Here is an 82922-nt window from a genome sequence, read left to right on the forward strand (position 1 = left end):
GGGTGACGTGCAGGATCGTCGGCACGCCCGCCATCAGGCCGAGCGTGATGCGGTCACGGCGGGTCAGCAGGCGGTTGTGGCCCTGCGGAATCCGCCTCTGTGGTGTCGAGGCGCCCGGAGGCGGCGCCGTGGCCACCTCCGGGATCTTCGTGGTCGTTTCGGAGCTCATGGTTTCGGTGCTCATCCGCTTCAGAAGGGGGGTCGGTCTCAGTCGGACGCGAAGATCGTCTTCTTCTGGCGCTCGACCGACGACAAGATGCTGTCGACGTCCTTGGGGTTGCGGACGAAGTTCTGCAGCGCGGGCTGCATCACCGTCGAGGTGAAGTCCGGGCGGCTGTCGCGGTCCATGAACTGGGTGAGATGCTTCGCCTGGGTGATCATCTCGTAGCCCTTCTTCTGAAGGGTGCTGTACCCGGAGGTGTCGGCCTTCGTGGAGGCGGCGATAAGGCTCGGGTCGGCCTTCAGGTAGATCTCCTCGGCCTGGGGCGTGCCCAGGAATTCGAGCAGTTTGACGGAGCCGGCGTGGTTCTTGGGCTTCTTGCTGAGCATGATGCCGTCGGTCGGCGCCTCCACGGTGTCCTGACCGTAGGCCGGGTCGATCTCGGGGAAGGCGAAGAAGTCGAGGTCGTCCAGGTCTGCCTTGTTGCTGAACTGCTGGGCCACGAACATGCCAAGCATGTACATGCCGGCCTTCTTCGCCACCAGCGTCTGGGCGGCGTCCTGCCAGGTACGGCCGACCGCGCCCTCCTGGTGGTAGGGGAGGGTCTCGGCCCAGGTGTCGAAGACCTTGCGGACCTTCGCGTCGGTCCAGGAGGCCTTGCCCGCCATCAGCTCGACGTGGAAGTCGTAGCCGTTGAGGCGGAAGTTGATCTGGTCGAAGGAGCCCATCGCCGGCCAGGCGTCCTTGTCGCCGAAGGCGATCGGGACCAGGTCGTCCTTCTTCATCTGCTTGCACAGGGCGACGTACGCGTCCCAGGTGGTGGGGACCTCGTAACCGTGCTGCTGGAAGACGCTCTTGCGGTAGAAGACTGCCCAGGGAGACGTGGTCAGCGGCACCATGTAGTACTTGCCGTCCTGCCCCTTGCTGAGGTCGTGCACGGCACCGGGGAAGTTGCCCCCGATCGTCTTCCACACGTCGTCGATCGGGGTGGCCAGACCCTTGGCCGCGAAGAACTGCATCCGGTAGCCGGCGAACCACTGGAACACGTCGTCCGGCGTGCCCTGCAGGTAGGAGTTGATCTGCTCCTGGAACGTGTTGTGGTCCTTGGTGTTGAGGTCGACCGTGATCCCGGACTGCTTCGTGAAGGCCGCGTAGACGTCGCCGTACGCCTTCTTCGGGACGGCGTCGGACGCGTTGGACCCGACGGTGACGGTCTTGGAGTCGGCCGCGGTGCCACTGCCGGCGCAGGCGGACAGCAGCGGGATACCGGCACCCAGTACCGCGGCACCGCCGAGTCCGCGCAGCACGGCGCGGCGGCTGGTACCAGGCATGGGCTGACCGAGGGATGAACGGTGCATTTCGGCTCCTGAGAGGCTGTCACAACCCGGGGCATGGCGCTTCGGCTCAATGGGGGCGTGACGGGAAGCGGTCGACGATGCGACCAGAAACGAACGCGATCGGACAGATCCAATCGGCTGATGCGTCGAAGACTGAACTTTCCTGGGGCTCGCTGTCAAGACTCTGCGGAGCACGAGCCGGGCGAACCGCTCCTTTGGCAGCCGCGTGTCCTGGCGGTGAAAGAAATCGTGTGCGTGCCCTTGACGCGTGACTGCGGGACTGTCTAGATATGACCGCGTGGTCAGTGACCACGCGGTCATACATCTGACCTCGCCTGATGCAGGCTGCGGGCGGCGAGACATCAGGCAGCAGGCACGGCATACAGGAGCTCTCATGACACCAGTGACGGGGCGCGGCGCGGGCTCTCCCGCACCGCTCAGCGCGGACGTGGCCCGTGCGGCCGGCGTTTCGCGCAAGACGGTGTCGCGCGTACTCAACAACGAGCCCTACGTCTCCGACCCCGTCCGGCAACGGGTGCTCGAAGCCGCCGAGACCCTCGGGTACCGGCTGAATCACGCGGCCAGGGCCCTGGCCTCCGGGCGGAACCGTTCCATTGGTGTCGTCGCTCTGGGGACGGCGGGGTACGGAACCGCCATGCTCCTCGTGGGCATCGAGAAGGCCGTACGGGACGCCGGTTACGCACTGCGTGTGGTCAACACGGCGGACGGGGACCCCGAAGGCATTGCCGGCGCTGTGATGTCGCTTCTAGAACAGGGAGTTGACGGGATCGTCGTCTCGGAGCCCGTCGTGGAAGGAGAGGTCTCAGTCAGGATCGACGTGCCGGTCCTGTTCCTGGGCGCGCCCCCGTCCTTCCCCTCCGCCCGGACCCTGACGGTGGGCGTCGGCGCCCATACGCTGGCCCGGGCTGCCACTGATCACCTGCTGGACCTGGGGCACACGACCGTTCACCACCTCGCCGGTCCCGGGCGCTGGTACGCCTCCAAGGACCGTGTCGAGGGCTGGCGGGCGGCGTTGGCGGCACGGGGTGCGCACGAACCGCCGGTAATCCAGGGCGACTGGTCACCCGAATCCGGATACGCGGCAGGCCGCGAGCTGGCCGCGGACAGCTCGGTGACGGCGGTGTTCGCGGCGGGTGACGAGATGGCCATCGGCCTGATCCACGCCCTTCAGGAGGCCGGCCGCCGGGTGCCGGAGGACATCAGCGTGGTCGGCTTCGACGGCAACCCCGTCTTTGCCTACGTCAACCCACCCCTGACCACCGTGCGTCAGCCCTTCGACGCCGCGGCGCGACAGGGCATCAGGCTGCTCGTGCACGCCGTCGAGCAGCCGGAGAAGGATCTGCCCCCCGCGAGTGAACCACCGGTCGAACTCGTCGTCCGCGGCTCGACCGCACCCCCGCCCTCCCACCGGGGCCGGATGGTACCCAGCATCACCTGAGCTTCTACCCCGTGGCAGAACTCCATCGCCACCTCGACGCCGTTCGCGTTGTCGCCCCGGTCGACGTCACCCCTTTACTCCGCCGATCCACGCCGGGATCAGTCCGGTGCGCGGCGGGCAGCGAAACACGTCCCCATCCCTTCCCCCGGGAGCCGCAATGTCCCCTGCGCAGACAGGCGCCAGACCCGGCGCCGCTCCGCGTTCCCGTCCAGTCTTCCTCCTCATATTGACGTTCGCCCTGCTCGCCGCGATGGCGACGCTCGTTCTGCCGGCCGCCGGCCGGGCGGACGCTCTGTCTCGTCCGTCGCAGACGATGTACACGCCGCCGTCGAACGCGCCCTCACCGGGGTCGTACTATCCGCGGGCGATGCGTCTGCAGTACAACGGCTCCGCCAACGGCACGATGCTCGCCACCTTCGAGCAGTACACCTCCGGCACACCGGTCTTCCCGATCTACCGCAGCACCGACAACGGCAACTCCTGGACGAAGATCTCCGACGTCGCCGACACCCAGAACGGCTGGGGCATGCGCTGGCAGCCCGAACTGTTCGAACTGCCCACGACGATGGGCGGCTTCCCCGCAGGAACCATCCTCGCCGCCGGAGCCTCCGTCCCCGCCGACCGCTCAGCCATCAAGATCGATGTCTATGCCAGCACCGACCGCGGACAGACCTGGAGCTTCGTCAGCAACATCGCCACCGGGGGCCCGGCCTTCGACCAGAACGGCAATGGCAACACACCCGTGTGGGAGCCGTTCTTCCTCGTCTCCGGCGGCAAACTGATCGTCTACTACTCCGATCAGCGCGACCCCGACCACGGTCAGAAGATCGTGCACCAGGTCTCCACCGACCTCCGCACCTGGGGCCCGGTCGTGGACGACGTGGCGGTGCCCACCTTCAGCCAACGCCCGGGTATGGCCACCGTCGCGAGGCTGCCCAACGGGAACTACGTCATGACGTACGAGTACGGCGGCTCCCCTGCCGGCAACTTCGCCGTCTACTACAAGATCTCCTCCGACCCGGAGGCGTTCGACTCCGTCACGGGCATTCCCCTGCGGTCGACGGACGGCCTGGTTCCCACCAGCACGCCCTACATCACCTGGCTTCCCACCGGCGGTCCGAACGGCACCCTCGTCGTCGGCGCCTACAGCACGAGCGACCTGTTCCTCAACACCGAGAACGGCGCCGCGAACACCTGGACCCGCATCAACTCCAACGTCGCCGGCGGCTACAGCCGGGGCATGCTCCCGCTGACCGACGGCCACAGCCTGATGGTGTTCAGCGGGGGGAGTGCGCGCAGCACCGGCGTCAACCCGGTCACGTACAGCACCATCGACCTGGGCGGCGGCATCTCCGACGGGGCCACCTACACCCTCTCCAACGCCAACAGCGGCCTCAGGCTGACCATTTCGGGCGGTTCCACCAGCAACGGGGCCTCCGCCACACAGCAGAACTCCACCAGTGCCACCGACCAGCGGTGGCGCTTCGTCCAGCAGCCGTCCGGCTACTTCAAGATCTTCAACGTGGCCAGTGGCAAGGTCCTGGGCGTGGAGAACCAGTCCACCACCAACGGTGCCAGGATCCTCCAGTGGGACGACAACGGCACCCTCGACCACGAATGGGCCGTCTCGCCGCACCAGGCCGGCGGCTACACGATCACCAACCGTGTGACCGGCAAGTACCTCGAAATCCCGAACGCCTCCACCGCCACCGGCACCACCGCCGTCCAGTGGAGCGCCACGAGCTGCGGCTGCCAGCGCTGGGACTTCACCCAGACCGCCTTGCCGCCCCTGGGCACGGGGCAGTACGTCCTCGTCAACAAGAACAGCGGCAAGTACCTCGACATCCCCCAAAGCTCCACCACCACCGGCACAGGCGCCAACCAGTGGCAGAACTCCGCCTGCTCGTGCCAGCTGTTCACCTTCCAGTCCGCCGGCGGCGGAGCCTGGACCATCAAGAACGGCAACAGCAACCTCAACCTGGACATCCGCGACGGCTCCACCACCGCAGGCGCCGCCGTCGTCCAGAACACACCCTCCGCCGCCGACTCACAGAAATGGACGCTCGTCGAGGCGGGTGACGGCTACTACGAACTCAAGAACGTCAAGAGTGGTTTCCACGCCGGCGTCGCCCAGTCCTCCACCAGCAACGGCGCCGCCGTCGTCCAGTGGAACGACGTGAACATCGACGACCAGCTCTGGAAGATCGTCCGAATCAACTGACCGGTAACCGGCCCCTTCCGCAGAGCCTCCTGCCAGCGCAGGGTCGCAGGGCGACCTGTGTGTCAGGAGGCCTGTGCCGTTCGATGCCGGATTCGCATGCAGTGACTCTCCCTCAATCTGAGGGCGCGGAGGAGGCCAGCACGCCGGACGAGCTCTACCTAGTGCTGTGACCGCATAGGTTCGCCGGGTCGGCGGTCGTGGCGGTTGCATGTGCGGTGACATCCGATCCGACCGCTGGAGGCGCGGTGGCCGAGCCCGTCCGTGTACGCAGACTGACCGACCACGAGGGGCAGAAGCTGCGGCAGATCGTGCGCCGGGGCAGCACGAGTTCGGTGCGCTACCGGCGGGCGATGATGCTGCCGGCCTCCGCTGGAGGGGGCACCGGCAGCGGATGATCAGGCGGATCCCGGCCGGCCCGCGGAGCGGGTACGTGCGGCGCTGATGTGTCCTCAGACGCCCGCTTCCACCAGGTCGTCGGTATGGAAGGTGCGGCGGTAGGAGGCGGGTGAGACACCGAAGGCGGTTCGCATGTGGGCGCGCAGGGAGTTGGCGGAGCCGAAGCCGCAGCGGTGGGCGACCAGGTCGATGGACAGGTCGGTGGTCTCCAGCAACTGCTTGGCCAGTTCCAGGCGTTGCGCGGTGAGCCACTGCACGGGGGTCATGCCGACCTCGTCGCGGAAGCGGCGGGTGAAGGAGCGCAGGCTCATCCGGGCGTGTTCGGCCAGGCGGTTCAGGGAGAGGGGTTCGCCGAGGTGTTCCAGGGCCCAGGCGCGGGTGGCGGTGGTGGTGGCGACGGTGGGTTCGGGCACCGGGCGGTCGATGTACTGGGCCTGGCCGCCGTCCCGCCAGGGCGGGACGACGCACGCGCGGGCGGCGCGGTTGGCGGCGGCGGCGCCGTGGTCGTGGCGGATCATGTGCAGGCACAGGTCGATGCCGGCGGCGACGCCCGCGGAGGTCAGGACGTCGCCGTCGTCGACGAAGAGGACGTCCTCGTCGACCTTGACGCGGGGGTAGGCGCGGCGGAACTCGGGGGCGAGGTTCCAGTGGGTGGTGGCGGGCCGGCCGTCGAGGAGGCCCGCGGCGGCCAGGACGTAGGAGCCGGTGCAGATGGACACCAGGCGGGTGCCGGGCCGGATGCCGGCGATGGCCGCGGTGACCTCGGGCGGCAGCGGGCCGCCGCGGCCCAGCTCGGGCATGGCGTGCGTGGGCGGGACGATCACGGTGTCCGCGGCGGCCAGGGCCTCGGGACCGGCCGCGGGCTGCACGGTGAACCCGGCGTCGCTGAGCACCGGGGCGCCGTCGGCGGTGCAGACGGTGACCTCGTACAGCGGGCGTGAACCGGCGTCCAGGACGCTGCCGAAGACGCGGGAGGGGATGCCGAGTTCGAAGGGCGGGACGCCGGGCAGGGCGAGGACGGCGATGCGGTGCCGCCCGGCCGCGTCGGCGCTCGGGTCGGGGCGGGGGTCGGTGCACTGCCACTGCATCTCGCTCATGGCCAGATCCTGTCACATAGTGGCCAGACGGCCAACACCATGATGGGGGCGGATGCCGGATCGTGGACTGCGTCGCGCCGGGAAGGGCCCGGGCGGCCGGTATCCGATCAAGACGGAAAAGAGTGAGGCGGACAGCATGCGTGCGGTGGTCGTGGAGCAGTGGGGCGGACCGGAAGTGCTCGTGGAGCGTGAGGTCGCCCGGCCCGAGCCGGGACTGAACGAGGTCCTGGTGCGGGTCCACGCGGCCGGTGTGAACCCGGTGGACTTCAAGACCCGGGCCAGCGGGGCCCTGATCGAGTGGGGCGAGGTCCCGGCGGTCGGCTGGGACGTCTCCGGCACCGTGGAGGCCGTCGGACCGGGCGTGGGAATGTTCCGCCCCGGGGACGAGGTGTACGGCATGCCGCTGTTCCCGCGGCAGGCCGGCGCCTACGCCGAGTACGTCGTCGCCCCGGCCCGCCACCTCGCGCCCAAGCCGGCGAACCTCACCCACGTGCAGGCGGCGGCGCTGCCACTGGCCGCGCTGACCGCCTGGCAGGCCCTGGTGGACACCGCCGGGGTGCGCGCCGGTGAGCGGGTGCTGGTGCACGCGGCGGCCGGCGGGGTCGGCCACCTGGCCGTGCAGATCGCCAAGGCCCGCGGCGCGTACGTCATCGGCACGGCCAGCGCCGGCAAGCACGACCTGCTGCGGCAGCTGGGCGCGGACGAGGTGATCGACTACCACACGGTCCGCTTCGAGGACGCCGTCGCGGACGTGGACGTGGTGCTGGACGGGCTCGGCGGCCAGATCGCCGAGCGGTCCCTGACGGTGCTGCGCCCGGGCGGCCGGCTGATCACCCTGCCCGGCCCCGACGACGTCCCCGCCGACGTCCCCGGCCACGTGCGGGCGGTGTGGATGCTGGTCGAGCCCGACCACCTGGGTCTGCGCGAGATCGCCGCCCTGGCCGAGCGGGGCGCGCTCACGCCCGTGGTCGAGACCGTCGTCCCGCTGGCCGAGGCCGCGAAGGCGCACGAGATCGGCGAGCAGGGCCGCACCACCGGGAAGATCGTCCTGAGCGTCGCCTGACGCCGGCCGCCCCGGCCGGGTCGGCTGCGGGCAGGTGGAGCGGGACCGGAACCCCGGGACCGACCGGTCCCGGGGTTCCGGGCGCGGCCGAACGGGACGGGGCGGACCTGCGGGCACGGCCGGCTGCTGTGCCGTGACCCCGCTGACGCCATGTGCGGCGAACAGTTCGCGGGCTGCGGTCATGATGCGCTCACGCTTGGCCTGCTTGGCCCGCTCGCGGCGCCCGATCGGCATGTGACCGCGTCCCATGGGACCTCCCTTGACAATAATTCTGAGTAGACTCATAATTGAGTGCAATCGGATTAATGGGGTGAGGCGAGGCCCCATGCCACGCCGAATTGGCCGATCTGGCCTCACGCCTGGATAAGCAGGATGAAGACAAGGAGTAGCGCCCCATGCGAGCGTTCGTCATCACCAAGTACAAGGAGCCGCTGCAGGAGGCGGACGTCCCCGAGCCCACCGTCGGGGAGCACGACGTGCTCGTCCGGGTGGAGGCTGCCGGGCTGAATCAGCTGGATGAGAAGATCCGCGCCGGTGAGTTGAAGCAGATCCTGCCCTACAAGCTGCCGCTGATCCTGGGCAACGATGTCGCGGGCACTGTCATCAGTGTCGGGACGGCGGTTCGCGGCTTCAAGCCCGGAGACGAGGTCTACGGTCGGCCCGACCAGGACCGCATCGGCACCTTCGCCGAACGCATCGCCGTCGCGGAGGGCGACCTGGCGCTCAAGCCCGCCTCGATCAGCATGAATGAGGCCGGCTCGCTGCCGCTGGTGGCGCTCACAGCGTGGCAGGCGCTGGTGGAGCGCGGGAACGTGCGGCCCGGGCAGAAGGTTCTCATCCATGCCGGCGCCGGCGGAGTCGGTTCGGTCGCGATCCAGCTCGCCGCGCACCTCGGTGCGCACGTCGCCACGACCGCCAGCGCGTCCAACGCGGACTTCGTGCGCGCGCGCGGCGCGGACACGGTGATCGATTACCGCACCCAGGACTTCGAGCAGCTCCTGACCGGCTACGACCTGGTGTTGGACAGCCTCGGTGGGGAGACTCTCGAGAAGTCCCTGCGGGTGCTCAAGCCCGGCGGCAAAGCCATCGAGATCGCTGGTCCCCCGGAGCCCACTTTCGCGCGCGAGGCCGGCCTCAACCCGTTGCTGCGCCTGGGGGTCGCCGTCCTGAGCCGCAAGATCCGCAAGCAGGCGAAGAAGCTCGGCGTGACGTATGAGTTCCTGCTCATGCGCGCCAGCGGCGACCAGCTCCGCCAGATCACCACCCTCATCGACCAGGGCGTGGTGCGTCCGGTCGTGGGAAAGGTGGTCGGCTTCGACCAGACCCCGCAGGCGCTGCAGTCCCTGTCCCAGGGCGGCATCCGCGGCAAGGCCGTCATCGGCAGCAGCTGACCTGCCGCAACCGCGACGGGCGACACAGAACGCACGAGGACACCACCCATGTCTGTCGCCTCCCAGTCGGTCGGACGGCGCGAGCGGAAAAAGCAGGAGAAACTCGGCCGTATTGTCGCTGCCGCCAGTGAGCTGTTCGCCGAGCACGGCGTCGATGAGGTCACGACCCAGCAGATCGCTGACCAGGCCGACATCGGCACCGGGACCTTGTTCCTTTATGTCAAGACCAAGGGCGAACTCCTGCTGCTTGTCCAGAACGCCAAGTACGCCGAAGCACTTGAGCAGGGCCGGGCGGACGCCGAGACCGTCCCGGGCGTGCTGGACGCGGTGATGGCGATCGTCCGGCCGATCGTCGAGTGCAACCGCATCCAGATCGACAACGGACGCACCTACCTGCGAGAGATGGTCTTCGGCGACCCCGAGGAGCCCCGGCACAGCGCGGCACTGGCCATCGTCGCGCAGACCGAGGAGGCCGTCGCCGCCGTGCTGCGCCGAGACGAACGGGTCGCAGAGGGCGACGCCGCGACGCTGGCACACATCATGTCCGCCGTGATGTTCCTCAGCATGGCGGCGAGCGTGAACATCGCCTTGAGCGTCGAGGAGATCGTGCAGGACATCCGCAGGCAGGTCGACCTCCTGCTGCCTCGCTGAAGCGCGGCCCCAGCCTCAGGCCCAGGCAACCATCCGGATAGTCCTCGGCCGCGCCATGGCCCGAATCCCCAAATGGCAGATCATCCGGCTTTCGCTGCCCATACCGGCATGACTGGACGGGTGGGGCGGCCGGCCGGAGGACTACCGCCACCGCGTGCTGCTGGGATTCCGGAGATTGCCCACCTACGTGGCGTCGAGTCCCCGTCGCACAGTCCCTTACCCCAGGATTCCGGGGCGAGGCCCGTGTGGTGCGGTCAGGGCTTTGTGGGTCGATTCAGCAGTTCAAGGGCGCCTTCGACGCGATGATGCCGTCCTACCGCGTCGTGCGTGGCGCAGGCGGCCAGGTCGGGGCGCTCGTAGGGCTGCCGGCAGACATGGCAGTCGTAGGTGACCACCCCACCACTCGAACGCCGCCCGGTTGTCCATGGGCGCATCACGCCAGTCCCGCCTGCCTCGCGCGAACCACAGGAAGTCGAAGTACGTGCGCAGGTCCCGGGCATGGGCGGCCTGGGTGTTCCACGGCGAAGACGCCAGCCACACCGAGAAATACCGGTTCAGCGCCACGTCGTACACGCCCGCCGGACTGATCAGGAACGGCTGCCCCTCGGGCACCCCCAGATCATCCAACCCCTCACCGAGATCGGCCAACAGGGAGCTGAACTCCCGTGCTCGCCAACCGGTGATCGACATGACGCTGGGCGATAGTCCGTGGACAGCTCAACAGCGCATAACAGAAGTGGGACGGTTACCGCGCCCTGGCCGGCCGGTGGGCCGACGGCCGTGTCGCCCTACGGAGCCGCAACGGCAGCGATCTAGTGCTGTGACCGCGTAGGTTCGCCGGGTTGGATCAGGCTGCGGTTGTGAGGGGGCGTCCGCCCCATCGGGTGCCTTTCTCGCTGCGGATGCGGGCGCGTTCCTTGCGTTCGGCGGCCAGGACGTCGCAGTGGCGGGCATTGGCGTTGCGCCAGCGGAGGTAGGAGTGCAGGGCCCTGGTCTGGACGGTGTGGTTGGGGTGGTGGGAGTTGGCGATGGTGAACTGCCGCAGTGGTCCGAAGTGCGCCTCGATCGGGTTCGCCCAGGAGGCGTAGGTCGGGGTGAAGCACAGCTCGACCTTGTGCTTCTTTGCCCAGCGGCGGATGTCGGCGCCCTTGTGGGCGGACAGGTTGTCCAGGATCACGTAGATCGGTGCGCCGTCGGGCCGGGCGGCGCGGATCGATTTCAGCGCGGCCAGCGTGTTCCCGGCACCCTTCTTGCGGCGGTTCACGCCCCACAGACGGTCGTCGCCCACCAAGTAGCAGCCATGGAAGTACCGGACGCCGTGGGTGCGATGGTAGGTGGCCGGCAGCCGGTCGGGCCGGGTCTGTTCGGCCCAGCAGCTGCCGCCGATGGGCCGGATCCCGAGTGGGCCGAACTCATCGAAGGCGAATACCCGGTCCGGGAAACGGTCCAGGACGTGCTCGATACGGTCCAGCTTCGTCTCCCGTTCGGGGTCCGGGGACTCCTTCCAGGTCTTGGTGCGCTGGAAGGTGACGCCGCGGCGGGCGAGCAGGCACCGTAACGCCTCATGGCCGATGCGAATCACCCGGCCGTGGACTTTGCGCAGGTAGGCGACGAGCTTGCGCAGTGACCAGCGAGTAAAAGGCTGGCCGAGCTTGACCGGGCGGGTGGTGGCCGTCTGGACGACGAAGTCCTCTTCGTCAGACTTGAGTTGGCGGGGACGGCCTCCCGCCCACCGAGGGTCCAGGCAGGCCAGGCCCTTCTCGTTGAACGCGGGGATCACATCCCGGACGGTGTCCTCGTCGGCGGCGCCGACCGCCTGAGCGACAGCGCTCACGTGATCCGGTGGGAGGACCGCGGCGACCGCGACCACGCCCAGCCCGACGAGGATGACCTTCAGGCGAGGCTTGCGGTGGAGGGGGTGACGGGGGCCATCATGACTTGAGGGCGTCAGCATTGTGCCGTCCTATCTGCCGCGAGAGCGGCGGTCCGGCCGCCAGGCGTCCGCAGGATGCTGGCTAGGCATGGGCGCCTGGTGGCCGTTCAACTGATGCGCCCAGTCTCACGAACCCCTTGCGGCCGCAGAAGGGGGTCGAGACAATCCGGAGACAACACGCACGCATCGGAACACATTGCATGAGGGGGCCATGCCGCGCCGTCCCACTCCGCTCAAGCCGGAAGACGGCCCGCGCGCCCGTTTCGCATTGGCCCTACGGCAGTTGCGCGACGAAGCCGGCTTCGACGCACCACCCGTGGACGTCATCGCCGCCCGGACTGGCATCCCCAGAGCCACGCTGTACCACGCCATGCGCGGGACGCGCGTGCCCACGCTCCCAGTGCTCGCTGCGCTCGTCCGCGCCTACGGGGGCGACGAGGCTGAGTGGACCAAGTTCCGCAGCAAGGTTGAGGACGAGCTCGAAAGTGAACGCCTCGAACTGAGGGCGTTGCTCGGCCAGGAGAGGCCGCCGCATGACGGGGACCAGGGAGAACCGAGAGAGGGCTGGACAGGCGGCACGCTCTTCAACGGGGGCCCGTCCCGTGAGCAACACATGCACATGTTGATTTCCGCGCTGGCCGACTTGGATGACCCGTATGCCCGCAATCTCGTCGACGAAGGGACTATCGACGAATACGTGCGCGAACGGCCTCTCGATCCTGAAAGGCGGCGCCTGAACAAGGAGGCGCGTCAGAAGGCGCTGGCGCGGATCGCGGCCTCCGAGGCGGCTGAGGACGCACACGCTTCCGCTACGCAGTGGGCCGACTGGCGGCGCCTTGCCGGTAACCCGCGGATCCGAACCATCGCGATCGATGCGCGACTCTCGTTCAAGGTGGTGAGCGAGGTCCTGCGAGGCCTGGTGGATCCCGGCGCGGAGCCAGAGATCGTCGAGGCTGTGTTCGACGTGCTACGCACGCATGCCGGACGCGAGAGTCTCATCCTCGGCTCCGTTGTGCCGTACGCCTCGGATGAATAGCCACCTGGGACAGCGTTCAGTCGGCTCATCAGGGATGCGGGCTACTATCTGCACAGACGACCGCTGGTTTTGGGCCGGGTCACTCCAAGATCGATCTTTTGGAGCCGGCCCCATGGAAGAGTTCTCGCTTCCCGAGGACATCACCGCCCTCAACGACGAAGAGCTGGACGCCCTCCTCGAAGGTGCCGTGCCCGCCTTCGACTCGAAGGCGGGCAGCACCACCGTCACCTCCGACGACCTCACCCAGCTCCGCGAGCCGGCCACGGCATTCGTCGCCAACCCGCGGCACGTGCGCGCGGCGGAGCACCGGCTGGCCAAAGCCCAGCGCGCCCTGTCCCGTACCCAGAAGGGATTGGGGCGGCGGGTGGCCCGGCTGCAGCGTGAGCTGTGTGCCCGGAGAAAAGGAAGCGCAGTGTGTCGGTGTCACGCCGTAGCGTGAGGTCTCATGAACTTCAGGTACATACCGCCAGTTGAGGCGGAACAGATTCGGCAGTTGCCGACTCGGGATGTCGCGCTCCTTCTTCTGCAGCACCTCGCAAGCGGCACCGGCTATCTGCAGTACGTGGGGACGATGGGGTCGGCACGGCAAGCGTTCCAGGAAGAGCCGGACACGGACGCGCTCGTGAATCATTTGTCCGATGCCTGGTGCTGGCTGGAAGCGCATGCGCTGCTGGCCCGGGAGCCCAGCCAGTCCGAGGCGTTCCGTCGGATCTCTCGCGACGGCATGGACTTGGCGAAGGACCCACAGGGCATCACACGGTTCGAGGCCCGTGAGCGGCTGTCCGGCCCGCTGCACCCTGCGCTGGAAGGAACAGTGCGCACCAACTTTCACCTGGGCGACTACGAGACGGCGTGCTTCGCCGCGATGAAAGCGGTCGAGGTCGCGGGATGCCTCCGGACTCGACAACTCCCTGGTCGGCGTGCACCTGATGCGTGCGGCGTTCCAGCCGCACAGGAACGGCAAAGGCGGGCCGCTCGCCGACGCCGGCGCTGAGGGCGGGGAGCAGGAGGCCGTGTCCGCGTTGCTCGCCGGTGCCATGGGCGCCTTCAAGAACCCGTCCAGCCATCGCACCGTCGACTTCGACGACCCGATCGAGGCAGCCGAGATCATCCAGTTCGCCGACCTGGTGCTGCGGCAGGTCGAACGGGCCAAGCGCCGCCAGGCTGCGGCGTAGGACAGTACGTGGCGTCGAGCGGGGCCCGGGATGATCCGTTCCGGTCCCGCTGCCGTTTTCCCGGCTGTTGGGGTCATCGGGCTTGTCCTCGTCTCTGGATCCCGCGGCCCGCCGTTGCCGATCGTTTGTGAGGCCAACGCCATTGATGGCACGATGAGTTGGGGCGAAAGGTGGGGGTTCGTGCAGGGTGACAGGCGGCAGATTCAGACGGCGGTCCTGGGTGGTGCGGGCTCGGAGGAGCCGCTGATGCTGCCGCTGGAGGCGATCGAGCTGGACGCCTTCCGACGCCGGCACGAGCACGACACGTTCTGGTGCGGGCTGCTGCTCGGAGGCTGCGGCAGCCAGTTGACGACGAAGCCGTACACCGACCGGGTCTGTTCCCTGTCAAGTTTCTACGTGTTGAGCTGCGGACGCGTGCAGTACCAGATAGCAGGACGGCGGGGGAGCGTCAGATGGCCCCGTTCGTGTAGGTGACGAGCGCGGCCCTGGTGCGATGAGGCGCGCTGCAACAGCTCGGCGAGAATCTTCTAGCCGATGTCGACGCGGAGGGAGAAAGTCCTTCGCTAGGTGCCGCTTCGAGGAAATCTTGGAAGCATATTCCGGAAGAAGCGGCCTAGCGTCTCGTGATGAATCCGGGGACTCCATCAGGGAGCCTCGAGAGCACGTCGGAGGACCCTATGAGCGAGCAGCCCGCCCTGTACGGTGACACGTCGACCGCAGCCCCGGCCCTGAAGCGGGTCCGGATCCATCATCTGCGCGAGATGAAGCAGCGTGGGCAGAAGTGGGCGATGCTCACGGCGTACGACGTGTACACCGCGGCGACCTTCGAGGAGGCCGGTATCCCGGTGCTGCTGATCGGGGACTCGGCGTCGAACAACGTTTTCGGCAACACGACGGCGTTGCCGGTGACCGTGGACGAACTGCTCCCGCTCGTACACGCGGTGTCCGGGGCGGCCCGGCGGGCGCTGGTGATCGCGGACCTGCCGTTCGGCTCGTACGAGGCGTCCGCGGAGCAGTGCTTCCACACGGCGGTGCGGTTCATGAAGGAGGCGGGCGCGCACGCGGTGAAACTGGAGGACGGCGAGGAGATGGTGCCGCAGGTGGAGCTGTTGACCCGGTCCGGGATCCCGGTGATGGCGCACATCGGGTTCACCCCGCAGTCCGAACACAGCCTCGGCGGCTACCGGGTGCAGGGGCGCGGTGAGGACGCGCAGCGGCTGGTGTCCGCGGCGAAGGCGCTGGAGGCGGCCGGTGCGTTCGCCGTGCTGATCGAGATGGTGCCCGAGGAGGTCGGTGCAGAGATCACGCGGAGCGTGGCGGTGCCGACGGTCGGCATCGGCGCGGGGAGCGGCTGTGACGCCCAGGTGCTGGTCTGGCAGGACATGGCGGGGCTGCGGACGGGGCGGATGCCGCGGTTCGTGAAGCAGTACGCCGACGTGCACGGCGTACTGCGCGACGCTGCCCGGGACTTCGGGGCCGATGTGGCGGCGGGGACGTTCCCGGCGCCGGAGCACACCTTCTGACCAGAGAACTCGGGCAGGTTAAAGGGCGGACGAGCAGCCGGAGCCGCTCGCCCGCCCCTCTTCCGTCGCGTGTCAGCGTGGCTCGGTCGCCGGCCAGGTGCGCGGGTAGGGCACGCGCAGTGACTTGGGCGGTACGGGGTGTGGTCGGCGGCGGCGTGGAGGCGTCCGTCGCGTAGGCCGGGATTCCGTCGCGGATCATCAGGGCGAATGCGAGGATCCGGCGGGCGCCGTACCAGACGGCGCCGTCGGGGTCGTCGACGAGGCGCTGGGCGCGGCGCAGGGCCCCGGCGAGGACCGGGCCGGGGTCGGTGGGGATCGGGCCGTGGGAGGGGAGGATCATGCGCGGGGCGAGGTCGGCCAGCCGTTTGAGGGAGGCGAGCGCGGTGGTGGCCACGTCGGGCCCGTCGAGGGCGAGGTTCACCCAGCCGACGTCGTAGTCCGAGCGCGCGTCCCCGACCACGAGGAGCCGCTCGTCCGGCTGTCACAGCGCGAGGTGGCCCGGGGTGTGACCGGGGGTGCGGACGACCTCCCAGTCGGTGTGCCCGAGGCGAAGGGCCTGCCCGTCGTCGAGCGGCATGTCGACGGTGTACGGGGCGACGGGCTGGTCGAGGTACTCGGCCGCGCAGCAGCCAGGGTCCCGGCGGCCGATCGCCTCGGCCTCCGGGGTTCCGGCGGCGATGGCGGAGCCCTGGGCCTGGAGGAGGGCGTTGCCGCCGACGTGGTCGGAGTGCCAATGGGTGTTCACGACGAGGGCAATGTCCCCGGCGTGCGCGCGGGCTTAGGCAGAAGTCTCCTCCGCGTGCCCGACGAACCCGCTGTCGATCAGGGCGGGTTGCCGTCCGGTCAGCAGGAGTGTGTTGGCGTCGGGGAAGGGCCGCTGCCATCACGTCAGCCACGGGGGCAGGGACGGGGGAGACGGCTGGGGGCTCACTCGGCGGACCTGTTCACGCGGATCAACGTCTGCTGGCCGTTGGCGACGAGCTTGCGTTCCCCATCTTCTTGGACGCCGTACACCTCCCACTGGCAGACGGTCAGGGTGCGTCCGGGTTTGAGGACGTGCCGATCGCTTCGAGGTGGTCGCCGGAGGCGGGCGCGAGCAGGTTGATCTTGTACTCGACGGTGAGGACCTCTGAGTCCTCGGAGAACAGCGTGAGTGCCGCGTAGCCGCCGGCGCTGTCCGCTATGGCGCTGGTGGCGCCCGCGTGGACGTAGCCGTGCTGCTGGGTCACCTCAGGGCGGGCCGGGAGCACGATGTGCACGCGGTCGGGCCCAATGTGCGCGAGGCGCGCGCCGAGGTGGGCCATGAGGCCCTGGCGGTCGAAGCTGTCCTGAACGCGCTTCCGGACCGCAGGGCTCGCCTGTTCCTGCTGCGACTGGTCTCCCACGTACGTGCTCTCCTTCGGGTCCGTGTCGGGTGGAGCGGACTGGTTCCTCAGCCGGCCAGGCGTTCCACCAGCAGAAAGGCGCCGATGACGATCATCATGGCACCGCTGATGCGTGTGACGACCCGGGCTGCCGAGGGCCGGGTCTTCAGGACCGTGCGGGCCATGACGCCGACGCCGAGGTAGACGACGGCGCACGCGGTCAGGTGCACCATGCTGAGCAGCCCGGTCTGCGCGGCGACCGGCCAGCCGCCGGCAGTGTCGATGAACTGCGGAAACAGCGAGAAGTACAGCAGCAGCGCCTTCGGATTCAGGCCGCTGATCCCGGCCCCCTTGAGTATGACCTGCACGCGGGAGGCATCCGCGCTCTCTTCAGCGGCCGCCGGTATGGTCGGCTGCCGCAGAACACCCCAGCCCAGCCACAGCAGGTAGCCGGCCCCCGCCACCGTCAGGGCGGTGAGTGCGGCGGGGGAGCTCGCCACGATCACCGCGAGGCCGGCGACGGCCACCAGTGCGTAGGCCGCGTGTCCGGCGATCAGCCCGGTGACCGCCGGGACGACCGAGCGTTCCCGCAGTCTGGCGGAGATCGCGTAGGCCCAGTCCGCACCCGGGGTGAACACCAGCAGCAGGTCCACTGCGAGGAAGGCCGCCAGCGTCGTCGTATCCATCGATCGTTCCCTCTCGCGTTTCTTGCTCTGAGAGGGAAGGTTAGGTTCGATTTGCCCGAAGATGTTTGCGTCTTTGTCTCATGATCACGAGATATGAGACAGAATCTTCTCTGTGGATGCCCTAGACCGGAAGATTCTTACCGAGCTGCAGGTGGATGGCCGCCTGACCGTCACCGAGCTGGCTGCTCGTGTGAGGCTCAGCGTCTCGCCCTGCCATCGTCGCCTGCGCGACCTCGAACGCGAGGGCGCGATCCGCGGCTACCGCGCCGTCGTCGACCCGGCCGCCGTCGGCCTGAACTTCGAGGCGCTCGTCTTCGCCACCCTGCGCTGGGAGGCCCCCGACACCGTCACGGCCTTCGAAGAGGCCGTGAGCGCTGTCCCGCACGTCATCCAGGCGCAGCGCCTGTTCGGCGAGCCCGACTACCTGCTCCGTGTCGCCACCACCGACCTGGCCGCCTTCCAGCAGCTCTACGACCAGCAGCTCGCCCGACTGCCCGGGGTCCAGCGCCTGACCTCCACCCTCGTCATGAAGAACGTCGTCCACGACCGCCCCCTGCCTGAGTAGCCGCCTACCCGCGAACCCGGTTGCCACGAAGGCCAGGTCGGGAGTCTCTACCGGCCGTGCGCTGCGTGTACAGGCTGAGGAGCTCGTCGACGCGGTAGTCCGGCGACAGCAGAATCGGATCACCGGGTCGGATACCGGCCGACTCTTCGCGCTCCGCCAGGTCTGCCCACCCCTCCAACACGGGCACGTGTGGCGACACGCTCGGCGCCGTCTTGGGAACCCAGAACACACGCCACTTGCTCATCACCCCACCCTGCCAGGCCGCTTCAACACGCCGATTCAATAGGGAAGGTCTGCCACTTCGCCCATCACCCCGACACGGACACCACGCGGCCGCCGTGCGCGCGCCCGGCCCGCGACGTGACCAGCGCCGATCACCTCTACGTGAGGGCTGCTACCGAAGGGCTGCTGCGCGCCCAGGACCTTCCGGGCGAGGTGGTGTGCTCGCAGCCGGGGCCGGGGCTGGCCCCGGCTGGCTCCGTAGTGCAGCTGCGGCTCGGTGACGACACCGGGCTGACCATCCACATGAACGCGGCCGTTCCACCCAGCTGGGGAGGCCCGCAGGCCGCCGCCCGCATCGTGGTCGAAACCGGGGTACCGCTGAACCGCGCAACGCTGCAGCGCCTCCCGTACGTGCACCGCATCCGCTGCGACAGCCAGGGCACGAGCCGCCGCGTCCTGATCGGCACCGAGACCGCCCGCGGTATCCAGTGGTTCAGTCCCGATCAGTGCTCTATGGGCCTTGACGGCCTGGTGACACCCGCCCTCAACGACCTGCCGGACCGGCCCGTGGCTCGCCCACCGGGGCGTCCCAACGCGGAAACGCACGATCAGCTGGTCCGGATATCGCCGGAGATCCGCCGCCTCCTGCTGCGCCTGGCGACCGCACGCCAAGGCCGCGACATCGCCAACACCCGAAAGCTGATCAAAGAGTGCGACGACCTGCTGGAGCGCCGGACCCCCGCGCCGGCGGCATTGAAGCAAGCCCGTGACTCAGCCGAGCAGTGGCTGTTGGAGCGCGGCAAGGAGGTCGTCACTCGAGGGTCCAGAAGCGGAATCGTTGTCCTGACCGGCAATGCGGCGAAGCAGGAGCGGGAGAAGCGTGAGCGCAAGGCGCAGCAGGCCGCGTTCCAGCGGTAGGAATACCTGGTGGAGCTTGTACTGGCGCTGGAGCAGGAGCGCTTCGGCGACGTCAGGGCCCTGCTGAGGGCGATCTCTCAGCTGCCGGACAGTAGCGTGCCGCTGCCCCGGGCCCAGATCGACTTGCTGCAGGGGGCGCGGGCCCGCGCCTACGGCCACAAAGTGGGCGGGCTTCAGGACCAGGTATCGCGTAAGAAGTGGCTTCAACGGAACTGCCCAACCTGCAAGGCCAGTTCGGGCCAGGAGTGTTTCGACGACGACCCGGACGGTCAGCCGCTGCGGCGCTTTGGTGGCCACGACACACGACTCCGGCTGGTCATCGCATCCCGGGAAAGGCCGCAGCCCACAAACGGGCGCAAGGCAGTGGAAGCAAGCCCTCGCGGAGCAGCGGAACCACGACCGAGGCCCTGGCCCGGAGCGTGTCACACGTTTCGTGCCCCACCTGCAAGGCTCCGGCGGGGCGACCCGGCACGGCGCCGGGCAGCCACGAGGCTCGCTTTCTGTTCGCTCAGGCGCAGCGACGGCCCTGATCGAAGAGCAGCAGCATCGTCCGCGACACTGCACGCACGCGGTCAGGCCGATGGCGCGGTGGTGGGCGAGGCATGCTCGGTGGCTGGTCCAGCTGCTGCTGGCGGCGCCGCTGCTCGTTGCGCAGGTCTTCCACGTTCTTCGTGAGCTGGGCGAGGGCGGCGTCCGGCTCAGCGTCTTTCCCAGCCTCGACGTGGGCGGGCCTGTGGGCCCTCGGCGGCAACGGTGACGCGGCCCAGCGCGCCGGCATGGTGCGCGCCGTCAGCCGTGCAGGCCGTACAGCGCAAGCTCGCGTAGCGGAAACGCCTGAGCGAGCGCATGACCAATTCGTTCGAGTCGCTGCTGACTACTAATAGTCACCGATGCCGGTGTCGCCGCTCCTGCAGCTTCTTCATCTGCTCCTCGAGGAGTTTGCTGCGCCCCTGGGTCTTGTGGCGCGCCTTGCTGCTCTGGCCGCCCTGGCCTCCGTGTCGCAGCTTGTCAGCCATGTCCTTGGCCCGCTGCCTCATCTCTTCTGCCCCCATGACCGCACCTCCGGCAATGCTGTTGGTCCTCTGCTCAGATTGGCATCCGGTCAGGGTCCTCGCATCTGGCAGCGGCGTCACAGTGCCGCGTTCAAGGTGCCGATTCCTCCGTTCCTTCGGGTCTCTCGCCCGCGGGAGCAAGGGCTTGGGCCAACGCCGCCAACCCCGCCTGCCAGCAGATGGCATCAATCACCTCAGTCAGCTGGTCACTCAGCACCCGGCAGCCGCCGTATCTCGCTGCCGGAGTCCTGACCGGTCTCTCCCCACCGCTCATACTCACCTCTACCGGGCGACCGCGCGGCCCCGAACACCATTTCGCCCCGCGCCCGCCACGACGATGGCCACTGCCGAACCGACGACCATCCAGCACAACGTGCGATCACCGCCCAGGACAACGGCAATACCAACGGCACCACACCATCGGCCCAGCCTGCGCCCCGTGGAATGGCGTTTCCAGCTACTGGTGGCACGGCCTGTAAGGCTTCGATGGCGGCGGGTCCGACACGCCGCCGTTATTGCGGGGGCAGGGCGTGGTCCTTGCCGGTCAATGCTTGTGACCGCGTACCTGTCAGCAGCTGGCGCCACGCTGCGGCCGTTTGAGCCATGTCCGCCTGACGTCAGTGATCAGCCTGCCGCTCGGCCACAGTCGGCGAGGAATTCGTCTTGCACGCGGCGTGCGGGATGCGTCTTGGAGCAGTTGGGTGCGGATGCGCATGAAGGGCACGCAGCCGCACCGGTAGGCGTTCGCGTCCGCTGCAGTGCTACCACGGCGAAGAGTCGTACCTTCGTTTGGTCGCAGGTGGTAGGGCTACTCGCACCTGCAAGCCTGCGTCGCAGCGAGGGACAGCGCCGACGGGACCACGCAGAGACAGATGGCAAGGGGTTGGTCGTGATGACCGTGGCGACACAGCAGGGTGGCGGGGGAGGTTCCAGCGGCCTCTACGACGTTCTGGAACTCATTCTCGACCGAGGGCTGGTGATCGACGCGTTCATCCGGGTCTCCCTTGTCGGTATCGAGATACTCAAGATCGACATACGGATCGTGGTCGCCAGCGTCGACACCTACCTGCGCTTCGCCGAGGCGTGCAACCGTCTCGATCTGGAGGCGGGGCCGCGCAAGCCTGCCGGGCTTACCGAGCTCACGGGGCAAGCCACTGAGTCCGGCGCCCGCGGCAAGACCAAGGGAGCCCTGTCCGGCGCCGCGGAGACGATCTCCGATGCCTTCCAGCAGTCCCGTGACGAGGGCAAGGAACGTCAGGGCGCCCGGCCCGCCGCGCGCCGGAGGGAGACAGAGCGGTGAGCACCTACATATACGGAATCGTTCGAGCCTCGCATTCCTCGCTCCCGCAGGACACGGACGGCATCGGAGACCCCCCGCGGCCGGTGCGGGTGCTGCACCAGGGCGAGCTGGCCGCGATCGTCAGCGATGCCCCCGAGGAACTGCGACCCAAGCGGCGTGACCTGCTCGCCCACCAGGGGGTACTGGATGTGGCCGGAGCGGATGGCGTAGTCCTGCCGATGCGGTTCGGAAGCGCCTCCCCCGACGATGACACGGTGACCACGGTCCTCGTCGAACGTGCGGAGCACTTCCTGGAGCGGCTGCGCACGCTGGACGGCAAGGCGGAGTACAACGTCAAGGCCAACCACAATGAAGAGGGCGTGCTGCACCTGGTGATGGCGGACAACGACGAGATCCGGTCGCTGGCGGAGGCAAACCGGCAAGCCGGCGGCGGGTCGCACGAGGAGAAGGTCCGGCTGGGGGAGATGGTGGCTGCTGCCGTCCAGGCGCGCGAGGCGACTGACGCGGGGCTGCTCCAGCAGGTGCTGGAGCCGACGGCCGAGGCGGTCAGCGTCGGCCCGCAGAGCACCGGCTGGCTGGCCAACATCTCCTTCCTGGTGGACCGCGGTTCAGCGGAGCAGTTCCTGACCGCAGTCGACGGACTCCGTCAGGAGCACCCGCACCTGGAACTGCGTGTCCACGGCCCGCTGCCGCCCTACAGCTTCGTCGACACCCCCTCGTCGCAGCAGGCCGAAGGCGGCACCGCGGAAGCATTCGGAGCCGAAACAGCCCAGCCGACCAACGGGTAACAAGCTGCGAAGCCTCATGCGCGGGCGGCTTCAGTCCTGCCCGAGCTGATCGGCCAGACGACAAGCCGTGCGCGCCCGGACCCACGGCGGAACTGCGGTACGAGCACCGCCGCTAGATCAGGGCTGGTTGACCTGCAATTCTCTTACCTATTGGCGTCCGCCCGGCCGGCCGCGAAAGGCACAAAACATATAAAGACTCCAAATTTGTTTATGAATGCCTGTGTGGGTTATGCGCGCCCGGATACTCGGGTGAGATGGCGCCGACATTGAGACGGCATGGAAGGCACAGCGGGCACACCGTGGCCGACCACGAGGTCGAGACCGGGCGGGGGACGGGTGCCGGGCCGGATGAGCAGGTGGAGCAGCGGGCGCCGGACAGTCCGAAGGACCTGCCGAAACGCTCCTGGGGAGCGGTGCTGAAAGGCACCCTGAAACGTCAAGCAGATGGTCCTGACGTCCTGAACATGACGGGCGACGCCTGTCGGCCTCTGCCACGCGGTGGCAGCCGATGCAGAGCTGGACGCGTCCCGGTGTGCCCTTTACGCTCCAACTGCCACTCCCCGCGATACAGGGCCCAGGCCGCTGATGACGTGGCCATCGACGGGGACGTCCCCGGATATCGCGGAGGGCTTTTTCCGATGGTGCGGCAAACTGTCTTGAGCGATGCGCGCGTGCGTGCGGTGAGCGAGGCACTGAGCCCGTACGCGTGGCGGGGCCTCACCTCCGAAATGGTCAGCCGTCTCGCGCTCGCCGCGATCAACGGACACGGAGCGGCCGACGCGCCACCGGTGGCCCGCCGTGACGTGCGGATGGGCGTACTCGTCGATTTCCTCAACGGCTGCCGGTGGCGCTCGCTGACGGCCGGCGCCGTGAGCCGTCAGCTGGTGAACGCTTTGGACATGTGGCGTCACGAGAGCCAATGGCTTGAGATCGAGTTGCGCTGGCTGCTGGATGGAGACGACTGAGCAAGGCCGCAGATGCCGTGCTGCGGTGTGGCTCAGGGGCGCTTCCTCACCTCTCGGGCTTGTCCAGGGGGCCGGGCCTGCCGCGCACGGGGCTCTCGGGTACGGGAATGCCCTCGCGCAGGTCGCGGGTGGTGGCCGCGGTCTTCTCGTACCAGTGGCCGTACCGTTCGGCGAGGGCCACAGCGGTGACGCCGTGCAGGAGGACGCTGAGACCTACGGTGATCGCGACCACTCTGCCCAGGAGTTCCAGCCCGGGGACGTGTTCCTCCACCACGAGCAGCGCCAGTACGACGGATGCGAGGCCGCGTGGCCCGAACCACCCGATGTACGCCACCGTGGGCGGCCGCAGCCTGCTCCCGGTGAGTGAGAGGGCCACCGGCAGCATCCTGACGACGGTGAGGCTGAGCACCGCGTACAGGACGATCCGCCAGCTCAGATGCTCCAGTGCGGGACCGAGCAGCACCGCCCCGAAGACCAGGAGGCTGATCGACGCGAGGAGTCCTCCGAGATTCTCGGCGAACTCGGCGGTGCGGTCCGGGTGGTCCTGCTCGTGGCCGGCCGGGTGGCGGCGCAGGGCGTACCCGAAGGCGAATCCGGCGACCCAGGCGGCGATGAAGCCGCTGCCGTCGGTGACGACGGCGAGTTCGTACGACGCTGCCGCGACGGCCAGCGGATAGGCCTGCCGCCATTCCCCCGACACCCATCGCCTGGCCCGGGACCACTGCAGCAGCCGGCCGCCGAGCCCACCGACCAGGAGACCCAGCGCGGTGCTCAGGACGAGCGCGCGCCAGAAGACGCCCGCCACGCCCTCTTCCGCGTAATGCGTGCCTGGGATGGCTGCCAGGAACAGGATGAAGAAGGGCAGCACCATGCCGTCGTTCAAACCGCTTTCGACGTTCAGGCCGTGCCGCACGAGCGCCGGGACGCGGGGACTGGACATGGCGGTTTTTCCGAGGGCGGCGTCGGTGGGGGCGAGGATGGCGGCGACGAGGGCGAGCTCCCACACCGTCAGCCCCGGCAGCAGGGGCCAGGCAAGCAGCCAGCCGGCCCCGATGCTCAGCGGCAGCCCGATGCTCAGCAGACGGCCCGGCAGGAAGCCACCGGTCACCAGGTCCCGCCTGCGTACCGTCATGGCGTCGGTGAACAGCACGAGCGCCAGGGTCGCTTCGAGGAGCGCGATGATCGGTGCGGCGTCCTGTGTCAGGTCAACGATGTCCAGCACAGCCGGCCCGAGAAGGATCCCGCCGCCGACGAAGACGATCGCCGACGACAGCGCCGTCGAGGACAGCCGGCGCGAGCCCAAGGCGTACGTGGCAGTGACGCCCGCCACCGCCACACCGGTCCAGGCGCCACTGCTCATGTTCTGGCCTCCGGATCCCTCTGCCGTCGCTCCCGGCGGACTGTCGACTCCTGCCCGGCTGCGGCCGCCCGCTGGCTTCGCATGAACGCGCCGGTGGCTTCCTTCTACAGGTCGGCGAAGGCTGCCCGCTGACGTCGCCGAGGACACGCCGGGTGCTGCCGCCCAGGCAGTGGAACGGCCAGGCCGCAGTCGCCCCACACCGGCTGCCATGGCCCGACGCAAGGGACCCACCCACCCAGGGACTCGCCGGCCCTCGTACGCCAGGTCTGACCTCGCCCCTCGTACGGCGCGGCCCCGGAGACACATCACTGCGCAACCAGCCCCAGAGTGCTGACCGCGGCTCGCCCGTACGGCCCGCCTGGGCGGGCCGTACGGCCGTGGAGCGGCGGAAATGGAGGCAGGTAATCCCCCAGGAGCCCTGGATGGAGCCCTCATGACCAGCCCGCACGAGCCGCACGAGCCGTCCGAGCCCGCTGCCGTCCCAGAGAGGAGTGCGGGCGATGCGGCGGGAAGTGAACCCAAGCACGGCTCGACGGCTGTACGGATCTCGCGGAAAACCGTCTCGGCGGTGCTCATCGTGCTCACCTGCATCCTGGTGCCGGTCGCGCTGCTCACGGTGTGGGTGCACGACATCGCGCTGGACACCGACCGGTACGTGGAGACGGTCTCGCCGCTCGCCTCGGATCCGGCGATCGAGGACGCGGCGGTCAAGCGCATCACCCATGCCGCGGACGTACGGGTGGACGGCAGCCAGGCCGCCGCGGACATCGCCGCCTGGCTCCAGTCGCAGGGCCCTCGATGCCGAGCGGGCGGCACCACAGCGGCCGGAGGGCGGCGAGTGACGTTCCGCCCAGTGCCTCGCCCGCCCTTCAGAGCGCGCCAGGACAGAGCGGATCCGCGCCCACGCATCCGCCGACCGCTCGGAGTCGGCCAAGTGAATTCCACCCGCCGGTGAAGCACGGCTCCGGCGAGGAGCCCCGGCCGGTCGGCTACTGGCGGGCCATGTGCATGCGCATCTCGCTGGGGGCGTCGACAATGAGGTCGCCGGACAGGTCGACGGTGACGCTGTGGAGGGTGCCGGTGAAGCGGAACGGTGCCCGGTAGTCGGGGGTGATGGCCGATCCGGGGTTGGCCCCGCAGGCCATGCCACCGGGGTTGAAGGCGATCGGGGTGGTGACCGTCATATCGGTCTCGCCGACGAGGCTCCCGTCGATGTACAGCTGGGCCCGGCCGGGTGCGCCCTTGCCGTGGGCGATGTCCGGCGCGCCGGTGGGCTCGAACTCGAAGCGCAGGGTGTGCCGCCCCTCGGGCACGCTCTCGCTGGAGGCCACGTGGTGCAGGGTCCGCTGGACGTAGTTGTGGGCGTAGTGGAGGTGGCCGTCCTTGAGGTAGAGGGACCAGCCGCCGGCGGTGGTGCCCTGGCAGAGCAGGACGCCCTGCGCGCCACCGGGCGGGATCTCTGCCTCGGCGGTGACGCTGTGCGGGCGGTTGAGGACCCGGGGCGCGACCGCGGCCGGCAGGGTCTGCGTGCCGGGCCGGAAGGTGTAGCTGGTGCGGGCCTCGGTGATCTGCGGACGCTCGGTCATGATGCGCTGCAGGACGCTGCCATCGATCGGCAGCACGTTGTACCTGCCGGCCTCCACGTACCACAGGGCGATCATCTCGATCAGTTTGCTGCGGTGCTCTTCGGCGAGGTTCCGGGTTTCAGCGATGTCCTCGTCGACGTGGTAGAGCTCCCAGTGGTGGGCGTCGAGGTCGTCGAGGTCTGCCATGGTGATCGGCGTGCCGAAGGGCCGCCCGGCCTCCTCGAATGAGGGGCCGGGCCAGGGGCACACCGCCCGCCACCCGTCGTGGTCGATCGCCCGGTGCCCGAGCATCTCGTAGTACTGGGTGCGGTGAAGGGACGCCGCACCGGCGTCGTCGAAGGTATGGGCGAAGCTGACCCCGTGCAGCGGCGCCTGGGTGACGCCCCGGATGGTCGCGGGCGGCTCGATCCCGAGCACGTCCAGGACGGTGGGGACCATGTCGATGATGTGCGCGAACTGGTCGCGGATCTCACCGCGGGTCCGGATGCCGTCGGGCCAGTGGACGAGGAAGGGATCGCTGACGCCGCCGCGGTACGTCTCCCGCTTCCAGCGACGGAAGGGGGTGTTGCCCGCCCACGTCCAGCCCCAGGGGTAGTGGTTGAACGTCTCCGGGCCGCCGAGTTCGTCGATCCTCGCCAGACTCTCCTCCAGCGACTCGGGCGCGTTGTTGAAGAACTGCAGCTCGTTGGCGGTACCGGTCACCCCGCCCTCGGCGCTCGCCCCGTTGTCGGAGACCACCATGATCAGCGTGTTGTCGAACTCGCCGGTCTCCTTCAGGAAGTCCAGCAGCCGCCCGATGTGGTGATCCGTGTGGCTGAGGAACCCGGCGTAGACCTCCATCATCCGCGCGGCCAGACGCCGCGCCTCGGGGGACAGCGACTCCCACGCGGGCACGTCCGGATCGTGCGGGGACAGCTGCGCGTCCGCATGCACCACGCCCAGCTGCTTCTGCCGGTCGAAGGTGTGCTCCCGGTAGGCGTCCCAGCCGTCGTCGAACCGGCCTCGGTAACGGTCCGCCCACTCCTTCGGCACATGGTGCGGGGCATGCGTCGCACCAGGGCACAGGTTCAGGTAGAACGGCTTGTCCGGTGCGACCTGCTTGGCGTCGGCGATGAACGACATCGCCCGCTCGACCAGGTCCTCCGTCAGGTGGTAGCCCTCATCCGGCGTCGCCGGAGGCTCGACCTGGTGGTTGTCGTATACCAGGTCCGGATACCACTGGCTCGTATCCCCGCCCAGGAACCCGTAGAACCGCTCGAAACCCCGCCCCAGCGGCCACCGCTCGTACGGGCCCGCGGCCGATTCATGCTCCGAGGGCATCAGGTGCCACTTGCCGACCATGTACGTGTTGTAGCCGTGCTCCAGCAGCATCTCGGAGAGGAACCCGTTCTCGAACGGGATCTGCCCGTTGTAGCCGGGATAGCCGGTGGCCAGCTCCGTGATCGCCGCCATCCCGTTCGCATGGTGGTTGCGGCCCGTCACGATGCACGAACGCGACGGCGAGCACAGCGCGGTGGTGTGCATGTTGCTGTACAGCAGCCCGCCCGCGGCCAACGCATCAAAAGTGGGGGTCTCGATCGGGCTCCCGTAACAGCCGAACTGCCCGTACCCAGTGTCGTCCAACACGATCATCAACACGTTCGGCGCACCCGGCACCGCCCGCACCGGCTGCGGCCACGCCGGACTCGACTCCTCCGTCGTCCGCCCCACCACCCCCGGAAACCCTTGCCCCGGCCTGTACTCACTCCACGACGTCTGCGACATTCCGGCCTCCGTCCCACCAGCCGGCGCGGACACCGGTGATGCTTCTGCATGCGGCTGTCACAACACCCTGTCGCCGACACCGGGATCCCAGTCGGATGGCCGAACAAGAAACCCTGCTGCCGGCAGCGGCTGGCGCGCGCCCGGGCACTTCCACGCTAGGCCGCCACCATCACCACGGCGACCGGGGGCGCGGTACCCGGACCCGGTCCGGAGAACGCACTACGTCGGGGCAGGGATGCCGATCCAGATGTGGCACACGCTCGCGTTGGGGGCGGAGTCGGTGATGTGGTCGAAGCCGCGCAGTAGAGGTGTCAGCTCCTGGGCGGCTCCGCACAGGGTGCACAGGCGGGTGCCCGGGTGCTCTGCCGGGGTCTGGTCCACATCGAGCGGCGGCGCGCCCTGTGGCGCTTTGCCACGCGGAACGGCACGCGGCCGCGAACCCTTACCCCGCGTAGGAGATGTATGTGGCGGTGCGGGCAGCCGCCTCGGTGTCCTGGCACCAAGAGTCGCTGCCCCAGCTGAAGAAGTTCAACAGCGTCATTGAGAGCGTCTTCTTCCGCGCGGCGATGGCGAACCTGGAGAACTCACTGAGCCCGGCATTGCTGGAGGCAGAGGTGAGCGGCCGTGGTCGCTGCCCGAGGCACCGGTGGAGGCCGTGAGCGAACGCGAGGTGTCCGGCCGTGGAGCGGGTGAGGTCGAGCGCGTCCGGGTCGGCGAAATGGTCAGCGTCCCGGTTCGCCGCGGAAAGTGCGACGGTGACGGCCTCGCCGGCCTTGAGATCGCGCGCGGAGTCGCAGCCCTGGCGGGCGTACCGGATCAGGACCCTACGCACCGACTGGTCGTCGGTGAGGTCGGCCTCCTGCTCCCAAGCGCGCTCTGTTGTGCTCGGCTCAGGCGGCCGGCCCCGGGGGCAATGTCCGAGCTCGTTGATAGCGTGCCGCGTCTGGTCGAGAAGATCACGAGAGGATGGCATCCGTGCAGGACGTGACGCGCCACGAGGCCAGCGCACAGCACATAGCCCAGGCACTCGACGACGTCAGCTGGCGGACCAGGGGGCGGTGGCACTGGATGCGCTACGACGACCCGTCCCCGGAGAAGTTGACGATGGCCCGCGCACAAGCGTAATGGCGGGGTTCTCTTTTGACGTGCAACCACCGCCGGCGAGGTCCTCCCTGGTCTCCACGTGCTCGCACGTGAGTGGCCGTGTCCTCGTTGCGGTTCCGGGTGAGGGCGGAAGCCGACAAGCCTGCCGCGCAGGCCGGAAACCACAGGGCGGCGGCCCCTCTCGTATCGCAGAATGAGGCGTGAGCGAACAAGCCCCGTTTGTCAGACCGTGGTTCCGCACGATGAGGGCGCGCGACCCCGCCGAGCCGCACCGCGCGGCCACCCCGCTTGAGCTGCTGTTCGACCTGTGTTTCGTCGTCGCCGTCGCGCAGGTCGCCGCGCAGCTCCACCATGCGGTGAGCGAGGACCACGCCTCGACGGGGGTCCTCAGCTATTTCGCCGTCTTCTTCGCCATCTGGTGGGCCTGGATGGGCTTCACCTGGTTCGCATCGGCGTACGACATCGATGACGTGCCGTACCGGCTGGCGGCCTTCGTTCAGATCGCCGGGGTTCTCGTCCTTGCTTCCGGTGTGCCGCGGGCCTTCGTGGACCACGACTTCACCATTCCGGTCGTCGGGTACACGGTCATGCGCCTGGGCCTGGTCGCGCTGTGGCTGCGGGCGGCCCGGGCCCACCCGGAAGCCCGGGCGACCGCTGTGCGCTACGCCGCCGGTCTCGTCGTAGTCCAGTGCGCCTGGATCGGCTGGCTCTTCCTGCCGGACGGCTCGCGCATGCCGCTCTTCGCCGTTCTGGCGATCTTCGACGTCGCCGTCCCGGTCTGGGCCGAGGCGGCAGGGCGGACGCCCTGGCATCCGCATCACATCGCCGAGCGGTTCGGGCTGTTCACGCTGATCGTCCTGGGTGAGTCGGTACTGGCGGCGACCGTGGCCGTGCAGCAGGCCCTGGACGCGCGGGAGGCGACCGCCGGCCTCTACGCCGTGGCGGCGGGCGGCCTGCTCATCGTCCTGTCGATGTGGTGGCTGTACTTCGCCAAGCCCGCCACCCTCTTCCTGACCTCCGACCGGGCCGCGTTCCCCTGGGGTTACGGTCACTACCTGGTCTTCGGCTCGGCGGCCGCGGTCGGCGCGGGCCTGGCAGTGAACGTCGACCACGTCACGCACCACACGGAGATCTCGGACGCCGCCGCGGGTGCGGCGGTCACGGTGCCGGTGGCGGTCTTCCTGCTCGTCCTCTACCTGCTGCACATCCGCCCGCACCACGCCCTGGCCGCGCATGCGCTGTTGATTCCGGGCACCGCGGTAGTGGTTCTCGCCCTGACCTTCACCGATGTTCCGGTGCCTGCCACCGGCGTGGCGGTCGCCGCACTGGCCGCGGTGTCCGTGACGGTTTCCCAGCGCCGCGAAACCCACGAGCCGCCCAGCTCTCGGACAGCACACAACTGATCCCCAGGAACAGTGCGGAACGTGGGGAACAGTCAGGCGGTCGCCCTCCCCGCGAGTGCAGGGAGGGCGACCGCCTGGAGTCGGTGTTCGCGGTGGCTCAGACCTTCGCCTCGGCGACCTCCGCGGTGTTCGTCGGGCCCTCGGTGGCCAGCACCTCCTGGGCGGTGGTGCCCTGGCGCGGGATGAAGGAGGCGACGAAGAAGGCGAGTACGGCCGCGCCCGCACCGATGGCCATGACCACCTTGAAGCCGTTCTCGGAGGGGAGGGGGAAGCCGCCGAAGTCGGTGGTCATCTGGGCGAGGATGACGCCGGCGATGGCGCTGGCGACCGAGGTTCCGATGGAGCGCATCAGGGTGTTGAGGCTGTTGGCGGCGGCCGTCTCGGAGGCGGGGACGGCGCCCATGATGAGGGTGGGCATGGCGCCGTAGGCGAAGCCGACACCGGCGCCGATGATGCAGGAGATCAGGACGATGTGCCAGATCTCGGACATCATCACGATGCTCAGGCTGTAGCCGGCGGCGACGATGGCGGCGCCGAGCATCAGGGTGGTCTGCGGGCCCTTGGCCTTGGTGATGCTCGCCGACACGGCGGACATGGCCATCATCACCAGGCCCTGCGGTGCCAGGACCAGGCCGACCATGAGCATCGACTTGCCGAGGCCGTAGCCGGTAACCTCGGGCAGCTGGAGCACCTGCGGCAGGACCAGGGACATCGCGAACATCGAGAAGCCGAACGCCACCGAGGCGAGGTTGGTGAACAGCACCTGACGGCGGGCGGTGGTGCGCAAGTCGACCAGCGGCTGCGCGGTGCGCAGCTCGTACCAGCCCCATACCAGCAGGACGACGACCGCGAAGGCGAGCAGGCCCAGGGTGGTGGCGCTGGTCCAGCCCCAGTCGCCGCCTTTGGAGATGGCCAGCAGCAGGGAGACCAGGCCGGTCGCCATGCCGAAGGAGCCGATGAAGTCGAAGCGTCCACCGGTACGGACCTTCGACTCGGGTACGAGGACCAGGACGAGCGCGAGGGCGACGGCGCCGAGGGCGGCCGAGGTCGAGAACAGGATGTGCCAGTCGAAGTTGTCGGCGATGAAGGCGGCGGAGGGCAGGCCGAGGGCACCGCCCACTCCCAGCGAGGCGCTCATCAGCGCCGTCGAGCCGGTGAGCCGCTCGGCGGGCAGTACCTCGCGCATGATGCTGATGCCGAGCGGGATGACACCGGCCGCCAGGCCCTGCAGGGCGCGTCCGGCGATCATCGGGATCACGGAGTCGCTGAGCGCGCAGACGACGGAGCCGGCGATCAGCAGGACGATGCTGACGAGCAGCATGCGGCGCTTGCCGTACATGTCTCCGAGCCGGCCGACCACGGGGGTGGCGACGGCGGCGGCCAGCAGGGTGGCGGTGACCGTCCAGGCGGTGTTCGACGCCGAGGNACATGTCTCCGAGCCGGCCGACCACGGGGGTGGCGACGGCGGCGGCCAGCAGGGTGGCGGTGACCGTCCAGGCGGTGTTCGACGCCGAGGCGTCAAGGAGCCGGGGCAGCTCGGGGACGATCGGGATGACCAGGGTCTGCATCAGCGCGACGACGATGCCGGCGAAGGCCAGAACCGCCACCACGGCGTTCGACCTCGGCGGGGCGGAGTGCCCGGCGCCGGAGGATCGGGCAAGGGTGTCGGACATGAGACGGCCTCCGTCGAAGAGAAGCAAGCAAGTACTCCGCTGAAGTCGGTGACTCGACCGACCAGGGTTCGCGTCGCCGGGCCCCCGCAGCCGACGGCACGAACCCAGAACTCCCCACCCTCCGGGGCTACTCGTCGAAGGTGACGACGACCTTCTCCGCGGCGCCCGGCGTCAGCGTGAGCTCGAAGGCGTGGCCCGCCTCGGCGAACGGGACGCGGTGGCTGATCAGCTTGGCGAAGCGCTCGTGGTGCTTCACGATCTCCGGGGTCACCTCGAAGATCTCCGTGGGGTAGCCCTGGGAGGCGACGAGGGTCAGCTCGCTGCGGAGCATGCCGCCGAGGTCGATGTCCGACGCCTTCTTCTGTACGGCGACCATGACCAGCTTGGCCTTCCACTTCGCGGAGTCGACGGCGGCCTGGAAAACGGCGGGGGCACCGGCGGCGTCGATGTAGATGTCGGTGCCGGCGCGGGGCTGCCCGAGCGCGTTGGCGGCCTGGCCGTGCAGTTCGGTCAGACGCTCCGTCACGTTCTCCTTCGCCGAGTTGATGACCGCGTCGGCGCCGACCGCCAGCGCCTTCTCCAGACGCGACGGGATCACGTCGGCGACGACGACGTGCTCGACGCCGCGCAGCTTCAGCCAGATGGTGGCGCCCAGGCCGATGGGCCCGGCACCGAACACCACCACCTTGTCGGCCGGCCCCGCCTCGGAACGGTTGACGCAGTGCCGGGCGACCGCCATAGGTTCGTTCAGCGCGGCGACGTCGAAGGGCACGGTGTCGGGGAACACCGCGGCGCTCTTGCCCACGACGGCGTTCTCGATGAGCAGGTACTCGCTCATGCCGCCGAACCTCCCGCCACAGCCGATGATCCCGGTCGGGGCGTCCTGCGGGTTGACGACCACGCGGTCGCCCACCTTCAGGTCGGCGACCTCGGCGCCCACTTCGACGATCTCGCCGGCCGGCTCGTGTCCCAGGGCCACGGGGATCAGTTCGCCGCCCGCATGTGCGCGGGCCGGCATGCCGCCCATGTGCAGGAAGGTGATGTCGGTGCCGCAGATGCCGCAGGCGCGGACCTTCACCAGGACGTCCTTCGGTCCCGGCACGGGACGCTCGACGTCCACCACGTCGATCTTGCCGACGCCACCGGTCTGGACGGACTTCATCGTGGCCATGAAAGACTCTCTTTCTGAAGTTCTGAAGTTCCGAAGCTGTGATGCTGTGAAGCTGCTGGATACGGGAGTCGGGCAGGCGGTTCGTCAGGCGGCGGACCAGCCCTCGTCGACGGGCAGGACGGCGCCGTTGATGTGGGCGGCGGCGTCGGAGGCGAGGAACACGATGGCGGCGGCCTGCTCCTCGGCGGTGGCGACGCGGCCGGCGCCGCCGAAACGGGGAGCGAGGATGTTGTCGCCGTAGACCCCGGGCAGGGCGGCGATCGGGAAGTCGGTCCCGGTGCCGCCGGGGGCGATGGCGTTGGTACGGATGCCGATGCCGAGGTAGGTCACGGCGAGCGACCTGACCAGGCCGATGACGCCGTGCCGGGAGGCGGTGGAGGCGGCCCCGGCGATACTGCCGCGCAGGCCGGCCTCGACCGCGGTGAAGACGATCGAGCCGCGCCCCTCGGCCATCATGAGCGGCAGTACGGCGCGGGTCAGCAGGAACGGTGCCGTCAGGTTGACCTCGAGGACGCGGTACCACTCGGCGTCGTCGGTCTCGCTGAGGACCGACATCCGGTCCATGATCGCGGCGTTGTGTACGAGGACGTCCACGCCGCCGAAGGCTTCGACGGCGGTGTCGACCACCTGGTCCACGACCTGCTGGTTGCTGAGGTCGCCGGCGACCGCGAGGGCGGTGCCTCCCACGTCCGCCACGGCCTTGACGGTCTCTTCGGCACCCGCCCGTCTCAGGTCCGCCGCCAGCACGTACGCGCCCTTACGCGCGAACCGCACGGCCGCGGCCCGGCCGACGTCGGACCCGGCGCCGGTGACGACGACGCTGCGCTCGTGAAGACCGGTGCTCATACCGGGGTTCATAGGGGTGCTCCTTCTCGTCCAGCTGTGTGTGCTTCGGGCCCGGCGGCGGGAACGCCCGGGCGTGCGGGGGGAGTTGTCCCGGCCGCCGGGCCCGAAGGGAGCACCGTTCCCCGTCCCCACGGGATTCGGTGCGGCGAGGGCGCCTCCGCTCAAGGCGCCCCCGGGTCTCAGGGGTGGTTACGCAGGGGTGGTCACTACGGTCCGGACGCTGATCCTGACTGATTCAGCCGAGCTTGATCTGGTCCGTGCCGTGGCCGATGTGGGCGACGACGAGTCCGGCAGCCGACACCTCGGCGTACTCGGCGGTGTGGTAGCGGAAGCTGAGTCCGGCGTTCGCGCCCTGCCGGGCCCCGACCGTCCACCGCAGCTCGTGGAAGAAGAACCAGTCGTCGAAGTGCTGGTGGACGACCTCGATCGAGCGGACGGAGTACGCGGCGTAGAAGGCCTCGAGGTTGGCTCGCAGGTCGTCCTTGGTGTGCATCGCGGGCAGGGTCCCGGAATGCGACACGTAGTCGCGCACGCCGCCCTGGATCTCGGGGTGAGCCCTCTCGACGATCGCGTCGATGTCGCCCTTGCGATACGAGTCGAGCAGGGTCTCGTGCAGCCCCGCCACGGCGTACCGGCTGGCCAGCACCCCGTCGGCCGGGTCTCCCGGCATGCTGCCCTGCTGGGTCCTGCCCCAGAACGGCTCCCCGGTGATGCCCTCGGAGCCCATCGTCGGGAAGATCACGATGACCGGCCGCTCGCTCTCCTCACCGGTCGTCTTGAGGCGCCCGCGCCCGAGGCCGCTGACGAAGGTGTACCAGGAGCCGTTGATCTCCGCGACGGGGCGGATCGCCACCACGGCGGCGAACCGGTGCATGCCGCGGTAGGACGCGGCGATCTCGTCGAACGTGGTGACGATGCGCTGGGTCGGGAGTTCCTTGCCCTCCTCGACCGAAGGGCTGACGGTGTACGCGTAGGGGCCGCTCGGCGCCAGCGTCGCCAGGATGTCGTCGATGATGTCGACGTACTCGGCCCTGACGTGCTTCCACGCGGTCTCGGCGGTCTGCACCTGCAGATCCGACGCGACGAGCAGGTCCTCGACTTTGGCGCGGTCCTTCATGGTTTTCCTTTCTGGGGGAGAGGAGCCCTGGGGTGTGTGGGAGATGTGTGTGAGAGGGGGACAACCGGTTGTGCGAAGAGCCGCACGTCACTGGAACAGGGCAGAGCCACGCTCCGGCGGCGCACTGTGCGGTGAACCCCCCGTCGGGATACAGAAGTTGATGGGGAGGTTGATGGGCCAGTCAGGTCCGCGGGCTTCACCGAGCGCGGACCGGCTGACCGGCATGGGGTTCTACGAGATCGGAATGCGGAGTCGGCTCAATCAAGGGCGAGCCACTGTGCGCGTCGTACGGGCACGCGGGCCGTTGTCGCGCACGCTGCGGCCGGTACGTACTACTCCGCGGGCGTCCGCTTCATCGTGCTGTCCGGCTCCGGCTCTGTGTGGGGGGGCATGCCGTACCTCCGTGCTGATGTGCTGGACGTGCTGTGAGGCGGTAGGGCGCCTCTGCCGGACATCCTGGTGGAGTGGTCCTCTCGGTCAGCGGGCCTGGCCGATTCCTGGGGGGAATCCCTCACGAACGGGGGAGGACCACGGCCGGGCGGCCCTCCATCACGGCCAGGGCCAGGTCCAGCCGTGAGCGGCAGCCCGTCTTCGCGAACGCCTGGGTGAGGTTGTTCTCTACGGTCTTCTCACTCACCTGGAGTTCCCTCGCGATCTGCCGGTTGGTCAGGCCCCGCCCGACCAGAGCGGTGATGCGCCCTTCCAGGCCGGACAGGGCGGTGGTGGCGGTGGGGATGGTACGAGCGCTGTCGTCGTGGGTCGTCGGGGTCACGCCGGACACCCGCAGCGACTCCGTGATCGTCGTCTGATGGATGCCGTCGCCGAGGCTCCGGGCGATCTCGTACGCCTCCTGGTTCCAGGGACGCGGGACGTCGGCCAGGTACGCGACGGTCATGTACGCCCGCAGCAGCTCGCTCCGCCCGCCGTGCTCGCGCAGGACGTCCACCGCCGTGTGCGCGCTGACGACGTCGCGCTCGGCGAGGGCGCGGATGATGAGTGTGGCCGCCCGTAGTCCTGTACCGCCCAGGCGGGCGTGCCACCGTTCCGCCTCGGCACGCAGGCGGGGCAGCAGTTCCCGGCGACCGCCCTCCCCCCACTCGGCGAACGCGAGCCGGACGAGCAGCCCGCCGATGCCCACCACCACGCCTGCCTCGTCGGTCCCGTCGGCCTGTTCTGCCGCCTCTTCGCAGGCGGCCCAGCCCAGTTTCCGGGCCCGCTCCCACTCCCCGGTCCGATAGGCGAGGCCCATGACGGCCCAGGCACGCAGTGCGGGGAAGGGGCAGTCGTTCCCCGTCAGTTCCAACCACGTGGCGCTCTGCTCGTAGGCGCCCAGAGTCGAGTGCACCTCCGCGGCGATCAGGCGGACGGCGTGGTGGACGGGGGTGTGGGGCGGGCCCGCCAGTTCGAGCGCGCGGGCCTCGGACGGGATACCGGCCCAGTTCCCGGCCCGGTAGTCCCGCATGATGCGGGCGTGGGCTGCCAGTGGGCCGGTGACCGGTTCGCCGCAGCCTGCCGTGCCGAGCACCCGCCGGAAGAGGGACACTGGATCGAAGCCGTCCCCGTCCCCGTCGGCGTCGGTCGTGTCGGTACAGGTTGCGTAGACGCAGGCCGCGTCGGTGCAGGTCGCATGGGTGCCAGCCGCATACGTGCCGGGCGGCTCGTCCTCGGAGGGGCCGTCGAGGAGGAGACGGACGAAGACGGACGCGGCCTCGCTCGCCCGGAGCGGTTCCCGGCCGGTGAACCAGCGGGCGGCGAACTCCAGCGCGCCGTCGGCCGCCGGATCGCCGGCCAGGGCTTCGTACACCGGGACCGGCACCGGACGCCCGGTGTGCACGGCGGCCAGCGCCGCGTACGCCGCCAGGTCCGTACGCCGATGATCGTCACCGTCGGCGCGCACAGCTTCCGCCACAGTCTCGGCGAGCCCCTCGTAGTCCCCCGCCCGCACCAGCAGCGGCAACAGGGCGGCCAGGACGCGCGAGTGCGCCGGGTCATCAGGCTCGCAGTGCCGCAGGGCGGCCCGGTACCAGCGCGTGGCCCGGACGGGGCACGTCCCGAGCGCCCCGGTGGCTTCGCGTTCTAGGAGCGGTACGACGGAGGGGGTGGCCGGAAGCGCGGCGCCGGCGAGCGCGATGTGGTCGGCGAGCACCATCGGATCCGGCGACGGAGTGCGGTCGCCGCGCAGCAGGTGCTCGGCGAGCGCGCGGTGTACCTCGGCCGCCTCGTCCCGGGCGGTGCCCCGCAGTACGGCGGGGACCAGCGCCAGGCAGGGGATGCGCAGCACCCCGTAGTCGTCGCATTCCACAGCGCCGGCGGCGACCAGGCGGTCCACGATGCGACCGCAGGCGGCGAGTTCGTGGCCGGTGGCCGCCGCGAAGTCCGGGAGGTCGTCCAGGCAGAAGAGGCCGGCCGAGGCGGTCAGCGCGAGCAACTGCCTGCCGGTGTCCCCGCACTCCGCGACCCGCCGCACCAGAGCGTGGTCGAGAGGCAGCGCCGGCCCGGTCGCGGGGTCGTTCAGGCACAAGTGGCCCTGGAACCGGATGAGTTGGCCTTCGCGTCGGAGCGTCTCGAAGGTGTCAAGAACGGTGCCGGGGTTTCCGGCCAGCGGGCCCAGCGCGGCCCGCAGCGCGGGTGCCACGGCCTCGTCCAGCGGCTCGTGGGCGGCGTGGGCCAGCAGCTCGTCGATCCGCTGGTCCGGCAGTGGGCCCAGGTCGAGGACGCGATCCGCGAAGGTGGTCAGCGAGGACGAGGCCGAACGGGTCGGCCCGGTGGTCCACCCGTCCTCGCGGTACGTCGCCACGACCGTGCAGCCGACGCGGTGGGCGGCGGCCACGAGGAGCGCGGGGTCGGGGGCGGCGTGCACGTCGTCGATCAGTACGGCGCCGGGCGCGCTCCCGGTCAGGTGCGCGAAGAGCCGTACCAGCTCGGCGAAGAGGGCGGATCGCGCGAGGGCCGAGCAGTAGCTTTCCGGTCGGCACAGCCGGTTCACGGCGGCCAACGTGCCGGCCGGCGGGGAATCCCCGATGTCGGGAAAGGCGTTCCGGAACGCTTTCAGTACCGCACGCGCGCCGAACAGGTCCCAGCGCGGAATGGCGGCAGAGCAGCGAATCCGTACGATGCCGGGGCCGCGGGTGCGCCAGGTGCGGTGGACTTCCTTCAGCAGGGTGGTTTTCCCCATACCGGGCTGTCCCCGTACGAGGAGCAGCAGCGCGCGCCCGGACACCTCGTCGATGGCGGACAGTTCGGCGTCCCTGCCGGACACGGCTCCACCCCCTCTCCTCACCACCGCTCCCGCCCTCCCCGCCGTCGTATCGGCTCTCTTCGCCGCACAGGGACGCGGCCGGTTAGCATCTGGCTGACCTCCGTACTCAGCGAGGATTCATGCACACAGCGCACAGCTTTCCGTCTTACGAACGCGTTGCCGTCGAAACGCTCGCAGCGATCCGCGCGCCCGGATCCCCGAAACTCGTCGTGGTGTGCGGGCCCTCCGGTATGGAACTCGGATCCGTACTCGATGAACTGTCCGCGTACGACAGGGAGTTCAGGACCGAGGGTGCCCGCGCCGCCCCGGAAATGGTGCGCATTTCGTTCGCTGATTCTTCGCCCAAAGTGCAACTGTCCGACCGGCTGCTCCGGCGCGCGACCGCAGGCGAAAAAGCCGAAAAGGGCGAAAAACGCCGAACGATACTGGTGCTCAGTCATCTCCAGCACCTTTCCCCGGGCGAGTTGTCCGCGCTGGAAGCCCTGGTCCGGCAGCTGGACGGGACGAGTACGCGCTGCGTGTGCACCGTCACGCTGCCCGTGCCCCCGGCGTCCCGTACGGCCTTCGCCGCGGTGTTCGGCCGGCTGCGGCAGGACGGTCTTGTCCACCAGGTGAACCTGCGCCCGCTGTCGCCACGCCGGCTCGGCGACATGATCACCGCCGAGATGGAGGCCAGGGCCGAACCGGCACTGGTCAGCTGGGTGTGGCGCCTGACCCGGGGCTGGCCCGCCGTGGCTCGCGCGGTGCTTCGTACCGCCCGGGACCAGGGCCTCATCAGGGTGGTCGACCGGCACGCCCATCTCGTGGGCGGCGACTCCTGCCCGCGTCCGTCCGCCATCGACGAACTGGTGCTGCCCGTCCGTGAGACGGACGGCCCGGCCTGGGCAGCCGCCAAAGCCGTGGCCGTCCTCGGCCCGCTCGGCGAGGCCGTGCCCCGGCTGACAGCCGAGGCCCTCTCCGTCACCGAACAGGAAGCCCGTGACCTGCTCGCGCGGCTGGCGGACGCCGGCGTACTGCGCTACCGCCGGTCGGACTCCACCTGGGAGTACCGGCTGCCGCTGGCCGGAGCCGCCGTCGGGGCGGCGCTCGGCCCGTACGAGCGCCGGAGCCTGGCCCGGATCGCCGTGTCCGCGCTGTGGCAGGGCACCGCACGCTGCGCCGATCCCTCGTACCTGCCCGAGCAGCTCGCGGCCGCGGGGAAACTGGTGGACCCCGAGCGCGCGAGGACCGAGCTCCTGGCCGCCGCCGAGCGGTTGGCGCACCAGGGCGGCGACGCGTACGACGACCACCGCGCCGTACGGTGGCTGCGGGCCGCCGCGGATCTGACCACCGACCCGGCCGAGCGGCCCCGCCTGCTGCTGGAGCACGCCAAGATCTGCCTGGCGCAGGGCAGGCCCGAGGAGGGGCTGAACTCCTCGCGGCTCGTACTGCGGGCCCACCGCGACCAGCTGCGCCCGCACCAGTTGCTCGACGTCTGCTTCGCGCATCTGGCCGCCCTGTACCGGGCGGGCGAACTCACCACGCTCGAAAAGATCGCGGCCGATGGCACGCTCCAGCACCCCGGCCCGGACGATCCGCTGGAGCGTGCCGTCGCCCGCAGCTGTGCCCTGCTGCTGCTCGGCCGCTGGCGTGAGGTGTGTGAGGTGCTGGAGGCGGTCCGGCGGCACGACAGGAGCGGGCTGGTCGAGTGGCGGGCCGAATTCCTGGCCTCGACGGCGGAGTTGTGGCTGGGCACCACGGACGGTACGGAGCGGAGCAGGGCCACCCTGCCCGCTCGGCACCGTGCGGGAGAGGCGACGGCCGCCGAGGTGCACTCCCGGGTCGGCGAGCTGCTGACGCTGGGCGAGATCCGGCAGGCCGACCGACTGCTCGCCGACACGGGAAGGACCCCGGGGCAGCTGGGCCTGCCCAGCCGGATGCTCATAGCCCTCCATCGGGGGCGTCCGCGGGAAGCGATGGACCTGGCGCGCCGGAGTGCCGTCACCGGTGTGCACACCTGCGACGCCGTCCAGAGCGCGATGTACCACCACGCGGCGGTCCTGCTGGTCTGCGGCGGCAGGCTCACCCGCGCGAGCGAACTCCTCGCGCTGGCCCGCGCCAGACAGCCGATGCTGTCTCATCTTCTTGCCTCCGCTCAGGCTTTGTGTGAGTTGGTGTACGGGGAGGTCGACCAGGCGCGGTCGCTGCTGCGGGCGGCCGTGCGCCGCACCGAGTCGGACGGCGTGGTGGTGGGTACCGAACTGCTGTGGCTGCGGGTGGCCGACGTCGCCCTGAACATCGGCCGACCCGAGGTCCTCAAGCAGTGCCTGGCGAAGGTCGAGACAGTCGCCCGCAGGCTGGGCACCGAGCGGGCCGAGATGGCCCGCCTCGTCCTGCACGCGGCCGTGCACACCGACCATGACGCCGCGCGGGCCGCGAGGCGACTGGCCCAGCAGCGGCAGCAGCTCGTGGAGGAGAGCACCGTACTGGCTCATCTGATCCGCTACGGCATGGGTGACCCGGCGATGCTGCGGGACACGTACGACATGCTCGGCGAACTCGACGCGCTGATGCCCCGGTTCTGGCTGCGCCCCATCATGCGCACCCACGGAGTGCCGGTGCCGGGACGGCAGGCCACCGCCGAGGAGAACGAGCGGCTGCTCGCCGTACTCGTCTCCGAGGGCCTGACCAACAAGCAGATCGCCAAGATCCTGCGGACCAGCGAGAAGAGCGTCGAGGGACGCCTGTCGAGACTGTTCTCACGGACGGGCCACGGCTCACGGGTCGAACTCGCCATGGCGATGCTCACCGGTCGCCTCCACCTGTGAACCTGTGAGCCCAGGCCCTCCCCGTTACGACGTGCAGACATTCTTCAGTTCGTCGGCCGCGGCATCGATCTTGCTGGAGTCCGGGTCGGTGTCGCCGTTCAGGATGGCCTTGTTGTAGTCGGCGATCGCCTTGTTGAGGTCGTCGACCGCGTCGTTGACCTTGTCGTTGTCCGTCTTGTCGTCGATCTTGTCGAGGTTCTTCTCGATGGTGTCGAGGGATTCTTCGGTCCGCGTGGGGTCGTTCGCCGCGTCCAGGCCGGCCTTATGGATGGTCTTGAGGCTGTCGCCGATCGTGTCGGCGTTCCGGAGACAGTCCAGCGAGCCGTCGATGCTGTCGGGATCGCAGCCGGTGACGAGTCCGGCGGTCAGCGTGACGACGGCCATGGTGGTAACGAGGGCGACGGTGCGGCGTCCGCCTCGGCGGTTCGAAGCCATGGGGGTGGTCCCTTCTCAGGTGGGTTCAGTACGTGGCTGCGGGCCTGGTGGCGCGGGCCCGCAGCCCGGGAAGTCGGTCTCGATCCCTGCGAAAAAAGGCGGGGTGAAAGGAGAGGCGTTCAGGCTCGCTGCGTACGACTCCGCAGGAGGCCGACGCCCGCGCCGAGGGAGACGACGCCCATGCCTGCGCTGGTCAGGAGGCCCTGTGTGCCGTCGATGGCGAAGGGTGCGACTGCGGCGACGCTGAAGTTGAAGAGGAACAGGGACCACAGGGCGCGGCGGGAGGAGAGCAGAGCCTTCATGGGAGTTTCCTTTGGGGAGGATTAGGGAGAAGCTGCGGTTTGATTGCTTGAGTTAGGTAACCATGTATCTATTACTTGAGTCAAGCAACTTCTTTAGTGTGGCCAAACTGCGTTGACCAGGGACGATTTGCGGCTGCCGACGCGCTCGCGCTCGCCAGGGGCGGGAGGCCGCCCTCTTCAGGACATCGTCTTCGTAGATGACGACAGCTTCGCCGGCCGGCTGCATTTGCTGCCCGCCTGCAACGACGCCTTCCTGCTCGGCGTGCGCCTGTCCGGTGTCCGCGCCCGCGAGTCCGCCCTTGCCCCAGTCGAGAATGATTACGACGTAATCATCGTTGACTGCCCCCCGAGCCTCGGCCTGAGCATGGACGCTGCCGCCTACTACGGCCGCCGCCGTGACAACGAGAAGCCCGGACAGTCCGGCGCCCTCATTGTCGTCCAGGCCGAGGACAGCTCCGCAGACGCCTACGAACTTCTCACCACGCAGATCGAAGACCTGCGTAACGACCTCAAGGTCGACATCGACTACCTCGGAATCGTCGTCAACCTGTACGACTCCCGCCGCGGCTACATCGCCACGTCATCCCTCCAGGGCGGGGTCGACATAAAGGATCCGCGGGTCGTCGGGCTCATCGGAGACCTCAAGGAACAGAAGGAAGCAGTCCGCGTGAAGAAGCCGTTGCTGTCCTACGCGCCAAAATCGCAGCAGTCCGTCGGCATGCGCGCCCTTGCCAGGGAGGTGCTGTGAGCAAGGCCGACCAGCTGGGCAGCGGCCGATTCGGCGGGGGAGTGCGCCAAGTCAGCGCACATCGGCAAGCCGTCGCCGCCGCAACCGGGGTCACCACCGACGGTGTCGCCGCGCCCACCAAGCTCCCCCTCAACCGCATCAGCCCCAACCCTGACAACCCCCGCTCCAGCCTCGGTGACCTTACCGACCTTGCAGGCAGACTCCAGACACATGGCCAGAAGTAGGCAATCACGGTCATGAACCGAGACGCCTACATCAAGGCCAACCCCGACCGCGAAGCTGACCTCGAACCAGACGCCACCCACGTGGTCATCGACGGCAGCAGCCGGCTTGCTGCCGCCCGCGAAGCCGGGCTCGCCGCACTCAAGGTCATGGTCAGTGACGAACAAGGCGGCACGTCGGAGGAGCTCCTGGAGTCCGCCCAGTGGCGCGCGCACCCCCGACCACGGCCCGACCACGGCCCGACCACGGCAGGGCAGCACGCTGCGGCTCCTCCTCAGCCCTGTGCTGGTCCGGTGCTACGAGTGGAGCTCCTGGCGTACGTCCAGGTAACAGCGCAGCCGGATGCCGGGCTGTCCCGGATCCCGGGTCGGGCGGTCCGCCGCCGCGGTCGCCCACCGTGCGGCGAGCGGCTCCTGGACCGCGAAGGCGGTCTCGTCATCGGCGGCTGCGACCTCCACCACGGCCAGGCCCGGCACGGCCACATGCGCGTCATTGATATGCCTCAGCCTGGCAGTACGCGGCGTCGCTCCGAATGGGTTCTGCGCTCCTGCGAGGTTCACTCAACCGAGTCGTCGGCGGGCCTACGCTGACCGGCTCACCCCGTGCGGGTGATGCCCGAGGCCGGGGCCGGGGCCGGGGCCAGCATGGGTGTGTCCTTGGAGGAGCGAGAGCGTGCGTTATGCATTCCGGGTCTGCGGTCCTGCCCCGGAGAAAGCTGCTGAGGTGTTCCCGAGCTGGAAATTGCGACGCTGGGAGAGCACACGGTCTTGTACGGGGCTGTCATCGACGAGGCGCACCTGTTCGGTCTGCTGGCCCGCTTCCGCATGCTGGGACTTCTGGTCACGGAGATGCGGCAGGTGCCGGTATCAGCGGGGTAGTTCGCAGCGCCTTGTGCGACCGCCGCTGATAGCTCCGTCTAGAGCGGGGAGTTGCTCTCAGCCTGCACCCTGCTCTCGATCGACTTACCGCCGCCAACGCAGTCGTCGAGGAACTCGGAGAGTTGTGCAAGTGCCGCAAGCAGGCGTTCCGTCCGCTGCGTCTTCTCACCGCGTGCGGTGTCTAGGTAGAACACGATCAACCGGTCGATCCATACTCGCCAGTCTGGGTCCTGGAGTTTCTCGCAGAACTCGCGGTAGGTCAGAAGACGCTCGTCGCCGCGGACCCATACCGACTCGCCGATACTCGGCTGTGTCACGTAGTAGACACCGCCGTTGACGAGGAAGCCTCGTTGCACGCGCAGCAGCAGCGCCGCGAGGCGGGTGTCGTCCGTCGCGGACAAACGAAGGTAGGGGAAATCCTCCCGAACCTTCTTGAGCTGGGCAAACAGGCAGGACGTCAGGTAAACCGACGACATCAGCGCACAACCGGGTCCGGTGAACCAAGCGGCATCCTTCGCGGACACGTCTGCCGGCTCCTCGATGACCAGCATCCCAGCGTCCGGTCCACGGGTCGAGGTGTGGTTTCGTATTCTTGACAGCCTGAAGTGGTTTTCCACCAAGTGCAACCGGAGCGGGTTCAGGTACTTTGCATTCAATTCCTGACGCTGTCCATGCATCTCCCTGCGCCGCTGCTGACGTTCACTCAGAAAGATCGAGCACACCGTCACTACGACCGAAGTTGCTGCCGCTGCCAGAGCTGCCAGGGCGGTGTTCACAGGGGAACCTCAGACACGCCCGTCACCCCCAGTTGGCTGCCCCGGACTGGGCAGAGAGTCTCTCCTGACGGATCAGGTTTCCACAGTTGCCCTCAGTCGGAGGGCAACTTGAGCCGAACGACCCCGCATCGAGCCCGCAGATCGTTGGGGAGCGGCGGCCTCCGCAGCGTCGAACGCCACCGACGCACCCAGCACCGGAGGCGGTGTCCATGAGCGCACCCACACCCGCCGGACCCGCAGAACAAGGACGCGGACTCCAGCCGCCCGCCTTCGGCCGGCCTTCCCTGGCGCTGATCGCCCGAGCCGACCGCGGCTACGCCCGCTTCCTCGCCACCACCGTCCCCGCCGCCCCGAGCGACGGCGGCCAGGACGATGCGGCGAGGCAGCGATGAGCGGAGCTCACACCGCGCTCCGCGACCCCCACGGTCTGCTCGACGCCGAACTCCCGCTGGACCGCGCTCGTACCAGGCGCTCGTCACCGCCGTCCTCGCGTGACGGGACCACGCGGCGCAGCGGCTCGGGCACCGCGGTGCCGTCCATGCCCGAAAGCTAGAGGGCTTGATCGGCAAACTGCTGGCGAAAAGACACAGGTTAACCGCATTGGATACGTTTCGGTCGGCAGTGGGTGACCCAGTGAGCGGTAGTCCAGAACTGCCATGCGTTAAATCCAACAGGGCGTGACGACGGCGAGTTACTACTGAGCGGAACAGGCCACAAATCGATTGCTCGTACGAGCCTTACTTGACCTTTCGTAAATCTTACAGGCAGTAAATATATACGAACAGTGCGTAACATCTTACGCGGCGTACGCGCACGCCATGCGGGTCAGCAAACGCCGTGTCACACCGATGGCTGCGGCTTGCGAAACAGGGGTCAGCTCCCGCACTTGCCTGGGATTCAAAGGTTATACGCTCAGTAATCGCCGGGCTACCGCACGGCCGATCTGTGCAACGATTCCGCCCGGCGGTCGGTGGCACCTCACTTCACGCGACTTCCCGGTCCCGCGGGCCGGGAAGTCTGGCCCCTTGCCGTTACAGCGGCAGGAGCGCCTCCGAAAGGAGGTGAGTCGAATGCGAGGTCGTCACCGCCGACCGGACTCGCACCGGATAGGGGTCCTGGGCCAGGCAGTGGCGTTGTGGAGTGAGGCGGCAGCCGCCGTCTACTACACAAGCAAACTGCCGGAGTCGCCGCTCTGGAAGTGGGCGGTCAGCTCCCTAAGCGCATTAGGGAGCTGACCAGTCCTCAAGGCGGCTTCGAAGCCGCACGCATGCCCGTGCGTGCGGCTTCTGGCGTACCTGACACCCGGAGACCGGGCGCTCCCCAGGGTAGGCCCCAGACGCCCATCCGGGATGGGCCGTCCTACGCCGCCCACTCCAGTCCGAGCCCAGCGAGTTGCTGGATCTTGAACGGGTCAGCTTCGCGCGCCTGCTCTTGTTGGTGGACAGGAACTCACGGAGCTTCACTTCAGTCCCATCCGGCAGAGCCTTGATGCGAGAGCGACTGACAGGCCCTTCAGGCACGAGACGCACGTCACACCAAGCCCGATGTCACGGTTTCCGACCCTGCCAGCACTCCCTTGATGTGACGGGCGCACCGGGCGCCGCAAGCAGCATCGAGGGGGACAGGTTGCCAGAGACAGCAGTCGGGTTAGCGGCACTGGGCGCGATATTGGGCGCACGGCTGCTCTACCAGTGCATCCGCGGCAGGACGCAGGTCCAGCTGGCCCGCCTCACCCAGCAGGGCGCCAGCGACCGCGTCCGTGTCCTGCCGCCGGGCAGCAAGGTCACCGAACGCAGGGCCGGCGAGGAACTGCGCATCGAGGTCGGCACCGCCGGCCGTAGCCAGTCCGTCAGCCCCGCGCTGGAACGGCAGTGCCGCTCGGACAGGCCCGGCACCTGCTCCACGAACGTCCTGCGGGAACAGCTCTTCCAATCACAGAAGTACCGGCGCACCCGCAGCCGGACGACGACCCGGCGAGAGCTCAACGGCCGCTCGTCCAGAGCACGTCGGTACGTGCTGTGTATACGCCTCGCCTGATTCCGGCAGTCCGGGCACCGGCCCGGACGAGCGGTAGACACCGCCGCCACTATCAGGACGTCGCAGGAGCCGCTGACGCGCTCCACTCGCACATCAATCCCGGGAAACAGCACGGCCTCGACCGTCTCACTCGCCATGCCGGGACATACTCTGCCGAAACGATCCCTCGTTCACCTCGCTGACCTGGGGATTCACGGAACTGCGGCCAGAGCCGTGAAAATCCCCAGCCCTACTCTTCACGCCACTTGGTTGCGGGCTTAACCGTGCCGTCGCTTCGGAAGGATCGGCCCCACCATGTCTTCGCAGGACGAGCTCAGCCCAAGTCACGTTGTAAAAAGGGAGACTTGGAGCGGCAGGACGTGGTGGGAGACAGTGAAGACCAGCCACTTTGGAAGCGTGTGGCGGGGCGCCGGATGAGGAGGGACAGATGGCCGTGCCGAGGCTGCTGTGGGGGGAGCCGGACCCGAACCTTGAGCTGGCTGCGGATGCTGGTGACGTCGGGGCGATGAAAGCTCTCGGCAAGCACCTTTACGAATCCGGTGTCAGCCGGGAGCTCGCCGAGCGGTGGCTGCTCGCTGCTGCTGAGGCTGGGGATCCCGAGGCGATGTACCGCCTGAGCGGGATCTACTGGGACCGCGCTGTCAACAGGCACCCGAATGGTGATGCCGATGAGGCCAGGTCGGCCGACTGGTGCAGGCGTGCCGCGCAGGCGGGCTGGCCCGAGGCGGTGCGGGCCATGGGCGGGAAGAGCGGCATTAGCGCCCAGGAGCAGGAGTTCTGGCTTCGGCGCGCAGTGGAGGGCGGGGACCTATGGGCGATGACCTCTCTGGCAAGGCTGGCCGAGAAGCAGAAGCGGCCCGACGATGCTGAGCACTGGTACCGGATGGCCATCGACCACGGCGTGTCCTACGTGCGTACCGATTTGTCCTACCTGCTGGCGAGGCAAGGGCGGTTGAGCGAGGCGGAGGAGTGCGTGAGGCCGGAGGCCGAGGCGGGCTCGGTGCAAGGCGCCTGGCAGCTGGCCGAGGTACTGAAGAAGCTCCGGCGGAAGCAGGAAGCTGCAGCATGGCGGGAAACGCACGAGGTTCTGCGCGCCCGGGAAATTGAGGAGGGACTCCGTCAACCGGTTGGCGCCGGTCCGGAGCTCGCCACCGTCGCCGTCACCGCGCTGGTCACCACCGCCGTCGTGCCCTTCATCCAGGCACTCGTCGCCAAGGCTGCCGAGGATGCCTACGGGCAGGCCAGGGGCCTCGTCCGCCGGATGCTGCGCCGGAACGAGCAGCCAGCACCGGCGGCCGAGGCGATCGAACCGGCTGGCGGGCCCGTCGGAGAGTCCGCCGGGGAAGACGAACCCGGCCTCCTCGTCGCCGACGACGCGGAGGCGGGGATCACCCTCTTCGTGTGGTCGAATGCCTCGGACGAGGCACTGCGGGCCCTGTCGTCCCTCGACATGGACGAGCTGACCGTCCGCAGACCGGACCAGGGCAGGGTGCGCCTCGTGTGGCATCCCGCGACCGGCAGGTGGCACATCCGCGGGGAATGACCCACCGTGTGTGCGATCTAGCTACCGGATGGTTGATTGTCCCTTGGTGTCTCATCTTGGTTCCGAGGGCCGTGCAGGGTGGCCGAAGACCATCGCGGAGCGATGCTCAAAGAGTGCCCTTGACCCGGTCGTGGCGATCCGCACCGTCGGAGGCCGGCTGTCCCGTTGACCTGGGTTCGGTGGCGTGGGGGAACGGGTGGACGGGGGCACCCGTCATGCTCTCGGTTGTCCCTCCGGCCAGGTCCGGGGTTCAGGTTGTGCATGCAGGGCTGGGTGTCTGGCTGGGGAGGTACACCGACCGTTCCTGCGGGGTGAGGTCGCGGTTGACGGCCTGGCAGATCTCGCTGATCGTTCCGGCGGGGTCGGGCAGGGTCGCATCCCACAGTCGCGCGGTGCCGTCGTCGCTGCCGGTGGCGAGGGTGGTGCCGTCCGGGCTGAAGTCCACGGACGTAACGCTGCTGGTGTGTCCGGTGAGGGTGGCCCGGGTGTAGCCGGTGGCTACGTCCCGCAGTCGCGCGGTGCCGTCGTCGCTGCCGGTGGCGAGGGTGGTGCCGTCCGGGCTGAAAGCCACGGACGTAACGTTGCTGGTGTGTCCGTTGAGGGTGGCCTTGGGGCGACCGGTGGCTGCGTCCCACAGTCGTGTTGTGCCGTCGGTCCCGCCGGTGGCGATGGTTTTGCCGTCGGGGCTGAAGGCCATGATGCCGGCGGTGTGTCCGCTGAGGGTGGCGAAGGTGCGGCCCGTGGCGAGGTCCCGCAGTTGCGTCACGCCGACGATCTGGCTGTTGGGGTCCATCTCGCCGTGGCCGCCGACGGCGAGGACAGTGCCGTCCGGGCTGATGGCCAACGAGGTTACGGAGCCTTGGCCATCGAAGGTGGCTCTGTTTCGGCGGGTGGCTGGGTTCCAAAGTTTTACGGTGCCGTCGCTACTGCCAGTCGCCAAGGTGTCGCCGTTCGGGCTGAACACCATCGACTCAACGTCGTGCTGGGAACTGTTGAGGGTGGCTTGGCTGCGGCCGGTGGCCAGGTTCCACAGTTGTGCCCTGCCGTCGCTGCTGCCGTCATCGTCGCTGCCGGTGGCGAGGGTGCGGCCGTTGGGGCTGAAGGCTACGGACGTCACGTTGCCGATGTTGTTGAGGGCGGTCTTGGCGTGACGGGTGGCTACGTCCCACAGCCGCACCGCGCGTTCGCTGCTGGTGGCGAGGGTGCGGCCGTCCGGGCTGAACGCTACTGACGTCACCACGTTTGTGTGGCCGGTGAGGGTAGCCCGGCTGCGGGTGGCATTCCACAGTCGTGTTGTGCCGTCGTCGCTGCCGGTGGCCAGAGTACGGCCGTCGGGGCTGAAGGTTAGGGACGTCACGCTATTAGTGTTGCTGCTGAGGGTGGCCTGCGTTCGGCCGGTGACTGGGTCCCACAATCGCACTACGCCGTGACCGCTGCCGGTGGCGAGGGTGGTGCCGTCGGGGCTGAAGGCCACTGATGCCGCGCCATTGGTATGGCCGGTGAGGGTGGCCTTGGAGCTGCCGGTGGCTGTGTCCCCGAGTCGTGCTGTGCCGTCGCCTCCGCCGGTGGCCAGAGTCCGGCCGTCGGGGCTGACGGCCATGGAAGTCACGGAGCCGATGTTGTTGGTGAGGGTGGCCTGCGTTCGGCCGGTGACTGGGTCCCACAATCGCCCTACGCCGTGTCCGCTGCCGGTGGCGAGGGTGGTGCCGTCGGGGCTGAAGGCCACTGATGCCGCGCCATTGGTATGGCCGGTGAGGGTGGCCTTGGTGCTGCCGGTGGCTGTGTCCCAGAGTCGTGCTGTGCCGTCGTTGCTGCCGGTGGCCAAAGTCCGGCCGTCGGGGCTGAAGGCCATGGAAGTCACGGAGCCGATGTTGTTGTTGAGGGTGGCCTTGGTGCTGCCGGTGGCTGTGTCCCAGAGTCGTGCTGTGCCGTCGCCACCGCCGGTGGCCAGAGTCCGGCCGTCGGGGCTGAAGGCCATGGAAGTCACGGAGCCGATGTTGTTGTTGAGGGTGGCCTTGGTGCTGCCGGTGGCTGTGTCCCAGAGTCGTGCTGTGCCGTCGCCACCGCCGGTGGCCAGAGTCCGGCCGTCGGGGCTGAAGGCCACCGATTCCACGACGTGGACATGGCGGAGAGTGGCCAGGGTGCGGCCGGTCGCTACGTCCCACACCCGCACCGTACGGTCCCCGCCAGCGACCAGAGCACGGCCGTCGGAGCGGAAGCCCACAGACGCCGGGCTGCCAATGAACTTATTGAAGGTGGCCTTGGTGCGGGCGGTGGCCGCATCCCAGACGCGCACAGTGTCGTTGCTGCTGGTGGCGAGGGTGTGGCCGTCGGCGCTGAACGCCACCGATCTCACGCCGCCGGTGTGCCCGGTGAGGCGGTGTTGGAGGCGGAGGGCGGCTGCGGCGTAGAGGCTGGTGGTGGCCTCGCGGGTGGGGCTGGTCCGGTAGGCATGGATGGCCAGTAGCGAGGCGAGGTCGGAGTTGGCGTCCAGTAGGGCGGTGGATTGGGCTGCGAGCTGGCGTGAGAGCGCCTGGCGCTGCGCGGTGACAGCCCCTTGCTGTGCGGTGACGGCGGTCTGGCGTTGGTCGAAGGCCAGACCGGCGGCGGTTATGGCCATGACGAGCAGGACGGCCAGGGCGATGGCGAGGGTGTGGAGGCGCCGGGTGGTGCGGGCGGCGGTGCGTTGTTCGTGTCGGCGGGTGTCGAGGCTGGCGGTGAGGAAGGACTGTTCAACAGGGGTGAGGTGGTCTTGGCGTTCGGGCGTGAAGGCTTCTTTCGCCAGGGCCAGCTGGGTGCCGCGGTAGAGGGCTCCAGGGTCGCGGTCCAGCTGGTCCCACGTAGTGGCGGCTTCGGTGAGCCGACGGTGCTGGCGTAGGAGTTCGCGGTCGTGTTCGATCCAGGTGTGCAGGCGGGGCCAGGAGGTGATGAGTGCTTCGTGGGCGAGGTCGACGGTGTCGTCGTCGAGGGTGACCAGGCGGGCGCGGGCGAGGTGGTCCAGGACCAGGGCGGTGTCGGCGGGTGCGGGCCCGCAGGTGGCGAGTTCCGTGCGTTGGGCGGGGCGGCGGGTGTCGTGGGCGCCTTCGCCGGGGGTGATCAGCCGCAGCAGGAGGCGGCGGGTGAGGGCGGCTTGTTCGGGGGAGAGCTGGGTGTAGAGGTGTTCGGCGGTGTGGGCGATGGCGCCGTGGACGCCGCCAGCGGCTTCGTAGCCTTTGAGCGTGAGGGTTTTGCCGCGGCGGCGGCGCCAGGTTTCCAGTAGGGCGTGGGACATCAGCGGCAGCCCACCGGGCTCATCGACGACATCGGCAACGACCCTGGAGGTCAGGGCGCGCTCCAGGGCCAGGCCATCAGCTGCGGCGGGTTTGACGATCGCCTCGCGCAGCTCCTCCGGCGTCATCGGGGCGACCAGCACGTTTGCCGCGCGTAGGGCTTCGGCGAGGTGGCGGTGTTCGGCGCAGTGGCCGTAGAAGTCCGCTCGCACGGCGATGACCACGCGCAGGTGGCTGTCGGGCTGCAGGGCGGTCAGCAACAGGTCGATGAACTGAGTGCGCTGGGCGGGGTGCTGGCAGAGGGTGAAGATCTCCTCAAACTGGTCGATCATGACCCAGGTGTCCGCGTCGCCGTCCAGAGGGATCAGCGCGTGGGCGTGGGCGGTGGGGTTTCCGCCCGGGGTGAGAATCCGGACGGCCGCTGGCCGGGCCGTGGGTGAGGTCTGGTGTTGCAGGGCGGGGATGAGTCCGGCCCGCAGCAGGGAGGACTTCCCGCTGCCGGAGGTGCCGACCAGGGCCGCGAACCGGTGCTCGCGCGCCAGGCCTGCCAGGTCGGCGACCAGGCGGTCGCGGCCGAAGAACCGGTCGCGGTCACCGGGCTCGAAACGGGCCAGACCCTGGTACGGCGCCACCGCCCCGTCATCACCCGGCGGCTGTGCGGCCTCCTCCAGCGCCGCCTGCCGCCAGCGCTGCTCCCACTCCTGGGCGTCCCCGCCGCACGCCTGCACGTAGGCCAGGACAACGCGCAGCGAGGGCAGCCGCTCGCCCGCGGCGGCTTCAGACAAGGTCGGGGCTGAATACTCGACACGTTCGGCCATAGCGCGGTAGGTGGTCCCGCCGGACTCCTGGCGCAGTGTGCGCAGTTGGTGGGCGAAACGCTGGACTGGACCGGCCTCGGGATCCAGCGGACTTTCACGGCGACCCATCTTCTGCTTCTCCTTCTGCGGCGGAAACGACGTGGCCAGCGATCCCGATCGTGCGGCAAGCCGTATCGGCTTCCCTGCGATCTCGACCAAGGTTGTAGTACACCGGCGCACTGCGAACCCGTTGCGGTTTTCTGGGAGTGCCCGTGTTCCCTCCTCCGCAGAGAACACGGGGCACTGCGGCCGACAACGACCGGCCCCCCAACTGCCCACCTCACGCCGGGCTGCGGGTGCGGGTGCGGGTGCGGCGAGATCGCCGAATCGATCGGATCTGGGTGGCCGCGCATCACCCGGGGCGGGCGCTGCTCCACGCGTCGGCCGTCGCCACGGCTCACGGACCCGGACTTCGTGGTCCTGGACGAGTGGTTGTGCGCGTCGCGATGACCGTGCTGGCACGCTCCAAGGGGCGGCCGGGCTTTCCGCGAGGTGCCCCTTGTCTGGCAGGTGTCCATGGAGACGGCGGTCCAGCCTGACTGGACCGCCGTCCCTCCCCCTCGGGCCGTGGATCAGGCGATGACTTCCGCGGTCGTGAGCAAGAAATCACCGTCGTACAGGTCGACGGTGACGTGGGTCCCCTCGGCGATGCCCAGGTCGACGATCTTGTAGTCGATTACGTTGCTCGTGCCGGGCGGCCGGACCGGGCCGGTCCGGTGGTAGGCACCGCTCCCGTCGAACCACCCTGCTTCCGCCCAGATGCCGTCGCCGTCGTTCTTGGTGTCGTACACCCAGAGTTTCTCGGCGTAGGGGTGGAACTCCACCTTGGCGATGTACGAGCCGCCGTAGTACAGACTGACCTTGGCTGCGTAACCTCCGGCGTCCTTCTCGAAGTACGTGCCGTCGAACGGATCGCTGATCGAGCACGGGCAGTTGTCGGTGTCGCGGTAGTTGATGGTGTCCGTCGGGTAAGGCGCGTACGCCTGGGCCGGTGCGACTGCCGTGCCGAGCAGGGCTCCTGTCGCCAGGGCCACCCCTGCGGCGAGTCTCAGCGTCCTCGGCCACACGCGGCCGGCTGATGATGTGGTTGCAGCTGAGGAGTCCGCAGCGACGCCCCTACGAGTCTTCATGGTTGATCTCCTTCTTCTTCGTGTGTGAGACGGGGTCGCTCCACCCATGGTGGTGTTGCCGGGTGGGCGCGGCCGGTCCGGCTTGGGTCCACACAGGCGGTTGCGCCACGGGACGGCCCGATGCCGGCGACGGACGGCTGGTCCCGGGCTCCACGTCTCGGTCATGACCCGTGAGTTTCTGTCTTCAGACACTGGCGGTGCTCACACCGCCGAGCGAGCTTCCTGTGCTGCTCACGCCTTGCATCTGCCTGCGGAACTGCGGACGTGGTTTTGATCGGTCGCTCAGCGGTGTGCATGCCTCGATTGCAGCGGCCGCGGAGTTGGTTGGCACCCCTGTTCCCACTGCCTATCAACCGCTTCGCTGCACGCCGGCCGCGGTGGAGGGCACAGAGCGGTATCACCGCCGTCAGTCGCGCACCGGGTTCCCTGGCTGCGTAGGTGAGACTGGAGACTGGAGCGCTTATCCCTGGAGACGGACGCACAGGCCACTCTCCCCGCCCAGCCAGACCACGCCGCCGACCCCGGCGACACCACCACCGCGCCGAGGACGCCGACTGCCGGGACGACGACCAGGCGGTGGTACTGCGCCAGGCCCACGAACACCACCTGCCACAGATGATCCCTCGCCGCCCTGCGGGGGCGGGCCCGCGTTGGCGAAGACAACTTCCCGGCTCCGGCGGGCAAGCGCGGGGGCTGAACTCCTCTATCGCGTCGGCGACCTCAAGCTTTGGGCACGCAACCGGCCCCGCGCCGCCTCCGGCACCACCGGACATGGACTGACCGCCCCGGCCGCCGAAGTCCGCGGCCCGACTGCTGTCCGGCACCCTGATGAGCCGACGCCTCACCCGCCGCAAGGCCCGCCCTGCCGAGCGGCGCAGGCCGGGACCACCGGATCCGTCGGCCTGCACAAGTGGGTGGAGATCCTGGAGTGGCACTTCCCGCCGGAGCTCCCCGACCCCGACCACACCACCAGGTAGACCGACCGCACGCTGCCGCCAACCCCGACCATGACCCCGACCACGGCAGGTCAGCGTGCTGGCGTACCTCGCCGGCCACGCTTACGTCCGGTGTTCCTCGAGGAAGTCGTCTGGGCGGGTGCCTTCGTCGCCGTTTTCCGTGCCGAGGCCTTCTTTGCGGGCGTGGCAGGCGCCTCGTACGGGTCAGCGTTGCCCGCCTCGCCGCGCGCCGAACGGGCCTTGTCGACGGACTGCTGCAGCGCGGCCATCAGATCCACCAGCTGGCCCGGCCGGGCTGCCGGCGCCGGGGCCTCCGGCAGCTGGCGGTCGTCCCGCTTCGCTTCGACTACCGCATGCAGAGCGTCGGTGTAGTGATCGGCGAACTCCGGGCCTTCGAGACTGTCGAGCGTCATGGCCTCGATCAGGACCAGGGCTTCGGCGATCTCGTTTTCGTCCAGATGGGAAGCAGCGGGTGCCACGGCGGAGAGGTCGCGGATTTCGTCCGGCCACAGCAGGCCATGCAACGCGATCACGTCCCCGCGGATCCGCAGCAGACCCAGCCGCTCACGGCCGTGCCACGCGTGACCGCGACCTTGCCGCGGCGTTCCAGCGCCTGGCGCAGCAGGACGTAGGGCTTGGCGGCGGCGGTGCCCTGCGGCTGTAGGTAGTAGCCGGGGCCGATGCGGAGCGGGTCGACGGCGGCGGCCGGCATGAACGCGACCAGCTCAATCGTGCGTGCTGTGGTCAGCGGCAGGGCCCGCAGCTATTCGTCCGTGACCGGGATGACCCGGCCGTCCGGGAGTTCGTAGCCGCGCCCTATGTCCCCGAAGGTGACCTCGCGGTCCTCTGCCTCGCACCAGTAGCGGTTGCGTACCAGGCCGTTGTCGGCGGTGTGGATTCGGCGGAAGCGCACGCTGTTGCCTTCGTACTGGTCAAGTACCTCTTGGTCGGAGCACAGGATCAGACGAAGGCCGTGTTCACGCCCCCGGAATCCTCGTACGAGCGATCACGTTCGGGACATCGTTCGAGGTCAGACCATAAAGAACAAGCTCAGATACTGCTTCCCCACAACCCGGCGGCTACGGCCGCCACCCATTCCTCGCTCCAGATACGACCACGAGCCGGTCCGTCTGCCCATGCCACTCAGGTTTCAAGGACACACCGTGCGGTACCTCACCCCCGTGGGTACATAACGCGCCCATTCCTCCCGTGTGAGTGAACGCTGGGTCTCTCGGCACAACAGCGGCTTCGCACCGTACAGATGGTCCATCGGCCAGATCCTCACGAAGCCGTCGCTGTGGCCAAGGGCGAGATGTCTTCCGTCGGGGCTGAACGCCGTGCTCATGACGGAATCCGTGATGTCCGCGTACAGATGGGCCAAGTCTCCTATGGGTTCGCCGATCTGTTGCTGTGTGGCGACGTCCCACAGGCGGGCCGTCGCATCGAAACCGCCAGTGGCCAGGATTCTGCCGTCCGGGCTGAACACTCCTGAGCTCACAGGTCCGGTGTGGCCGGTCAGCGGCCGGCCGCGCATTCGATGGTCGGCGACATCCCACAGGCGGACGGTTCCATCGTCGCCGCCGGATGCGAGCGTCTTGCCGTCCGGGCTGAACGATGTCCAGTTGACCTCGTTGAACGGCCCGGAGAGGGGACGGCCGAGTGGCCGGTGGCTAGCCGCGTCCCACAATTGTATTCTCCCGTCCGCACGCCCGGCCGCCAGTGTCCTGCCGTCAGGACTGAAAGCCACCGACAGTGAGTCATGACGGTCTCCGGGACTCACGAGGGCCTTTCCGGCCTGCCGATGGGTGCTGGTGTTCCACAACCGCACCACGTGATCGTCAGCGGCTGTGGCCAGGAGTTCTCCGTCCGGGCTGAATGCGACCGCGTAGACTTGGGATCCTCCTCCGGTGAGGGGTTCACCCCTCGCCTCGTGCGTGGATGGGTCCAGCAGCATGACAGAGCTGCCTCCGCCGGCGACCGCCAGAGCGGTGCCGTCGCGGCTGAACGCGGCCGCATTGACGGATCCTTCGTTGCTGTAGAACGGGGGGTCGATTGCCTCGCCCGTCAAGACGTCGTAGAAGCGCAGGGTGCCTTCGTTGCCCCCGGTGACCAGCGTCTTGCCGTCCGGGCTGTACGCCACCGTGTACAGGTCGCCGAGCAACTCATCGGCGTGGTGGCCGATGGGCCGGGGAACGCGCACGTTCCACAGCCGTGCCGTGCCGTCGCCGCTCGCGCTGGCTAGCGTTTTGCCGTCCGGGCTGAACGCGACCGCCGCGACGGTACTGGTGTGGCCTTTCAAGGGTTGGCCGATCTGCCGACGGGTCGCCGCTTCCCACAGGCGTACGGTGGAGTCGTTGCCGCCGGTGGCCACAGTCTTGCCGTCCGGGCTGAACGCCACCGACACCAGTGTGTGGGGCGGGCCAGGGAGCGGCTTGCCCACCATCCGTCGTGTTTCCGCATTCCACACCTGCGCATAGGCATCGGCATTGGTCGTGACCATGAACTTGCCGTCGCGGCTGACCTCCAAGCTGGCGCAGGGGAGGGAGTGGAGGAGGGGCTGGCCGGCCTGGTGGTGGGTGAGGGTGTCGAAGAATCGAACCGAGCCGAGGGTTTCGTCACCAAGCTCCATGCCGCAGACGGCCAGAAGGTCACTGTCCGGGACGAACTGCACATCACTCACCCGCTCGTACGGAGTGGGGATGGGTGAGCCGATCTGTTTGCGGGTGGCCACGTCCCACAAGCGCACCGAAACGATGTCTGCGGTAGCCAGGACCGCGCCGTCCGGACTGAGCGCCAGCGCGACGACCGAATCGTCGGCGGAGGAGTGGACTTTAAGGGGGGCGCCGGTTTTTCGGCCCGTGGTCACGTCCCAGAACCGGACCGTGCCGTCACCGCTGCCGGTCGCAAGGGTCCGGCCGTCCGGGCTGAACACCGCCGAGTGGACGATGTCGGTGTGGCCGGTGAGGGGTCGGCCGATCTGCCGGTGGGTGACCGCGTCCCACAGACGTACCGAGCCGTCGTACGACGCCGTGGCGAGAGTCTTGCCGTCCGGGCTGAAGGAGACATCGACGACCCGGTTAGTGTGGCCGGGCAGGACGGCAAGGCCTGGCTGGGCCGCCGCGGCCAGCAGACCGTAACGGGAGTCGGCGGAAGGGTGGATACGCCAGGCCGCGAGGCTCTGGAGTTTGGCCAGCGTAGGGTCACCGTCGCCGAGGGCCGCGCTCTGCCCCACCAGTTGGCCGGCAGCGGCGTTGTCACGCTGTTCGGCAGCGTCCCGGCTGGCCCGGTAGGTCACAAGACCGGCAGCCGCCAGACCCAGCACCAGCACCATGAGGAAGGCGACGAGGCCCCGCCTCCGCCGAGCCCGGGCTCGCGCGGCGTATTCGCTGGTCGCGAGAAACGAACGTTCATCCGCGCTCAGAGCGCTGTAGCGCACAGGATCCGCCTGGATCCGCGACGCGGCGCCGACGGCGATCTCCAGTCGGCCGCCGCTGTAGAGATACGAGTGGTCACGGGCCTGGCCCGCCCACTCCGCTGCGTCCGATCGCAGCCGGGCGCGGGTGATACGGTCGGCGTCCATCTCCGCCAGCCAGGAGTCCCGCAGCAACGGCCAAGCGGTCAGTAGCGCTTCATGGCTGATCTCCACCGTGTCGGCCCCGAGGATCAGCAGCCGCTGATCGGCGAATGCCTCCAACACGGTGTCCACGTCCCGCGACTGCGCCCGCGTCTTTCCGGCGTGCAACTCTTCCCGGGTGACCCTGCCGGCCAGTTTGATCCCGTCTTCGCCCACGGCGGCCAGCCCGGTGAACACCTGCCGCGCCATGACCTGCTGGTCTGCCGTGAGGGTGCTGTAGGCACTGTCCGCGCTTTGCGCGACCGCCCCGTCGATGCCGCCGGCCCGCGCATAGTCGGCGAGCGTGAGCGTCGTCGCGCCAGGATGGGCACGCCACGCCTTGTCCAGGGCATACGAAAGATGCGGCAGCAGCCCCGCCGGTGAGGCAGTCGCGCCGCTTGCGTCCCGCGGCCTTGTGCGGAACACGTCCAGAAGCGCCGTGACCAGGGCGGGATCCACCTGGCGCTCCGCGACGCGCGCGGGTTGGGTCACTGCCGCCCGCAGCTCCAGTTCACTCATCGGCATGACGAGATACCGGCTCTGGACCGCCTCGGCCAGCTGAGGATAGGTGGTACACCGAGCCTCGAAGTCCTCACGCACCAAGATCAGTACCAGCGCCGCTGGCATCTGATTTTCTCCTTGCGGCACGGTGGCAGCAGCGGCCAGCGCGGTGATGAACGCCTGCCGTTGACGCTCATCGGGGCACCGAGTGAACAGTTGTTCGAATTGGTCGATCACCAGGAACAGCCGCTCCTGCCCCGCCGCAGCACCCGCACCGCCTCCCTGAGCAAGGGCTGCCTGACGCGCCGTCAGGGCGAAAGACGCCGGATCATGGTCCAGACGGCTCCGTACGGCCGAAGCGTCCGCATGGGCCAACGAGGCGACACGGGCGGCCAGTTCGTCCAACGGCGTTCTCGACGGCGTGAACAGCTGACACGGCCACGTCCGAGCCTGCGGCAGACCCGGCAGGCCGACCCCCCGTACCTGAGGCAGGACTCCGGCCCTCACCAAGGACGACTTACCGGCACCGGAGACGCCCGACACCATCAACGGGCCCTGAGCGGCGGCGCAGTGCGCCATCCGGTCCAGTACGGATCTGACGGCATCGTCGCGGCCGAAGAAGAAAGGCGCGTCCCGCTCCTCGAACGCGCCTAGCCCGCGGTAGGGGGACTCGACTTCGCCCGAGATACTGATCAGCGGCGGCGCGCCGGACCGGTCGGTCCATGTGCGGTCGCTGTACCGATAGTTGATCTGCGTGTTGTGGTTGCCGAACTGTGCGTGGTCGATCCGCTCCGCGCTGATATCCCATGAACCTGGTTCCACTGCCGCCCCCGATACCGACAGTTCTCGGGCTGATGAATCACCCGTTGTGCTGTGTGTTGTGGTCACCGATCTGCGAGCGGTCGATCTGGTCGGTCCTGATCGTGAACTTCCCTCCACCCGCGGCCTCGGGCGCTCCACCGCTCGTGGCCGGCTCGGGCTGGGGCCCCGGCGTGCCACCGCCGTCGGCCGCGGGCGACACCGGCTCACCCCGACCTGCAGCCCACGCCGCCACACCCATCACGAGCGCCGCAAGTTCACAGCAGGCGGCAATGATCCCCGCCAGCCCAGAGGCTGCCTCCGGCCCGCTCACAACGACGGCGACACCCAGCCCGACTGCGGCCAGTATGGCAATCACGCCAGCGCTCCAAAGTATCTGATGACGCGTCATAGCTAGATCATGCAGCCAATACGTGATCATTATGCCAAACGGGCTAATAGGATTTTGTGGGGCGCCACGAACAGTGTTGTCCCAGCCGGACATGAGCGTAGGCTCTTGGCATCGCAAGCGTCGCCCGGACTGTGGCTCTGTGGAACTGCCATGGTGAGTGATCGTGTGTCCATTTGCGTACTCTTTGCCCCAGTCTTCACCGCTGTAACGCCCTCGTTCTTGCTGATGGCTACGCTGGACGGTGGCAGCCCGCAGCCGGTGCAGCGAAGGTGCGAGCCCGAGTACCGCGGCGGCCTCGCCGCCCTCAACACCGATCCTGGCCGTCTACCGAACCACGGGCAAGGGCCGGGTCGAGCGCCGGCCCGGTCTCGTGCCACCCACCACGAGGTCATCGGGCACCGGGCCGCCCTGGACAACGTCGCCCTCAAACCGCTGCCGTCCACCCCTTATCTGGTGGCTGAGCGGCTGCGACCGGTCGGCAAGGACTGCCCCCGGCAAGTACACCCCGTCAGCCGACCCCAACCGTGGCGGCTCCCAGTACTTCCAGGTCTACCTCGGCCCCACCCGCGTTGACAGTGCCAAGGTGGACATCGCCGTCCTACGGACCCTGGCCGGGGCCGGAGACAAGCCCCCTGATCTCCGCCGTCGACCTTCCCTGGCCTGTGGACTGGCCCACCGTCCGCTTCTACCCCTCATCGACCACATCGCCGACAAGGTCCGCGCCCTCTACGAACGTCACAGCGAGGGGACATCCAGCCGCTCCCTCGATCTGGCCGACATCCTCCTGATCAGCCAGCAAGAGAAGATCAACGACAGGGCCGCCCACCAGGAAACAGAACAACGCCGCCAGCGGGGCACCGACCTCGCGCCGGGACCGACGGGCAAACGACAAACACTCGAGCGCCGCTGCCCTGGTCCTCGGTCTGCAAGGCTGCCGAAACCTTCCCCGGAGTTGCCCAAGCAGCACAGACGCTCCTCAACCCGCTCCTGGACGGCACCGTCGCAGGAGGCTGGGATCCCGTCCGTGCAGCCTGGGAGCTTCCTGCTACCTGACCGGCACCTTCGGAGGTAGAAACTGACGGTCTCGGTGTCGGCGAGCTGCTTAAGGCGCCGCTCGACGCGTGGCAGCACGGTGCGCCTGCGTCTCCTCCAGGTGAGCTTCGGCATCACCGGCAGCGTCAGGGTGCAGTCGGCCGCCGCGGCGAGCGCCCGCTCGGCCAGGCGGCCCACACGTTCCGAAGGGGCGGCTGCGTGATCACTCGTTGGTGCGTAGTTTGGTGAGAACTCGCGCAGCGACTACTGACTGCACCCGAGCGGCCCGCACCTCACCGGTGTGGGCCGTCGGCGTTACCCGGGAGGAGCTGGTCCGGCACCCGCGGGGACTCCGGCGTATGGGTTCCGTCAAAAGAGTACGGGCCGCCGTAAGGAAGGCGTCAACGCCCGCCGAATCCGGCCAGCGAAGCGCTTTCCTCGAATCGTCCGTTCGATCCGAACCTCATCTAGGAGCTCGCGATGGCCGACCTGGCCTTCGTCGTCACCACGGTCGCGGTGTTCGCGCTGGTGGCTCTCGTCGCCAAGGGGGTGGCGAAGCTGTGACCATCGAAAACCTTGTCGGCCTGGTCGTGGCCGTCGCTCTGCTGGGCTATCTGATCCTCGCCCTGGTCTTCCCGGAGAGGTTCTGAGCACCCTATGAGCTCTGTCCTCGCCGGTTTGCTCCAACTGCTCGCGCTGATGGCGGCGCTGGCACTGGCATACCGCCCGCTCGGCGACTACATGGCCCGGGTCTACTCCTCCGACAAGCACCTGCGTGTGGAGAAGTGGATCTACAAGGGCATCGGCGCCGACCCGAACGCCGAGATGCGCTGGTCGGCCTATCTGCGCGGTGTCCTCGCCTTCTCCGCGGTGAGTGTGCTCTTCCTGTACCTGTTGCAACGGGTGCAGGGCAGCCTGCCCGGCTCGCTGGGCTTCTCCTCGATCGACCCGGACCAGGCGTTCAACACCGCCGCGTCCTTCGTGTCGAACACCAACTGGCAGTCCTACTACGGCGAGCAGGCCATGGGCCACGTCGTCCAGACCGGCGGCCTTGCGGTGCAGAACTTCCTGTCCGCCGCCGTCGGCATCGCTGTCGCGGTGGCTCTCGTACGAGGATTCGCCGGCTCCCGCACCGGTGAGCTGGGCAACTTCTGGACCGACTTGGTGCGCGGCACCGTCCGTATCCTGCTGCCGCTCTCCGTCGTCGCCGCGATCGTCCTGGTCGCCTGCGGCGTGATCCAGAACTTCTCCAACATCCACGAGGTCGGCCAGTTCACGGGTGGCAACCAGGAGTGGAACGGCGGCGCGGTCGCCTCGCAGGAGGCCATCAAGGAGATCGGCACCAACGGCGGCGGTTACTTCAACGCCAACAGCGCGCATCCCTTCGAGAACCCCAACGCGTTCTCCAACCTCTTCGAGGTCTTCCTGCTCCTGTTGATCCCGTTCGCGCTGACGCGAACCTTCGGCCGGATGGTCGGCTCACTGCGCCAGGGCTACGCAATCCTCGCCACAATGGCGACCATCTGGGTCGCCTTCATCTGCCTGATGTGGTGGACCGAGTTCGCGCACCACGGCCCGGCGTTCGAGATCGCAGGCGGTGCGATGGAGGGCAAGGAGACCCGCTTCGGCATCGGCGCTTCGTCGATCTTCTCGATCTCCACGACGCTCACCTCCACCGGTGCGGTGGACTCGTTTCATTCCTCCAACACGGGGCTGGGCGGCGGGCTGAACCTGCTGGGCATGCAGCTCGGTGAGATCGCGCCCGGCGGTACCGGATCGGGCCTTTACGGCATGCTGATCATGGCGGTCATCGCGGTGTTCATCGCCGGTCTGATGGTCGGCCGTACGCCCGAGTACCTGGGCAAGAAGATCGGCACTCGCGAGATCAAGTTCGCGGCCTGCTACATCCTCATCACCCCGGCGCTGGTGCTCATCTTCACCGCCGCGGCGATGGCGCTGCCGACTCCGCCGCACTCCATGCTGAACAGCGGCGCGCACGGCTTCTCCGAGATCCTGTACGCATACACATCAGGCGCCAACAACAACGGCTCGGCCTTCGCCGGCCTGAACGCGGACACGCCGTGGTTCAACACCACCATCGGCATCGCGATGCTCCTCGGACGTTTCCTGCCGATGGTGTTCGTGCTGGCGCTGGCGGGTTCGCTGACCGAGCAGAAGCCGGTGCCGGCCACCGCGGGCACGCTGCGCACCGAGAAGCCGCTGTTCACCGGGCTGTTGGTGGGCGCGATCCTGATCATCACTGGTCTGACGTACTTCCCGGCGCTGGCGCTGGGGCCGCTCGCTGAAGGGCTGGCGTCATGACCAGCGACACCAAGAAACACGACGCAGAAAAGCAGGACGCCATGTCCACCTCGACTCCGACGCTTGCTCCCCACCAGGACGCACCGACCGGCCACAAGGGCGGCGAAGGCCGTGTCGGCGCGGGCCTTTTCGACCCCAAGCAGCTGCTCAGGTCGCTGCCGGACGCTCTCCGGAAGACCGACCCGCGGGTGATGGTCAAGTCACCCGTCATGTTCGTGGTGTTGGTCGGCTCGGTGCTGACGACGGTGTTCTCGTTCAAGGACTCGGGCGACTGGTTCGGCTGGGCGATCAGTGCCTGGCTGTGGCTCACCGTGATCTTCGCCAACCTGGCGGAGGCGGTCGCCGAGGGCCGCGGCAAGGCGCAGGCCGACACGTTGCGCAAGGCCAAGACGGACACTGTGGCGCGACGGCTGTCCAAGGACAGCGGGACCGAGGAGCAGGTGCCCGGCACCGAGTTGCGGATCGGTGACCTGGTGGTCTGTGAGGCGGGCGACATCATCCCCGGCGACGGTGACGTAGTCGAGGGTGTCGCCAGTGTTGACGAGTCGGCGATCACCGGTGAGTCGGCCCCGGTCATCCGTGAGTCCGGCGGCGACCGCAGTGCCGTCACCGGCGGTACGAAGGTCCTCTCCGACCGGATCGTCATCAAGATCACGACAAAGCCGGGGGAGACCTTCATCGACCGCATGATCAACCTGGTCGAGGGAGCGGCCCGGCAGAAGACGCCCAACGAGATCGCGCTGAACATCCTGCTCGCCTCGCTGACGATCGTCTTCCTGCTGGCGGTGGCCACGCTGCCGCCGTTCGCCAACTACGCGGGCACACATCTGACCATGGTCGTGCTGGTGGCCCTCCTGGTCTGCCTGATCCCGACCACGATCGGTGCCCTGCTCTCCGCGATCGGCATCGCGGGCATGGACCGACTGGTGCAGCGCAACGTACTGGCCATGTCGGGCAGAGCAGTCGAAGCCGCCGGCGACGTATCGACCCTGCTGCTCGACAAGACCGGCACCATCACGCTCGGCAACCGGCAGGCCGCCGAGTTCGTACCGGTAGCCGGCACGACCGAGGCCGAGCTGGCGGAGGCCGCCCAGCTGTCGTCGTTGGCCGACGAGACGCCCGAGGGCCGCTCCATCGTCGTACTGGCGAAGGAGAAGTACGGGCTGCGCGAACGCCACCAGGGCGAGCTGGCCGGTGCCGAGTGGATCGTCTTCACTGCGCAGACCCGCATGTCCGGTGTCGACCTCACAGAAAACGGCACCGCCCGAAAGGTCCGCAAGGGGGCCACCGGTTCGGTGCTCGCCTGGGTCCGGGAGCAGGGTGGCACGGTCGCCGGCGACGCCGACACCATCTCTAACTCCATCTCCGAGGCGGGCGGCACTCCGCTGCTGGTGGCGGTTGAGGGCGCCGACGGGGCCAGGGTGCTGGGCGTCGTCCACCTCAAGGACGTCGTCAAGGAGGGCATGCGGGAGCGGTTCGACGAGCTGCGCCGCATGGGCATCAAGACCGTCATGATCACGGGTGACAACCCGCTGACGGCCAAGGCGATCGCCGAGGAGGCGGGTGTCGACGACTTCCTCGCGGAGGCCACTCCGGAGGACAAGATGGCGCTCATCAAGCGGGAGCAGGCGGGCGGCAAGCTCGTGGCGATGACCGGTGACGGTACCAACGACGCGCCCGCGCTCGCCCAGGCAAACGTCGGTGTGGCGATGAACACGGGGACGTCGGCCGCGAAGGAGGCCGGCAACATGGTCGACCTCGACTCCAACCCGACCAAGCTCATCGAGATCGTCGAGATAGGCAAGCAACTCCTCATCACCCGGGGCGCGTTGACGACGTTCTCCATCGCCAACGACGTGGCGAAGTACTTCGCGATCATCCCGGCGCTGTTCGCGGCGGTCTACCCGGGCCTGGACAAGCTCAACGTCATGGGACTGTCCTCGCCGGACTCCGCGATCCTGTCCGCGGTCATCTTCAACGCGCTGATCATCATCGCGCTGGTGCCGCTCGCCCTGCGCGGCGTGCAGTACTGCCCGGTCAGCGCGGACAAGCTGCTCCGCCGCAACCTCGGGATCTACGGTCTCGGCGGGCTGATAGCCCCCTTCATCGGCATCAAGATCATCGACCTGCTCATCTCCCTCATCCCCGGGATCGGCTGACCGTCATGAACAACTCGGTTACGAACACTGCCCGGTTGCTCTGGGCCGGCCTGCGCGCCCTTCTCGTGCTGACTGTGGTGACGGGCATCCTCTATCCGCTGGCCATCACCGGCGTCGCCCAGGGGATCTTCCCCGGCAAGGCGAACGGCTCGCAGATCAAGGCGGACGGCAAGGTCGTCGGCTCCTCGCTCATCGGCCAGGCGTACAACCTGCCGCTGACGAAGGGCCGGCAGACCCCGGAGCCCGACCTGAAGTGGTTCCAGGGGCGCCCGCAGAACGGCCTGGGCACCAACAGCGTCAACACCCAATACAAGCTGATCCTGTCCGGCGCGACGAACCGTTCCGGTGACAACGCGGACCTGATCAAGTGGGTCAAGGACGCCAAGGCGGCGGTCATCAGGGACAACTCGGTGAAGGGCTACACGGTCAAGGCGTCCGACGTGCCCGCCGACGCGGTCACCTCCTCGGGCTCCGGCCTGGACCCGGACATCTCTCCGGACTACGCCGACATTCAGGTCCACCGGATCGCCGAGCGGAACGGCTTGTCCGTCGCCCAGGTCCACAAGCTCGTGGACGAGCACACGGACGGCCGCATTCTCGGCTTCATGGGCGAGCCCACGGTCAACGTCCTGGAACTCAACATCGCGCTCAAGGAACTCGTGGCCAGGAGCTGATGGCCTTACGTGCACCACGCGGGAGTTGGCGGGCCAGGAGGCATTCCCGATCCGTCAACTCCCGCGCGGCCATGACATGGATTCCGCATCCTCTGGCTCTCCGTGCAACAGGAAAGGCGCACACCGATGACCCGGGTACTGGTCGTAGAGGACGACCCCCAGCTCGTACGGGCGCTCGTGATCAACATGCAGGCACGGCAGTACGGCGTCGACGCGGCCCCCGACGGCGCCACCGCGCTCCGGCTCGCCGCCGCCCGCCAGCCCGACGTGGTCCTCCTCGATCTGGGACTGCCGGACATGGACGGCACGGACGTCATCAAGGCCCTGCGCGGCTGGACCAAGGTCCCGATCCTGGTGCTGTCCGCCCGCCGGGCCTCCGACGAGAAGATCGCCGCGCTCGACGCGGGCGCCGACGACTACATCACCAAGCCGTTCAGCATGGACGAACTCCTCGCCCGGCTGCGGGCTGCCGTCCGCCGCACCGAAACCGTCCCGCTCACTCCCGAGACGACGCTGGTCATCACGGACGACTTCACCATCGATCTGCTGGCCAAGAAGGCCATCCGGGCCGGCCGCGATGTGCGCCTCACCCCCACTGAGTGGCATCTGCTGGAAATCCTGGTCTGCAACCCCGGCCGGCTCATCACGCAGAAGCACCTGCTGCAGGAGGTGTGGGGTGCTTCCCAGAGCAACAAAAACAACTATCTGCGGGTGTACATGGCCCAGCTGCGGCGCAAGCTGGAAGCCGACCCGGCCCACCCCCGCTACCTGATCACCGAACCGGGCATGGGCTACCGCTTCGAGAGCTGACCTGCTCCCGACCGTTCTGACCGCATACGACGTAGAGACGAGACCATGGCACGCGGCAAGCTCCGGATATACCTCGGCGCGGCACCGGGCGTCGGCAAGACGTACGCGATGCTCTCCGAGGCACACCGCCGTGTCGAACGGGGGACCGACTGCGTGGTCGCCTTCCTGGAACACCACAACCGGCCCCGCACCGAGGTCATGCTCCACGGCCTGGAACAGATCCCCCGCAAAGAGCTGGAGTACCGGGGGAGCGTCTTCACCGAGATGGATGTCGACGCGGTCCTGGCCCGGCACCCCCAGGTGGCTCTCGTCGACGAACTCGCCCACACCAACATCCCCGGCTCCCGCAACGCCAAGCGCTGGCAGGACGTCGAGGAACTGCTCGCGGCCGGGATCGACGTCGTCTCGACGGTCAACATCCAGCATCTGGAGTCGCTGGGGGACACCGTCGAGTCGATCACCGGGGTGCGGCAGCAGGAGACCGTCCCCGACGAGGCCGTCCGGCGGGCAGACCAGATCGAGCTGGTCGACATGTCGCCGCAGGCGCTGCGCCGGCGGATGGCGCACGGCAACATCTACAAGGCCGACAAGGTCGACGCGGCCCTGTCCAACTATTTCCGCCCGGGCAATCTGACCGCGCTGCGGGAGCTGGCGCTGCTCTGGGTGGCCGACCGGGTCGACGCGTATCTGACCGAGTACCGCAGCGAACACCGGGTGTCGAAGATCTGGGGCTCGCGGGAGCGGATCGTGGTCGGTCTGACCGGTGGCCCCGAGGGCCGCACGCTGATCCGCCGGGCCGCCCGGCTCGCCGAGAAGGGTGCCGGCGGAGAGGTGCTGGCCGTCTACATCGCGCGCAGCGACGGACTGACCAACGCCTCGCCCAAGGAGCTGGCCGTCCAGCGCGCCCTGGTGGAGGACCTGGGCGGCACCTTCCACCACGTCATCGGCGACGACGTCTCCTCGGCTCTGCTGGACTTCGCGCGGGGGGTCAACGCCACCCAGATAGTCCTCGGCGTCTCGCGGCGCAGGGGATGGCAGTACGTCTTCGGGCCCGGTGTCGGCGCCACGGTCGCCCGGGAGTCGGGCCCCGACCTCGACGTGCACCTGATCACCCACGACGAGGCCGGCAAAGGCCGAGGGCTGCCGGTTGCGCGAGGTGCGCGGCTCGGCCGGCCGCGGATCATCTCGGGCTGGCTGACTGGGGTGGTCGGCCCGACGCTGCTCACGCTGCTGCTGACCAACGGCGACGCCGAGCTCGGTCTCGCCAACGACATGCTGCTGTTCCTGACGCTGACCGTGGCTGCGGCCCTGCTCGGCGGCCTGCTCCCGGCGCTGGCCTCGGCGGCCTTCGGGTCGTTTCTGCTGAACTACTACTTCACCCCGCCCCTGCACCGCCTCACCATCGCCGATCCCAAGAACATCGTCGCCCTCGTGGTCTTCTTCGCCGTGGCGGTGTCGGTGGCCTCCGTGGTGGACCTGGCCGCCCGGCGTACGCATCAAGCGGCCCGGCTGCGCGCCGAGTCGGAGATCCTCTCCTTCCTGGCGGGCAGCGTGCTGCGCGGCGAGACCAGCCTGGCGGCCCTGCTGGAGCGGATGCGGGAGACCTTCGGCATGGAGTCGGTCGCCCTGCTGGAGCGGGAAAGCGACGTAACCCCGTGGAGCTGCGCGGGCAGCGTGGGCCCACAGCCCTGCCAGTACCCCGAGGACGCGGACGTGGACATGCCGGTCGGCGACCACATGGCGCTCGCGCTGTCCGGCAGAGTGCTGCCCGCCTCCGACCGCCGGGTTCTCGCCGCGTTCGCCGCCCAGGCCGCCGTGGTCCTGGACCGCCAGCGCCTGCAGTCCGAGGCCGACCAGGCCAAGGAACTCGCCGAGGGCAACCGCATCCGCACCGCCCTGCTCGCCGCCGTCAGCCACGACCTGCGCACCCCGCTCGCCGGGATCAAAGCCGCCGTCTCCTCCCTGCGATCGGACGACGTGGCCTGGTCCGAGGAGGACCAGGCCGAACTCCTGGAGGCCATCGAAAACGGCGCCGACCGCCTCGACCACCTGGTGGGCAACCTGCTCGACATGTCCCGGCTGCAGACCGGCACCGTCGCCCCGCTGATCCGCGAGATCGACCTCGACGAGGTGGTGCCCATGGCCCTGGACGGCGTACCCGAAGACAGCGTGGAGCTGGACATCCCAGAAACCTTGCCAATGGTCGCCGTCGACCCGGGCTTGCTCGAGCGGTCGGTGGCCAACCTGGTCGAGAACGCGGTCAAGTACAGCCCCGCCGGCGAGCGCGTCCTGGTGGCTGCCAGCGCCATGGCCGACCGAGTGGAGGTGCGGGTGGTGGACCGCGGCCCGGGCGTCCCGGACGAGGCCAAGGGCCGCATCTTCGAGCCGTTCCAGCGCTACGGTGACGCCCCGCGCGGCGCCGGCGTCGGTTTGGGCCTCGCGGTCGCCCGCGGTTTCGCCGAGGCGATGGGCGGCACTCTCAACGCCGAGGACACCCCCGGCGGCGGCCTCACCATGGTCCTCACCGTGCCGGCCGCATCCGACCGCCGACCGCTCCCCTCCGGCCTTTCGGTGACCGCCACCTCCTAGCGACGCCAACATCCCGCCCGTACAGGCCAGTACGGCGGCGTTAAAGCCCTTCAGAGCCATTGCCCCCGAGTGCAAGCGGATACGGCCCGACTTCACGCGTGGTCGGTGGGAAGGCGCTCCACCCGTCAGCGAGGCCGATCGGCTCCAGCATGCTGCGGGTGGCCGCTCCCAGGTCACCAACCAGGTCCGCGCCTACGACCTGATGCGGACCCTCGGCCGGGACGGGTACCCGGCCGCGCTGGGGCAGGTGTTCGCCGAGTACGGGCAAATCACCACGATCCTGCACCTGCTTGCCGTCGTCGACCCCGTGGACGACACCTTCCGGCGGCAGATGAGCAACCAGCCAGGACGAGGCCGGCCGCGTCGGCGAGCGTGGCCAGGTCCGCGGTGCGGCCGTCGACCAGCGGGCGCAGCACCGCTTCCGCTGCCGGGGCGAACTCGAACGTGCTCCCTGCGGCGGAGAGCGTCACCGCGTCCTCGCCGACCTCCAGCACCTGGGAGGACACCGCCGCCCACAGCACGGAGTCCGACCATGGAGAAGATGATCCGATGAAGCGCCGCAACCTGCTGCGCGGCGCCCTGGCCGCCGGCCTCACCGCTCCGGCCCTCGCCGCCCGGACCGACGTCGACCAGACCCTCTCCCCCGACACGCCCCAGGACTTGGCCGACTTGGAAGCGGCAGCCGAGAGCTAGGGTACGGCTACCACGGACAGCAGCCCACCCGCGTCCTGGCCGACCTGGTCACCGACTTCACGACCCTGCGCCCGCTGCTCACCGTCCCGTAACCCGCACCGGTCCGGGCGCGGCTGTGCCGTACGGCCGGACAGATGGCCGGGATGACCGCGATCGTCTTACACGACCTGGACAGCTGCCGGGAATCCCGCGCCTGGTTCAACACGGCCGCCCGGGCCGCCGCCGAATCCGGCGACGACCAGCTGCACGCCTGGGTCCTCGCCCGCGAGGCGATGGTCCCGCTCAACTACGGCGCCCCGAAGGCGGCGGCCGGCCTCGCCGTACGGGCCCGTCACCTCGCAGGGCACCGGCCGACCGCCGCGGCTACGCTGGCGGCCACGGTCGCCGCCCGCGCCTACGCACTCAACCACCAGAGCGAGCAGGCCGTCGCCGCGCTCGAGGCCGCCGACGCCCTCATGGACCGGCTCCCCGAGAACGAGCGGTCGGACACGTGGCTGACGTACGGCGAGCAGAAGCACCACGTCCACCTCAGCCACGCGTTCACCACGCTCGGGGACACCCGCCTCGCCCACGTCAGCCACGAGCGCGCCCTGGAGCTGTCCGCGCCGAGCAGCACCATGACGCGCACCCTGCTGAACATCGACGCGGCGACGTGCTCCCACCACGACGGCGACATCGAGCAGGCGTGCCGTCGTACGGTCACCGCCCTGACAGCGCTGCCCGGCGACTACCGCACCGGCCTGGTCCGCGCCGCGCCCTGGACCTGTACGAGGCGATCCCCGCCCAGCACCACCGCTGTACGGGAACTACGCGACATCGTGGCCGGCTGACAACTACGGCTCCCACAGCGGGCGGGCACCCCCGGTCCCCTCGCAGTGGAAGCACTGGCCGCCCCCGGGCATGCTGCAGGGACTGATGGTGCCGACGGCGTGGCGCAGGAGCCTGTCGGGCCTGCGCGAGGCAGAAGGGGGTCAGCTTTCCGTGCTCCCGGAGACGGCTTCCATGAGGAGGGAAGCCAGCGGGCGCAGGTCGCCGTAGGAGGCTCGCCACCAGGCGAAGGCGACGGGGTCGATGAGCTGGCACACCAGGAGGGCATCCCAATCGGCGGCGGTCCGACAGCTTCGCAGATCGTGTTCCTCGTGCGGAAAGTTCTCGGTGTGCCGCACGGCGCCCATGCGGGACATGGCGCGTCGTAGGAGGAGGTCTTCGCCGGTGTCCAGGAGTGCCAGCGCCCGGCGCGTGTCGGTCATGTTCCGCATGATGGTGCTGGGGCGAAAGGGGACCGTGCGGCCGTCTGGCCCCTGATTCCAGCTCAGGAGGGGATGAAGAGACGAAAGAGCCTCTGCCAGGTCCTTTTGGTCCAGGTCTTCCATCGGCCTGCCCATAGTGGCGGCGATGATGCGCAGGGCCTCGCGGAGGCCGGTGTTTGGTGAGCGTGTTGATGCTGTCTGGGCGGCGGCCTGTTCGATCTCCTGGAAGGTCCTGTCGATGTCCTGCTGAGCGATGCCGCCGTCACGGGCGATCTCGGCGAACAGTGCCATGACGGGCTCGGGGTTCAGGGTAGAGAGCGATGCGATGGCCTTGCCGGTGGCGGGGTTGAGCGCGGGGAGCTTAGGCCACTCGTGGCTTTCCAGGCGTTTGACGGCTTCGCGGAGCTGTTTGCGGAGTTCTTTGGTGGCGGCCGGGTCGTCGTTCATGGACAGCAGCCTCCAGCCGAGCACGCGGCACAGGTGCCGCTTGCGGCCGTCGTTGCTCGCGGAGCAAGCCTTGGCGCAAACGAGGGCGGCGGTGACGGCGTTGTCGATCTCGGTGTCCGTCGCGTCGCCGGTCAGTTTCGGGATGAAGTGGGACTGAATGTCGCGCAGCATCTTCTTGTCGCTGTAGGCGTCCGTCCCGTATCCGGCGTCGTTGAGGGCCTGGCGTACGGGCTCGAAGGAGGCAGCAGGCTTGTTGCTCCGGGGCATGGCCCCGAGGCTAGATCCCGACTCCGGTATGGGGTCCACTTTTTCGCCGATTTCGATTTCGGCATCCGCGATCCCCTGGGGCTCCCAACGTCGAAGGGAGCATCGGAATGCCGGATCAGGAGAACGCCCGAGAGCAGGAGAAGTCGCGGTCCCGTGCCGCGTGGCGACATGTCGCGCGGCGGATGGGGGTGCGGCTGTTCGTGGAGCTGGTGTTCTGGTTCTTGCGGAACCTGTGAGCGCCCTTCGCGCGTATCCCGACCGTCACTGCCCAGGGGGCGGGGGCGGTCGGGATACGCGCGTATTCCGACGGAAGACCCACTATGCCGCTCTGCGGCAGCTCCTCACCGAGTACGCAGACGAGCTGTCCCAGGAGATCGACGGCGGAGCCCCGCTCGCCAAGTGATCTTCGGGCCATCTCGCGCTAACCCGGGCCAACTGAAGTACTACATTACTGAGATTTGCCGCGTGATGTCGTGAGGGGGCGCTGACCGGCGAGGGCTGGCATCGTTCCGGGCCATCAGACGAAGATCACCTGTAGTCGCGAGCGCCGAGACGCTGTCTTCGACGGCAGGTGCCTTGTGCGATCTTCGGCGACCTTCTAGCCTCACTCCACCATTGGCGATCAACGTGACGGGGGACGTGACGCGGTGAACAACGCCATCACATCGGCTGAAGGCGCCGGCAAGCCCGATGCGTCCAGTCGTTCCATACGTAGTCTGCTGGCCCACTGGGGCCCCACGATCGTCTTCAACATCGCCGGGCCGATCCTGCTCTACGGCTACCTGACCGATCACGGGTGGAGCAAGGCGCATGCACTCATGCTCGCCTCTCTGCTGCCGTTGGGGGAGATCAGTGTCATCTACGCGCTCCGCCGCCAGATCGACGATTTCGGCGTCTTCACGTTGATCACGATGGGCTTGACGCTGGTGAGCATGGTGGCGTTCAACAGCGCTCGCGCGATCCTGATCAAGGATTCGCTGCTGATCGGCGTCATCGGCCTGGGGATTCTGCTGACACTGGTGATGGCGCGTCCATTCGCGTTCTACATGGGCCGCAAGTTCGCCACCGACGGCACCGAGGCGAGTCGCGCCTGGTGGGAAAGCTTGTGGCGGTACGACGGCTTCCGGCGCACCCAGCGGACGATCACCATCGTGTGGGGCGTCGCGTTCGTGGTCGAGGCCGCCGTTCGCGTCCTGCTGACGTACATGTTGTCGACGTCGATCATGGTGAGCGTCAGCAGCATCGGGCCGTTCGCCGTGCTCGTCTCCCTGGTCTTCTGGACGATCCGCTACAGCCGGCGCAAGCAGGCCCAGGCTGAGCGGGCGCAGGGACCGGTCGAGGCGCCTGGCGCCACGGGTCTGGCCGGGAACGGCACCGTGACTTGAGAGCAGCTCCTGCTGGTGATCATTGCGTGAAGTGCCGGAGCGGCCTGATCCCTCGCGGGTCAAGGCCTGTCCTCTGCGACATCGCGCGGCGAAACTCAGTAGCCGTCGGCTGGCGCCGGTTTTCTCGGCCAGTTGGGGGTGGCGCCTTTCCGGGCGAGGCGCCTGGTCGTGAGGGTGATGGCGGCCCAGGTGATCGGGGTTTCGGAGTGGCGGATGAGCCGCTCGTAGTCCCTCGCGTGACGGCGGGCGTGCGTCATCCAGGCGAGCGACCTCTCGACGACCAGCAGCGGGGCAGCACGACGAAGCCGGAGGCGTCCTTAGGACGGCTGACTGGTTGGATGGTGAGGTTGAGGTGCTGTTTCGCCCAGTCCACGAGCTTCCCGGCATAGGCGGAGTCGGCCCACACGATCGTGATCTCGGGGTGCATCAGGCGCAGGCGGAAGAGGACTTCCTTGGCGGCCGCCGAGTCGTGCAGGTCGGCGGGGGTGACCATGACCATGAGGGGCAGGCCGCGGGTGTCGACGACCAGGTGGCGCTTGCGGCCGTTGATCTTTTTTCCCGCGTCGTAGCCGCGAGTGGCCTTGGAGACGGTCTCCGCGGCCTTCACGCGCAGGACGTCGAGCACGTCGAGGATGTGCTGGGTGCCGCGTACGAGGCGGAACATCCCGGAGATGTGCACGGTGTCGCCCGGCCGCGCGTACGTCAGCAGGTCGCCGAACTTCGGGCGCTCCAGCGGATGAAGGCGGCTGGAGGCGCCGCCCTCTTCCGGCCTGCCAGCCAGGCGGTCAGTCGCTCCGTCTCTTTCGGGCTACCGACGGAATTCGTTGACCAGCCGTAACGTGGCTTCCGCTGAGTTGGATTCCCGCGCAGGAGTGCCCACGTACCCGCTCCTGAGCGTCGGCGCTGGCGCGAACGCACGCATCACCGATGGGGCCCGCCGAACCGACGTGTTTCGTCACCTGGGGCGGCCCATTTCGTCGGTGTCCCCAGGTTGCTGGCCTCCCACAATCCTGTGTGTCACACCTAAGGGGCAGACTGGTGGCACAACGAAGCTTCGGAAGGGCAGGGCGTTGCGGCAGGGTAACCCGTCGAGCGCCGCTGCTCGGGGGTGGCTGGTGCCACGGGGGGGAGATGCGCGGCTGTGATCTTCGACAGTCTTGATGTGTCGTACGGCGAGATGTGGGGTTCCCAGCAGGGAATGACCCATCCGGAACCGATGTCGCGCGCGGTCGCCGCACGCAGACATGCTGCCGGGATGGAGTACGCCGTTTTGTTGTCCGCGCGGGAGCGACCGCTGGCACTGGTCGAGCGCTGGCCGCGCCGGATGTGGCGCGTATATCTGTTCGACGACAGGTCCTGGCGTATGCAGATGATCGACCTCAAGCCGCACGGCACGGGGATGTTGTTGGCTCGCTGGAACACCCGATGGCAGTTTTCCAACGAGCAGGAGTACTCGTCCTCGAAGTGGGATGTCCAGGAGACCACGACCGTCTCGGCCGACGGGCAGGTCGAGGTGAAGTCTGAGTTCGCCAGGTCGAGGGGAGCGTCGGCGGAGCCACTGCAGGCTCGAACATCCGGCCCGTCGAGCGCCCCCGTGCGGCGGTTCCTGGCGCCAGTCGAAAGCTTCCTCTGCCCCGAACCGGAATTCGGTGACTGGCAGGTGTTCGCGCCGTTCCTCGCCCAGCAGGGCCACGAGCCCGCCACGACCGTACTCCTGAGCGACGCATCGGTGGACGAAGGATCGGGACCGCTGCACGCCACCGGAATTGAGCAACTGTTCAGTCCGGGTGCCTGCGACACGCCGGATGGGCCGGCCGTCGTCGAGCTCGTTGACGCCGGCGTGCTGCGGATCACGTCAGGGCAGCTGGCGGTCTCGGACCCCGGCTGGGCCGGGGAGACCTCGCGGACCGTCGCTGTGCCACCGGGCGAGTTCCCGGTCATGCTGTCGATTTTGCGTACGACAAGCGGGGCCAGGGTCGCCGCGGCCAGGGTGAGGTTCCTGGACATCTCGCCCCGTGAGTGGGAAATGGTCCTCCGGCCCGACGAGGACCTGGGGCTGCTCAGCGAGGGCCAGTTCTACGGGGTTGGCGTGGATACTGGCACAGTGGCTTTCATGGACGCGACTCGGACAGTGATCGAAGACCAGCTGGACGAGGACCTGTTCATACCCCTCGGCAGCCATTTCACCGTCGAACTGCCCAGCATGGAGCCCGAGCCGAACCTCATCGCCTTCCGTGCCGGCTGGGGTGACGGGACCTACCCCGTCTGGATCGGCCGCAGCCATGACGGACAGGTTGGTTGCGTCGTCGTCGACTTCCAGCTCCATTCCGCCGACGGGGAAGAGTGCTGATGCAGCCGCTCGCGGCCCAAGTTCACCGGGCAAGACCCCAGGGCGTCCTGCCCGGTACCGATCCCACCGCATGAACCAGGCATCATGATCCGGCTCCCCGCCGTGCTTGGCGCACCGTGGAGAGCCCGCAAGGCTCGGCCTTGGCAGGCGATGTCAGGTGTGAATGACGGAGGCAGATCATGGAAGCAGGCGCGGACGCGGGTTCGCTGGACTGGGCGAGGGCTTGGATGTGCGCTACTTTCACCCGCGGTCTCGGTCCCGAGGAGGTGTTCGCCCGGTACGGGGCCGATCCGGAGCGGGCGCGCCAGCTCGGCGGGGACGCGGCCTCGGATCTGCTCTCGGGTGAATCGGGTGACGGGATGGTCTCGTTGCTGCGGTCCGGCAGGGTCGGTGAATGGGCCTTCTGCGTCGAGGAGGAAGGTGGCATCGGCTTTGAGGAAGAATCCCTCGCTGCGTTGTCTCGGGGAACTGAGACGTACAGCGTGGCGACTACCGAGGGAATCGACGTCTTTCAGTACTGGCATGACGGCGAGTGCGTCGAGTACTTCGAGCCCGGCATGGAGCACAGTCGGTCCGAGCCGCTCGGCCCCTGGTGGGATCGGGTGGAAGAGGCGCTCGCCGCACACGAGGGTGAGGGTGCCGGGATGGCGCCAGTGGTGGCTCTCGTACTCGACCACCTCGGCATCACCCTGGACGACGCGGCCCTCAACGGGCTTTGGCCCAGCCTGACGCTCGCCGGGGACGATGCACCAGCGGCACCGTTGAGCAATACCTATGCGGGTGAGGGACCGGTTTCGCCCGGGACTGTCCTGGATTTCGGGCCTTCAAGTGGACTGTCCTGATGTCCTAAATGACAGGATCACCTTCGCCGCCCTGGGCCACGACCAACGCCTGGCCAACGTGACGGGCGACGGTCGGAGAAGGGCAGTGACACGATGACCGATCTGAGGGCAAGGCCAACGCGGATCAGCCCAAAGAGCTCGTGCCGCGATCATGATCTGGCCTTCTTGAGCCGCCTCCAACAGATAATGCGGCAAGCCAACGCGAGGAAGTGTCGAGTCTCAGTTGATGGTTGACGGGTTGGCGTCAGGTGATGCCGTTCTCCCGGCAGATCCGGTCGAACATCGTCTCTCCCGGCTTGCCGGGACTGAAGCGGGCGGTGAACTGCTTCCCGTTGTCGGTCAGCACTTCCTCGGGCACTCCGAACCGCACCAGCGCTTCCCCGAAGGCCGAGCAGACCGCCCGGGCCGTGGCCCGCTGCACCACTTTCGCGATCACCATGAAGCGAGAGTGGTCATCGATCCCAGTGACCATCTTGCACTCACTGCCACGCTGGCGGCCACGGGCCGCCGCCTCTGGCTGGTCCCGAGGGCCATGCCGATCACCAGACCGCACGAACCGCTGATGCAGATGATGAACAGGACCCCGGCATACCGGCCGATGGCGCGGATCACAGCGGGACCTGACTTTTGCCGTTCCGCACGGCCAGGCGTGCGCTCAGTTCCTCCCGCGCGCTGGGTGCCACCACGTTGCCCGGCATGGCATCCCACTCCCTGCCGCCACGGACCGGCCGCATCTGCACGCGGCCACCGATCTCACCCATGACGACGCCGATACGTCCGGTGGCACTGTCTTTCGCCAGTTCGCCGATGGCTGGTCTGGTCTGCTGATTGCTCGCCATGTACACGAGCATCGCGATTCGGGTACCCCCGCCAAAAGGTCAGGCTGATTACCCAACTTGGGTAACATCGCGGCAAGTAGAGAATCCGTGACGTTGCGTAGCCCTCGCAGTTTGGGAGCTTGCCCAATGCCCGACCCCGACCGGCCGCAGGAGCTGCCTGCCCGGCTGCTCACCGATCCCGAGATGATCAATGCGTGCCGGGTACGGGACTTCGGCAGAGTCTTCCGGCTGGTGAAGACCAGAGCGGGCATCTACCCGTCGATGATCGCAAGGCGATGCGAGCTGACGCCGAGCCGCGTCGGCGAAGTGATCGCGGGCCGCCGCCAGTTGCTGCACATGGACGTCGTCGAGCGCATCGCCGACGGCTTGCGCATTCCAGGGCACATGCTCGGGCTTGCCCGGCGCCCATGGGAGACACCCCAGGCTCTCGTCGTCACCGAGCGCGAGGCTCCCCAAGTGGCGGAGCCGGAACAGCTCGCCCCTGCGTCCCTACCGGGGCCCGACGTGGACAGCATCCTTGCGCTGACCACGCGGACCAACCTCAGCGCAGCAACACTTGAGGCATTCCGGTCCTCCATCGAGGACTACTGGCGACGAGACGACCAGCACGGCGGCGAGGCACTCAGACCTGCCGTCGTCGGTCAGCTTCGGTATGTGGTCGGACTCCTGAAGGAAAGTCGACCCCCAGCCATCCAGAACGGCCTGTACGGGATCGCGGCCGAGCTCGCTCGCCTCACTGGCTGGACGTACTTCGACGCCCGCCAGTACAACCAGGCCCGTGCCTACTTCACCGAGGCCCTGCAACTCGCCAAGACCATCGACGACCGCCAGTTCATGGCCAACGTCCTCGCGTGCATGAGCTTGCAGGCCACCTACCAGGACAAGCCCGCGGACTCCCTGGCACTCGTGACCGCCGCCCAGGACCAGGCCCGCTCGGCCGCCGACACCACCCCACGGGTCCTGTCGATGTTGTCCATGCGGGAAGCCTTCGCCCATGCCACGCTCGGCAGCCAGACGTCCACGCACCGGGCGATCACGGAAGCGCACAGCCAGTTCGAGCAGATCCAGGCGAGCGACCCGGATCCGTCGTGGGTGGCCTACTTCGACGAGCCGAAGCTCATCGTCGATACCGGCATTGCTCATGGCCGACTGGGCGAGGCAGCGACCGCTGAACCGTTGATCGCGGATGCCTTGCGCCGGGAAGCCCGCAACAATCAGCGAGGCCGCGCGTTTCACGCCTTCTGGCTGGCTCGTACGCAGCTGGACCAAGGCAAGCTTGACCAGGCGTGCCACACCGCCACGCAAGCTCTGGAGCCCGCGTCGGCGGTGGCTTCGGAGCGAGTGTCAGGCCACCTCAGGGAGTTCTACGACCAGTTGGCCCCACACAGGCAGGAGCCCGTAGCCCTGGCCTTCGAGTCGCGGCTACGGGAACTCCTCCCACCGGTCAGCGGATCGCTTCATCCATGAGCAGGTACAGGAGGCCGACGAGGGATCCGCTGCTCACGATCTCGCGGCGGTCGATCATCCCTCGCACCTCGCTGAGGGATATCCACTCGATGCGGTCGGACTCGTTCTTCTCCGTGGGCGGACCGTCGTAAGTCGCGCCGTCCGCACGGAAGACGTGGTGCTGCGAGTCCGTGATCCCGTTGGCCGGCTCGGCGTAGATCAAGGGCTTGATGGGACCAGGCCGCCAGCCCGTCTCTTCCAGGACTTCGCGGGCCGCCGCCTCCTCAGGAGTCTCGCCCTCCTCGACCAGGCCCATGGGCAACTCCCAGGCCCAGGAGTCCGTGATGAAGCGGTGCCGCCACATCATCAGCACCTCCTGGCGGTCGTTGACCACGGCGGCCACGGCCAAGTGCCGGAGGCGAACGACGTGGTACTCCCACCTGCGCCCGTCAGGCTGCTGGACGTCGACCAGACACAGATTCACCCAAGGGTTCGTGTAGATCTGTCGCTCACCGTGGGTCTTCCACTCCATACCTGCGGCCCCTCTCGATCGGTCTCTAGGATCTCAGACCGCTCCGGAGGAGGGCGCAAGTTCGACTCTTTTCGCGTCATCCTGACGAGATGGCCTGAGTGGTCCGCGTCATTCCGGCTGGAGTGGCCAAGCATCAGGAGGGGACAAGTGGCATAGGAGGTTCGTCGAGCCTCAGCTTGGGAAGCTGCGACGCCTGCGATTTGGGCCCTGACCTGGGCGAACGGTCAGGTCAGCTGTCGTGTCTGGGAGCACCGGGGTGAAACATTGTTTCCTAATGCTGTCTGTCAAGCCGCGGGAGCGGTGGGAGGCACGGCCTCGTAGGTCCGTCCGTCACGTAGGAGTGCCCAGAGGACGTCGACGCGGCGGCGGGCCAGGGCCAGGACGGCCTGGATGTGACGCTTGCCCTCGGAGCGTTTGCGATCGTAGAACCGGCGGGAGTCCTCGCAACTTCGGATGCTGAACAGTGCGGAGATGTAGAAGACTCGTTGGAGTCGGCGGTTGTAGCGTCGTGGACGGCGGAGATTGCCGCTGATCTTCCCGGAGTCGCGGGGGACAGGAGCAACGCCGCCGAAGCCGGCGAGGCGGTCAGGAGTGCCGAAGAGACTCATGTCACCGCCGGTCGCGGCCAGGAACTCGGCACCGAGGATCACGCCCAGGCCGGGCATGCTGGTGATCACTTCGAAGTCCCGATGCTCGCGAACCGGGCCTCGATCGCCTTGTCGAGCTCGGCGACCTGGTGGTTGAGGGCCACCACCTCCGCCGCCAGGGTGTGCACGAGCCGGGCGGTCAGTTTCTCCCCTGGCAGGCTGGTGTGCTGGCGCACGGCGGCTCCCCAAGCGGTCTCGGCGAGCCGGTCAGGGCGCAGGACCTTGCGGTTGCGCAGCCAGGTCTCGAGCCTCTTCTTGCCTGTCCGGCGCAGGGAGGCCGGGGTCTGGTAACCGGTGAGCAGCGTGAGCGGGCCGGTGTTGGTCAAGTCCAGAACCCGCTCCAGGCCAGGGAAGATGTCGGTGAGTTGGGCGCGGAGCCGGTTGACGGTGCGGGTGCGGTCGGCGACCAGGCCCATGCGTCGGCCGGTGAGGATCTTGAGGTCGGTGACCGTCTCGTCGCCGGCGCGTAAGCGTTGCAGGTCGCGGCGGATGCGGACCTGGTCGGCGATGACTGCGGCATCCTTGGCGTCGGTCTTGCCTTCGCCGCGGTAGCTCTCGCAGGCGCGGTGGATGGCCCGGCCGGAGATGTAGTGCAGCGGCTGGTCGCGGTTGAGGAGGATCGTGATGGCCAGGGCGGCGCCGCCATCGGCCAGGTCGATGCCCCAGGTCACCTCGTCGCCCAGGGCCAGGACATCGGTGAGGAGTTCGAGGAGTTCGGGTCCGTCGTGGGCGACGCGTCGGGACAGCAGCCGGTGGCCGCTCTCGTCGATCGCGACGCAGCGGTGGTGGGTCTTGCCTGCGTCGATGCCGGCCCAGATCGCGGCCATGTGCTGCCTCCGTGCGGTGTGGTGCTGGTGCCTCCCGACGGACGACCTCGCTGTCGATTCCCTACTCAGCGATCATTCGCAATTCCTCATTGGCAGCCGGGTCGTCGTGGGGCGCCGGGCGGCCAATCACTGAAAGCCACAAGCGGCAGAGCCTTTTGAACCACACCCGGCACCCCTGGGTGGGTGAACCATACGAGGGCTCACCGCGTCCCGCAGAACAACGTAGGGAGCCTTTTTCAACTTCAAGGCCGGGTTGGAGATCGGCTCGTGTAGCCTCCGGCGCATGTCTTCCGCGCTGGACCACGCGATGATCGACAAGATTGTGGCCGAGATCGACGATGAGCTGATCGGGATGCGCCGCGACATCCACCGGCATCCCGATCTTGCCGGTGAGGAGCGGCGCACATCAGCATTGGTCACCGAGCGGCTTCGCGCCGCGGGTCTGGCCGTCGTAACCGGCGTGGGCGGCCATGGTGTGGTGGCGGTGCTCGACGGTGCGGGTGAGGGCCCGACCGTCGCCTACCGGGCCGACATGGACGCGGTCGACGACGACGAACTGTTCGACTGTGCCTTCGCCTCGCAGGTCCCGGGGGCGGCCCACCTGTGCGGCCACGACCTGCACACGGCGATCGGGGTGGGTATCGCCTTGGTCCTCGCACGGCTGTGGAAGCAGCTGAACGGCCGGGTCGTCTTCGTCTTCCAGCCGGCCGAGGAGACGTGCGAGGGCGCCCGGGCGATGATCGAGGACGGGGTCCTGGAGCGGACCGCGCCGCGGGAGATCTACGCGCTGCACTGCGGCTCCAATCCAGTCGGCACGTTCGCGGTCGGGCCGGGTCAGCCGGGGCAAGACCGCTTCCGGATCGAGCTGGCGGGGCCGGGCGCCGCCGACGACGCCAAGCGGCTCGTCGCCATGATCGACGGATTGTCGACTGTCGGGCGCCCGCAGACGCCCGGACAGCTCCAGCAGCTCATGGACGACATGCAGAGCCCGGACGGCCCGCTGGCGCGCTTTGTCTATGCCCTGTCCCATTCGAGCTCGGGCGATGATGGCGCGCGCGTGCACGCCTATCTGCGGGCCTGGCCTGAGAGCCGGTACGCCGAGATCCGTGAGGAGGTGCGGCGCTGGGTGGATGCGCTGCCCCGTGGGCGGGTGGAGTTCACCGAGCCTCCGTTGCCCGCCATGGTGTGCTCGCCGGAGCTCAACGCGGCGGCAGCCTCGTACCTGCGAGGCGCCCTGGGTGCGGACGCGGTCATGGTGTTGCACGCGGCGTATCCGTTCAACGGCGAGGACTTCGCGTACTTCCTGCACCAGGTGTCCGGAGCGATGTTCTACCTCGGCGTCGCCAACCCGGAAGCGGGCATCAACGGGGTCCCCCACTCCCCGGACTTCGCTGCCGACGAGCACGCGATCGGTATCGGGGTCCGCGCGATGGCGGCGTTCCTGTCACACCGTCTCGATGCCCTCGCCTGAGCTGCATCCCGGTCGGCCAGGCAGCGCACCTCGCCAACGTGAGATGCAAGAATGCTCACTGAGCCCTTTCCAACCTGGTACCTCAGTCGGGGAGTTGGGCTGACAGCGTGGTGAAGCCCCTGGTAGATGGCGACCTAGAGAACCGTCTCCACCAGAGGCTTCCCGTGCTTGTCTACCCGTCGGGCGTCGACGTGTCCAGCTCTGCCCTTCGCTTCCTCACGCAGCAGTTGCGGCGGCACCGCCGTGCGATCGGCTCCCGTTGGCGGCGCCTGAGTGCGGGCCGTCCCCGTTTGCCGCCGGAGATGGGCGCCGCGAAATGCGCGGCGTGCAGGGTGTCCAGACTCAGGAACTGGGTCTTACCTGCGCCGGCACCCGCGGGCTGCGGGGGCGCACCGAGGCGGCCCCGCAGCCCGGCAGCGGCTCGCGGTCGTACATCGCGGGAACATGGAGTCCGGGGATCCCGCGGCACCG

At 68.6% G+C, this 82922-nt stretch carries 65 protein-coding genes and 12 pseudogenes; 41 read left to right on the plus strand and 36 right to left on the minus strand.

Annotated features, from left to right (window positions below; genetic code table 11):
- A pseudogene (locus ACWBNA_RS37640) lies at positions 1 to 169 on the minus strand (sugar ABC transporter permease); the annotation flags it as partial.
- 38 nt (positions 170 to 207) lie between these two features.
- Positions 208 to 1518 carry an ABC transporter substrate-binding protein gene (locus ACWBNA_RS37645; RefSeq protein WP_482709041.1) on the minus strand — a complete coding sequence of 437 codons (1311 nt, stop codon included), beginning with the start codon at positions 1516 to 1518 and terminating at the stop codon, positions 208 to 210.
- Between the two features lie 373 nt (positions 1519 to 1891).
- On the opposite strand from ACWBNA_RS37645, the gene ACWBNA_RS37650 reads away from it, so the two are divergent.
- From ACWBNA_RS37650 to ACWBNA_RS37660, 3 genes and pseudogenes are all read left to right on the plus strand, one after another.
- Positions 1892 to 2956, plus strand: a complete 1065-nt coding sequence (locus ACWBNA_RS37650) for a LacI family DNA-binding transcriptional regulator (RefSeq protein WP_482709042.1) — start codon at positions 1892 to 1894, stop codon at positions 2954 to 2956.
- Between the two features lie 157 nt (positions 2957 to 3113).
- Positions 3114 to 5177, plus strand: a complete 2064-nt coding sequence (locus ACWBNA_RS37655) for an RICIN domain-containing protein (RefSeq protein WP_482709043.1) — start codon at positions 3114 to 3116, stop codon at positions 5175 to 5177.
- Positions 5178 to 5422: 245 nt separating this feature from the next.
- Positions 5423 to 5554: pseudogene (locus ACWBNA_RS37660) on the plus strand (IS630 family transposase); the annotation flags it as partial.
- Between the two features lie 72 nt (positions 5555 to 5626).
- On the opposite strand, the gene ACWBNA_RS37665 reads toward ACWBNA_RS37660, so the two are convergent.
- Entirely contained in the window at positions 5627 to 6670 is a 1044-nt protein-coding gene (locus ACWBNA_RS37665) for a GlxA family transcriptional regulator (RefSeq protein ID WP_482709044.1), read from the minus strand.
- A 136-nt stretch (positions 6671 to 6806) separates the two neighbouring features.
- Between ACWBNA_RS37665 and ACWBNA_RS37670 the strand changes: the two genes are divergently transcribed.
- From ACWBNA_RS37670 to ACWBNA_RS37680, 3 genes are all read left to right on the plus strand, one after another.
- Positions 6807 to 7733, plus strand: a complete 927-nt coding sequence (locus tag ACWBNA_RS37670) for an NADP-dependent oxidoreductase (protein ID WP_482709099.1) — start codon at positions 6807 to 6809, stop codon at positions 7731 to 7733.
- A gap of 395 nt (positions 7734 to 8128) precedes the next feature.
- Positions 8129 to 9124, plus strand: coding sequence for an NADP-dependent oxidoreductase (locus tag ACWBNA_RS37675; RefSeq protein WP_482709045.1), 996 nt, complete (start codon positions 8129 to 8131; stop codon positions 9122 to 9124).
- A 48-nt stretch (positions 9125 to 9172) separates the two neighbouring features.
- Positions 9173 to 9775 (plus strand): TetR/AcrR family transcriptional regulator, encoded by a 603-nt coding sequence (locus ACWBNA_RS37680; RefSeq protein WP_482709046.1) that lies wholly within the window; start codon positions 9173 to 9175, stop codon positions 9773 to 9775.
- A gap of 847 nt (positions 9776 to 10622) precedes the next feature.
- Here the strand turns inward: ACWBNA_RS37680 and ACWBNA_RS37685 are convergent.
- A pseudogene (locus ACWBNA_RS37685) lies at positions 10623 to 11603 on the minus strand (IS630 family transposase); the annotation flags it as partial.
- A 316-nt stretch (positions 11604 to 11919) separates the two neighbouring features.
- On the opposite strand from ACWBNA_RS37685, the gene ACWBNA_RS37690 reads away from it, so the two are divergent.
- The 5 genes from ACWBNA_RS37690 to panB all read left to right on the plus strand — a co-directional run bounded on the left by ACWBNA_RS37690 (position 11920) and on the right by panB (position 15442).
- A complete protein-coding gene (locus tag ACWBNA_RS37690) occupies positions 11920 to 12744 on the plus strand; it encodes an XRE family transcriptional regulator (RefSeq protein WP_482709047.1) in 825 nt (274 codons plus the stop codon).
- A gap of 112 nt (positions 12745 to 12856) precedes the next feature.
- A complete protein-coding gene (locus tag ACWBNA_RS37695) occupies positions 12857 to 13183 on the plus strand; it encodes a hypothetical protein (RefSeq protein ID WP_482709048.1) in 327 nt (108 codons plus the stop codon).
- Between the two features lie 6 nt (positions 13184 to 13189).
- Positions 13190 to 13738, plus strand: a complete 549-nt coding sequence (locus ACWBNA_RS37700; protein WP_482709104.1) for a hypothetical protein — start codon at positions 13190 to 13192, stop codon at positions 13736 to 13738.
- Complete coding sequence (locus ACWBNA_RS37705) at positions 13674 to 13919, plus strand: TIGR02391 family protein (protein ID WP_482709100.1); 246 nt, start codon at positions 13674 to 13676, stop codon at positions 13917 to 13919. The genes ACWBNA_RS37700 and ACWBNA_RS37705 overlap by 65 nt, the downstream gene beginning before the upstream one ends.
- 677 nt (positions 13920 to 14596) lie before the next feature.
- Entirely contained in the window at positions 14597 to 15442 is an 846-nt protein-coding gene (gene panB / locus ACWBNA_RS37710) for a 3-methyl-2-oxobutanoate hydroxymethyltransferase (RefSeq protein ID WP_482709049.1), read from the plus strand.
- A 481-nt stretch (positions 15443 to 15923) separates the two neighbouring features.
- Here the strand turns inward: panB and ACWBNA_RS37715 are convergent, their stop codons facing one another.
- The 3 genes and pseudogenes from ACWBNA_RS37715 to ACWBNA_RS37725 form a co-directional block, all read right to left on the minus strand.
- Entirely contained in the window at positions 15924 to 16187 is a 264-nt protein-coding gene (locus ACWBNA_RS37715) for an MBL fold metallo-hydrolase (RefSeq protein ID WP_482709050.1), read from the minus strand.
- Positions 16188 to 16369: 182 nt separating this feature from the next.
- Positions 16370 to 16827, minus strand: a pseudogene (locus ACWBNA_RS37720) (PaaI family thioesterase).
- Positions 16828 to 16874: 47 nt separating this feature from the next.
- The gene (locus ACWBNA_RS37725) at positions 16875 to 17492 is read right to left on the minus strand and encodes a LysE family translocator (protein ID WP_482709051.1); all 618 of its coding nucleotides are present in this window, start codon (positions 17490 to 17492) and stop codon (positions 16875 to 16877) included.
- A 112-nt stretch (positions 17493 to 17604) separates the two neighbouring features.
- On the opposite strand from ACWBNA_RS37725, the gene ACWBNA_RS37730 reads away from it, so the two are divergent.
- Entirely contained in the window at positions 17605 to 18057 is a 453-nt protein-coding gene (locus ACWBNA_RS37730; protein ID WP_482709052.1) for an Lrp/AsnC family transcriptional regulator, read from the plus strand.
- 360 nt (positions 18058 to 18417) lie between these two features.
- Positions 18418 to 19197 carry a hypothetical protein gene (locus ACWBNA_RS37735; protein WP_482709053.1) on the plus strand — a complete coding sequence of 260 codons (780 nt, stop codon included), beginning with the start codon at positions 18418 to 18420 and terminating at the stop codon, positions 19195 to 19197.
- An 884-nt stretch (positions 19198 to 20081) separates the two neighbouring features.
- On the opposite strand, the gene ACWBNA_RS37740 is transcribed toward ACWBNA_RS37735, so the two are convergent.
- Entirely contained in the window at positions 20082 to 20249 is a 168-nt protein-coding gene (locus ACWBNA_RS37740; RefSeq protein WP_482709054.1) for a hypothetical protein, read from the minus strand.
- A gap of 892 nt (positions 20250 to 21141) precedes the next feature.
- Here ACWBNA_RS37740 and ACWBNA_RS37745 point away from each other — a divergent pair.
- The 3 genes from ACWBNA_RS37745 to ACWBNA_RS37755 all read left to right on the plus strand — a co-directional run bounded on the left by ACWBNA_RS37745 (position 21142) and on the right by ACWBNA_RS37755 (position 23302).
- Positions 21142 to 21549 carry a gas vesicle structural protein GvpA gene (locus ACWBNA_RS37745; protein WP_482709101.1) on the plus strand — a complete coding sequence of 136 codons (408 nt, stop codon included), beginning with the start codon at positions 21142 to 21144 and terminating at the stop codon, positions 21547 to 21549.
- A complete protein-coding gene (locus tag ACWBNA_RS37750; RefSeq protein WP_482709055.1) occupies positions 21546 to 22337 on the plus strand; it encodes a GvpL/GvpF family gas vesicle protein in 792 nt (263 codons plus the stop codon). The genes ACWBNA_RS37745 and ACWBNA_RS37750 overlap by 4 nt, the downstream gene beginning before the upstream one ends.
- A 590-nt stretch (positions 22338 to 22927) precedes the next feature.
- Positions 22928 to 23302, plus strand: coding sequence for a hypothetical protein (locus tag ACWBNA_RS37755; protein ID WP_482709056.1), 375 nt, complete (start codon positions 22928 to 22930; stop codon positions 23300 to 23302).
- Between the two features lie 46 nt (positions 23303 to 23348).
- Here the strand turns inward: ACWBNA_RS37755 and ACWBNA_RS37760 are convergent, their stop codons facing one another.
- Entirely contained in the window at positions 23349 to 24662 is a 1314-nt protein-coding gene (locus ACWBNA_RS37760; protein ID WP_482709057.1) for a cation:proton antiporter, read from the minus strand.
- 433 nt (positions 24663 to 25095) lie between these two features.
- Between ACWBNA_RS37760 and ACWBNA_RS37765 the strand changes: the two genes are divergently transcribed.
- The gene (locus ACWBNA_RS37765; protein ID WP_482709058.1) at positions 25096 to 25617 is read left to right on the plus strand and encodes a hypothetical protein; all 522 of its coding nucleotides are present in this window, start codon (positions 25096 to 25098) and stop codon (positions 25615 to 25617) included.
- 34 nt (positions 25618 to 25651) lie between these two features.
- Here ACWBNA_RS37765 and ACWBNA_RS37770 read toward each other — a convergent pair whose 3' ends face one another.
- The 3 genes from ACWBNA_RS37770 to ACWBNA_RS37780 form a co-directional block, all read right to left on the minus strand.
- A complete protein-coding gene (locus tag ACWBNA_RS37770; RefSeq protein ID WP_482709059.1) occupies positions 25652 to 28012 on the minus strand; it encodes an arylsulfatase in 2361 nt (786 codons plus the stop codon).
- A gap of 219 nt (positions 28013 to 28231) precedes the next feature.
- Complete coding sequence (locus tag ACWBNA_RS37775) at positions 28232 to 28393, minus strand: hypothetical protein (protein ID WP_482709060.1); 162 nt, start codon at positions 28391 to 28393, stop codon at positions 28232 to 28234.
- 61 nt (positions 28394 to 28454) lie between these two features.
- On the minus strand, positions 28455 to 28844 hold the full coding sequence (locus tag ACWBNA_RS37780; protein ID WP_482709061.1) for a hypothetical protein: 390 nt from the start codon (positions 28842 to 28844) through the stop codon (positions 28455 to 28457).
- 143 nt (positions 28845 to 28987) lie between these two features.
- Between ACWBNA_RS37780 and ACWBNA_RS37785 the strand changes: the two genes are divergently transcribed.
- Entirely contained in the window at positions 28988 to 29137 is a 150-nt protein-coding gene (locus ACWBNA_RS37785) for a hypothetical protein (RefSeq protein WP_482709062.1), read from the plus strand.
- 221 nt (positions 29138 to 29358) lie between these two features.
- The gene (locus tag ACWBNA_RS37790; RefSeq protein WP_482709063.1) at positions 29359 to 30519 is read left to right on the plus strand and encodes a low temperature requirement protein A; all 1161 of its coding nucleotides are present in this window, start codon (positions 29359 to 29361) and stop codon (positions 30517 to 30519) included.
- A gap of 97 nt (positions 30520 to 30616) precedes the next feature.
- Here ACWBNA_RS37790 and ACWBNA_RS37795 read toward each other — a convergent pair.
- From ACWBNA_RS37795 to ACWBNA_RS37815, 5 genes and pseudogenes are all read right to left on the minus strand, one after another.
- Positions 30617 to 32192: pseudogene (locus ACWBNA_RS37795) on the minus strand (MFS transporter).
- A gap of 127 nt (positions 32193 to 32319) precedes the next feature.
- Entirely contained in the window at positions 32320 to 33363 is a 1044-nt protein-coding gene (locus tag ACWBNA_RS37800) for a zinc-dependent alcohol dehydrogenase (RefSeq protein WP_482709064.1), read from the minus strand.
- Positions 33364 to 33447: 84 nt separating this feature from the next.
- Positions 33448 to 34209, minus strand: coding sequence for an SDR family NAD(P)-dependent oxidoreductase (locus ACWBNA_RS37805; protein ID WP_482709065.1), 762 nt, complete (start codon positions 34207 to 34209; stop codon positions 33448 to 33450).
- Positions 34210 to 34444: 235 nt separating this feature from the next.
- Entirely contained in the window at positions 34445 to 35326 is an 882-nt protein-coding gene (locus ACWBNA_RS37810; RefSeq protein WP_482709066.1) for a hypothetical protein, read from the minus strand.
- 511 nt (positions 35327 to 35837) lie between these two features.
- Positions 35838 to 38585 carry an AAA family ATPase gene (locus tag ACWBNA_RS37815; protein ID WP_482709067.1) on the minus strand — a complete coding sequence of 916 codons (2748 nt, stop codon included), beginning with the start codon at positions 38583 to 38585 and terminating at the stop codon, positions 35838 to 35840.
- 428 nt (positions 38586 to 39013) lie between these two features.
- On the opposite strand from ACWBNA_RS37815, the gene ACWBNA_RS37820 reads away from it, so the two are divergent.
- A complete protein-coding gene (locus tag ACWBNA_RS37820; protein ID WP_482709068.1) occupies positions 39014 to 41392 on the plus strand; it encodes a helix-turn-helix transcriptional regulator in 2379 nt (792 codons plus the stop codon).
- A gap of 24 nt (positions 41393 to 41416) precedes the next feature.
- On the opposite strand, the gene ACWBNA_RS37825 is transcribed toward ACWBNA_RS37820, so the two are convergent.
- Positions 41417 to 41827 carry a hypothetical protein gene (locus ACWBNA_RS37825; protein ID WP_482709069.1) on the minus strand — a complete coding sequence of 137 codons (411 nt, stop codon included), beginning with the start codon at positions 41825 to 41827 and terminating at the stop codon, positions 41417 to 41419.
- A gap of 119 nt (positions 41828 to 41946) precedes the next feature.
- On the minus strand, positions 41947 to 42129 hold the full coding sequence (locus ACWBNA_RS37830; protein WP_482709070.1) for a hypothetical protein: 183 nt from the start codon (positions 42127 to 42129) through the stop codon (positions 41947 to 41949).
- 184 nt (positions 42130 to 42313) lie between these two features.
- On the opposite strand from ACWBNA_RS37830, the pseudogene ACWBNA_RS37835 reads away from it, so the two are divergent.
- Positions 42314 to 42877: pseudogene (locus tag ACWBNA_RS37835) on the plus strand (ParA family protein); the annotation flags it as partial.
- A pseudogene (locus ACWBNA_RS37840) lies at positions 42874 to 43299 on the plus strand (ParB N-terminal domain-containing protein); the annotation flags it as partial. The pseudogenes ACWBNA_RS37835 and ACWBNA_RS37840, both read left to right, overlap by 4 nt.
- A 96-nt stretch (positions 43300 to 43395) precedes the next feature.
- Here ACWBNA_RS37840 and ACWBNA_RS37845 read toward each other — a convergent pair.
- Entirely contained in the window at positions 43396 to 43605 is a 210-nt protein-coding gene (locus ACWBNA_RS37845; protein WP_482709102.1) for a DUF6207 family protein, read from the minus strand.
- A gap of 166 nt (positions 43606 to 43771) precedes the next feature.
- On the opposite strand from ACWBNA_RS37845, the pseudogene ACWBNA_RS37850 reads away from it, so the two are divergent.
- Positions 43772 to 43977 (plus strand): annotated as a pseudogene (locus ACWBNA_RS37850) (hypothetical protein).
- A gap of 38 nt (positions 43978 to 44015) precedes the next feature.
- Here ACWBNA_RS37850 and ACWBNA_RS37855 read toward each other — a convergent pair.
- Complete coding sequence (locus ACWBNA_RS37855; protein WP_482709071.1) at positions 44016 to 44753, minus strand: hypothetical protein; 738 nt, start codon at positions 44751 to 44753, stop codon at positions 44016 to 44018.
- Positions 44754 to 44962: 209 nt separating this feature from the next.
- Between ACWBNA_RS37855 and ACWBNA_RS37860 the strand changes: the two genes are divergently transcribed.
- Positions 44963 to 45145 carry a hypothetical protein gene (locus ACWBNA_RS37860; RefSeq protein ID WP_482709072.1) on the plus strand — a complete coding sequence of 61 codons (183 nt, stop codon included), beginning with the start codon at positions 44963 to 44965 and terminating at the stop codon, positions 45143 to 45145.
- Positions 45142 to 45306 carry a hypothetical protein gene (locus tag ACWBNA_RS37865; RefSeq protein WP_482709073.1) on the plus strand — a complete coding sequence of 55 codons (165 nt, stop codon included), beginning with the start codon at positions 45142 to 45144 and terminating at the stop codon, positions 45304 to 45306. The genes ACWBNA_RS37860 and ACWBNA_RS37865 overlap by 4 nt, the downstream gene beginning before the upstream one ends.
- Before the next feature lie 1132 nt (positions 45307 to 46438).
- Here the strand turns inward: ACWBNA_RS37865 and ACWBNA_RS37870 are convergent.
- Positions 46439 to 46927 (minus strand): transposase family protein, encoded by a 489-nt coding sequence (locus tag ACWBNA_RS37870; RefSeq protein ID WP_482709074.1) that lies wholly within the window; start codon positions 46925 to 46927, stop codon positions 46439 to 46441.
- A 290-nt stretch (positions 46928 to 47217) separates the two neighbouring features.
- On the opposite strand from ACWBNA_RS37870, the gene ACWBNA_RS37875 reads away from it, so the two are divergent.
- Positions 47218 to 48333, plus strand: a complete 1116-nt coding sequence (locus ACWBNA_RS37875) for a hypothetical protein (RefSeq protein ID WP_482709075.1) — start codon at positions 47218 to 47220, stop codon at positions 48331 to 48333.
- A 250-nt stretch (positions 48334 to 48583) separates the two neighbouring features.
- Here ACWBNA_RS37875 and ACWBNA_RS37880 read toward each other — a convergent pair whose 3' ends face one another.
- The 7 genes from ACWBNA_RS37880 to ACWBNA_RS37910 all read right to left on the minus strand — a co-directional run bounded on the left by ACWBNA_RS37880 (position 48584) and on the right by ACWBNA_RS37910 (position 59869).
- Positions 48584 to 52528: an nSTAND1 domain-containing NTPase gene (locus ACWBNA_RS37880; RefSeq protein ID WP_482709076.1), complete on the minus strand. Its 3945-nt coding sequence runs from the start codon at positions 52526 to 52528 to the stop codon at positions 48584 to 48586.
- A gap of 503 nt (positions 52529 to 53031) precedes the next feature.
- Entirely contained in the window at positions 53032 to 53589 is a 558-nt protein-coding gene (locus ACWBNA_RS37885; RefSeq protein WP_482709077.1) for a hypothetical protein, read from the minus strand.
- Between the two features lie 1027 nt (positions 53590 to 54616).
- A complete protein-coding gene (locus ACWBNA_RS37890) occupies positions 54617 to 55078 on the minus strand; it encodes a hypothetical protein (RefSeq protein WP_482709078.1) in 462 nt (153 codons plus the stop codon).
- Positions 55075 to 55257: a Ku protein gene (locus tag ACWBNA_RS37895; RefSeq protein ID WP_482709079.1), complete on the minus strand. Its 183-nt coding sequence runs from the start codon at positions 55255 to 55257 to the stop codon at positions 55075 to 55077. The genes ACWBNA_RS37890 and ACWBNA_RS37895 overlap by 4 nt, the downstream gene beginning before the upstream one ends.
- 51 nt (positions 55258 to 55308) lie before the next feature.
- Positions 55309 to 55458, minus strand: coding sequence for a hypothetical protein (locus ACWBNA_RS37900; RefSeq protein ID WP_482709080.1), 150 nt, complete (start codon positions 55456 to 55458; stop codon positions 55309 to 55311).
- Between the two features lie 237 nt (positions 55459 to 55695).
- Positions 55696 to 59481 (minus strand): nSTAND1 domain-containing NTPase, encoded by a 3786-nt coding sequence (locus ACWBNA_RS37905; protein WP_482709081.1) that lies wholly within the window; start codon positions 59479 to 59481, stop codon positions 55696 to 55698.
- 37 nt (positions 59482 to 59518) lie between these two features.
- Positions 59519 to 59869 carry a hypothetical protein gene (locus tag ACWBNA_RS37910; protein ID WP_482709082.1) on the minus strand — a complete coding sequence of 117 codons (351 nt, stop codon included), beginning with the start codon at positions 59867 to 59869 and terminating at the stop codon, positions 59519 to 59521.
- Positions 59870 to 61461: 1592 nt separating this feature from the next.
- Between ACWBNA_RS37910 and kdpF the strand changes: the two genes are divergently transcribed.
- From kdpF to ACWBNA_RS37940, 6 genes are all read left to right on the plus strand, one after another.
- Positions 61462 to 61551 (plus strand): K(+)-transporting ATPase subunit F, encoded by a 90-nt coding sequence (gene kdpF, locus ACWBNA_RS37915; RefSeq protein ID WP_482709083.1) that lies wholly within the window; start codon positions 61462 to 61464, stop codon positions 61549 to 61551.
- A gap of 7 nt (positions 61552 to 61558) precedes the next feature.
- Positions 61559 to 63223 (plus strand): potassium-transporting ATPase subunit KdpA, encoded by a 1665-nt coding sequence (kdpA, locus tag ACWBNA_RS37920; protein WP_482709084.1) that lies wholly within the window; start codon positions 61559 to 61561, stop codon positions 63221 to 63223.
- Positions 63220 to 65382, plus strand: coding sequence for a potassium-transporting ATPase subunit KdpB (kdpB, locus tag ACWBNA_RS37925; RefSeq protein WP_482709085.1), 2163 nt, complete (start codon positions 63220 to 63222; stop codon positions 65380 to 65382). Before kdpA ends, kdpB begins: the two co-directional genes overlap by 4 nt.
- A 5-nt stretch (positions 65383 to 65387) precedes the next feature.
- A complete protein-coding gene (locus ACWBNA_RS37930; protein ID WP_482709086.1) occupies positions 65388 to 66056 on the plus strand; it encodes a potassium-transporting ATPase subunit C in 669 nt (222 codons plus the stop codon).
- Positions 66057 to 66182: 126 nt separating this feature from the next.
- On the plus strand, positions 66183 to 66866 hold the full coding sequence (locus tag ACWBNA_RS37935; RefSeq protein ID WP_482709087.1) for a response regulator: 684 nt from the start codon (positions 66183 to 66185) through the stop codon (positions 66864 to 66866).
- 45 nt (positions 66867 to 66911) lie between these two features.
- On the plus strand, positions 66912 to 69455 hold the full coding sequence (locus ACWBNA_RS37940) for a sensor histidine kinase (protein ID WP_482709088.1): 2544 nt from the start codon (positions 66912 to 66914) through the stop codon (positions 69453 to 69455).
- Between the two features lie 269 nt (positions 69456 to 69724).
- Here the strand turns inward: ACWBNA_RS37940 and ACWBNA_RS37945 are convergent, their stop codons facing one another.
- Positions 69725 to 70051, minus strand: a complete 327-nt coding sequence (locus ACWBNA_RS37945) for a winged helix domain-containing protein (RefSeq protein WP_482709103.1) — start codon at positions 70049 to 70051, stop codon at positions 69725 to 69727.
- Here ACWBNA_RS37945 and ACWBNA_RS37950 point away from each other — a divergent pair.
- Both ACWBNA_RS37950 and ACWBNA_RS37955 read left to right on the plus strand, forming a co-directional pair.
- On the plus strand, positions 70005 to 70148 hold the full coding sequence (locus tag ACWBNA_RS37950) for a hypothetical protein (protein WP_482709105.1): 144 nt from the start codon (positions 70005 to 70007) through the stop codon (positions 70146 to 70148). The genes ACWBNA_RS37945 and ACWBNA_RS37950 overlap by 47 nt on opposite strands.
- 134 nt (positions 70149 to 70282) lie before the next feature.
- Positions 70283 to 70978, plus strand: a complete 696-nt coding sequence (locus tag ACWBNA_RS37955; protein WP_482709089.1) for an NsdA family TPR-like regulatory protein — start codon at positions 70283 to 70285, stop codon at positions 70976 to 70978.
- A gap of 141 nt (positions 70979 to 71119) precedes the next feature.
- Here ACWBNA_RS37955 and ACWBNA_RS37960 read toward each other — a convergent pair whose 3' ends face one another.
- On the minus strand, positions 71120 to 72016 hold the full coding sequence (locus tag ACWBNA_RS37960; protein WP_482709090.1) for a hypothetical protein: 897 nt from the start codon (positions 72014 to 72016) through the stop codon (positions 71120 to 71122).
- A 203-nt stretch (positions 72017 to 72219) separates the two neighbouring features.
- On the opposite strand from ACWBNA_RS37960, the gene ACWBNA_RS37965 reads away from it, so the two are divergent.
- Both ACWBNA_RS37965 and ACWBNA_RS37970 read left to right on the plus strand, forming a co-directional pair.
- Positions 72220 to 72348: a hypothetical protein gene (locus ACWBNA_RS37965; RefSeq protein WP_482709091.1), complete on the plus strand. Its 129-nt coding sequence runs from the start codon at positions 72220 to 72222 to the stop codon at positions 72346 to 72348.
- 411 nt (positions 72349 to 72759) lie between these two features.
- Positions 72760 to 73497 (plus strand): VC0807 family protein, encoded by a 738-nt coding sequence (locus ACWBNA_RS37970; protein WP_482709092.1) that lies wholly within the window; start codon positions 72760 to 72762, stop codon positions 73495 to 73497.
- Positions 73498 to 73601: 104 nt separating this feature from the next.
- Here ACWBNA_RS37970 and ACWBNA_RS37975 read toward each other — a convergent pair.
- Positions 73602 to 74278, minus strand: a pseudogene (locus tag ACWBNA_RS37975) (transposase); the annotation flags it as partial.
- 360 nt (positions 74279 to 74638) lie between these two features.
- Between ACWBNA_RS37975 and ACWBNA_RS37980 the strand changes: the two are divergent.
- Both ACWBNA_RS37980 and ACWBNA_RS37985 read left to right on the plus strand, forming a co-directional pair.
- Positions 74639 to 75847, plus strand: coding sequence for a DUF4241 domain-containing protein (locus ACWBNA_RS37980; protein ID WP_482709093.1), 1209 nt, complete (start codon positions 74639 to 74641; stop codon positions 75845 to 75847).
- 179 nt (positions 75848 to 76026) lie between these two features.
- Entirely contained in the window at positions 76027 to 76689 is a 663-nt protein-coding gene (locus ACWBNA_RS37985; protein WP_482709094.1) for a DUF6461 domain-containing protein, read from the plus strand.
- Positions 76690 to 76936: 247 nt separating this feature from the next.
- Here the strand turns inward: ACWBNA_RS37985 and ACWBNA_RS37990 are convergent.
- Positions 76937 to 77176, minus strand: a pseudogene (locus ACWBNA_RS37990) (DDE-type integrase/transposase/recombinase); the annotation flags it as partial.
- A 121-nt stretch (positions 77177 to 77297) separates the two neighbouring features.
- A complete protein-coding gene (locus ACWBNA_RS37995; RefSeq protein ID WP_482709095.1) occupies positions 77298 to 77540 on the minus strand; it encodes a hypothetical protein in 243 nt (80 codons plus the stop codon).
- Between the two features lie 114 nt (positions 77541 to 77654).
- On the opposite strand from ACWBNA_RS37995, the gene ACWBNA_RS38000 reads away from it, so the two are divergent.
- Positions 77655 to 78995: a helix-turn-helix domain-containing protein gene (locus ACWBNA_RS38000; protein WP_482709096.1), complete on the plus strand. Its 1341-nt coding sequence runs from the start codon at positions 77655 to 77657 to the stop codon at positions 78993 to 78995.
- On the opposite strand, the gene ACWBNA_RS38005 is transcribed toward ACWBNA_RS38000, so the two are convergent.
- Both ACWBNA_RS38005 and ACWBNA_RS38010 read right to left on the minus strand, forming a co-directional pair.
- Positions 78973 to 79506 carry an NUDIX hydrolase gene (locus ACWBNA_RS38005; RefSeq protein ID WP_482709097.1) on the minus strand — a complete coding sequence of 178 codons (534 nt, stop codon included), beginning with the start codon at positions 79504 to 79506 and terminating at the stop codon, positions 78973 to 78975. The genes ACWBNA_RS38000 and ACWBNA_RS38005 overlap by 23 nt on opposite strands.
- 284 nt (positions 79507 to 79790) lie before the next feature.
- A pseudogene (locus ACWBNA_RS38010) lies at positions 79791 to 80980 on the minus strand (IS110 family RNA-guided transposase).
- A gap of 283 nt (positions 80981 to 81263) precedes the next feature.
- Between ACWBNA_RS38010 and ACWBNA_RS38015 the strand changes: the two are divergent.
- Together ACWBNA_RS38015 and ACWBNA_RS38020 are read left to right on the plus strand one after the other, a co-directional pair.
- Positions 81264 to 82451 (plus strand): M20 metallopeptidase family protein, encoded by a 1188-nt coding sequence (locus tag ACWBNA_RS38015; protein WP_482709098.1) that lies wholly within the window; start codon positions 81264 to 81266, stop codon positions 82449 to 82451.
- A 164-nt stretch (positions 82452 to 82615) separates the two neighbouring features.
- Positions 82616 to 82744 (plus strand): annotated as a pseudogene (locus ACWBNA_RS38020) (IS5/IS1182 family transposase); the annotation flags it as partial.
- Positions 82745 to 82922 lie beyond the last annotated feature (178 nt).

The organism is Streptomyces sp. Q2 (assembly GCF_056820935.1).

Excerpts from the sequence above, each read along its gene's own strand:
- ACWBNA_RS37645 (WP_482709041.1), bottom strand. The coding sequence starts at position 1,518 with ATGCACCGTTCATCCCTCGGTCAGCCCATGCCTGGTACCAGCCGCCGC.
- ACWBNA_RS37650 (WP_482709042.1), top strand. The coding sequence starts at position 1,892 with ATGACACCAGTGACGGGGCGCGGCGCGGGCTCTCCCGCACCGCTCAGC.
- ACWBNA_RS37655 (WP_482709043.1), top strand. The coding sequence starts at position 3,114 with ATGTCCCCTGCGCAGACAGGCGCCAGACCCGGCGCCGCTCCGCGTTCC.
- ACWBNA_RS37665 (WP_482709044.1), bottom strand. The coding sequence starts at position 6,670 with ATGAGCGAGATGCAGTGGCAGTGCACCGACCCCCGCCCCGACCCGAGC.
- ACWBNA_RS37670 (WP_482709099.1), top strand. The coding sequence starts at position 6,807 with ATGCGTGCGGTGGTCGTGGAGCAGTGGGGCGGACCGGAAGTGCTCGTG.
- ACWBNA_RS37675 (WP_482709045.1), top strand. The coding sequence starts at position 8,129 with ATGCGAGCGTTCGTCATCACCAAGTACAAGGAGCCGCTGCAGGAGGCG.
- ACWBNA_RS37680 (WP_482709046.1), top strand. The coding sequence starts at position 9,173 with ATGTCTGTCGCCTCCCAGTCGGTCGGACGGCGCGAGCGGAAAAAGCAG.
- ACWBNA_RS37690 (WP_482709047.1), top strand. The coding sequence starts at position 11,920 with ATGCCGCGCCGTCCCACTCCGCTCAAGCCGGAAGACGGCCCGCGCGCC.
- ACWBNA_RS37695 (WP_482709048.1), top strand. The coding sequence starts at position 12,857 with ATGGAAGAGTTCTCGCTTCCCGAGGACATCACCGCCCTCAACGACGAA.
- ACWBNA_RS37700 (WP_482709104.1), top strand. The coding sequence starts at position 13,190 with ATGAACTTCAGGTACATACCGCCAGTTGAGGCGGAACAGATTCGGCAG.
- ACWBNA_RS37705 (WP_482709100.1), top strand. The coding sequence starts at position 13,674 with ATGCGTGCGGCGTTCCAGCCGCACAGGAACGGCAAAGGCGGGCCGCTC.
- panB (WP_482709049.1), top strand. The coding sequence starts at position 14,597 with ATGAGCGAGCAGCCCGCCCTGTACGGTGACACGTCGACCGCAGCCCCG.
- ACWBNA_RS37725 (WP_482709051.1), bottom strand. The coding sequence starts at position 17,492 with ATGGATACGACGACGCTGGCGGCCTTCCTCGCAGTGGACCTGCTGCTG.
- ACWBNA_RS37740 (WP_482709054.1), bottom strand. The coding sequence starts at position 20,249 with ATGGGGGCAGAAGAGATGAGGCAGCGGGCCAAGGACATGGCTGACAAG.
- ACWBNA_RS37745 (WP_482709101.1), top strand. The coding sequence starts at position 21,142 with ATGACCGTGGCGACACAGCAGGGTGGCGGGGGAGGTTCCAGCGGCCTC.
- ACWBNA_RS37760 (WP_482709057.1), bottom strand. The coding sequence starts at position 24,662 with ATGAGCAGTGGCGCCTGGACCGGTGTGGCGGTGGCGGGCGTCACTGCC.
- ACWBNA_RS37765 (WP_482709058.1), top strand. The coding sequence starts at position 25,096 with ATGACCAGCCCGCACGAGCCGCACGAGCCGTCCGAGCCCGCTGCCGTC.
- ACWBNA_RS37770 (WP_482709059.1), bottom strand. The coding sequence starts at position 28,012 with ATGTCGCAGACGTCGTGGAGTGAGTACAGGCCGGGGCAAGGGTTTCCG.
- ACWBNA_RS37790 (WP_482709063.1), top strand. The coding sequence starts at position 29,359 with ATGAGGGCGCGCGACCCCGCCGAGCCGCACCGCGCGGCCACCCCGCTT.
- ACWBNA_RS37800 (WP_482709064.1), bottom strand. The coding sequence starts at position 33,363 with ATGGCCACGATGAAGTCCGTCCAGACCGGTGGCGTCGGCAAGATCGAC.
- ACWBNA_RS37805 (WP_482709065.1), bottom strand. The coding sequence starts at position 34,209 with ATGAGCACCGGTCTTCACGAGCGCAGCGTCGTCGTCACCGGCGCCGGG.
- ACWBNA_RS37810 (WP_482709066.1), bottom strand. The coding sequence starts at position 35,326 with ATGAAGGACCGCGCCAAAGTCGAGGACCTGCTCGTCGCGTCGGATCTG.
- ACWBNA_RS37825 (WP_482709069.1), bottom strand. The coding sequence starts at position 41,827 with ATGGCTTCGAACCGCCGAGGCGGACGCCGCACCGTCGCCCTCGTTACC.
- ACWBNA_RS37830 (WP_482709070.1), bottom strand. The coding sequence starts at position 42,129 with ATGAAGGCTCTGCTCTCCTCCCGCCGCGCCCTGTGGTCCCTGTTCCTC.
- ACWBNA_RS37860 (WP_482709072.1), top strand. The coding sequence starts at position 44,963 with ATGAGCGCACCCACACCCGCCGGACCCGCAGAACAAGGACGCGGACTC.
- ACWBNA_RS37865 (WP_482709073.1), top strand. The coding sequence starts at position 45,142 with ATGAGCGGAGCTCACACCGCGCTCCGCGACCCCCACGGTCTGCTCGAC.
- ACWBNA_RS37870 (WP_482709074.1), bottom strand. The coding sequence starts at position 46,927 with ATGGCGAGTGAGACGGTCGAGGCCGTGCTGTTTCCCGGGATTGATGTG.
- ACWBNA_RS37875 (WP_482709075.1), top strand. The coding sequence starts at position 47,218 with ATGGCCGTGCCGAGGCTGCTGTGGGGGGAGCCGGACCCGAACCTTGAG.
- ACWBNA_RS37880 (WP_482709076.1), bottom strand. The coding sequence starts at position 52,528 with ATGGGTCGCCGTGAAAGTCCGCTGGATCCCGAGGCCGGTCCAGTCCAG.
- ACWBNA_RS37885 (WP_482709077.1), bottom strand. The coding sequence starts at position 53,589 with ATGAAGACTCGTAGGGGCGTCGCTGCGGACTCCTCAGCTGCAACCACA.
- ACWBNA_RS37895 (WP_482709079.1), bottom strand. The coding sequence starts at position 55,257 with ATGCCGGCCGCCGCCGTCGACCCGCTCCGCATCGGCCCCGGCTACTAC.
- ACWBNA_RS37910 (WP_482709082.1), bottom strand. The coding sequence starts at position 59,869 with ATGACGCGTCATCAGATACTTTGGAGCGCTGGCGTGATTGCCATACTG.
- kdpA (WP_482709084.1), top strand. The coding sequence starts at position 61,559 with ATGAGCTCTGTCCTCGCCGGTTTGCTCCAACTGCTCGCGCTGATGGCG.
- kdpB (WP_482709085.1), top strand. The coding sequence starts at position 63,220 with ATGACCAGCGACACCAAGAAACACGACGCAGAAAAGCAGGACGCCATG.
- ACWBNA_RS37930 (WP_482709086.1), top strand. The coding sequence starts at position 65,388 with ATGAACAACTCGGTTACGAACACTGCCCGGTTGCTCTGGGCCGGCCTG.
- ACWBNA_RS37935 (WP_482709087.1), top strand. The coding sequence starts at position 66,183 with ATGACCCGGGTACTGGTCGTAGAGGACGACCCCCAGCTCGTACGGGCG.
- ACWBNA_RS37940 (WP_482709088.1), top strand. The coding sequence starts at position 66,912 with ATGGCACGCGGCAAGCTCCGGATATACCTCGGCGCGGCACCGGGCGTC.
- ACWBNA_RS37950 (WP_482709105.1), top strand. The coding sequence starts at position 70,005 with ATGAAGCGCCGCAACCTGCTGCGCGGCGCCCTGGCCGCCGGCCTCACC.
- ACWBNA_RS37955 (WP_482709089.1), top strand. The coding sequence starts at position 70,283 with ATGGCCGGGATGACCGCGATCGTCTTACACGACCTGGACAGCTGCCGG.
- ACWBNA_RS37960 (WP_482709090.1), bottom strand. The coding sequence starts at position 72,016 with ATGCTGCGCGACATTCAGTCCCACTTCATCCCGAAACTGACCGGCGAC.
- ACWBNA_RS37965 (WP_482709091.1), top strand. The coding sequence starts at position 72,220 with ATGCCGGATCAGGAGAACGCCCGAGAGCAGGAGAAGTCGCGGTCCCGT.
- ACWBNA_RS37985 (WP_482709094.1), top strand. The coding sequence starts at position 76,027 with ATGGAAGCAGGCGCGGACGCGGGTTCGCTGGACTGGGCGAGGGCTTGG.
- ACWBNA_RS37995 (WP_482709095.1), bottom strand. The coding sequence starts at position 77,540 with ATGCTCGTGTACATGGCGAGCAATCAGCAGACCAGACCAGCCATCGGC.
- ACWBNA_RS38000 (WP_482709096.1), top strand. The coding sequence starts at position 77,655 with ATGCCCGACCCCGACCGGCCGCAGGAGCTGCCTGCCCGGCTGCTCACC.
- ACWBNA_RS38005 (WP_482709097.1), bottom strand. The coding sequence starts at position 79,506 with ATGGAGTGGAAGACCCACGGTGAGCGACAGATCTACACGAACCCTTGG.
- ACWBNA_RS38015 (WP_482709098.1), top strand. The coding sequence starts at position 81,264 with ATGTCTTCCGCGCTGGACCACGCGATGATCGACAAGATTGTGGCCGAG.